The sequence below is a fragment of the Nocardioides psychrotolerans genome, assembly GCF_900113685.1.
GTDB classification, from domain to species: Bacteria; Actinomycetota; Actinomycetes; order Propionibacteriales; family Nocardioidaceae; genus Nocardioides; species Nocardioides psychrotolerans.
Genome location: NZ_FOQG01000001.1, coordinates 340,806 through 454,783, shown reverse-complemented (window position 1 = coordinate 454,783; position 113,978 = coordinate 340,806). Strand labels below are relative to the sequence as shown.

Here is a 113,978-nt window from a genome sequence, read left to right as displayed (position 1 = left end):
CAGCAGAGCCGCAACGTTCGATGGTTCTCCGAGCTCGGTCTGTCCGACCTCGACCAGGTCGGCGGCAAGAACGCCTCGCTCGGCGAGATGGTCTCCCACCTCACCGACCTCGGTGTCCGCGTGCCCGACGGCTTCGCCACGACGTCCGAGGCCTTCCACCGGTTCATCGGTGCCGAGCTCAACGGGCGGGGCGGGCTTGCCGAGCGCATCGCCGGCCTGCTCGACGACCTCGACACCGACGACGTACGACGGCTGGCCGAGGTCGGGCGCGAGATCCGCGAGGCCGTCGTGGGTCAGCCGTTCCCGGAGGACCTCGAGGCAGAGGTCCGGTCCGCCTACGAGAAGCTGGCCGCGGAGAGCGGGGGAGACGAGGCGTCGTTCGCCGTGCGTTCCTCGGCCACCGCCGAGGACCTGCCCGACGCGTCCTTCGCGGGGCAGCAGGAGACCTTCCTCAACGTGCGGGGGATCGACGCGGTGCTGCTGGCGATCCGCGAGGTCTTCGCATCGCTCTACAACGACCGGGCGATCGCCTACCGGGTCCACCACGGCTTCGCCCACGCCGACGTCGGGCTCTCCGCCGGCGTGCAGCGCATGGTGCGCTCCGACATCGGCTCCTCCGGGGTCATGTTCACGATGGACACCGAGTCGGGCTTCACCGACGCCGTGTTCATCACCTCCGCCTTCGGCCTCGGCGAGGGTGTCGTGCAGGGCGCGGTCAACCCCGACGAGTGGTACGTCTACAAGCCGGCGCTGCGTGCCGGCCGCCCGGCCGTGCTCAAGCGCGGCGTCGGTGGCAAGGCGACGAAGATGGTCTACACCTCTGACGAGACCGTGGGTCGCACCACCGAGTTCGTCGAGGTCGACGCGGCCCAGAGCCGGCTGCTCAGCCTCACCGATGACGAGGTCGAGGAGCTCGCCCGCCACGCACTGGTCATCGAGGAGCACTACGGCCGCCCGATGGACATCGAGTGGGGCAAGGACGGTGTCGACGGCCAGCTCTACGTGCTGCAGGCCCGTCCGGAGACGGTCGAGTCGCGGCGTACGGGTGCGCTCGAGCGCTTCAAGATGAACGACTCCGGCCCGGTCCTCGTCGAGGGCCGCGCGATCGGCCAGAAGATCGGCGCCGGCGCGGTGCGCGTCATGAGGTCGATCGAGGACATGCACCTCTTCCAGACCGGCGAGGTCCTCGTCGCCGACATGACCGACCCCGACTGGGAGCCGATCATGAAGCGCGCCTCGGCGATCGTCACCAACCGTGGCGGCCGCACCTGCCACGCGGCGATCATCGCCCGCGAGCTCGGCATCCCCGCTGTCGTCGGCAGCGGCTCCGGCACCCGCGAGCTCGCCGACGGTCGCGAGGTCACGGTCTCGTGCGCCGAGGGCGACACCGGCCTGGTCTACGAGGGCCTCCTCGACTTCACCGTGGAGCGCACCGAGCTCGACTCGATGCCCGACCTCCCGGTCAAGATCATGATGAACGTCGGCACGCCGGAGCAGGCGTTCTCCTTCGCCCAGCTGCCCAACGCCGGCGTCGGCCTGGCCCGCCTCGAGTTCGTCATCAACCGCCAGATCGGCATCCACCCCAAGGCGCTGCTCGACCTCGCCGCCGACCCCGACAGCCTCGACCCGAAGCTCCGCGACCAGATCACCGAGACCATCGCGGCCTACCCCGGCCCGCGCGAGTTCTTCGTGCAGCGCGTCTCCGAGGGCATCAGCATGCTCGCCGCGGCCTTCGCGCCGAACCCGGTCATCGTGCGGATGTCGGACTTCAAGTCCAACGAGTACGCCAACCTCGTCGGCGGTGAGGCCTACGAGCCCCACGAGGAGAACCCGATGATCGGCTACCGAGGTGCTTCGCGCTACCTCTCGCCCGACTTCGCCGAGTGCTTCGCGATGGAGTGCGAGGCGTTGCGCCACGTGCGTGACGAGATGGGCCTGACCAACGTCTGGGTGATGATCCCCTTCGTGCGCACCCTCGCCGAGGCCCGCGGTGTCATCGACCTGCTCGGCAAGCACGGCCTCGTCCGTGGGGAGAACGGCCTCAAGGTCGTGATGATGTGCGAGGTCCCGTCCAACGCGGTGATCGCCGAGCAGTTCCTCGAGCATTTCGACGGCTTCTCCATCGGCTCCAACGACATGACCCAGCTGACCCTCGGCCTCGACCGTGACTCCGCGCTCGTCGCCGAGGGCTTCGACGAGCGGGACCCCGCCGTCAAGCACATGCTCAGCCTGGCCATCAAGGCCTGCAAGGCGCAGGGCAAGTACGTCGGCATCTGCGGCCAGGGCCCCTCCGACCATCCAGACCTCGCCGAGTGGCTGCTGGAGCAGGGCATCGAGTCCATGTCGCTCAACCCCGACACGGTCGTCGACACGTGGTTGCGGCTGGCGAAGGTGGGCCAGGCCGCGGGCTAGGGCTGGGCTGGGCTGGGCTGGGCTACAGCGTCGCGGCCTCGACGAGCGACGGGCCGTACCACGTCAGCAGGCGTCCGTTCACGAGCCGGGTCGGCGTCCGGGTGAAGGCCTCCGGCCCGTCCTCGGCCGTGAAGACGTAGGGCTCGTCCGGCAGCAGTACGACGTCCGCTCCAGCGCCGTCGACGGCCGCGAGGTCGACGGTGGGATAGCGGTCCGGGTGCTCGGCGAACACGTTCTCCCAGCCGAGTCGGCGCAGCAGGTCACCGGTGAAGGTGGTGCTGCCCACGACCATCCAGGGGTCGCGCCAGATCGGCATCGCCACCCGGGCCGTCACGGGCGGCACCGGCCCGCACCAGAGCGAGCGCGAGCGAAGCAGCCACTCGGGCCAGGGCCACCCGAGCACGTCGAGCAACCGCTCGAGCGAGGCGACCGCGCCGGGCACGGTCTCGATGTCGGTGACCCAGACCCGCACGCCGGCCTCGCGGAGCCGGCGTACGTCCAGCTCGCGGTTCTCCTCCTTGGTGCACACCACCAGGTCGGGGGAGAGGGCCCGGATGGCCGCCAGGTCGGGGTTCTTGGTGCCGCGCACCCGCGTGACGTCGAGGTCGGCCGGGTGCGTGCACCAGTCGGTCGCACCCACCAGCGCCGCGCGGTCGACCGAGGCGAGCGCCTCGGTGATGGAGGGGACCAGCGAGACGACCCGGCGCACGGGGCGGGGACCGTCGTAGACCGTGCCCAGGTCGTCGAACGGGAGGTCCGTCACCGGCGCAGGCCCAGCCCGGTCGCGACGTCGGCGACCCAGGGGTGCGTGGCGATGTCGGCGTCGAGGGCCGTCGCGATGTCGTCGGGGATGTCGCACGCCCGACGGGTGTCCATCGCGACGTGGACGTACATCACCTCCATGACGCAGGCGAGCCGGTCGTGGGTGCGGTCGAGCACGAAGGAGACCGCGTGGACGGCCTTCGACGTCCGCCCGGCGATGCCGGTGTGGACCGCGTAGGTCTCGTCGAGCCGCAGCTCGCCGAGGTAGCGGATGGAGTGCTCGACGGTGAAGAACGACAGCCCGCGGGAGCCGATGTAGTCCTCGCCCATCCCGAGCTCGCCCAGCCGCAGCCATGCCGCCCAGGAGGCCTCGCGGAAGTAGACCGAGATGTTCATGTGGCCGTTCTCGTCGATCGCCTCGGGTGCGACGGTCCGGTCGAAGTGCGACGGCAGCGTGCGGATCTGGTCGGCCGTGGGCGGCAGGGGTGCGGGACTCACGTGCCGACCGTACCGGCGTGTGACGAGGGACCGGTCTAGCCCCCACCCCGCTGCTGGGGACTTCGGCAGACGCACGTCACGCCGGAGACCTATTTTCGCGTCGTGCCTCCCTTCAACGCGTCCTCGTCACGCCTCGTCCTGGCCTCAGCGGCCCTCCTCCTGCTTACCTCCGCCTGCAGCGGAGGCGGCTCCGAGAAGCCCGGGTCCGACGGCGGCGGCGGTGGTGGCGCCACGAGTGCGGTCGAGCACACCGGCCGCGAGGGCGACGGCTGGACGGTGCTCCACTACTCGATGGCCGACACCGACCTCGAGCCGTTCATGGTCGCCGACGTCAACGAGATCGGTGTCGTGGGCTCCAACGACAACCTGCACGTGCGCGAGTTCATGGACCGCAACGAGGGCTACGGCGACGACGAGCTGCTCGACCAGGGCAGCTGGGTCGGTGGCCGCATCCTCGACATCGGCCAGGGCGGCGCGACCGAGGTCGTCGAGGACCTCGGCGACGTCAACTCGGCCGACCCCGAGGTGCTCGCGCGCTTCGTCGCCGAGGGCATCGAGGCCAACCGCGCAGGGCACTACGCGCTGATCATCTCCGACCACGGCGCCTCATGGCCGGGCATCGGGCCCGACGAGGGCAGCGACTACGACGTGCTCGACCTGGCCGAGATCACCGCGGGCATCTCCAGCGGTCTCGAGCAGGCCGGAGTCGACAAGCTCGACCTGCTCGGCTTCGACGCCTGCCTGATGGCCAACTACGAGGTCGCCAGCGCGGTCGCGCCGCTGGCCGACCGGCTGGTCGCCTCGCAGGAGCTCGAGCCCGGTCACGGCTGGGACTACACCTCCCTGCAGCTGCTCGCCGACGACCCCGAGGCCACGGCCGACGAGCTCGGCTCCGAGATCATCGCCGGCTTCGCGGGCCAGGCCGCCGACCAGGGCACCAGTGACACGATCACGCTCTCGATGGTCGACCTGACGCAGATGGACGCCGTCGACGAAGCGGTCGCCGCCTTCGCCGCGGCGATGGAGGAGCAGTCGACCGACGTCGCTCCCGCCGTGGGTCAGTCCGAGGCGACCACGCTGGCCTTCGGCAAGAGCCCGGACCAGAGCCAGGACAAGCACCTCAGCGACCTCGGGCTCCTCGCGACCTCGATCGGCGAGTCCGCCCCCGAGGTGGCCGAGCAGGCCGACGCGCTCGTCAGTGCGCTCGACGACGTCGTGCTCGACAGCGTGGAGGGTGCCGGGACCGCCGGCGCGACCGGCCTGTCGATCTATCTCCCGCCGGTCGTCGACCTCGCCGACCCGGCGTACGCCGACGTCGTGAGCTCGCAGGAGTGGCGCTCCTTCCTCGACAGCTACTACGCCGCGGGCGAGGCGATTCCCGACGAGGAGCTGCCGACCTTCACCGACCCCGAGGCCGGTCCGGAGGTCACCTTCGACGACGACGGCAGCATCACGCTGACCGGTGCCTACGACCCTGCTGCCCTGGACAACATCACCGAGGCGACCATCAGCTATGCCCTGGTCAACGACGACGAGTCGATCACCTACCTCGGCGAGGAGATCGCGGACTTCACCGACGAGGGCGGCTCGCCCACCGCGTCGGGCAACTACGACCTGACGTTCCTCCAGATCGACGACGGCGTGGACTCGGCCTACGCCTACGTCGACCTCGACCTGAGCGAAGACCTCAGCACGGCGTTCTTCGACGTGCCGATGACCTACTACGCCTCGACCGACCCCGACCAGGTCGACCCGCAGGATGCCCTGCTGTCGCTGGTGCTCGACGTCGAGGCCGGCGAGTTCGTCAGCGAGACGATCTACCTCTACGACGAGCTGACCGGCGGCTACGGCGAGCTCGCGCCCGACCCCGAGGGCATCATCATCCCCGACGTGCTGACCATCGGCGCCGACGGCGAGCAGGTGTGGGAGCCGACCAGCGACGTCGGGCTCTACTCCGACACCGCCAACCTCACCTACGAGTTCGTGCCGCTCGAGACGGGCACGCTGCTCCAGGCCGACCTCACGGTCGTCGACTACGGCGGCAATGCCAGCACGCTGAGCTCGCTGGTCGAGGTGCCCTGACCCCGGGTCACCCCACGTCGAGATCGTGCTCGGGCAGCTCCTCAGCCTCGGAATCCGGCTCGTCGGGGGTGTTGTCCCCTGAGCCAGAGCCGCTGGTGGAGTCCTCGCCGGTCTCAGCCCCGCCGTCCTCAGCCTCGTTGAGCTCAGCCTCGGCGTCCTCAGCCTCGTCGGGCTCGGCCGACTCCCCGTCCGACGCGTCGGAAGGGGGCTCGCCGGACCCGTTGGTGTCGTCCCCGGCGTCCCCGTCGCCCTCGTCGCCCTCGGGCTGGTCTGGTCCAGCCTGGTCCGGAGCGTCGCCCGGTGACGAGGCGCCACCGCCACCGCCGTCGACCTCGACCTCGCCGTCGACCTCGACCTCGCCTGGGCCCTGGTCCGGTCCCTGGCCCTCGTCGTTGGTGCCGGGGGTGAGTGGCGTGCCGGGGCGGACGTCGACGTCACGAGGTGACGAGTCGGTGCCGGGTGAGTCGCCGCGGTCCCCGGACTCCCGGTCGGGCGCCTGAGACGGATCCTCCGTAGCAGGGCGGTCCGACGGCTCGATGGTCGGCTCCGGAGGGGAGAGCAGCACGTCCGAGGCGTAGGCGGCACCGAACAGGGTGACGGTGACGGACGCCGCCACGGCTGCGAGCCGCACCCCGACCGGGAGACGTCGGCGGGTCGGCACCGGCGTGTGTCGCGCAATGCCTGCCAGGGTGGCAGCGAACTGATCGTCCTCGAGGACGGGCACGTCCGCACGCAGCGCACGTGACACCGCACGGATGGAGATCGGGTCAGTCACACTTGTACAGGTCGCGACTGCGCCGATCGGTTACATGTCCGGCCAATGATGCTTATCCGGAGAATCCTTGGGCCGATGTCGTCACTATGGGGCCGGGGAGACAGGAGCACGCGATGAGTGGACGTCGCGAGGACGACGACCTCGTCGCGCGTGCCCGACGTGGGGACGAGGCGGCGTGGGCGGAGCTGTTCCGGGCGCACGGAGGTCGACTCATCGTCTGGCTGCGCACGATGCCGAGCGGAGACGCAGCGGCCGCGGCAGAGGACATCGCCGCAGATGCCTGGCTGACGGCGGCGCAGAGCATTGCCAAGTTCTCGGGCTCCGGTGACGACTTTGCGGGCTGGCTCTTCAGCATCGCCCGCAACGTCGCAGGCAACCGACGGCGTACGTCGACGCGGCGCGCGACGCAGCCCCACGCCACCCACATCCCCGACGGCATCGACTGGGGGGCCGCCGAGGACCGGACCCCACTCGTCGACGGCGACGACCTGACACGTCGACTCCTCAGCCACCTCTCGCCCCGTGAGGCCGAGGTGGTCGCCTGCATCGACGTGGTCGGGCTCGACACCGCCGCCACCAGCCAGGCCCTCGGGATGAGTCCGACCGCTGTCCGCGTCGCGCGACACCGGGCGCTGAGGAGGCTCCGCGCGATCCTCGAGGCAGCCGACTCGCCGACCGGATCGACGGGAAGCCTCCACCGCGCGACGACCCAGCCACCGCGGGGCCTGGACCTGGGCATGTAACGGATCGGCCCGGTCGCGACCTGAGTCCTTGCACGGCCCCCATCCGAGCCGCCACCTCATGCGGCGACCAATGTCCAGGAGAACCCATGATGTTTCAGAGCTCCCGACACGGCAGGGTGATCGCCATCAGCGCGGCGCTTGCTGCAGCCGGTGTCTTCACCGTTGGCCCCGTCGCTCATGCGGCTGGTGCGGACTCCGATCGTGACGGCATCCCGAACCGCTGGGAACGCAGCCACGGGATGAACCCGTTCAAGGCTGCCGATGCCCGTGCTGACTTCGACCGTGACGGGCTCAAGAACCTCGGGGAGTTCCGTCGGGGGGGACTCCTGCGCGACGAGGACACCGACAACGACGGGCACGACGACGGCGACGAGGTGCACGACGGCACGTCGTCGACGGACGTCGACGACGCGGACACCGACGACGACGGCACGAGCGACGGTGACGAGGACTCCGACCGCGACGCCATCGACAACGAGGACGAGGACGACGCCTCGGAGTCATGTGGTGCTGATGACGACGACCGCGACGCAGATCACGTCGACGACGAGGACGAGAACGAGAACGGCGGAGGCGTCCGCGACGCTGACTCCGACGACGACGGGATCTCCGACGGCGACGAGGACAGTGACGACGACGGCGAGGCCGACGAGGACGAGGACGACAGCGCGAGCGACGTGTGCTCGGTTGACGCGGACGACGACGGTGAGGCCGACGAGGACGAGTCCGACGTGCTCGGCTCGATCCAGAGCTTCGACGGCACCACGCTGGTCGTCATGACCGTAGGCGGCACCACCGTGAGCGGTGTCGTCACCGAGAGCACCGAGATCGAGTTCGAGGACGGCGGCGAGGACGGCGGCGAGGACGGCGGCGAGGACGGCGGCGAGGACGGCGAGGCCACGACCGCCGACCTGCAGCCTGGTGTCACGGTCGCCGAGCTCGAGTTCGACGACGAGACCGGCGACCTCGACGAGGTCGAGATCTACCTGCCCCAGGCCTGACCTGACCCTCCCCGATGAGAGCCGCGCCCGCCACCTCAGACGTGGCCGGCGCGGCTTTCTCGGTGTCGCTGGTGGATCACCCGTGGGTGGATCAGACGTTGCGGCGGTATTGACCGCCCACCTCGAAGAACGCCTCGGTGACCTGGCCGAGTGAGCACACCCGGGCGGCGTCCATCAGCACGGCGAAGACGTTGTCACCGCTGACGGCTGCCGCCTTGAGGCGTGCGATCGCCTCCGTGGCCTCGGCCGAGTGCGCAGCCTGGAAGGCGTGGACGCGCGAGAGCTGCCCCTCCTTCTCCTCGTCGGTGGCGCGCGCCAGCTCGATGTGGACCGGCGTGCCGTCGGTGTCGGCCTTGCGGAAGGTGTTGACGCCGATGATGGGCAGCGACCCGTCGTGCTTGCGGTGCTCGTAGAGCATCGACTCGTCCTGGATGCGACCGCGCTGGTAGCCGGTCTCCATCGCGCCGAGCACGCCGCCGCGTTCGTTGATCGCGTCGAACTCGGCGAGCACGGCCGTCTCGACGAGGTCGGTGAGCTCGTCGATGATGAAGGAGCCCTGGAGCGGGTTCTCGTTCATCGCCAGGCCCCACTCCTTGTTGATGATCATCTGAATCGCGAGGGCCCGGCGTACGGACTCCTCGCCCGGGGTTGTGACGGCCTCGTCGTAGGCGTTGGTGTGCAGGCTGTTGGCGTTGTCGTAGATCGCGATCAGGGCCTGCAGCGTGGTGCGGATGTCGTTGAAGTCCATCTCCTGCGCGTGCAGCGAGCGACCGGACGTCTGGACGTGGTACTTCAGCTTCTGGGAGCGGTCGTTGGCGCCGTACTTCTCCTTCAGAGCGATAGCCCAGATGCGGCGGGCGACGCGACCGATCACGCTGTACTCAGGATCCATGCCGTTGGAGAAGAAGAACGACAGGTTGGGCGCGAAGTCGTCGATGTCCATGCCGCGCGCGAGGTAGGCCTCGACGTAGGTGAAGCCGTTGGCGAGGGTGAACGCGAGCTGGCTGATCGGGTTGGCCCCGGCCTCGGCGATGTGGTAGCCGGAGATCGAGACCGAGTAGAAGTTGCGCACCTGCTGCTCGATGAACCACTCCTGGATGTCGGCCATCATCCGCAGCGAGAACTCCGTGGAGAACAGGCAGGTGTTCTGACCCTGGTCCTCCTTGAGGATGTCGGCCTGCACCGTGCCGCGCACGTTGGCGACGGCGTACGCCGCCAGCTCGGCGCGCTCCTCGTCAGACGGCTCGCGCGCCTCCTTGTCGCGGAAGGCGTCGACCTGCTGGTCGATCACGGTGTTGAGGAAGAACGCCAGCACCGTCGGGGCCGGACCGTTGATCGTCATGGAGACGCTGGTCGAGGGCGCGACCAGGTCGAAGCCGCCGTAGAGCACCTTCATGTCGTCGAGGGTCGCGACGCTGACGCCGGAGGTGCCGACCTTGCCGTAGATGTCGGGGCGCGGGTCGGGGTCCCGGCCGTAGAGGGTGACGGAGTCGAAGGCGGTCGAGAGGCGTTTGGCGTCGCCGTCGGCGGAGAGGATCTTGAACCGTCGGTTGGTGCGTGCAGGGTCACCCTCGCCGGCGAACATCCGGGCGGGGTCCTCACCGTCGCGCTTGAAGGGGAAGACGCCGGCCGTGTAGGGGAAGTAGCCCGGGAGGTTCTCCCGGCGCCAGAAACTGACCAGCTCGCCGTGGTCGGTGGAGCGGGGCAGTGAGACGCGGGGGATCTTGTTGCCGCTGAGCGACTCGCGGGTCAGCTGGGTGGTGATCTCCTTGTCGCGCACCCGCGTCACGAGCTCGTCGCCGGAGTAGGACTCGACGACCGCGGGCCAGCCGGCGAGCTGGTCGGAGACCTCGAGGGGGAGGGTCTTGCGGGCCCTCTCGAGCAGGTGCGGCACGTCGCCGTGGTCGCCCTCGCCCAGCTCCTCGGTGACGGACTCGAGGCGCTGCACACGACGGGCCGCCTCCGCGAGCTCCTCGGTGCGCGCGTGGTAGCCGCGGACGGTCTCGGTGATCTCGGCGAGGTAGCGCACGCGGTCGGTCGGGACAACCTGACGGATGCCGGAGGAGTGCTTGACGTCGACGGGGGCGAGGGTGCCCTCGTCGAAGGTCAGGCCCTTGTCGGTCAGCAGCCCGCGCACGTGCTGGTAGAGCGCCGTCACGCCGTCGTCGTTGAACGTCGCCGCGGACGTGCCGAAGACCGGCATGTCGGCGGGCTGCTGGCCGAAGGCCTCGCGGTTGCGGACTAGCTGTCGCCCGACGTCACGCAGCGCGTCCTTGGCGCCGCGGCGCTCGAACTTGTTGATCGCCACGACGTCGGCGAAGTCGAGCATGTCGATCTTCTCCAGCTGTGAGGCGGCGCCGAACTCCGGCGTCATGACATACATCGAGGTGTCGACGAACGGCACGATCGCCGCGTCGCCCTGGCCGATGCCGGGCGTCTCGACGATGACCAGGTCGAAGCCGGCGGCCTTGACGACATCGATGACGTCGACCAGGTGCTCGGGGAGCTCGTGGGCGCCGCGGGTCGCGAGGCTGCGGAAGAAGACGGCCGAGTCGCCGGCCCCCTGACGCGCAATGCTGTTCATCCGGATCCGGTCGCCGAGCAGCGCACCGCCACCACGACGGCGGGTCGGGTCGACGGCGATGACCGCGATCCGCAGCTTGTCCTGCTGGTCGAGCCGGAAGCGTCGTACGAGCTCGTCGGTCAGCGACGACTTGCCGGAGCCACCGGTGCCGGTGATGCCCAGGACCGGCGCCGCGTGCCGCGTCGCGCTGGCGCGCAGCTGCTCGAGGGTGTCGGCGTCGAGCTGGCCCTGCTCGGCACCGGTGATGGCGCGGGCGATCGCGAAACGGTCGCCGCTGATGACCTGCTCGGCGTTGACCTGCTTGCGTGCCCACAGGTCGAAGTCGCAGTCCTTGACGATGGAGTTGATCATCCCGACCAGGCCCATGCGCTGGCCGTCCTCGGGGGAGAAGATCGTGACGCCGGCCTGGCGCAGTCGCTGGATCTCGTCGTCCACGATGACGCCGCCGCCGCCGCCGACGACCTTGACGTGGTCGGCACCCTGGGCGCGCAGCGACTCCACGAGGTACTCGAAGTACTCGATGTGGCCGCCCTGGTAGGACGACACCGCCACGCCCTGCGCGTCCTCCTCGAGCGCCGCGTCGACGACCTCCTGGACCGAGCGGTTGTGACCGAGGTGGATGACCTCGCAGCCCTGGCTCTGGAAGATCCGCCGCATGATGTTGATCGAGGCGTCGTGACCGTCGAAGAGACTCGACGCGGTCACGAGACGGACCGGGTGCTGGGGCTGGTGAATCGTCATCGACTACCTCGCTGGTGGGGCTGTGACGGAGTTACTTGGATGTCCAACTATCTGATCATAGGACGTCCATGGACCTGGGGCAATCGGGTGGTGGGAGCGCTTCGGGGGAAAGTGCGGGACGTTTTCGACCCTCCACTGCCGCGGGAAGGGCTAAAACGTCCCGCACTTTCCGGGCAGGTCAGTCCACCCGGTCGCCGGCAGCCGACCGGTAGGCGCCCAGGAGGGCGGTCAGGGCCGCGACCTCGGTGTCCGGGAGGCCGGGGGCGGCGAAGACGCCGTCGTTGAGCCCGGTGGTGGCGCGTGCGACGACCTCACGACCGGTCGCGGTGATCGAGGCGAGGATGACCCGGCCGTCGGACGTCGAGCGCTCGCGGTCGACGTAGCCCTGTTTCTGGAGCCGGTCGACGGCGCTGGTCACCGAGGTGGGGTGCACCTGGAGTAGCGAGCCGAGGCGGGTCATCGGCATCGCGCCCGCAGAGGTGAAGGAGAGCAACATCAGGACCTCGTAGCGGGCGAAGGTGAGGTCCAGCGGACGCAGCACGGCGTCGATGCGCTCCATCACCAGCTGCTGCACGCGCACCAGCGACGTCACCATCGCCATCCCGTCGGCCGCCCCGGCCCACCCGTGACGTACCCACTGGTGGTGCGCCTCGCGGATCGGGTCGCGGTCGTCGACGGGCGACAACCTCAGCCCAGCGCGCGGTCGAGGGCGGCAGCGACGTGCAGGGTCGTGCAGGGGAAGGCGGGCAGCTCGGAGTCGGCCTGGTGGACCAGCAGCTCGAGCTCCGTGCAGCCGAGGATCAGGCCGCCGGCGCCGGCGTCCCAGAGCTCCTCGATCAGGCCCACGACCGTGCGGCGGGAGGTGTCGAGCACCTTGCCGTGCACTAGCTCGTCGTAGATGACGCGGTTGATCGCAGCGTGGTGTCGCTCGTCCGGCACGTGCACCGTGAGCCCGTGGCTGACGAGACGGTCGGTGAAGAAGGAGCGCGACATCGCGAAGGTCGTGCCGATGAAGCCGACCGAGTCGAGGCCCTGGGCCTTGACGGCCTCGGCGACCACGTCAGCGAGGTGCAGCACCGGGATCCCGACCGCGGCCTCGACCTGGTCGGCGACGCGGTGGAAGGTCGTCGTGCAGAGCAGGAGGAAGTCGGCACCGGCACGCTCGAGGCCCTGGGCAGCGGTCACCAGGATCGTCGCCACCTCGTCCCAGCGTTCCTGCTCCTGGAGCGCGGTGACCTCCGCGAAGTCGACCGACGACATGATCGTCCGGGCCGAGCTGAGACCGCCGAGGCGCTTCTCCACACCGATGTTGAGGGCTTCGTAGTAGGCGGCGCTGCTCTCCCAGCTCATGCCGCCGATGAGTCCGATGGTCTGCACGGACCGCAGTCTGCCACTCGGGAGCACCCGGACGCAGAAGGACCCGCTCGTGGACGCGGCTCCCGACGCGACGAGCGGGTCAACTCCTGATCATCGGGCACGGGCTCCGCGGTCCCCCCAGACCCTCGGCGCCCCACCCATGTTCCGCCGACTCCCTCTTGATCCGGCGGACAACACCACGTTAGGCCCGCGCTCACCACGCCAGGCCCACGTCAGGTCCACCCGACGCCCAGGGTTCGGTAACAAATCAGTGGACGTCCGGAAGCACCCGGTGCACCTTGTGCTGAGCGGCCTGTGCGCGCGGCCGGATCACCAGCTCGTCGACGTTGACGTGGGCCGGACGGGTCACCATCCAGCCGATCGCGTCCGCCACGTCCTCGGCGGTCAACGGCTCGGCGACGCCGGCATAGACGGCCTCCGCCTTCTCCTGGTCACCCTCGAAGCGCACCAGGGCGAACTCGTCCGTGCGCACCATCCCCGGCGCGATCTCGCAGACCCGCACGGGTTGGTCCCACAGCTCCAGGCGCAGCGTCTCGGTGACGACCTGGGTGCCGTGCTTGGCTGCGGTGTAGCCGGCGCCGCCCTCGTAGGCGACCCGGCCGGCGGTCGAGCCGACGTTGAGGATCACGCCCGCGCCCGACGCCACGAGGGCGGGCAGCAGCGCCCGGGTTACCTGCATCAGGCCGATCACGTTGACCTCGAACATCTGGCGCCACTCGTCGCTATCGGCCTGGGCGACGGGGGAGGCGCCGAACGCGCCCCCCGCGTTGTTCACCAGTACGTCGAGCCGCTCGCCGACGCGGGCGGCCAGCCCGGCGACCGAGTCGGCGTCGGTGACGTCGCACACGACCGCCGTGCCCCCGATCTCGGCGGCGAGGGCCTCGATCCGGTCGACGCGGCGAGCGGCGCAGAAGACGTGGAAGCCCTGGGCGGCCAGCGTGCGTGCGGTGGCGGCGCCGATGCCGCTGCTGGCCCCGGTGACGACGGCGGTGCGTGAGGTGCTCATGCGGGCCATCCTGACGGGTCTCCTGATGGGTCTCCCTGACAGGTCTCGCCGACAGGTCTCGTTGGCTGGGCCACACCGGTGGCAGACTCCCCCCGTGCCCCCGACCCTCCTCGCCCGCGTCGCCGGTGTCGCGGGCGGACTCTGCTGGCTGGTCCGCGCCGCAGCCGGTGTGGACGAGCTCCGCTGGCCGGGGCTCGTGCTGCTCGCCCTCGCGCTCGCCGGGCTGGGGTCCGGCCTGGTCAGCACCAGCGCCACGTGGTTGCGGGTGATCGTCGCAGTGGCGCTCCCGGTGCTCGGCTGGTCGGTCGTGGAGGTCGTCGGTGGTGAGGGTGAGGGTCGCGTTGTCGACGCGGTGGCGGGGGTCACGGTGGCCGTGGTCTGCGTCGTGGGCCTGGTCCGCTCCCGCGGGCAGCGGCACCCGGTGGGCTCGCACTCCGCCTGACTCGTCAAGCACCGACCGCCGGATGGGACAGCGGGAATCAGCAGGCCACGGCCGTGGTTGCGTTGGCGGAGGCACTGCGTCCCCGACACGTGCGAACGAAGGAGTGACATGCAGCCGATCCGGCGTCTGGCCATGATCAGCCTGCACACCTCGCCGCTGGACCAGCCCGGCATCGGCGACGCGGGCGGCATGAACGTCTACGTCATCGAGCTCGCCAAGCGACTGGCCCGCCAGGGCATCGAGGTCGACATCTTCACGCGCGCCACCAGCTCCGGCCTGCCGCCGGTCGTCTCGGCCTGCGACGGGGTCAACGTCCGTCACGTCCACGCGGGTCCGTTCGAGGGCCTGACCAAGGACGAGCTGCCGGGCCAGCTGTGCGTCTTCGCCCGCGAGGTGCTCCGCGCCGAGGCGGCCCAGCCGCTGGGGCACTACGACGCCGTGCACTCCCACTACTGGCTCTCCGGCCAGGTCGGCGCCCTCGCGCGCGATCGCTGGGGCGTGCCGCTGGTCCACTCCATGCACACCATGGCCAAGGTCAAGAACGCCGCGCTCGCCCTCGGTGACACCCCCGAGCCCACTGCGCGGATCATCGGCGAGGAGCAGGTCGTCGAGTCGGCCGACATGCTCATCGCCAACACCGACCTCGAGGCCAAGCAGCTGATCAACCTCTACGACGCCGACCCCGGCCGCGTCGAGGTCGTGCACCCCGGCGTCGACCTCTCGGTCTTCCGCCCGGTCGACCGCGACACGGTGCGCACCGAGCTCGGCCTGCCCCGCGACGCCCACGTGCTGCTCTTCGCCGGCCGGATCCAGCCTCTGAAGGCCCCCGACGTGCTGCTGCGCGCGGTCGCCGCTCTCCTGGCCGGCGACCCCGGTCTGCGCTCGCGGATCGTGGTGCCCGTGGTCGGTGGTCCTTCGGGCAGCGGGCTGGACCGTCCCGAGTCGCTCGCGTCGCTGGCCCGCGAGCTCGGCATCGATGACGTGGTGCGCTTCGTGCCGCCGGTCTCCCAGGCCGACCTGTCGCGGTGGTACGCCGCCGCGACGCTGGTCGCCGTCCCGTCCTACAACGAGTCCTTCGGGCTCGTCGCGGCCGAGGCCCAGGCGGCGGGGACCCCCGTCGTGGCGGCCGCGGTCGGCGGCCTCACGACCGTCGTACGCGACGGACACAGCGGTCTGCTCGTCGAGGGTCACGACGCCGACGAGTGGGCCCGCGCACTCGGTCGGGTGCTCGGTGACCCCGCCCTCCTGGCCCGGTTGCGCGATGGTGCGCGGGCCCAGGCGCGGCAGTTCTCCTGGGAGGCGACCGCGGCCCAGACGCTCGACGTCTACGCCCGCGCTAGGAGCGCCATGCGAGAGTCGGTGGCGTGAGCGCTGACGTCGTCCGTGACTACCTGACCGCCAACGAGATCGAGTTCGACGAGTTGAACCCCGGGGTCTTCTCGGTGTCCCTGCCGGGCGAGAAGAAGCTCCAGATCGCGGTCCGCCTCGACGTGGGCGCGCACGCCCTCGGGATCCACGCCTTCGTGTGCCGCAAGCCCGACGAGAACCACGAGCGGGTCTACCGCTGGCTCCTGGAGCGCAACCTGCGCCTCTACGGCGTGGCGTTCGCCGTCGACCAGCTCGGTGACATCTACCTCGACGGCCGGCTCCCGCTCTCGGCGATCACCGACGAGGAGCTCGACCGGGTCATCGGCTCGGTGCTGTCCTACGCCGACGACTCGTTCAACCAGATCCTCGAGCTCGGCTTCGCCACCTCGATCCGCAAGGAGTGGGAGTGGCGCAAGCTGCGCGGCGAGCCCACGGCCAACCTCGAGGCCTTCCGCGGGTGGCTGGAGTCGGGCGCCGACCCCTCGCCCAACTGACGCGGGACGTCATGCGGATCGTGGAGGCGACTCCTCGGTCCGTATGACGTTGCCGGCTCGGGCGAGGACGGTCAGGCGCCGAGCATCCCGGTCGCGCGGGCGCGCGACCAGGAGGAGCCTGCGAACAGCGCGTCGGCGGTGACGGGCCGACCCAGGTGGTAGCCCTGTCCGAGCGTGCAGCCCATCGCCAGCAGGTGCGCCTGCTGCTGCGCGTCCTCGATGCCCTCGGCGACCACGGTGGCGCCGATGGTGGTGAGCAGGCCGAGGACCGCGCGGGTCAGCGCGAAGTCGGCCGGTGACGTCGCGATGCCGGAGACCAGCGAGCGGTCGACCTTGACGGTGTCGATCGGCAGCCGGTGCAAGTGCCGGATCGAGGAGTAGCCGGTGCCGAAGTCGTCGATGCCGAGTCCGACCCCGAGCTCGTGGAGCGCCGTGATCGTGCGCAGCACGCGCGGGTCGTCGGCGAGCAGCGCGGTTTCAGTGATCTCCAGCAGGAGCTGGGGTGCGGGCACGTCCCAGCGGTCGAGCACGGCGGCCATGCCGTCGGCGTACGACGCCTCGCGCAGCTCGATCGGGGAGACGTTGACGTGCATCCGGAAGCCCGGCACGACGCGGCCGCGCCACGCAGCGAGCTGGGCCACGGCGCGGTCGAGCACGAGGCGACCCAACGGGTGGATCAGGCCGGTGCGCTCGGCGGCCTCCACGGCGACCAGCGGGCCGACCGCGCCCCGGGTGGGGTGCTGCCAGCGCAGCAGGGCCTCGGCGCCGGTGGTCGTGCCGCGACGCAGGTCGACGACGGGCTGGTAGGCGAGGTGGAGCTCGTCGGGCTGCTCGGTGAGGGCGACGGCGAGGTCGCGCACCAGGGTCAGGCCCAGGCCCGAGCCGAGGCCCTCGTCGGAGTCGTGGTGCCAGCTCGTGCCGCCCGGGGTGTCGCGCTGGGCGATCACGAGGGTGCTGCGGGCGTCGCGCACGGCGTCCCACACGTCCTCGTCGTCGTGGCAGGCACGCACGGCGACGGTCACGATCGGCCAGACCCGCTCGCCGCGCACCTCGAGCATCTCGCGCATGTCGGCCACGAGCAGGTCGAGCTGGGAGACCGAACGGTCGCGGTCGACCACGGCGGCGGCGAGGAAGCCGCCGAGCCGGGAGACCCTCAGCAGGTGGCACGGCACGGTGGCGTGCTCCTGGGCCCGGCGCACGACCTCGGCCGTGGAGTCGTCGAGGCTGCGCACGCCGTAGACGTCGGCGATGTCGGGGCCGTTGGAGAGCGAGGCGGCGACCAGCAGCAGCTGGCGGCCCTCGGCCACGGCCCGGTCGCGGAGTTCCTCGATGGTGCCGGTCAGGCTCGAGGCGGTCGTGGGGGTCATCGCAGGCCCCCCGGCACGTGGGCGCCGACGGCGGGGGCCGGCGCGAGGCTCCAGGGCAGGGGGAGGCGTCGTACGACGTCGAGCAGCGCGACGGCGGCGACGCCCACGTTGAGGTAGGCCGAGACCCCCAGGCGGTGCATCTCGTCGAGCTCGGCCTCGGTGGCGTCGTGGCCGACGACGACCACCGGCGTGCGACGCAGCTGGAGGTGGCCGCGGGCGGCGCGCAGCACCTCGACGCCCGAGCCGTCGGGGAAGCGGTGGTCGGTCACGACGACGACCGGCACCCGGTCACGCGTGCGGCCGGGGATGCCGAGCAGCAGGTCGACGGCGTCGCGCACGCTGGTGGCGGTGCGCACGGGGTTGGCGAGTCCGCCGGCCGCGAGCGCGGTGGCGAGCGCGGCGGCGCGTGCCGGGTCGGCGCTCGCGACGAGCACCGGGGGGCTGGTCGCCGGGTGTGGGGTCCCCGCCATCGCTCTGGTCCGTCCTGTGGAAGGTATCCCTCCCCTCCAGTCGAGGGAGCCTAGTGACAGATGGGGCTCGTGGGACTGCCGTGGCTGAAACAGAGGGCCAGCGGTCTAGACGAGCGGGCTAGACCTGAGCGCGGCGTGCGGCCAGCCACGCGACCGTCGCGGCCAGCGGCGCCGGGGGCGCCAGCCAGTAGCCCTGCACCCGGTCGCAGCCCAGGTCGCGGGCGCGCCGGGCCGTGGCCTCGTCCTCGACGCCCTCCGCGACGACGAGCACCCCGAGCCCGTGGCTCGCGGCGACGATCGCCCCCACGAAGCGGCTGACGTCGGGGTCGGCGAGGCGTCGTACGAGCAGGGGGTGGACCTTCACCTCGGCCAGGCCGGGGTGGTGGGCCAGGACGGCCAGCGAGGACGGGCCGGCCCCGAAGTCCTGCACGGAGATGCGCGCGCCGAGGTCGGCGAGCTCCTCGAAGACCTCGACCACGGCGGGGGCCGGGCGGTGGGCCGGCTCGGACATCTCCAGCACCAGCCCGCCGGCGGTGGCAACGCCGCCGCGCCCGGCGAGCAGGGAGCGGACGTGGGGCACGAAGTCGCGGCCCAGCAGGTCGCGGCCGGAGACGTTGACGCTCACGGAGACCGGCCCGCCGGCCGCCTCGGCGAGGCGCGGCTGGTCGGCGAGCGCCTGCTCCACGGCCACGAGCGTGATGTGGTCCAGCAGCCCGGCGCTCTCCGCGGTGGCGAGGAAGTCGCGGGGGGTGAGCAGGCCGCGCCCGGGGTGCTGCCAACGCAGCAGCGCCTCGCACCCCACGATCCGCCCGTCGGCGTCGACCTGCGGCTGGTGGTGCACCAGCATCTCACCGCGCTCCAGCGCCCGGGCGAGGTCGGTGGCCAGTGCCGGGTCGGGGGTCTCGCTGACCCAGGCCGAGGCGCCGGGGCGGGTGGGGGCGGCGAGGGTGCGCGAGGCCTTGGCGGCGTACATCGCCCGGTCGGCGACGCGCAGCAGCCGCGCGAGGTCCTCGCCGTCGCGCCCGCTCAGCGCCAGGCCGAGCGAGCAGCCCACGGTCAGGTCGAGCCCGTCGAGCCGGATCGGCGGCACGAGCGCCGCGACGACCTCTTCGGCGCGCCGGTCGCCCTCGGCTGGGTCGGTCAGCGGCGCCGTCAGGACCGCGAACTCGTCGCCCCCGAGCCGCACCGCGAGGTCGTCGGGCCCCGCGGTCGCGGCGACCCGGCGCGCGACCTCCTGCAGGACCAGGTCGCCCTGGGCGTGGCCCAGCGTGTCGTTGACCTGCTTGAAGCCGTCGAGGTCCAGCAGCAACAGCGCCCGCAGCCCGGGCTCCGCGCCGAGGTCCCCGGCCCGCTCGAAGAGCAGCGCTCGGTTGCCCAGGCACGTGAGCGGGTCGACGTAGGAGCGGCGCCGGCGGTCCACGAAGGCCCGCACCCGCTGCGGGACGCGCCCCAGGGCGCCCGTCACCGACCGCTCCGCCACCGTGCCTCCCTCGCCTCGCTGCCCGTGCGGGACAGCCTAGGTCGGCGGCCCGGCCGCTGCTGTCACCACGACAGCGTGTTACAGCCCGACCACGCGCAGGTAGGTCTCGGCCAGCGCGGGTCCCACGAGCAGGCCGAGGGCGGCGCCGAGGAGCATGAACGGCCCGAAGGGGATCGCCGTACGACGAGCAGCGCGACGCGCGGTGAGCAGGACCGCGCCGACGACCGCGCCGGTGAGGAAGCCGAGCGCGAGGCCGGTGAGCTGCTCGGCGGTGCCGACGGCGCCGAGGACCAGGCCGAGCACGGGGGCGAGGGCTACGTCGCCGAGGCCCATCCCGCGCCCGGAGGTGGCCAGCCAGATCAGCCCGTAGACGGCGAGCCAGGTGGCGGCGCCGGCGAGCGCGGGCCAGGCCGCGTCCAGGGCGGCGGGGGCGCCGTCGGTCCGAGCGCTCCAGGCCCAGCCGGAGCCGAGCGCGAGCAGCGCCAGTCCGCCGGCCCAGCCGGTCACGGCGAAGGGCAGCCGGCCGTGCTCGAGGTCGATGAGGGCCAGCGCCACGCCGGCACCGGTGACGGCGAGGATCGCCAGCGCCTCGGGCAGGCCGGGGGCGCGGGTGGCGACGAGCGCGAAGAGCAGCGCCGTGCCCGCCTCGACGAGGGGGTAGCGCGCGGGGATCGGGACCGCGCAGTCGCGGCAGCGCCCGCGCAGCAGCAGCCAGGACAGCACCGGCACGTTGTCGCGCTCGCGCACGAGGCCGCCGCAGGCGGGGCACGACGAGCGGGGGGAGACGACCGAGAGGCCGGCGGGCACCCGGTGCACGACGACGTTGACGAAGGACCCCACCAGCAGTCCCACGGCGCCGGCGATCCCGGCCACCAGGGGGAGGGTCACGAGGTCGGTCATCGGGTGCTCCTGTCGTCGTGCGCGCTCGGGCGTGGTCGTGGCGCAGGAGGTATCGGCACGGCGCGGGCCCGACTGGAGGGCCAGGCAGGATCAGGCAGGCAGGGCGTAGGCGGGGTGCTCGGGGTGCACGCGCTGCCAGTAGTCCACCCAGTCGGTGACCTCGAGCAGCGACATCGGGGGCGCGACGCCGTAGCCCTGGAGCGCATCGCAGCCCAGCTCGAGGAGCCGGCGCGCCCCGAGCGACGTCTCGACCCCGGCGGCGACCACACGCAGCTCGAGCCCGTGCGCGGCGTTGACCAGGCCGCGGGCCAGCCGGGTCGCAGAGGCGTCGTGGCCGACGCGGACGACCAGCGCCGGGGGCAGCTTGACCTCGCGGACCAGCGGGTTGTCGCTGAGCGAGGTGAGCGAGGCGTGGGCCGAGCCGAATTCCTGCACGCTCAAGGTGCAGCCGACGGCGACGAGGGCGTCGTGGCGGCTGGAGGTGACGGGCAGGCCCGTGGCCGACTCGGAGACCTCGAGCACCAGCCGGTGTCCCGGCACGCCGGTCAGGTCGAGCAGCCCGGCGAGGCGTCCGGCGAGGTCGGGGGAAAGCAGGCTTCTGGCGGAGAGGTTGACCGACTGCCGCACGCCCGGGCAGTGGGCGTCGAGGACCCGGTGGTCGCGCAGCGCCTGGTGCAGGGCGACGTCGTCGAGGGCGCCGAGCAGTCCGACCCGCTCGGCGAGGGGCAGGAAGTCGGCGGGGGCGAGCAGCCCCAGCCCCGGGTGGGCCCAGCGCAGCAGCGCCTCGAAGCCGACGATGCGGCCGCCGGCGTCGACCTGGGGCTGGTGGTGCAGCCGCAGCCGCAGCCCGCGGGTCAGGGGGTCGTCGAGGGCGCGGCGCAGGTCGTCGGCGAGGTCGTGGTCGGGGGCGACGGCCGCGCGGGGCGCGGTGCGGCGATGGCCGCGCCGGAGGCGCTTGTCGGAGTACATCGCCTGGTCGGCGGCGCTCAGCAGGGCCACCAGCGTCGTGCCGTCGCGGCCGCTGACCGCCAGGCCCACCGAGGCCCCGCCCGGGACCTCGCCGTCGCCGAGCGGCACCGGCCGGGCCAGCGCACGCCGCGCCTGGGCAGCCACCGACTCCGCGGTGGCGGGGTCGGAGCAGCGCTGGAGCACGCCGAACTCGTCGCCCCCGAGCCGCGCGACCGTCGGTCGCCCCGGCAGGGCGCGCAGGCGCCGGGCGGCCTCGACCAGCACCCGGTCGCCGGCCTCGTGGCCGAGCGCATCGTTGACCTGCTTGAGGTGGTCCACGTCGACGACGAGTACGGCGAGGACCCCGGTGTCCGCGGGGTCGTCGTGCACCGCGGCGAGCAGGCGCTGGCCCGCGTCGAGCAGGTGCCCGCGGCGCGGCAGGCCCGTGAGGTGGTCCGGCACCGGCAGTGCGTCCACGGCGCGGCGGTCCCGGGCGCGCAGCCGGGCGGGGAGCCAGGTCACGTCAGTAGCCGACCGCGAGGGGCATCGGCTGGGCCAGGGCGAGGTAGGCGTCGCGCTCGGAGCGCGGGAGGAGGGGGGCGAGCAGGTCGCGCACCAGCGCGGCGTCGTCGCCGGGCGTGGTGCCCGGCTCCGGGTCGTCGAGCGCGGCGACCAGCGTGCGGGCGAGGTCGCCCAGGGCCGCGGCCACCATCGCCCCGCCGGGGGCGTGCCGCTCGGCGAGGCCGACCAGGAAGGCGTCGTACGTCGCCAGCTCGGCCTCGCGGCGCTCCAGGCCCAGCTCGCCGGCGGTCGCCGCCTCGTCGGCGCGCGCGGCCCAGTGGGAGGCCAGGCGCAGCAGGGCCGCCCGGTCGCCGGTGAGCGCGCTGCGCCGGCTGCCGGTGGGGGCGGGCGTCGTGGGGGTCGCCGTGCCGCTGACGAGCAGGTGGTCGGGGGTCGCGAGGCTCACGCTGGCGTCGTCGACGAGCGACCGGGCGACCTCGCGGGCGCGGTCCAGCGTGGTCGCCGGGTCGGCCGCGGGGAGTGCGGCGAGCCGGTGCCGCAGCTCGGCGTGACGGCCGGCGAGCAGGGGGCGCAGCACCTCGAGGTCGGCGGCCCACTGGGCGAGCACGGCGCGGTCGTGGCGGCCCGCGGTGGCGAGGGTCCGCGACGCCGTGGCCCAGGCGCCCGACGTCGCACTCTCAGCGGCGCCGGCCGGAGCGGGGAGCGGCAAAAGGCGGGCGACGAGGCCGTGGCCCGGCTTGAGGTCGGTCCCGGCGAGGTCGTCCAGCGCGGTGACGGTCCCCTTGCCGCGGCGCAGCCGGACCAGCACGACCAGCAGCACGATGGCGAGCGCGACAAGCACGGCGAGGAGGGCGGTGAGCGGCATGGGACCTCGATTGGGGGACGGTGGGACGGTGGGACGGCGGGGCGACGGGACGGTGGCGGGTGCGGTCAGCCGGTGGCGGCCTCGTCCGGGGCCACCAGCGGCGGCGCGAGGAAGGTGGCGGCGGTGATCGCGAGGGTGAAGCCGGCGTCCTCGCTGGAGCCGGTGACGCTCACCGACCGCACCAGGAAGGCGCGGTCGAGCTGCTCGAGCCGGTCGAGCAGGCGACGGGCCTGGTCGTAGTCGCCCTCGACCGACAGCGTGACGACCTGGACGGCCAGGTCGGCGGTGGTGACGTCGACGCCGGGGGCGGGCGGGGCCGCGGGGTCCACGGGGGCGCCGTCCACCACCGGGACGGGCGCGGTCGGGCTGAGGGTGGTGATGTCCTGGGGGGCGTAGCCGGAGCGGCGCGCGGCCCTCACGAGCGCGGTGAACAGCCCGGGCTGGTCGGCGGTCGGGGGGAAGAGCCGGTCGAGGTCCTCGGCCACCGTGCGGGTGCCGCTGAGGTCCTCGGCCTGCTGCTGCAGCACGGCGAGCTGGCTGGCGAGGGTGAGGTTGCGGGCCTCGGCGTCGCTGACCGACGTGCGGGTCTCGCCGATCTTGCTGGTGAGGGGACCCAGCAGGAGCAGCCAGCCGACGGCGGCCACCAGCACGAGGGCGAGGCTGCCGAGGACGACGGTCGCGGTGGCGGAGCGCAGGTTCACGACGCACCTCCGCCGAGCAGGGCGGGCAGCTCGTCGAAGCGGCCGCTGAAGGCGGCCGGCGAGAGCGCGACGGAGCCGGTGAAGGCCACGCCACTGCCGTCGCTCGCGGTCGTCGTGGAGACGAAGGGCTCGACGAAGAGGGGGTTGCGCCCCAGTGCCACGACCAGCCGTCCGACCTGGTCGCGGGTGGCGGCGGTGCCGCTGAGGTCCAGGCAGCCGATCACCACCCGGGTGGCGAAGGGGTCCGGGCCGGGACAGGCGGTCGGCACGAGGCCGCGCGGGTCCTCGGCGGGGTCGGCCGCCGGGTCGACGGGCGGGGGATCGGCCTGTGCCGCTGCCGGGTCTGCCCCAGTCGGCTCGGGCAGCACGACCGAGACGCTGTCGATGCGGGCGCCCTCCGGGGTGGCGCCGTCGAGGGCCTGGAGCACGTCGGAGAAGGCGACCTCGGTGCGCATGGCCTGCTGGACGGTGAGGGCCCGGCGGCCGACGCCCTGGACGTAGGTGCGCACGTCGCCGAGGTCGGCGATCCGCTGGCCGAGGCCGGCGGCGACCGCCTCCTCGCCCCGCAGGTCCGCCTGCGCCCCGGCGAGCTCGAGGCGCTGGAAGGTCCACCCGCCGGCGAGGGCCAGCACGAGGGCGAGCCCGCCGAGCGCGAAGCGACCGCGCAGGCGTCGGACGCGCAGCTCCTCCAGCACCCAGGGGGAGAGCAGGTTGAGCGCGGGCTGGAGGGCCGGCGCGGTGCTCGTCGTACGACGTCTCATGCGGTCTCTCCCAGGCACAGGCCGAGCGAGACCGACAGGTCCTCGTCGGGCAGCGGGGTCACGCGGGCGACCGTCGTGGGGTCGAGGAGCTCGACGGGCATGCCGAGGGCCGCGGAGCAGCGGGCGGCGAAGCCCGCGTGCGCGGCGCCCCCGCCGGTGACGAGGGCGCGGACCGGGACGTGGAGGGGGTCGGTGGCGGCGTGGAAGTCCAGGCTCGCGCGGATCTCGCCCACCAGCCGCGCCGAGGCCGCCTCGAGGGCGTGGCGCGCCGGCTCGGGCAGCGTGGCGGCGTCCGCGCGCTTGGCGGCCTCCGCCTCCTGCCAGGTCCAGCCCAGCTCGTCGACCAGGGCCCGGGTCAGCAGCTCGCCGCCCACCCCGGCCGCGACGCGCACGAAGCGCGGCATGCCCGCGACGTGCACCGCGACGGAGACGGTGTCGGCGCCGACGTCCACGACGGCCTCGGTGAGGTCGCCGGCGCCGGTGCGGCTCGCCGCGGCCCGCACCAGCGCGAGGGGGGACAGGTCGGCGGTCACGGGGCGCAGCCCGGCGGCCTGCACGCAGCGCACGAGGTCGTCGACGTTGCCACGGGCCGTGGCCACCAGCAGGATCTCGACGACGCGGCGCTCCGTGCCGGTCTGCGGGTTGGTGCGCAGCTGCTCGCCGAGCAGGACGTGGTCGAGGTTGGCGTCGTCGACGGCGACGGGAAGCAGGTCGGCGACCTGGTAGCGCAGCGCGCGGCGCAGGTCCTGCGGCGGCATCCAGTCGAGCTCGAGGTGCCGCACGAGGACCGACCCGCTGCACACCCCGAGGCGCACCTGGCGCGACTGGATCCGCTGCTCGCGCCAGAGGCGCTTGAGGGCGTCGGTGACGGCGGCCGGGTCGCGCACGACGCCGCCCTCGACCGCGCCGTGGGGGACCGCGACGCTGCCGCTGCGCCTCACGACGGGCGTGCGGCCGCTGCGGCGCAGCTCGACCGCGCGCACCGCGCAACGGCCGATGTCGAGTCCGACGACGGTGGCTGGCATGGGCCCTCCTGGCTCCCGCCCGGTGCGTCCGCGCCGGGCACGAAGGGTCATCGGTCGCCGGGGCGATCGACTTGACCCCGCGATCCGGGCCGGCCTTCAGATGGGGCCCGCGCGTGCCGAGACTCCCGGCGTCCCCGACGACAGGAGCCCCGCCGTGCCCACGCTGTCCCCCGAGCTGACCGACCTGCTCGCGGCCGTGCACCGCCTCGACGGCTCCGACCTGCACCTGCGCGGCGACGCCGTGCCCAAGATCCGGGTCTCCGGTGAGCTGCGGCCGGCGGGGGCGTCCACATGGAGCCCCGACCAGGTCAGTCGCACGGTCCGCGACGCGATGAGCGAGCACGTGCTGGCGGACTTCGAGCAGACCTGGGAGGCCGACTTCGCGGTCACGGCCGCAGGGCTCGGGCGCTTCCGGGTCAACGCCTTCCGCTCGCGCGGGCAGGACGGCGCGGTCTTCCGCCGCATCAGCGACGGGGCGGTCCCGCTGGAGCAGCTCGGCATGCCCGACGTCGTACGACGCCTCGCGCTGCGCCCGCGCGGGCTGGTGCTGGTCACCGGGCCCACGGGCTCGGGCAAGTCGACGACGCTGAGCGCGATGGTCGACGCGATCAACGCCGAGCGGGCCGTGCACATCCTCACGCTGGAGGACCCGATCGAGGTCGTCCACCGCGAGAAGCGAGCCACCGTGACCCAGCGCGAGCTCGGCTCCGACACCCGTGACTGGCCGGCTGCGCTGCGTGCCGCGATGCGCCAGGACCCCGACGTCATCCTGATCGGCGAGCTCCGCGACGCCGACACGGTCCGGGCGGCGCTGTCGGCCGCGGAGACCGGCCACGTCGTGCTGAGCTCGATGCACACGACCGACGCGCGCGAGACCGTGTTGCGCCTGATCGACTTCTTCCCGGCGCACGAGCAGCCGCGGGTGCGCGCGGCGCTGGCGGTGAGCCTCGAGGGCGTGGTGTGCCAGCGGCTCGTGCCACGCCGTGACCAGCAGGGCCGCGTGTGCGTCCTGGAGGTCGCGGTGCGCGACGCCCGCTTCTCCGAGGCCGTCGCCGACCCCGACCGCACCCACGGCCTGACCGACGTCGTCGCGTCGGGCTCCTACTCCGGGATGCAGACCTTCGACCAGCACCTGATCCGGCTGGTCACCTCCGGCACGGTCGACCTCGACACCGCGCTGGTGGCGGCCACCAACCCGCACGACTTCACGGTCGCGCTGCGTCGCACGGGGTGGGCTCCGGAGCAGGCCCCGCGGCCTGTGCTGGAATCTGCCACGTGACGCTCACGCCGCCCGAGACCCCCCTGGAGACGCTGGACCTCCCCGGGCTGCGGGCCTACCGCCAGCAGCTGCGCGACGAGGAGGACCGCGCGTCCTACTGGCGCCGCCTGGTCCACGCCCGGCTCGACCTGCTCGAGGCCGGCCGCTCGACGGAGGGCTCGATTTCGGTCGACGACCTCGTGCGCGTGCTCGGCGACACCGGCAGCGGCGCCTCGCGCACGGCGCTGCTGCGCGTGCGCGCCGAGGACGAGCTGCCCGACCTGCCCGACCTCGTGCAGGTCTGGCAGGTCCCGACGACGCCGGAGGAGACCGACGTCGTGCTGGCCGCGCTGCGCCAGGCCGAGGCCCAGCTCACCGGCTACCGCACCGCCCTCTTCGCGGGCATCGACGCCGCGACCGCGGCGCTCGTCCAGCACTACCGCGCCGACCCGCTGCTCGCGCTCGACGTCCTGCCCGGCTAGCGCCTGCGAGCATCACCCGGCGCCGGCCTCAAGGTCGCCCCCGGGGGTGCCGAGACTCCAGGCGAGAGGTGGCGTCGGGCCACCGCCGAGCGGGAGGTGGCGCACCATGGAGGCAGGGCTGCGTGCCCCGTTCGCGACGGGCACCACTGTGGAGGCGCTGCTCGACGCCGGCCTGGTGGACGGCGACCAGGTCGCGACTGCGGTCGACATCGCCGGCGAGCACGGCTCGGTCGTGGAGGCGCTGGTGGCCACCGGCGCGGTCGAGCCCGGGCGGCTGCTGCGCGTGGCCGCCGACGCGGCGGGGGTGCCCCTCCTGGAGCTGGCCGACGCCGTGGTCGACCCGACGGCCTCCGCGCTGCTGCCCGCCGACTTCGCCCGCCGCAGCTGCGTGCTGCCGCTGCGCTGGGAGGGCGACGCGCTCCTGGTCGCGACCCCGCTGCGCGGCCTGCTGGACCTCGACCTCAAGGACGACATCGCCCGCCTGACCGGGCGCCGGGTGACCTTCGGCCTGGCCACCCGCGCGGAGATCACCCACCAGCTCAACCAGGCCTACCGGGCCGAGGGTGAGCTGGCCGACCTCACCTCGGGCCTGACCGACGACCCCGAGCCCGAGGACCTGGGCTCGCTGACGGAGGTGACCGAGGACGCGCCGGTGGTGCGCTTCGTCAACCTGCTCATCAGCCAGGCGATCGCCGACCGGGCCTCCGACATCCACCTCGAGCCGACCGAGCACGACCTGCGGGTGCGCTACCGCATCGACGGGGTCCTCCAGGACGCCCACCACGCCCCGCGCAGCATCGTCAACGGCGTGGTGAGCCGGCTCAAGATCATGGCGGCGATGGACATCGCGGAGCGTCGCGTGCCCCAGGACGGGCGGCTCACGGTCAGCCACCTCGGGCGTGACATGGACCTGCGCGTGGCGACGCTGCCGACGGTGTGGGGCGAGAAGGTCGTGGCCCGCGTGCTCGACAACTCCAACACCCGCCTGGGCCTGGCCGACCTCGGCTTCAGCGACGGCAACTTTGCCCGCTTCGAGACGTCCTACTCCAAGCCCTACGGGATGATCCTGGTCACCGGGCCCACGGGCTCGGGCAAGTCGACGACGCTCTACGCCACGCTCAACATCCTCAACCAGCAGCACGTCAACGTGATCACGGTCGAGGACCCGGTGGAGTACCGGCTGCCCGGCATCAACCAGGTCCAGGTCAACCCCAAGGCGGGCCTGACCTTCGCCTCGGCGCTGCGCTCGATCCTGCGCTCGGACCCCGACATCGTGCTGATCGGCGAGATCCGCGACCACGAGACCGCCAACATCGCGGTCGAGGCCGCGCTCACCGGCCACCTGGTGCTCTCCACGCTGCACACCAACGACGCACCCTCGGCCGTCACCCGCCTGGTGGAGATGGGCATCGAGCCCTTCCTCGTCGGCTCCGCGCTGGACGCCGTGGTCGCGCAGCGGCTGTGCCGCGGCCTGTGCGGACGGTGCAAGGAGGCCTACCGCCCCGACCCGGGCGAGCTCGTCGCGATGGGCTTTCCCGCGCTGGAGGACGACGCCGTGCTGCACCGCGCGCGCGGGTGCGCGTCGTGCGGGCAGACCGGCTACCGCGGGCGGATGGCCCTGCACGAGGTGATGCCGGTGACCGAGGAGCTGGAGCGGCTGGCCGTGCGACGCGCCTCGACCGAGGAGGTCGCGCGCACCGCGCGCGAGCAGGGGATGACCACCCTGCGCGACGACGGCTGGCTGAAGGTGCGTCAGGGACGCACGTCGATCGAGGAGGTGCTCCGTGTCGTGGGCTGAGCCGATGACCACCCGACCGCCCGGCCACGAGCCGGGCCTCGACCTGGACGTGCTGCTGCAGCAGGTGGCGGCGACGGGTGGGTCCGACCTGCACCTGACCGTCGGCGCGCCGCCGACGATCCGGGTGCGCGGCGAGATGACCCCCGTGCCCGGCGAGGACGTGCTCACCGCACGGCGCCTGCAGGAGTCGCTCTACGCCGTGATGACCGAGCGCCAGCGCCAGGTGCTCGAGGAGACCCGCGAGCTCGACTTCGCCTATGCCGTCCCGGGGCTGGCGCGCTTCCGTGTCAACGTCTTCTGGCAGCGCGAGGCCGTCGGCGCCGTGCTGCGCCTGATCCCGTGGGAGATCCGCTCGCTCGGCGACCTCGGGCTCCCGCCGGTCGTCGAGACCTTCGCCCAGCTGCGCCGCGGCCTGGTGCTCGTCACAGGCCCGACCGGGTCGGGCAAGTCGACGACGCTCGCCTCGGTCATCGACCGCGTCAACCGCACGCGCAGCGGCCACATCGTGACCATCGAGGACCCCATCGAGTTCCTCCACCAGCACCAGCGCTGCCTGGTCAACCAGCGCGAGGTCGGCTCCGACACCCACGACTTCCGCACCGCCCTCAAGCACGTGCTGCGCCAGGACCCCGACGTCATCCTGGTCGGCGAGCTACGCGACCTCGACACGATCTCGGTCGCGCTGACCGCCGCCGAGACCGGCCACCTGGTCCTCGCCACGCTGCACACCCAGTCAGCGCAGGACACCATCAGCCGCGTGGTCGACGTCTTCCCCGCCGGCCAGCAGCAGCAGGTCCGCACGCAGCTGGCCGCCACCCTGCAGGGTGTCGTCTGCCAGTCGCTCGTCCCGACCGTCGACGGCTCCGGACGCGTCCCGGCGGTGGAGGTCATGGTCTGCACGCCCGGCATCCGCGCGATGATCCGCGACGGCAAGCTGCCCCAGATCCCCGGCGCCCTTCAGTCCGGTGCCCGCGACGGCATGCAGACCCTCAACGGCCACCTCGCGGCCCACGTCCGCGCCGGCCGGATCACCCGCGAGGCGGGGCTCGAGTACTGCTCTAACCGCGAGGACTTCCTGTCGCTCGTCGGCTCCGGCTCGGCGCTGCAGGCGTCGTCGTACGCCGTCGTCGGGGGCGGGGCGCCCGAGCCCGCCGCCCAGGCCCAGCCGGCCGGCTGGTCCTGATGAACCCCCTCCCCGAAGGAGCCACCCGGTGGCCGTGACCCAGTACGCCTACAAGGTCCGCGACGCCGGCGGGCGCTTCCGCGAGGGCAAGGTCAACGCCGAGTCCGAGAAGGCGGTCGCCGAGAAGCTGCTCGCGATGGGCTACGTCCCGCTCGAGGTCAAGCAGACCGGCACCGGGCTGCAGCGCGAGATCACCCTGGGTCGCAAGCGGGTCACCCAGAAGGACCTCGCCGTCGCCTCGCGCCAGCTCGCCACGATGGTCGACGCCGGGCTGACGCTGCTGCGCGCGCTCGGCATCCTCGGCGAGCAGGTCGAGAACCCCGAGCTGCGCCGGGCCCTGACCCGGGTGCGCCAGGAGGTCGAGGCGGGCCAGTCGCTCAGCGCGGCCTTCGCCGACGACCCTCTGGTCTTCCCGCCGTTCATGATCTCCATGACCCGTGCCGGCGAGAGCGGCGGCTTCCTCGACGTGGCCCTGCGCCAGGTCGCGGAGACCTTCGAGGCCGACGTCAAGCTGCGCGGCCAGGTGAAGTCGGCGATGACCTACCCCGTCGTCGTCTTCTGCATGGCGATCGTGATGTGCATCGGCATGTTGCTCTTCATCGTCCCGGTCTTCGAGAAGATGTTCGCCGACCTCGGCGGCACCCTGCCCGTCCCGACCCAGGTGCTCGTGGCGGTGTCGAACTCGATGAAGTTCGTCCTGCCCGTCGCCGGCGTCACCGGCGCGGTCGGGCTCGTGTGGTGGCGCCGCCACGGCCAGGACGACAAGGTCCGCGACGTCGTCGACCCGCTCAAGCTCAAGGTCCCGGTCTTCGGCCAGCTCTTCGCCAAGATCGCCCTCGCCCGCTTCTCGCGCAACCTCTCGACCCTGCTCTCCGCCGGCGTCCCGATCCTCGCCTCCCTCGACATCGTCGCCGACACCACCGGCTCGACGGTGATCGCGCGCGCCCTGCACGACGTGCGCCAGTCGGTCGCCCAGGGCGAGTCCTTCGCCGGCCCCCTGGCCCGCCACGACGTCTTCCCGTCGATGACCGTGCAGATGATCGCCTCCGGCGAGGAGGCCGGTGCCGTCGACCAGATGCTGCGCCGCATCTCGCAGTTCTACGACGAGGAGGTCCAGGCCACCACGGAGGCCCTCACCTCCCTCATCGAACCCCTGATGATCGCCGTCCTCGGCGTCCTCGTCGGCGGCATGATCGTCGCGCTCTACATGCCGATGTTCTCGGTCTTCGACCTGATCCAGTGAGCCTCAGTCGGTGCTGCTGAGGCGGTCCGCCAGGAAGCTGCTCAGCACCGACGTCCTGGCTCCGCTGACCTGACCCATCTGCTCTGCCCCATCGCACGTGAACAACCCGATCTCGATCCACGCCTCGGTCGTGGTCAGCACCGTCCAGTGGCCGCCGGAGCGCTCCCAGCGCGCGAGCACCTCGACCAGGCCGTCGGGCGGTCCCGTCTCGGGCGCCCGGTCCTCCTGCCGGCGTTCGGTCACGGCTGGTTCTTTCCTGTCCGGTCCGGCGCAGGAGTGACCGTCGAAGGTGTGGCTGGGGGCCGGGGCCTGGCACAGCCGAGCGGGACCACGAGGATCACCATAGCGACCTGCCCCGCTGGCCCCGGTGCGGCCGCGGGTCAGCGGTCGAGCTCGCGGTAGTCGTCGACGACGACGGCGTAGAGGCTGGGGCTGAGGTTCGACAGGAAGCAGGCGTTGAGGCTGAGGTCGATGGTCCCGGCGAGGTTGACGGTGTTGGCGAACATCGTGCCGACGAAGTCCGGGGTGCCGCTGCCCTTGTCGACCTCGCCGTAGGTGCGCGAGGTGAGCACGATGCTGGCGGCCACCTCGCCGTTGCCGTTGAGGCGGACGTTGCCACCGTCGATGACGATCAGCAGGGATCGTTGCTTGCAGCCGTCCTGCGCCCAGGTGCTGCCGAGCCCCTTCAGGTCGACGACGCCGCCCGGGTCGGACGTCGCGAGGTCGAAGAACATCACCGCATCGGGGGTGACGGCCGGGTTGGGCACGGTGTAGTTCCGCGTCGTGAAGTAGCTGCGCTGCGACCGCGCGACGGCGCGCAGCTCCTCGAGCTTGTCGACCGGCAGCGGATCGTCGTCCAGGCCGAAGAGGTCGAGCAGGGCCGCGTCATCTTGGAGGTAGGTGCCGTCGACATCGTTGGCGGCGTCCGCATCGAGGTTCTGTGCCTGGTAGTAGGCGGGGTGGGCCGCCGCCAGCGCGGCGCAGGCCGCCCCCTGGGAGTCCTGGTCCCAGCGCAGCGTGGCACCGGAGGCGCGGCACCGACCGGCGGCGGTCTTGTGGATCGCCTTGGTCTCGGTCGGGCTGCAGCTGCTGCCACTGCCGTTGCCGTCGGTGATCACCTTGGAGGAGTGGACGGCCGGAGGGATCCCGTAGGCGGCGTCTAGGTCTCCGAAGAAGTCGATCTTCGTGCGGTTGAACACGCAGCCCGTGGTGAAGATGCTGATGTCGCGCAGGTCCGGCGTGCCTGCTCCCTGCACGGAGCGCGCGAAGATGCCGAGCGGCAGCCCGAGCTCGCGCAGGCTCAGCGTGACGTCGACCTGGACGTCGCGACGCCCCTGCCCGGCCAGCCCGCGCGAGGTGATCCGGTAACGCAGCGACCGGTCGTCGGCGACCGGCAGCGGCGCGATCCACGCCTCGAAGCGCTGGTCCGTGCTGCCCACGACCGGTTGCGTCATCGGCGCGCTGCTGCTGCCCCAGGGGTTGGTGGTGCAGCCCGGCGAGCACGTGAGGCCGCGGCTGCCCGACGAGCGCAGGTAGGCGATCGCCTGGGTGACCCCGGCGTCGGCGGCGTCCAGCGCGCGCGCCGAGTCCTGCGCGCGACGGGTCGAGCCGAGGTTGCTGATGGTGACGCTGAGGACGGTCGTCGTGAGGACACCGACCAGCGCCATGACCATGAGGGTGATGACGAGGGCGGCGCCCTCGTCGCGGGCGCGGGCGGCGTGGGGCACGGGGGTCCTCATGTCTGCGACCTGTTGCGCAGGTCGGCCTGGAAGGAGAAGGTCTGCGTGCCGTCGCCGTCCGCGACGACCAGCCGCACGGCGACCAGGTCGACGTGCTCGAGCTCCGGGTCGTCGGGGCGGCCGTTGAGGTTGCCCACGGGCGCGCCGGCCGCGTCGAGCTCCTCCCACGACGTCACGCCGTCGAGGGTCCCGTCCAGCTCGCCGTCGTACTGCCACAGGCTCGAGCGCAGCCGCAGGTCGAGGCTCACCACGTCGCCGGAGAGGATCGGCCGCGTGACCGCCGCGCCCGAGGCGTCGTCGGCGGTGAGGGTGAGCCGCGCGGTGCCGGGCTCCCAGCGGTAGGTCAGGACCTCGGGGTCGGCGGCGTCGAGGTCGCGGACGCCGTCGCCGTCGAAGTCGGTCCAGAAGGTGATCGCGGTCGTCGTCGACGTCGCGCTCTGGAACTGCACCGCGATCACGTCGCTGGCCTGGCGCAGCTCGCGCGCCATCCGCTCCATCGCGATCCGCGACTCGCCCGTCAGGTCGCTGCTGGAGCGGGCGTCGTCGCTCACCGACGAGGTCGACAGCGCGAAGCCGAGCAGCAGCGTCCCGACGACGGCGAAGAGGCCCATCGCGACGAGCACCTCGACCAGCGAGAAGCCGGCGTCGTGCTTCGGCGCGCTCATCGCGCGTCCTCGGCGCTGCACGCCAGCGAGCCGACGGTCAGCGACACCGCCGAGGTCGGGTCGGCGAGCTCGACGGGCCTCTCGGGAGGCACGGGAGTGGGCGCAGGTTGACCGTCGATGAAGGCGACCGACTCGCTGGCTGCGGTGGGGGAGCGCACCGGCTGGGTCAGGATGCTGACGATGCCGGGCAGGTCGAGGGCCGCGGCGCCGGCGACCTGGGTGCGTGCCACGTCGGCGGCGGTGAGCGAGGACCACGACGCGACGTAGTCGCCCAGGTCGCCGAAGGTCCCGAGCGACATGTCCTGGGGGTCCAGGTCGGCCAGCGAGGCGGTCGATCCCGGCGTGATCGTGGCGATGGTGACGTAGCCGCCGGGCGACCACCGCCGCACCACGGCGGAGTAGTCGTAGGTGGCCGACGGGGCGTGCGCGCCGCCCGCCACGGCGCAGCGCACGGAGGCGCGCACGAGCCGCACGCGCAGGACGCCGTCGGGGGCGAAGGTCGTGGGGAGCACCGAGATCGGGGCGGACTGCGCGGTCCCGCACGCCTCGACCAGCGTTGGCGAGGGATCGGTCGGTGACGTCGTACGCAGCCAGCCGCCGGCGGCCACGCGCAGGCTGCCGCTGCCGTCGCTCGCCGCGCAGGCGGGCGACACCCCGGCGTTGACGCCGGTGCCGGTGTCGGCGCGCACGAGGGGGAGGGCGAGGTCGAGGCTGGGGCGGTACGACGCCCCGGCACCGCCGGCGAGGGCCAGCGCGCCGCGCGAGGAGTCGGTGACCGCGGCCGTGAGCGGGGTGGTGGGAGAGCCGGCGTGGGGCAGGGCGTCGGTCGCGACGACCCGGGCGGCGCTGGTGCCGGTCGAGCCCCAGCACACGAGCGCGCAGCCGCTGGCGTCGAGCTGGCCCGAGCCCTGGCTGGCGGCGGGCGCGGTCGCGTCGGGCGGCGCCTGGATGCTCGTGGCGGCTCCGCCGGCCTGCTGGCCGGTGCCGAGCCCGGTCAGCGTGGAGGTCAGCGCTGCGCGCGCTTCGCTGCTGGCGCTCAGCGACGCCGCGAGGTCGACCATCCCGGCCGACAGGGTGAGCGGGAGCTGGTCGACGGTGCCGGTGCCGATCTCGACGGCGGTGACGTCGACCGAGCTGCTCATCCGCGACGGCACGAGGTCCTGGCGCCCGATCTGGGTCGACGACTGAACCGGCGTGTGCGAGGTGCCTCGGGTCGGGAAGACGGTGACCGTCACCGCGACCTGGGAGGCGGGCGGGGTCGCGAGGCCCGTGACCTGGCTGGTGTAGCCGGTCGGCGGCACGACCACGGTCGCCGGCGTGGTGTTGGTGAGGAAGCGGGTGTGGGTGACGACCACGAAACCGGTCAGGTCGGGGTTGCTGGGGCCGGCTGCGGCGGTGCGGACGTGGCGGTAGAGCGCCCCGCTCGGCTCCCAGCCGCAGCGGGGCGCCGTCGCAGCGACGTACCCGGTCCACGTGGCGGCCGGCACCGTCCAGCGCTCGCTCGAGCCGCAGGTGGTGGTGCTGGTCGGGGTGGTCGGGGTGGTGAGGTCGCGGAAGTAGCGGTCGAGCACGTCGATGTAGTCGCCGGCCTCGGGGGCCACGTGGAAGGGCAGGTTGCGCATCCGCTCCACCTCGGCCTGTGCGAGGCCCTTGGCCTGGGTGTTGGTGCGCGCGAGGTCGTTGGCGCGGATGCCGCTGACGAGCTGGGGGAGGACGGCGGCGAGCAGGACGCCCAGCAGCCCGATCGCCACGATGACCTCGATCAGCGTGAAGCCCCGGTCGCGGCCCCGGGCGGCCGGCCGCTCACTGCGTGTCCACACGGCCGGTCAGTCCCTCGACGGTGATGGTGAGGACGCGCGAGGAGCCGTCGCGCCCGATCCGCACCCGACCCGGGGTGGCGGTGCCGCGCGAGCTGAACGTCGTGCCGCTCGTGCTGCCGGCGCTGCTGGTGAAGGCGGCCGTGGTGAGGTGCACCCGGCTGCTGTCGAGCCGGACCGGCCCCTCGAGCACGGTGCGGCCCGTGTCGGTGCACGCGCCGCGGAAGAGCGTCCAGCGGTCGCGCGCAGTGTCGAACTCCACGCACGTCGCGCGCCCCTCGGTCACCGCCCGCTGCTGCGCCTGGCGCAGCACGGCCTGGACCTCGCTCGCCGCGCCCTCCTGCTCGCTGGAGCGGGCCCAGGCGACGTAGCCGCCGACCGCGATCGCCATCAGCACCCCCGCCAGCGCGATGGTCACGACCAGCTCGATGAGCGTGGCGCCGGTGTCGGCGTGCTGGTCGGCAGGCATGCGTGGGTCCTCGGTCGTCCACGTGGGGTTCTTGAGGTTGGAGTGACGTGGTCCAGACCGGCCTCAAGCCGGTCCCCGACCTCCCCGACAACCACGGTGCAGCACCACCGCCGCCCCCCGGGTCGGCTGCTCCCTCCCCCCTCATCCCAGGAGAATCCTCATGCTCAAGACCCCCCAGCCCCGCTCCAAGGACCAGGGTTTCACCCTGATCGAGCTCCTCGTCGTCGTCGTGATCATCGGCATCCTCGCCGCCATCGCGATCCCGACCTTCCTCAACCAGCGCGAGAAGGCCGCCGACTCCGCGACCAAGTCCGATCTGAAGAACGCCGCCACGGCGGTCGAGACCTTCTTCGTTGACAAGCAGACCTATGTTGGAGCTGCCCTCGACCCCGCCACTGAGACCGAAGGCGTCGACGTCACTCTCGCGAACCCCACCATCGATGCCTTCTGCCTCGTCGGCACCAACGCTGGCGGGTCCGGATACTTCATGTACGACTCCACCGACGGTGGTCTGCAGCCGATCAGCACCCCGGGTGCCGGCGCATGCGCCGGGGTGACGCCGCCCCCTGCCGGCTAATTCGTGACTCGGCGCGCCGGGGGACCAGGTCCCCCGGCGCGCCGTCCGGGCATTTCCCCCACCGACGCCCAGGAGCAGCCATGCACCCCGACCTCCCCGCCGAGCTCGCGGCGCTGACCGAGCTCCTCCTCGGGCCCGACACCGAGCAGCCGCCGGCCCCGGCCCTGGTCGTGGCCCCCCAGCCCGACCCCGAGCCCGACCCCGAGCCCGAGCCCGACCCCGACCCCGAGCCCGAGCCCGACCCCGACCCGGCGCCCGTGGCGGCCGACGAGGCGCCGTTCGACCAGACGGCGAGCGGGCTGGTCGACGCCCGCCGCTCGACCGCGATCCTCGCCGAGCTCTCCTTCCTCGACGACTGAGCGCACCTCGGTCCCAGCCCGCGCGAGCGTGCGCGTTGACGCGTCACCTGCGTGCCATACTCCCGTCGTGCCCGAGCAGCCCGACCCCACGGCAGCGCTGTGGGCGCAGTTCGCGGCCGAGCCGACGACCGAGCTGCGCAACCGGCTGGTCCTGCAGTACTCCCCGTTGGTCAAGTACGTCGCCGGCCGCGTGCGCGCCGGCCTCCCGCCGAGCGTCGAGTCGGCCGACCTCGTCTCCGAGGGCGTCATCGGCCTGATGGACGCGATCGACAAGTTCCAGCCCGACCGCGGCCTGCAGTTCCAGACCTACGCCGTCCCGCGCATCCGCGGCGCGATCATCGACTCGATCCGCGCCGCCGACTGGGTGCCGCGCAGCGTGCGCACCAAGGTCCGCGACGTCGACCGCGTGCGCGAGGAGCTCCAGGTGCGGCTGGGCCGCCCGCCCGAGGACGCCGAGCTCGCCGAGGCGACCGGCCTGCCGCTGCCCGAGCTGCGCGAGGTCCTCGGTCGTCCGACGGTCGTCGCGAGCGTCGACCACGACGAGCTCTCCGAGATCCACGACGGCGGCCCCCGCCTCGACGAGGCCTTCGAGGACGAGGGGACGCGCGAGCTGCTGATGCGCGCCGTGCGCCTGCTCCCCGAGCGTGACCAGGTCATCGTCGCGCTCTACTTCTTCGAGGGCCTCACCCTCGCCGAGATCGGCCAGGTCCTCGACGTCACCGAGTCGCGCGTCAGCCAGCTGCGCAGCCGTGCGACCAAGGCGCTGCGCGTCGAGCTCGCCGCCAGCCTGTCGCGCTAGACCGCGTCACGCCGCCTGGGCCGACTCCTGGGCGATGGTGCGCGGTTTGCGTCGCGCCACCGCGACGCCGACGAGTGCGAGCGCGCCGCCGAGGTAGGCCATCGTCGGCGGGGTCTCATCGAGGAGGACCAGGCCCATGACGATCGTGATCGGTGGCACCAGGTAGGTCGTGACTCCCAGGCTCGAGGCGCTCATGTGCTTGAGGGCGAAGGCGTACGTCGTGAACGCGACCGCCGTGGGGAACACCCCGAGGTAGACCACCCACAGCACCGACGATGTCGGCGCGGCGCGGGTCTCGGAGACCAGCGTGCCAAAGAACGGCAGGCACGCCACGGCACCGACCGTGCAGGCCAGCCAGGTGACGGTGAGCGCGGGCAGACGGGCGACGAGCGGCTTCTGCAGGATCAGGCTGATCGAGTAGACGACGGCCGCCACCAAGCAGAGCACCACCCCGAGCACGTCGCTCTCCCCGCCCTCGGGCTGGGCCAGGCCGATCAGCGCGACGCCGCTGAAGGCGAGGGCCAGCCCGAGACCGAGGTAGACGGAGAAACGCTCGGAGAGGAACAGCGCCGCCAGGAGGGCGATCAGCACCGGCGAGACCTGGATCAGCATCGCCGCGGTGCCGGCGTCGATGCGCTGCTCGCCCTCGTTGAGAGCGACGTTGTAGACACCGAACCACAACACGCCGATCGCCACGATCGAGACCCACTCGCGGCTCGTCGGGCGGGGGAGGCCCCGGGTCAGGGCGAGCGCGCCGAGCACGACGGCCCCCACGAGGAGCCGCCCGAGGGACAGCGAGCCGGCGGAGAAGTCCTCGCCCAGGTGGCGGATCGCGACGAAGGCCGAGGCCCAGAACACCAGCGTGACCGCCACCGCCGTCGGCGGGAGCCAGGTGGGGGTGGCGGTCTGGGGATCGGCTGTGGTCGCGGGGTTCGTCGTACTGCTCACGTGGTCAGCGTAGGTGCCGCCGCGGGTCCGTGACACGCGGGTTTCGGACACGGTGCGCCCAGATGCGGCCAGACTCACAGATCGAGCTTGTAGCCCAACCCACGCACGGTGACGAGGTACTTCGGCTCGCTCGGCTCAGGCTCGAGCTTGGCGCGCAGCCGCTTGACGTGGACGTCGAGGGTCTTGGTGTCCCCGACGTAGTCGGAGCCCCACACGCGGTCGATGAGCTGGCCGCGGGTGAGCACGCGACCGGGGTTGCGCAGGAACATCTCGAGGAGCTCGAACTCCTTGAGCGGGAGCCGCTGCTCGCTGCCGTTGACGGTCACGACATGGCGCTCGACGTCCATGCGGACGGGGCCGGCCTCGAGGGTGTCGGGCGCGAGGTCAGGGTCGGTGCCGCGGCGCAGGACGGCGCGGATGCGGGCGACCAGCTCACGGGGGGAGTAGGGCTTGGTGACGTAGTCGTCGGCCCCGAGCTCGAGCCCGACCACCTTGTCGACCTCGTCGTCCTTGGCGCTGACCATGATGACCGGCACGTTGGAGGTCTGGCGGATCGTGCGGCAGACCTCGGTGCCGGGGATCCCGGGAAGCATCAGGTCGAGCAGCACGATGTCGGCGCCGTTGCGGTCGAACTCCACGAGCGCCGCGTTGCCGTCGGCCGCGATCGCGACCTCGAAGCCTTCCTTGCGGAGCATGTAGGCGAGCGCGTCGCTGTAGCTCTCTTCGTCCTCGACGACGAGTACACGCGTCACGGTCTGTCCTCCTGGTAGGTGGTGCTCGGGGCCCCGGACGAATGGTGGGGCAAGGTGAGGGTGAACGTCGAGCCCTGGCCCTCCGCGGACCAGACCCGGATGTCGCCTCCGTGGGTGGCGGCGACGTGCTTGACGATGGAGAGACCCAGGCCGGTGCCGCCGGTGGAGCGGTGGCGGGCGGGGTCGACGCGGTAGAACCGCTCGAAGATCCGGTCGATCTCCTTGTTGGGGATGCCGATGCCCTGGTCGACGACGGAGATCTCGACCTGGCCGTCGCTCTCGCGGGTCGTGACGAGCACCGTCGAGTCGGGCTCGGAGTAGGCGACCGCGTTGGCGACCAGGTTGGCCACGGCGGCGGTGATCTGCTCCTCGCTGCCGAGGACCTTCAACCCGTGGGTGCCGCTCGTGACGATGTTGATGTGCTTGGAGCCGGCATCGATGGCACTGGTGTCGGTGGCGATCTCGACGACCGCGTCGAGGGCGACCGGGATCGGGGAGTCGGGCGGGTCGTCGCCCTGGAGCCGCGACAGCTCGATGACCTGCTGCACGAGTCGGGAGAGGCGGTCACTCTCGTGCAGCATCCGGTCGGCGAAGCGCTTGACCGCGACCGGGTCCTCCGCGGCCTCGTGCGTGGCCTCGGCGAGCAGGCGGATCGCCCCGACGGGGGTCTTGAGCTCGTGGCTGACGTTGGCGACGAAGTCTCGTCGTACGGCCTCGACGCGTCGCTCGCGGGTGCGGTCCTCCACCAGGGCGAGCACGAGACGGGAGCCGAGCGGTGCGACCCGGGCGGTGACGTGGCGGGCGGGCCCGATGGAACGCGCCATGACCAGCTCGGTCTCGCGGATCTGCCCGTCCCGACGGACCTGGCTGACCAGGTCGGCGAGCTCCTCGGAGACCAGCTGCGTGCCGCGGACCAGGCCGAAGGCGTAGGCCGGCGCGGAGGCCTTGAGCACCACGTCGGCCTCGTCGACCACGACCGCGCTGCTGCGCAGGACCGAGAGGACGGCCGCGACCCCGGGAGGCACGACGGGCTCCTGCACGTCGGGGACCCGCTGCTGCTGGCGGTCGCTGATGGCCCAGGCGAGCACGGCGCTGCCGGCGACGACAGCACCGAGGAGCGCGGCGAGGAATGCCTGCGTCGTCGGGTCCATGTCTCGAATCGTACGGGCGAGTTCACCGCGAGTTCGCCGACCCGGGCGGGGCTTCGCACTGTTCATCGCGCGTTCACGACCCAACCCCGGCTCGTCATCTGTCTTCTCCTAGGCTCTGCGTCATGCGTGAGCTCTTCCATGACCAGCTGGATGCGATGTTCGCCGACCTCGCCGGCATCTGCCGCCAGGTCGAGACGGCCGTCGGTCTGGCCACCCAGGCCCTGATGACCGGCGATGCCGCGATCGCCGAGCAGGTGATCAGCGGTGACATCGAGATCGACCGTGCCCGTGAGGCCGTCGAGGAGACCGCGTTCTCCGTGCTCTCGCTGCAGCAGCCCGTGGCGGGTGACCTGCGCACGGTCGTATCGGCGCTGCGGATGGTCAGCGAGCTCGAGCGGATGGGCGACCTGTCGGTCCACGTCGCGAAGATCGCCCGCCTGCGGGTGCCGGAGCTGGCTGTGCCCGTCGAGGCGCAGCCCACGGTGAGCCGCATGGGTGAGGTGGCCGAGGACATGGTGCGCCGGGTCTCGCAGATCATCACCGGCCGCGACGTCGAGGCGGCCATCGCCCTGGGTCGCGACGACGAGGTCATGGACCAGCTGCGCCGCAAGAGCTTCACCGAGCTGCTCTCCGACGACTGGGCCGGAGGCGTCGAGGCGGCGGTCGACATCGCCCTCCTGGGGCGCTACTACGAGCGCATCGCCGACCACGCCGTCTCGGTCGCCAACCGGATCGTCTTCGTCGTCACCGGTCACAACCCCAGCGCGCTCCCGCTGGAGTAGTGCCCCTGCTGCTCGGTGCTCAGCGGCCCTGGTTGGCCACGGCCGCAGCAGCAGCGGCGGCCGCCTCGGGGTCGAGGTAGGTGCCGCCGGCGGTGACCGGGCGGAACGCGTCGTCGAGCTCGTAGACCAGCGGCATGCCGGTGGGGATGTTGAGGCCCGCGATGTCCTCGTCGCTGATGCCGTCGAGGTGCTTGACGATGCCGCGCAGGCTGTTGCCGTGGGCGGCCACGAGAACCGTCCTGCCGGACGACAGGTCGGCGGTCACCTCGGACTCCCAGTAGGGCAGCATCCGGGCGATGACGTCCTTGAGGCACTCCGTGCGGGGCAGGTCGGCGCCGAGGTCGGCGTACTGCGGCAGGTGGGCCTGGGAGAACTCGTCGTCGTCGGCCAGCGGCGGGGGAGGGGTGTCGAAGCTGCGCCGCCAGAGCATGAACTGCTCCTCGCCGTACTGCTCGAGCGTCTGCTTCTTGTCCTTGCCCTGGAGCGCCCCGTAGTGACGCTCGTTGAGGCGCCAGGTTCGCTTGACCGGGATCCAGTGCCGGTCGGCGGCGTCGAGCGCGAGCGCTGCGGTGTTGATCGCCCGGCGCTGGAGCGAGGTGTGGACGACGTCGGGCAGGACACCGGCGTCCTTGAGGAGCTCACCGCCGCGCACGGCCTCGGCGCGCCCCTTGTCGGTCAACGGGACGTCGACCCAGCCGGTGAAGAGGTTCTTGGCGTTCCACTCGCTCTCGCCGTGGCGGAGCAGGACGAGCGTGTAGGTCACCTGATCACTCCGAGTGCTCTTCGGGAGCCTCGCACGAGTAGAGCTCGGTCTCCGTGGCCGCGGTGCCCTCCCCGGCGGTGTCCTCGGCGGGCGGAGCGTTGTCGAGGCCCTCGTAGAAGCCACAGGCCCGCACGACGGGGACGTCGAGCACGACCTCGTCACCGTTGGAGAAGGTGAGTGCCACCGGGATGTGGTCGCCGGCGATGAAGTCGCCCGTGAGCCGGACGCCGCCACCGACGTTCTCGACGTTGACGCCCTCGCGGGCACCGAGCACGAAGGACTCGATGGTGCTGACGGTCAGGACCGTGTCGCCCGAGCCGGCGACGGAGACCAGCTCGGTGCCCGCCGGGGAGTTGTTGACCAGACGGGCATACAGCGAGCCGGAGCCCGGTCCCTCGGCGACGACCTGGGCGCCGACCACGTCGACCGCCTTGTCCCGGTTGAAGGTGGCGTTGGTGGTCGTGTTGACCCGGTTGGTGGCGTAGTTGAAGCCGCAACCCGTCAGGACGGGAGCGGACAGCACGAGCGCGCCTACCGTGAGCGCGAGCTTGCGGTGGTGATGCATCGTCAGGGCCTTCGGATCGGACGGGCGCCGGGGCGGCGATGAACACGACCAGCCTAGCGTCCGACGTCAGCACTCACTGGCGCAGCCCGACGTACGTCGCCGCGAACGCCATCAGCACCAGCACCACCGACGTGTAGGCCCCGGCCAGCGCCAGCAGCCGGGTCGCGCCGAGCCGCAGACCGAGGGCCAGCGGCAGGTAGGTCCAGCCGTCCTCGTTGTCGGCCACGAGGCCCCACAACGCACGGAGCACGTGGACGCCGATGCCGAGCAGCGCGAACAGCCCGGTCATCTGCCACGTGGGCGGCGTGCCCTCGAAGGCCCCGCCCCAGCCGCCGTAGGAGAGGAAAGCGGGGAACAGGCCGAAGGAGACCGCCCAGGGCAGCCAGGACGCCTTGCCCTTGCGCAGCACGACGTTGCCCAGCAGGCCCACGCCGAGCGCGAGCAGGTAGGCGCTGCCGGCGTTGATGCCCGAGGTGATGGAGAGGGGTACGACGAGCAGCACGCCGCAGGTGAGCGCGAACCACGCGGTCCCCGGGTCCAGGCGCTCGGTCGCGAGCGGCTTGCCGGGCTGGTCGTGGCGGGCGTCACGGCGTCGGTCGACCAGGTCGTTGTGCCAGCCCAGGATCACCTGGCCCACGAGCACGGTCGCCAGCACGACCGCGACCTCGCGGGTGGGGCGACCGGAGAGGGCTGCTGCGGCCGCCAGGCCGGCCGCCGTCAGCACCGCCTGGCGCGGGTGGGCGGCCTGCAGGAGCAGGATCGGCAACCGGTCCCGCAGCCCGAGCCGCCCGGGGGCTCGTCGTTGCGGGTCGGGGGCAGCCGTGACCGGGGGCGTGAGGGACCCGTCGTCCGGCGGCACCTCGGTGAGGACCGTGTCCCCTCCCCGGGACACCTCCTCGGCTTCGGCCCTGCCGCCGGTCTCCGGGACCGGACCCTCCCCGGCGGTGCTGCTCGGCTTCCAGCGCTGCTTTTTCGCCATCCGTGCAGTATCGGTCACGAGGGGGCCCGCATGAGGCAAACAAGCGGGAAGCGGGGCAGAAAAGGCACGTCCGGACGTGGCCGGACCGAAGGCGCCACCATACGAACCGGGATTCTGTCAAGCCCAGAATGGGCCCCTGACCTGCAGAAACGCTGACCAGACCGACGAAAACCCGTGTTAGAATGGTCACCTAGGAAGGGGTCTACTACATATGACTTTCACCGTCGGCGAAACGGTTGTCTACCCAAACCACGGGGCCGCCATCATCGAGGACATCGAGATGCGGACGATCAAGGGGGAGGACCGGGAATACCTCGTTCTTCGGATCGTTGCCCAGCAGGACCTGGTCGTGCGCGTTCCGGCCTGCAACCTGGACCTGGTCGGAGTGCGCGACGTGGTCGACAAGGAGGGGCTCGAGCGTGTGTTCGACGTCCTCCGCGCCGAGCACGTCGAGGAGCCGACCAACTGGTCGCGTCGTTACAAGGCCAACCTGGAGAAGCTGCACAGCGGCGACGTCATGAAGGTCGGCGAGGTCGTGCGCGACCTGTGGCGTCGCGAGCGTGACCGTGGCCTCTCGGCCGGCGAGAAGCGGATGTTGGCCAAGGCGCGCCAGATCCTGGTCTCCGAGCTGGCCCTGGCCGAGCACACCAACGAGGACAAGGCCGAGGCCATCCTCGACGAGGTCCTCGCCTCGTGAGTCACCCCAGCACCTGATCCACCTGATCCACCGCTTCGACCGAAGGCCCCCGGCACCGTGCCGGGGGCCTTCGGCGTTGCCCTGCCTAGAGTGGCGGCACCATGACGACGTACGACGACGAACCCACCCCTGCCCTCGGCGCCGTGATCGAGCAGGAGCGCGGCTCGCTGCCGTTCGCGCTGCTCCACGGTGAGGCGCTCGTGACCTGCGCGGCCTGGGCGCTGGGGGAGTCCGGCGTGACACCGGTCGACCTCGGCACCGAGTGGGCCGGCCTGGTGGACGCCGGCGAGCCGTTCGTCCTGCACGACAGCCTGTGCCCGATGACGCCCGGCTGGTTCATCACGGCCTGCCTCGAACGCGCCGTGGCGACCTCGGCGGTCATCGTGGGGGTCCGCCCCGTCACCGACACCGTCAAGGGCGTCGTGGACGGTGTGGTCGGCGAGACCGTCGACCGCGACGGGTTGCTCACCATCTGCTCCCCGGTGGTGCTGCCCGCGGGGGTGGTCGAGGCGCTCGACGAGCTGCCGGGCCTCGACTTCACTGAGCTCGTGGCGGCCCTGGCGGCCCGCTTCCCCGTGGAGTACGTCGAGGCGCCGGCGCAGGCGCGTCGCGTCGGGTCGCTGGACGACCTCGCCGTCCTGGCAGCCCTCACCCGGCCGTCGTGAGGTCCGCGGTGAGCGCCTCGGCCACCGCGACGTCCTCGGGGAAGGTGATCTTGAGGTTGCGCGCCGAGCCGGGGACCGCGTGGATGACGCCCAAGCCGAAGCGCTCGAGGCAGCTCGCGGTGTCGGTGCCGCCGAAGCCGGCCGCCTCCGCCTGCTCGTAGGCGGCGAGCAGTGCCGGTGCGGCGAAGGCCTGCGGGGTCTGCACTGCCGATGGCTGCCCCGCGGGCAGGGGGGCGCCGGCCCGGCTCACCACCCCGGCCAACGGCACCACGGGGATCGCCCCGCCGTGCTCGAGCGCGACCGCCAGGACCGCCTGGAGCAAGGCCTGGCCGGCCAGCGGTCGGGCCCCGTCGTGGATCGCCACGACGTCGATCGCGCCGGAGATGATCTCGGGCGCGAGGGCCTGCAACGCTGCCCACTCGGAGTCGTGGCGCGACGTGCCGCCGAGGACCAGGCCGACCTCGGCACGGGGCTCGGCGCCGGGCTCAGGGGCCAGGAACGGCTCGATGGCTGCTGCCACGTCCTCCTGCTCGCCGTCGCGCACGACCAGCAGCACCCGTCGTACGTCCGGGGTGGCGAGGGCGTCGCGCACCGACCAGGCCAGCACCGGGCGGTCGAGGAGGGGGAGCAGGACCTTGTTGACGGCAGCGCCGACGCGGGTGCCGGACCCGGCGGCGAGGATCACGACGGCGGCAGGCACCGGGTCAGCCTAGGAGAGACGCTCAGGCGGAGTGGGGGGCGTCGGGTTTCGTTTCACGGCTGTTACACGACGAAACAGCCCCCACACACGGGCGACCTAGGTTCTGGACCACGAAAGGAGGTCGCGATGGCGCCTCGCTCCCCTCACGCAGAGGAGTGGCAACCGGTCTGCCGGGTGGCCGAGCTCGAGGTCGAGCGCGGCGTGACCGCGCTGGTCCATGGTCAAGCCATCGCGATCTTCCGCACGACCGACGACCACGTCTATGCCCTGGGCAACCACGATCCCTTCGCGAAGGCCTCGGTGATCGCCCGCGGCATCGTGGGCACTCGCGGGGACATCCCGTTCGTCGCCTCGCCTGCCCACAGGCACGCCTTCGACCTGCGCAGCGGCAAGTGCCTCGACGACGCGCACGTCTCCGTGCCGGCCTACGACGTCAAGGTGGTCGAGGGCGTCGTGCTCGTCGGTCACCGCAAGGTCAACGCGGCCTGAGGACTGTCGTCCGGTGCCATGCTCTCCGGCTCGTCCTCCACCAGGTCGTCGGCGCGCGGCACCAGCTGGCGACCGAGCAGCCACGCGGCGATCGGGATGCCGAGGTAGAAGAACGCGGCGTTGAGCTGGGCGTCGGGCGTCTGGCCGTGGCTCGCGGCGTCCCAGTGCAGGATCGTGACCGAGAACAACAGGTAGCCGACGAAGAGCAGCACCCGTGAGCCCTGCGGCAGCCGGCGACTGCTGGTCGCGGTGAAGCCGGCGTCGCTCGCCACGACGTAGGCGATGCCGAAGACGGTCACCACGATGGCGGGCAGCCCCAGGACCGAGCCGAGGAAGGCGATGTAGTCACCACGGCTCATCACCAGCCACGCGAAGAGCGTGATCGCCGCCAGGGACACCAGGCCGGGTCCCTCCCACCGTCGCCACCAGACCAGCAGGGCGCCCAGCAGCAGCAGGGTGATCGCCACGTCGAAGAGCTGGTCCTGGAAGCCGGCGGTGGTCCCCGCACTGGCGATCAGCAGCGACGGCAGGGACCAGGCCGCGACCACGACGAGGCCGGAGCCGACCTCCGAGCCCATCGTCGTACGACGCCGGCGGCGCAGCAGCCAGATGCCGGCGACCAGGGCGAGGCTCGCCACGGTGATGGGGCCCCACTCGACCAGCCAGTCCCCGGTGAGCCAGCCGACGAACTCCGGCACATCGTCGGTCCGGACGACCGTGACCGCGAAGATGCCGGCACACGACGCCGTGACGACGACCAGGAAGGTCAGGGCGAAGCCGACGCTGGAGCCGTAGATCAGTCGCTCCCGTGCGGCGCCGAAGTCGGGGGTGACGGTGAAGCGCGTGACGAGCCAGACCACCAGTGCCAGCAGCACGAGCGACACCAGCGTGCGCACGACCGAGGGCCCGCGTCCGGACGCGTAGGTCAGCCAGTAGTCCCATCGCGACACCAGCACGAACCACAGCTTCACCAGCACCAGGGCCAGGACGACCCAGCGCAGCGCGCGGACGGAGAGCTCGTCGAGACCGCTGGTGATGCTGGTCGACACGTCCAGGCCGAACTTCACGACCGCGACCGCGGCGGCGTACACGAGCGGGACCAGGAAGGAGTCGATCTCGTCGATCGCCCCGCCGACCAGCGACTGGGTCGTGGAGTCGAAGCCCTGCTCGACGTAGGCGACGTGGACCGCGAGGTCGCCGAGGAAGAACCCGCAGACGGCCACCAGCGAGACCAGCTGGAGGACGTACGTCGCCCAGCGGCGTGCCCGCGTCAGCGGATGGAGGAGCGTGGAGAGGACGACGCAGCCGAGGACGGTGTAGTAGCAGGCCTTCACGACCATGGGTCCGTGCTCGAGGATCCAGGAGTCGTTGGTGTTGATCGAGCTCGGCGCGAGGAAGAGCGCCCCGGTGAGCCCGAACATCGCACCCACGAACACCTTGACGAGCGGTCCGGCCGACAGCGCCCCCCAGAGCAGCAGCGACCACGCGATCGTCATCGTCACGAGCGTCACCGGCATCAGCCCGCGCGGCACGAAGGTCGGTGTCAGCTCGAAGTAGAGGCTCAACAGGTCGCCGCCTCGCCACACGTCCGCGAAGAGCACCGAGACCAGCAGCAGGGCCGTCGCGACCAGGCCGACCTTGGCGAGCTGCCGTTGCAACCCGGTCAGGCCGTCCAGGCGCAGGTGCCCGTCGCGCACCGGATCGCGCAACGTCGTCTCCCACAGCGGCCGGGCGACCTTGGTGGCACGGCCGACGGCCTGGCGGGGGCGGCTCATGACCGGGGCTCCATCAGCAGCAGGGCGCCGAAGTCGGTGCCGTTGGGCACGACGACCCGTCCGTCGGCAGTCGCTGTGAGGACGGGCAGGTTCACGAAGGGCGTGGTGGTCGGCTCGTAGGCGGCCAGGAAGGAGCCGGTGTGCAGGTCGTGGACGCTCAGCCGGAAGTCCCGGCTGAAGAGGTCCTCGGTGCGCCCGAGCTCGAGCAGGAAGACCCGTCCGTCGACCACGACGGGCCGACCCCCGGGTGCGGTGTCGAGCTGGAGGCCCCACAGCTCGGCGCCGTCCTCGGCGTCGACCGCCACGACGCGTCCGCCGGCGTCGACGCTGACCACGACGCCGTCGGCGATGGCCGGGCCGCCGCCGAAGAGTGGGTTGTCGCCGGCAACGGTCCACCGCTCCTGACCGGTCACGGCGTCGTAGGCCACGAGGCCGCTGGTCCCGCCGAAGCGGAGGACGTCGGCGACCACCAGCCCGTCGTCGTACGCCGGGTGGCCGGGGAGCTGCGCGTCGACGTCGGTCCACAGCGCCTCACCCGTGGCGCCGGCGAAGCGACTAAACCCGCCGGCGCCGTAGAGGACGTCACCGCCAGGCAGGGGGAGGGGGGTGGTGGGGGCGAAGGCGTTGGGGATCGTGATGTCCCAGCGGGGCGTGCCGTCGAGCTCGACGGCGGCCAGTCCCTCGTTGTAGCGCGGCAGGAACACCGCGTCCTCGCCGATCGCGGGGCTCACACCGGGCGAGGCTTCGACCGAGGGCGACGTCCACACGGGCCCTGCCCCGAGGTCGTCGGTCGCGTAGGCGACGTAGCGGTCGCCGAGCTGGTCACTGAGCTGCGCGACCACCAGGCCCTGCCCGGCGGCCGGCGCGGGCTGGTAGCCCGAGGTGGTGTGCAGCCCGGTGGCGCTGCCGGTCGCGCTGCCGGAGGCGGAGAGGGAGTAGAGCACCGAGTCGAGCCCACCGACGAAGGCCAGGTCGCCGTCGAACGCGGGCGGGCCCGACGGGCTGGCGCCCATGGAGCGCACGTCGTCGGTCGTGAGGTAGACGCCGGACGTGGCAGGGACGTCACCGAACGGGTAGGCGTAGAGCGCCGCGGTGGTCTCGGCGGCGGTGACCGCGGCACCCAGGACGAGGGTGTCGCCGACGACCGTCGGGTCGACGTCGGCGTCCAGCCGGGCCTCCGGGGTGACGTGGGGCAGCGACCAGCGGTCCACCACGTCGCCGGTCGCGAGGGCGCGGACCACCACGTCCCCGGTCGTGTTGACGGTGACGACCTCGTCGCCCACGACGACCGGGGCGCCGTAGAGCCGCGAGCCCGTCCCGCTCCACCGGGTCGACCCGTCCTCGAGGTCGAAGGCCTCGATGCGCTCGGCGTCCTGCACGGCCACCACGGTCCCGTCCGCGACGGCAAAGGCCTCGCTGGGGAAGCCGCGGGGGGTCGTCTCCCACGCCAGCTCCCCGTCGTCGACGTCGTAGGCGTAGAGGACGCCGCCCAGGTCGGCCAACAGCACGCGGTCCTGCCCCAGGGCTTCGCCGATCGCGGGCCCCACCGCCAGGCCCTCCTCCAGCGACGTGGACCAGAGGTCCTCGCCGGTCTCGGAGTAGACCGTGACGGCGCCCGACTCGTCGGCGACCACCCAGCGGTCTGCGGTGGCCGCGGGAGGTCGTCGTACGGGGCCGGACCGGAGGTCGCTCCAGACCACCGAGCCGTCGGCCAGCGCGAGCGCGCTCACCCGGCCGTCGTCGGTCGCCACGAGCACGCTCTCGCCGAGGGCGGTCGGTGCCGCGGAGACCACGTCGTCGAAGTGCCGGACCCAGCGGGCGTCGCCGGTCGCGGTCGAGAGGGCGAGCAGGTTCTTGTCGGCGTCGGCCACGAGCACCACGTCACCCACGATGACCGGCGCCGCGACGATCGGCCCGGGCACGGCCAGCCGCCAGCGCACGGCGCCGGTGTCGACCTCCGTGGCCGCGAGGTCGCCGACCTGGTCGCCCATCACCATGACCTCGCCGTCGGAGGCGGGCCCGAAGAGGAAGCGCTGGTCGCGCGCGTCGCTCCACGCCAGCTGCGAGGACAGCTCGCCGTCGGGCACCGCGTTGGTCCGCGCCGGGGTCACGGCCGCAGTCGCGCCGAGGGGTACGACGGAGGGTTGAGTGACAGCGTCGGCCTCTGCGGCGCGCCAGTCGCGCTCGACGCCGTGGAACTCCACGAGCTCCTCGATCACCACCCGGTCCTGGGCCTCGATCGTGGAGATGACCCGCACCGGTCCGAAGCCGGGGCAGGTCCACTCCTCGGTGACCTCGTGGTCTCCCTTGCTGCCGTCGGAGAAGACCAGGTCGAGCTCGTTGACGAAGTAGGCGCAGTCGACGAACGTGCGACCGCCGACCTCGAGGTCCTCGATCCGCTCGAGCGTGACGTCGTAGGTGATCGCGGTGTCGCCGAGAGTGCCGTCGTAGGACCAGGAGGTGCCCTCCTCGAGGGGCAACCGGTAGGCCGGGGCCGGCGGGTCGAGCGGGGTGTCGACGAGGTCCTGGCGCAGGGAGAACTGCAGGATCGACTCGTCACGCAGCCCGAGGTAGGTCATCGACGACCGCGCTCCCGAGCCGGGGTAGTCGGTGTAGTCGCTCGAGACCTGGACGGCGTCGACCAGCCCGTCCGCGTCGATCAGGCCGGCGTCGCCACGGACCGTGCGCGTGCGGGTGCCGGAGGGGACCCCGTCGGAGGAGACGGCGTAGACCCATGTGGTGCCCAGCTCGAGCGGGTGCAGCCGGGACAGCTCGGGGAAGGAATCCTCGGGCTGGGAGACGACGAACGCCCCGGCCATGGCCAGCGGCACGACGACCAGCGCCGGCACCCAGGAAGCGGCCCGGCGCAGTCGCGCGGCCACGGCTTCAGAGGCCGGACGGGATGGTGGCGGTCAGGATGTCGTCGCCCCCGAAGGCGGCGTCCTGCCAGACGATCCGGTCACCGGAGATAGCAGGGAAGCCCTGCTGGCCGGTCTGGGTCATGAGGCTGTAGATCGTGCCGCTCGCGTAGGAGTAGAGGTACAGGTCGGTGTCGGGGTAGGGCGACTCGCCACCCACGACCGCGGACTCGATCGGCTTCACCGACTCCGCCCAGATGGCGTAGTCACCGTTGGCGGCCGCCCCGAACGGGGAGGCCGACGAGCTGAGCTCGGTGCGGTTGCCGGCCGCGTCGAAGAGGGCGGCGTTGCCCTCGAGGTCGACGGCGACGACGTGGTCACCGTGCGCCGCGACCGACACGACGGCGCTGGGCATCGACCCGAGGACCCGGGGCTCGCCCTGTCCCGGGGTCCACACCATGACGGTGCCGGGATCGGTGCCGAGTGCGACAGTGCCGTCGCCCGTGCCGAGCCCCACGATCGAGGAGTCCTGGGCCGGCAGCGGGGCGCTGGTCAGGGAGCCGGCGGCGTCGACGTAGTAGACGAGGCCCTCGGCGGCAGAGACCCAGGCGGCGCCGGTGTCGGAGCCCGCCAGGCCGGCGGCGACGGCGGGGTCGGCGTCCACGCTCCCCAGGGCCTCGGACCCACCGTCCAGGAAACGGCTCACCAGGCCCTTGGCGTCGAGGGTGACCAGGGCATCGCCGGCGTAGGCGACCTGGATGGTGTCGCGGGCCCCGCCGACGGCTGTGGGGGTCGCGCCGACCCTGGCCGACGAGGCGACGCCGAAGTAGCGGTCCGCAGCGCTGAGGTCCAGCCAGGCGATCTGGTCGCCGGAGACGGTGGGCGCCTGCTGGGTCTGGGCCGCCCCGGTGACCGGGGTGCCCGGGATGGTGCCGAGGTCGGAGCAGCCGACGCAGATGTTGAGCTGGTCGAAGATCTCGCGGGCGGTGCGCAGCACCACCGGATCGGCACCCGCGTCGATGATCGTCTGCTCCACGGCGTCGCGGGCGTCGAAGTAGCCCGAGGTGGGGCCGAGCTGCGTGGTGAGCGCGGCGTAGACGATCTTGTCGAAGTCCTGCGCCAGCGGGGACTCGTTGCCGCTGACCCCGTCGATCTGGGCCAGGCGGGAGCGGATCGACCACAGGGCGTTGTTCCAGATGGCGGAGTTGGAGTGCACCCCGCCGTGGTCCTGGGTCTCGATCCCCAGGAGCTGGAAGCGGTAGCCCACGTCGAGGATGCGCAGGTAGTCGTCGAAGGACGTCCCGTTGAGCAGGTAGCGCTGGGAGTAGTTGCCCTCCGGGTCGGGCGTGCAGTAGCCGGTGTCGGAGGTGATGGCCGCGCACCCGCCCTCGAACAGCGAGCCACCGTCGGCGCCGGTGGCTGCATTGCCGATGACGTTGCCGAAGTAGTCCGCGAACGACTCGTTGAGGGCTCCCGACTGCCCGGAGTAAGTCAGGTTGGCCGACGTGTCGATGACGCCGTGGGTGATCTCGTGGCCGGCGATGTCGATGTCGACCTCGGTGGTGTCGAGCAGCTCCGGGCCGGGCTGGCAGGGCTCGCCGTAGACGATCTGCGGCGGCTGGAGGCCTGAGCTGAAGAACGCGTTGCAGAAGTCTGAGGGGCCGTAGTTGACCGACGAGACGAGGGTGCCGCCTACGCCGTCCCACGAGGCGCGACCCAGTGCGGCGTAGTAGTCGTAGACGGTCCGCGCCGCAGCATGGGCACCGATCGCCTCGGTGTCGGCGATCTGGGCGCCGGGGCTGGTGACCAGCTCCCCGGGCAGGTCGCTGTCACCGCCACCGGCCATGTCGTAGGTCTCGATGCCACCCTCGGTCGTCGCGGCGTCGTACGTCGCCACGGTGGTGTCCCACAGCGCGATCGTGCCGTCGTCCAGCCGCACACCGGTCGCGCTGAGCGGGCCTCGGCCGGTCGGGTCGTCGCCGCTGACCGCGACCGCGTCGGCGGCGGTGGGGTCGAGGAGCCCCGTGGTGGGCAGGGGCCGGATGGTCCGGGCGCGGCCCAGGTAGTCCGACATCGCGTTGGCGCCGGGCGTGAGCAGCTTGCCCTCGGCAGAGGCGGGTCGCACGCTGTCGAGCTCCCCGGTGGCGGCGTCGATGAAGTACTCACCGTCGGCGAGGGTCGTGCCCTGCTCGCCCGCGGACGTGCCGGCGACGTAGACCCGCCAGGTCAGCCGGCCCGTGTCGGTCGGGACCACGACGAGCTCCGCGGCGCCCTGGGACGACCCGCCGGAGAGCCTGGCGGCGATCCGGGCAGCGCGTGCCGCGCTCACGGTGGGGCTGGTGGGCGTGATGAGGTCCGGGAAGACCCGGCCCCGCACCGCGGTCAGGCTGGGGTCGTCGGCCGCCTGCCCGATCGTGAGCACCAGCTCGCCGTCGAGCACGGGCACGCCGTCGACCTGCTGCTCGGCCCGGAGGGTCGCGCTCCCGGTCACCGTCGGGGCCGAGGGCTCGCCCAGGGCCAGCTGGTCGGGAGCGACACCGAAGAGGCTCAGTGCGGCCTCGTCGACGAAGGCCTGCGCGGGGTCCTCGGAGCCGTCGGTGCCGTCGGCGTCGTAGCGCCCGCCCGAGAGCTCGGTGAGGAAGCCGGTCAGGTCGTCCTGGCGCCCCACCCAGCCGGAGCCCGTGGAGTCGCGCAGGTCCTGGACCCCCGACCGCAGGGCGGCGATGCGGGCCTGGCTGTCGTCGCGGTCCGCCTCGACGCCCTGGAGCCATACGTCGGAGACGACCAGCACCTGCACCGTGACGTCGTCGTCGACCAGCGGCGGGTCGGACTGGCAGGCGGTCAGGAACAGGGCGCTGGTACAGACCAGCGGGGCCAGCACGGTGCGCCCCCACATCCGGGGGGGAGCAGGGGAGGCAGGCTGCGGCAGCGTGCGTGGCAAAGGCATGGTGGCGAGAGTGTGGGTTCCGAACGATGGACTGTCAACGAATTCTTTCCGGGAGTGATCAGGGCGTGCGAATTGCCACTGGTGCTGCTGATTCCTGCCATCATGCGGCGACCAGCGAGAAGCTCGCGGGTCTCCGTCGAGGACTGGAGGGATCGTCGTGTCCTGTTCCACCTGCTCATCCGACAACCCGGACGTGGCGGCTTTCTGCCACCGGTGCGGCACGTCGCAGCACGCCAACGCCACGACGCAACGCAGCTATGCGGTGCAGTCGTCCGAGGGGGTCAACCAGTTCGCGCTGATCTCCACGATCATGCCGCACACCAACCGCGAGACGGCCGACAACTACCGCTGGGCGATGATCGTCTCGGCGGTCCTCATCGTCGGCGCCACGGCCCTGGGTCTGCTGCCCATCGCCATCGCCGCCGCCGCGTTCCTGATCCCCATCACCTACCTGGTCTACATCTACGACGTGAACCTCTGGGAGGACGCGCCGGCCCCCGTCGTCATCGGGCTCTTCCTCGTCACCGGGATCCTCGCGGCCCTGGTGTCGTTGGTGTTCTTCCAGTGGGCCTTCGACACCGAGTTCGCCAGCTTCGCCGCGCGTGGCGGGATCGACGGCCTGTCGTTCAAGGCACTGCTGCTCTTCTCGGTGCTGCTGCCGCTGATCGCCGAGGTCGTCAAGAACCTCCCAGCGGTCTTCCTGGCGCGGCTTCCGCAGTTCGACGACATGATCGACGGGCTGACCTTCGGCGTCGCCGCCGGGACGGCGTACGCCGCTTTCGAGACGATCGTGCTTTACCAGGCGGTCTTCACCAGCGACCAGCTCCGCACCGAGCAGGGCCTCGCGACCTGGATCGTCGTGGTCGTCAACCTGATGGTCGTCAAGTCGCTGATCTACGGCACCGCCACCGGCATCGCGGTCGCGGCCTTCTCCGGCAAGGGTGAGGGCTACGACGGCTTCACGGCCTACTACGCCAAGAACTTCGCCCTCGCCGCCGGTGTCAACGTCCTCTACTGGGTCGGTGTGCGACTGCTGTCCTACCTGCCCTTCGGTCAGGGACTCGGCCTGATCTGGGGCTTTGTGATCCTCGCGGTCCTCATCATCCGGATCCGCGTGATGATGCAGGCCGCACTGCTCGAGGCAGCGGTCGAGGCAGCCGCCAAGTCCGACGTCTCCTCGCGCGAGACCTTCGTCGAGACCTTCTGCCCCGAGTGCGAGAACATGCTGCTGGCCGGGTCGCACTTCTGCATCGTCTGCGGCACGTCGGTCCGCTCGACCTCGCGGCAGACCCGCAAGGTCATGACCACACAGGCGCTGCCTGCCGACGGGAGCCCGCCCTACGGGGCGCCGGCCCCCGACGCTGACACCGGCTCCGGCCCGGCGGGAGGCGTGGCATGAGCGACCCGACCCAGCCCCAGCAGCCGGCCCAGCAGCCGGCGCCCGCGACCCAGATGGTGCCCCAGCAGCAGCCCGGCCAGCAGCCGGTGCCGCCGGCGCAGGCCTATCCCCAGCAGGGTTACGCCCCGCCCCAGCAGGGTTACGCCCCGCCCCAGCAGGGCTTCCCGCCCCAGCCCGGCTACCCACCCCAGCCCGGACAGGCGTACGCCGGGGGGCCGCCGCCGGCAGCTCCGTGGCAGCAGACCGGTCCTCCGGCCGGCAGCAACCACAGCTCCAGCAAGGGCAAGACGATCGGGCTGATCGTGGCCGGTGTCGTGGCCGTCGGCGCGCTCGGTGGGATCGCGGCCGTCGTGTTCGGCGGTGGCGACGACGAGAGGCCGAGCTCCGCCGAGGTGACCCCGGGTGGCAGTGGGTCGGGCATCCTCGACCCGGAGCCGGTCGGGTCCGCTCCGCCGCAGCCCGACGGGAGCACTCCGCCGGCGCCCACGCCGACTGAGCCCGCCCCGAGCGAGCCCGTGCCGACCGAGCCGATCGAGCCGACGGAGCCGGTGCCGCCGGCGCCGAGCGGCAGCGGCGTGGCCATCGGGTCCAACGGGGTCCAGGTGATCGTGCCCCCCGAGTGGACGATCGACGCGCAGGGTGAGGACTCGCTCAGCCTGAGCAACGGGGAGAGCAGCTTCATCTACGCCCTCACCGGTGTCGCCGACCCCTCGGTCGAGGCGTCCAGCGTGCTGCAGCAGAACCTCGCCTACTTCACCGGTGGGGAGAGCTACACCCAGCTCGAGGTCTACGACGTGGCGCCGCAGGAGGCCTTCGGGTCGATCGTGTCCCTGGCCTCGATCGACTACCAGGCGCTGTGGGTCGACGCGCAGGGCAGCTTCCCGCTCTACGGCAAGATCTTCGCGGCCGTCCGCCAGGACGGGTCCGTCCTGATGCTCAACGTCGAGCACTCGCCGCCCGAGGACTTCGACGCCTCGATCCCGACGTGGTTCCCGGTCATCGGCGGCTCGCTCGACACGTTCGCAGGGGTGGGCTGAGGCTGGTCAGGCCGGCGGGGCCAGGACGAGGGCGGTCGCGATGGCGGCGACCCCCTCGCCCCGGCCGGTGAGGCCGAGGCCGTCGGTGGTGGTGGCCGAGACGGATACCGGAGCGCCGACGGCGGCCGACAGGGCCGCCTCGGCCTCGGCCCGGCGCGGGCCGACCTTGGGCCGGTTGCCGATGACCTGGACGGCCACGTTGAGGATCTCGAAGCCGGCCGCGCGCAGCCGGCGGGCGCTCTCGCCGAGCAGGGCCGAGCCCGAGGCTCCGGCCCACTGGGGCTCGGCGGTGCCGAAGTGCGAGCCGAGGTCGCCGAGGCCGGCCGCGGAGAGCAGGGCGTCGCACGCCGCGTGCGCGGCGACGTCGGCGTCGGAGTGACCCTCGAGCCCGGCCGGCTCGTCCGGCCAGTGCAGCCCGGCGAGGTGGAGGGGGGTGCCGGAGACAAGACGGTGGACGTCGGTGCCGACACCAATCCGTAAGGACTGTTGGTTCACGTGCTGATCATGCCTGAGCCACACTGGAGCGTGTGAAGACGACGCGTTCCGCCTGGGCCCTGGCCGGGCTCCTCGCCGGCCTCGCCGGCCTGGCGACCAGCTATTTCCTGGCCGCGGCCCTCTCGATCCGCGAGTCACCTGTGGTGGCGATCGCCGAGGGGATCGTCCGGCTCGCGCCCGGGGCGGCCGTCGAGCAGGGCATCCAGACCCTGGGCACCAACGACAAGCCGATCCTGGTCGCTGTCATCCTCGTCGTCGCCTGCGCCCTCTTCGCCTACGTCGGTCTCCTCGCCCGCCGCTCGTCGTGGGCGCCCACGCTGGTCTACGTCGTGCTCGCCGTCCTCGGCGGGATCGCGGTGCTCGCCCCCGCCTCGTCCTCGACGACCGACGTCGTCCCGGTCGCGCTCGGCCTCGTGACCTGGGTGGTCGCGCTGTCGCTGCTGACCGAGCCGCTGCGTGCCGCCGACCGGCACGCGGCGGCGTCCGACGAGCCGGCCCCGAGCAGCCCGACGGGCCAGACCCGCCGCGGGTTCGTGCTGCGGGCGGGCCTCGTCGCCGGCGCCGTCGGCGTGCTCAGCCTGGGCGGCCGATTCCTCGGCGCCGGCCGACGTCGCGTCGAGGAGACCCGGCGGTTGCTGCGCCTCAACGGCATCACCGAGCCGGACGTGCCGAACGCTGCCCTCGTGGACATCGACGGGATCTCCCCCTGGATGACCCCCGCCGACGACTTCTACCTGATCGACACCGCCTTCGTGAAGCCGGCCATCGACCCGAAGGACTGGTCGATCCGCATCCACGGCATGGTCGAGCAGGAGATCGTGCTGACCTACGACCAGCTGATGGCCCGCGAGATCGACGAGTCCTGGATCACCATCTGCTGCGTGTCCAACCCGGTCGGCGGGCCCCTCATCGGCAACGCCTGGTGGAGCGGGGTCCGGCTGGCCAGCATCCTCGCCGAGGCCGGCGTCGATCCCGAGGCCGACGCGGTGCTCCAGACCTCCGAGGACGGCTGGACCTGCGGCACTCCCATCGAGGCGCTGACCGACGACCGCAACGCGATGCTGGCCGTCGCGATGAACGGCAAGCCGCTGCCGATCGAGCACGGCTTCCCGGTCCGCACGATCGTGCCGGGCCTCTACGGCTACGTCTCGGCGACCAAGTGGGTCGTCGACATGGAGGTCACGAAGTTCTCCGAGTTCGACGCCTACTGGACCACCAAGGGCTGGGGCGAGCTCGGCCCGATCAAGATGTCCTCCCGCGTCGAGGTCCCGGGCTCGGGCGACCGGGTCGACGCCGGTGAGGTCACCTTCGGCGGCACCGCCTGGGCGCAGCACACCGGCATCGCCGGGATCGAGGTCGCCGTCGATGGGGGCGAGTGGCTGGCCGGCGAGGTCTCCAGTCCCGGCACCGACGACACCTGGGTGCAGTGGCGCGCGGTCGTCGACGTCGAGCCCGGTGACCACACCGTCCGCGTGCGGGCCACCGACAAGACCGGCCTGGTGCAGACGGGGGCACTGGCAGACGTCCTGCCCGATGGCGCCACCGGCTGGCACACCATCGACTTCACGGCGTCGTGAGCGACTTCGCCGGGCGCACCGGCGGCGCCCTCGTCGTCGGCGGCAGCGGTGGCCTGGGCGCGGCGATCGCCACGATGCTCGCCGCGCGCGGGGCGGCCGTGGCCCTCACCTACCGCACGCGACGCCCTGACGGCGACCACCCGTCCTACGAGCTGGACCTGGGGGACGACGCCGCCGGCGCGGCCGTCGTCGAGCGGGCGGTGGCCGACCTCGGCGGCCTGCACACGCTGGTCTACGCCGCGGGGCCGCACGTCCCGATGCGCCACCTCTCCGCGGTCGAGCCGCGGGCGATGACCGCCCAGCTCTCGGCCGACGCCGCCGGGTTCTTCTCCGTCGCCCGGCCTGCGCTGGTGCACCTGCGTGCCACCGCCGGCTCGATCGTCGCGGTGACGACGGCCGCGACCACGCGCTTCCCCGTCCGCGACGGGCTGTCCGCCGCGCCCAAGGCAGCGGTGGAGGCGATCGCCCGTGGCCTGGCCGCCGAGGAGGGCCGATTCGGGGTCCGCGTCAACTGCGTGGGACCCGGCATGCTCACCGACGGCATGGCCGAGCGGTTGATCAGCTCCGGCGAGCTCGACGACGACGCTCTCGCCATCACCCGCCGCAACATCCCGCTGCGCCGCTTCGGCACCGCAGCCGACGTCGCCGAGGCCGTCTGCTTCCTGGCCTCCGACCGTGCGGGCTTCATCAGCGGTCAGAAGCTCGACGTCGACGGCGGCTACGGCGTCTGAGGAGTCACCAGCTGGTGTAGTCGTCCGGGCTCGGCAGCGGGTGCGCGTCGTCGGTGATGACGTAGACGGTGCCCCCCGAGCGCGGGAGCCACACGTTCTCGAACTGTCCACGGTCATACGTGCGCCGCACTCCGGCGCGGCTGGCCGCGGCCGGGTCGTTGACCACGACGTCGCCGGCCTCGGTGAACCCGACGATCACCAGCAGGTGGCCGTTGGACGACGAGATCGGTGCACCGGAGAGCTGACCCCGGTCGAAGGCGATCGAGGCGATGACGGGGATGCCGACCTTCACGAGCTGCTCGGCCTCGCGCAGCGAGCGGAGCCGCGTGACGAACGCGCTGCCGGCCAGCGGTGCGGCGTAGGCAGTGTTGAACGGCCAGTTGCCGGCGCCCTCGTAGGAGGCGTCGTAGGTCATCCGAGCGGCGTGGTCGACCCACGGGTTCACGTGGCCCTGGGGGACGTAGGTGTAGGTCGCCGGATCGGGGAGAGCGTCGTAGTAGCCGAGCACCATCGAGGTCGAGGTCGGGGAGCACCATGCCTCTCCGCCGTTGCCCCACTGGGGGTAGTGGCCCTGGTGGATCATCTGGGAGTAGCGCGGCACGTCCAGCACGATCCCCCGGGCGACGCCCGGCCTCGAGGTCGCGACGCTGCCGCTCGGCACGCGCGAGGCCATGGCACCGACGGCGTCGAGGGTGGGGGAGGCGGTGCGGGCACCGGGTCGGCGCATCAGCGAGACCCGCAGCTGCCACGAGGTCAGGCCCGCGGCGGCGGTGCTGCGCCAGGTGTCGACGCTGACGGCGCCGAGGTCGTCGGTCTGACCCGAGACGCTCCTGCGCCGCGTGAACCCGTCACCCGACGTCCACCGCCCCAGCACGTCGTACGACGACGTGGCGCCGGCGGCGTCCTTGCCGCGCACCTCGACCTCGATCCAGCTGTCGCCGGGCGTCGTGGCGTCCCAGGACGCGATGAGCTCGGTGAGCCCGAAGCGCGGGGCGACCCAGGGTGAGGTCCACCGGCCCAGCTCGTAGGCCCGGCCGGCGTAGGTGCGTCGGGCGCTCGGCGCCTTCACGACGCCCAGGCTGCCCTTGACGAAGAGCGTGCCGGCCATCGTCCCGGTGCGGAAGTCGTTGCCGCTCTCCCACTGGGTGTGCGCGATGCGACGGGGCTCCGCAGCGCGCTGGGCGCGCTCGTGGGGCTCCGCGCTCGCGGGGGCCAGGGGCGCGGCGAGCGCAGCGGCGAGGCCCACGGTGAGGAGCGGGCGGAGCAGGCGGTCGGACAGGTCGGCGGGGGAAGGGCGCACCGCTCCACGATAGGTCACTTCCGTCCCATGCGTCACAGGCTTGCTCGATGCGGCCGCGAGGGCCGGTCACTCCTAGACTGGAGGGTGTGACGTTCAGGCTCTATGACTCGGCGACCCGCGGGGTCCGTGACTTCGCACCCCTCGAGGAGGGGAAGGCCGGTCTCTACCTGTGCGGGCTCACCGTGCAGTCCGAGCCGCACGTCGGTCACGTCCGCTCGGGCGTCGACTTCGACGTCCTCCAGCGCTGGCTGCGCCACCTCGGCTTCGAGGTGACCTTCATCCGCAACGTCACCGACATCGACGACAAGATCCTGGCCAAGGCCGCCGAGCAGGGCCGTCCTTGGTACAACCTGGCCTACGAGATGCACCGCGAGCTCGACCGCGCCTACGCCGCGCTCAACGTCGCGCCGCCCACCTACGAGCCCGCCGCCACGGGCCACGTGCCCGAGATGGTCGAGCTGATCACCGAGCTGATCACCCGTGGCCACGCCTACCCCGCCGAGGACGGCTCCGGCGACGTCTACTTCGACGTGCGCTCGTGGCCGAGCTACGGCGAGCTGACGCGACAGGGCATCGACGACATGGAGGCGGCCACCGACGTCGACCCCCAGATGTTGGCCAAGAAGCGCGACCCGCGCGACTTCGCGCTGTGGAAGGGCTGGAAGAAGGAGTCGGAGCCGGAGACGGCTGCCTGGCCCTCGCCATGGGGTCCGGGTCGTCCGGGGTGGCACATCGAGTGCTCCGCGATGGCCGGCAAGTACCTCGGGCCGGCCTTCGACATCCACGGCGGCGGCGTCGACCTGCGCTTCCCGCACCACGAGAACGAGCAGGCGCAGTCCCGGGCAGCAGGGCGACCCTTCGCGTCCTACTGGATGCACAACGCGTGGATCACCACCGCCGGCGAGAAGATGAGCAAGTCGCTGGGCAACTCGCTGACCATCCCGGCCGTGCTGGAGACCTACCGCGGCATCGAGCTGCGCTTCTACCTGCTGATGGCCCACTACCGCTCCCACGTCGAGTTCAGCTTCGAGGCGCTCGACGAGGCGGCCGTGGGCCTGCGCCGCATCGAGAACTTTCTCGACCGGGCCGCGGTCACGGAGAGCGGCTCGCTGTCACAGGACTTCGTCGATGCGATGAACGACGACCTCGGCACCCCGGCTGCCATCGCCGTCCTCTACGACGCGGTGCGCGAGGGCAACCGGCTGCTGGCCTCGGGCGACGATGCCTCCACCCAGGCCGGCGAGGTGCTGGCCATGCTCGACGTGCTCGGCCTGCACCCGCACGACCCGGCGTGGGGTGGCCGTGGGGGAGACGACGTCAAGCTCACCGCAGCGGTCGACGCCCTCGTGTCCGGGCTGCTCGAGCAGCGGGCCCGGGCCCGTGCTGACAAGGACTTCGCGCGCGCGGACGCAATCCGCGACCAGATCAAGTCGGCGGGGATCGAGATCGAAGACACCCCGTCCGGAGCAAGGTGGACGTTGTAATGCCAGGCAATTCTTCCCGCAAGGGCGCCATCCGCAAGACGACCAAGAAGCCCACCGCGGGCTCCGGGGGGAAGGTCAAGCGCGGCCTTGAGGGCAAGGGTCCGACGCCACGGGCCAACGAGCGGCCCTACCACGCTGCCTACAAGGCCGAGAAGAAGCCGCAGCGCTCGGCCTCGACGCAGGCCCGTCGCCGCAAGAGCACCGACGCCGAATGGATCGCCGGACGCAACTCCGTCCTCGAGGCGCTGCGTGAGGACGTGCCGGTCACGGCCGTCTATGTCGCCGAGGGCGCCGAGCGGGACGGTCGGCTGCGCGAGGTCTTCAAGATCGTGGCGGACAAGGGCCTCAACATCCTCGAGGTCTCCAAGGGTGAGCTCGACCGGATGACCTCCACCGCGGTCCACCAGGGCCTCGCGGCGCGCATCCCCTCCTACGAGTACGCGCACCCCGACGACCTGATCGTCCTGGCCACCGAGAACCGCGAGCCGCCCCTGATCGTGGCGCTCGACTCGGTGACCGACCCGCGCAACCTCGGGGCCGTGATCCGCAGCGCGGCCGGCTTCGGTGCCCACGGAGTCGTCATCCCCGAGCGTCGGGCCGCCGGCATGACCGCGGCCGCCTGGAAGAGCAGTGCCGGTGCGGCAGCGCGGATCCCGGTGGCGCAGACCGTCAACCTCGTGCGCCAGCTCAAGGCCTACCAGGACGCCGGCTGCATGGTCATCGGCCTCGCGGCTGAGGGCGAGGTCTCCCTGCCCGACCTGGACCTGGCCGACGGCCCGCTCGTGGTCGTCATCGGGTCGGAGGGCGACGGGCTGTCCCGCCTCGTGGCCGAGACCTGTGACCAGCTGGTGTCGATCCCGATGGCCAACAACCTGGAGTCGCTCAACGCGGGAGTCGCGGCGTCCGTGGCGCTCTACTCGATCGCCCGGGCCCGGGCCCGCGCCTGACCCGTCACCCGGAATGATGATTGTGTCCGGTCGAACAGGAACGAAATCACAACCAGATGACGACTAACGTGAAGGAATGCTCACCACGAGGCAGCGCCTGATCCAGGCCGCGGCGCAGGGATTCGCCGATCACGGCATCCAGGCTGCGTCACTGGTGGAGATCACGCGCCAGGCCGGCCAGCGCAACCGGGGCGCGGTGCACTATCACTTCCGTTCCCGTGAGGGCCTGCTCGCGGCGGTCCTCAACGAGCATGCCGAGTTCATGGCGCTGCGTCAGGGGGAGCTCCTCGTCCGTGCGATGGAGCAGCCCGACGACGACGTCGCCTCGGTCATCGAGGTCATCGTCCGGACCTGCGTCGAGGTGGCCGAGAGCAGCGTGAGCGGGCGCAACTACCTCAAGATCATCGCCGAGATCTCCGAGCAGGACCCGGCGACCTACACCCCGGAGGTCGAGGCGGCCCTGGTCCGCTCCGGTGGCTACCAGGTCTACGCCGTGCTGATGGAGCGGGCGCTGAACGCCGTCGACGGGCTGGACGAGGAGGTGCGTGACCACCGCATCCTCCAGATGACCTCCTTCGTCCTGGGCTCGATCGCGCGCCGCATCCGGGGCATCGACAGCGCTGGGTCGCCTGGCGCGCGGCCCCAGCTCGACACCCCACGCTTCGTCGAGGACCTGATCGCCATGTCCTCGGCCATGTTGCTGGTCCCGGTCCCCGGAGTGCCCGCCTCCATGTGACACTGCGGCGCCGCGACGGCGTCGGAGCGTGATGCCGGTGCCTCTAGACTCGTGGTCGTGCCGACCAACGTGGACCGCCTCCTGCCCGACGAGGACGCCGAGGCGTTGCTCGAGCTCACCCGTGACATCGCGCAGCGCGAGCTCGCTCCCCAGGTCGATGCCATGGAGGAGGCGGCCGCGTTCCCGGCCGACGCCTACCGCCTCCTGGGCAAGTCCGGTCTCCTGAGCCTGCCCTTCGCCGAGGAGTTCGGGGGTGGTGAGCAGCCCTACGAGGTCTACCTCCAGGTCATCGAGGAGATCGCGGCCGCGTGGCCCAGTGTCGGGGTCGGCGCCAGCGTCCACTCGCTCACGGCGTCGGTGGTGGCGATGAACGCCGATGACGAGCAGCGCGCCACCTGGTTGCCTCGGATGCTGGCGGGGGACTGGCTGGGGGCCTACTGCCTGTCCGAGCCACAGGCGGGCTCCGACGTCAGCGCGATCGAGACCTCGGCCGTCCGCGAGGGCGACCACTACGTGGTGACCGGCACGAAGCAGTGGATCAGCAACGGGTCGTGCGCCGACTACTACATCCTCTTCGCTCGGACGGGCGAGGACCGCAAGCGCGGTCTCTCGGCCTTCATCGTCCCGGCAGACACCCCGGGCATGAGCTTCGGCGCGCCCGAGAAGAAGCTCGGGCTGCACTGCGACGTCACCACCCAGGTGCGCTTCGAGGCGGCGCGGATCCCGGTCGCGCAGCGCATCGGCGCCGAGGGGGCCGGCATGAAGGTCGCGTTGTCCGCCCTCGACGCCGGCCGGCTCGGGATCGCGGCGGTCGCCACCGGCATCGCGCAGGCGGCGCTCGCCCACGCGGTCGCCTACGCGCGCGAGCGCACCCAGTTCGGTCGCGCGATCGGTGAGTTCCAGGGGATGCAGTTCCTCCTGGCCGACATGGGTGCCGACGTCGAGCGCGCTCGTGCGACCTACCTGCACGCGGCCCGGCTCAAGGACGCCGGCCGACCGTTCTCCCGCCAGGCCAGCATCGCCAAGCTGACCGCCTCCGACGCCGCCATGCGCGTGACGACCGACGCGATCCAGGTCTTCGGTGGCAACGGCTACACGCGCGACTACCCCGTCGAGCGGCTCTTCCGCGACGCCAAGGTGACGCAGATATTCGAGGGCACCAACCAGATCCAGCGCATGGTGATCGGGCGGGACCTGCTGAGCTGACCTGCTGAGCTGCTGAGCTGATCCGGCCCTGCGGTGGCGGCCTCTGCCCGTGCGGACGGCCGGTCGGGAGAACTCGAACGCGATCCATCGGTTGGACCAGTCCTGTGGCACGCGTCACCTTTGCGGCACGGTGTCGTTACTGAACTAGTACCTGTTCTAGTTTCGACCCTGGGGAGTTGTTCCAGCGTGCCTGCATTCCGTCGATCGTCCACCGCCCTCGTCTCGGGGGTGCTCGGCCTGTCCTTGCTGCTCGCCGGGTGCGGCTCCAACCTCGATCCCAACGAGGTCGCTGGCGTCAACGGCCAGGTGGTCGCGGCCGACGGCACGCTCGTCGACGGCACGGTGCCGGGCACCACTCCGGGTGGCACGACCGGCGGGACCGCCGGTGGCACGACCGGCGGGACCACGGGGGGCACCACAGGGGGCACCGCCGGTGGGACGACCGGTGGGACGACCGGTGGGACGACCGGTGGCACGACCGGTGGGGAGCCCGGGGGTGAGCCCCCGGTGACGGCCTCCGACAAGGGCACCTGCGACGGCTTCAAGAACACGACCGGCATCACCGACGACACCATCACGATCGGCAACGCCTCCGACATCTCCGGCCCCGTGCCGGGGCTCTTCGAGTCGAGCGCCGAGGCGACCCAGGCATTCGTCTCCTTCTTCAACGCCACCGTCCCCGACGGCATCTGCGGGCGCTCACTGGTCCTGAAGACCTACGACAGCCGCACCGACGCCTCGGCCGACCAGCAGGCCTACACCGCTGCGTGCGACGAGGTCTTCGCGATGATCGGCTCGATGTCGGCCTTCGACTCCGGCGGCGCCTCCACCGCGCAGTCCTGCGGCTTGCCCGACATCCGCTCGGCGGCGGTCACCTCCGAGCGCAACGACTGCTCCACCTGCTTCGGCGCCCAGTCGACCAGGACCGGACTCGTGCAGAACTCGGTCGCCGACTTCGTGCTGAAGAACTACCCGGACTCTGCCGACAACGCGGGCTTCCTCTACATCAACGCGGGAGCGGCCGCGCAGAACGCCGTGAAGCAGGCCTCGGCCTGGGGCAAGCGGGGGCTGCAGTTCGACTACATCCAGGGCATCGACATCTCGGAGTTCAACTACGCCCCCTTCGTGCAGCAGCTCAAGGACAAGGGGATCGAGGTCGTCTTCTGGACCGGCGCCTACCAGCAGTCCGTGCGTCTGCGCCAGGCCATGGAGCAGCAGGGCTACGAGCCCAAGCTCTACCTGCGCGATCCCACCGACTACACCCCCGACTACGTCTCCTCCGGTGGCGACGCGGTCGAGGGGACGGTCATCTTCACGAACTTCGTGCCGTTCGAGGAGGCATCGTCGAGCCCCGAGATGACCAACTACCTCAGCTACCTCAACCAGGTGAAGCCCGGCGCCGACCCCGGCTTCTTCGGAGTCTTCTCCTGGTCCGCAGCGCGCCTCTTCGTGGAGCTCGCCACCAAGCTCGGCGGCAAGCTCAGCCGGGAGAGCCTGGTGGCCGAGGTGAAGAAGACGACCGACTGGACCTCGGAGGGACTGCACTCCCCCCAGGGTGTGGGCCCGAAGCAGACCGGCGAGTGCTGGCGCTACATCCAGCTGCGCGACGGCAAGTGGGTCCCGGTCGGTGGCACGAAGTACAGCTGCTCCGGACTCACCGAGGGATGACCTGCATCACCTTCGACTCCCTGGGTCGTTGCTTCGATATCCGTCCTACCTTCCTCTGGAGGAAGCCATGGCTCGTCCGAGCCGAGACCGCACCGCAGGCGCCCGCCTGCTCGTCCTGGCGACGCTGGCGCTCGCCCTGGCGGCCTGCGGATCCCAGCTCGACCCGGGCGACGTGCGCGTCGCAGGCGGCTCTACCGCGGTGGACGGCAGCTTCGTGAGCGCCGAGGGCGCCGTCCCTGGAGCCAGCGTCCCGGGGGCCGACCCCGCAGCGCCCGTCGTGCCGGGCACGGACGATGGCAGCACGGGTGGCACGAGCGGTGGTTCTACCGCGGTCGCAGGCTCGACGGGCAGCTCCGGGGCAGGTGGAGCCGAGGGCGAGACCGCCGGCTCCGGGGAGAACGCTCCGACCGGGACCACCGAGGCGGCCAGCTGCGACGGGTTCGACAACGACCAGACCGGCGTCACCGCCGACACCATCACGCTGGCCAACGCCTCGGACGTCTCCGGCCCGGTGCCCGGGATCTTCGAGTCGGCCCAGCAGGGGACGCGTGCGTTCGCGGCCTTCTTCAACTCCACCGAGGAGCTGTGCGGCCACAAGCTCGACGTCCTCTCACTCGACAGCCGCTCCGACGCGGGCGCCGACCAGCAGGCCTACCAGCGGGCCTGCGACGAGTCGTTCGCCGCCGTCGGGTCCCAGTCGGCCTTCGACTTCGGTGGTGCCGCGACCGCCCAGGCGTGCGGGCTGCCCGACCTGCGCGCCTACTCGCTCACCACCGAACGCCGTGCCTGCTCCACCTGCTACGCCGCCTACGGGGTGCAACCAGGCCAGGTGCCCAACGCGATGCCGCAGTACTGGGTGAAGAAGGAGCCGGAGGCCGTCAAGAACGTCGCGATGCTCTACGTCAACGCCGGTGCCGCCCCGGCGAACGCCTCCGCCTTCCGCAAGGCCTGGGAGGCCAACGGCTGGAACGTCGAGATCTTCCAGAGCATCGACGTCTCGGAGTTCAACTACGCCCCCTACGTCCAGCAGATGAAGGACGCCGGCACCGAGTTCGTGAACTACACCGGGCCGTACCAGTTCACCGTCAAGCTCCAGCAGGCGATGGCCCAGCAGGGCTTCAGCCCCCAGGTGTTCCTGCAGGACGCGACGATCTACGACGCGGGCTACGTCGAGCAGGCCGGTGAGCTCGGCAACGGCGTCTACGTCTACTCGCAGACCAACCTCTTCGACGACTTCTCCATCGCCGAGATGGAGCTCTACCGCGCGTGGCTCAACCAGGTCGCGCCGGGTGCCGAGCCCAACATCTACGGCGTCTACGCCTGGTCGGCGGCCCGCCTGTTCGTCGAGGAGGCCACCAAGCTCGGCGGCAAGCTGACCCGCAAGTCCCTGGTCGCCGCACTCGCCCAGGTGCGTGACTGGACCGCCAACGGCATGCACGTCCCCCAGGACGTGGGAGCCAAGACCACGGCCAACTGCGCCTCCATCATCCAGCTCGACCGTGGCACCTGGTCCAAGGTGTCGCCGGGCGAGTTCCTCTGCGGCTCGATGTCGAATCTAGGGAGCTGACCCATGAGCTCGTTCATCTCGTTCACCATCTTCGGTCTCGTGTCGGGGGCTGCCTACGCCATCGCCGCGTCGGGACTGGTGCTGACCTACACCACGACGCGGGTCTTCAACATCGCGCACGGCGCGTTCGGCATGGTGCTGGCCTTCGTTTTCTGGGACTTCTCCGAGCGCCAGGGACTGCCGCTGTGGTTCTCCCTGGTGCTGGTGCTCCTCGTGGTCGCTCCGGCGGCGGGCTGGTTCGTGTCACGGTTCGTGACCAAGGGCCTGGGTGAGGCTCCGGTCTCCTCCTCGCTGGTCGTGACGGTGGGCCTCTTCGTGGGGCTGATCGGGCTGGCGCAGCAGATCTGGCCTCCCGAGGCGCGGTTCGTGCCGCCGTTCTTCCCCGAGACGAGCTTCCAGCTCGGCGACACCTTCGTGACCGCGCACCAGCTGATCACGATCCTGTCCTCGATCGTGGTCGCGGTGCTGCTCTACCTGCTCCTCAACCGCACCCGCATCGGCACGGCGATGCGCGCCAGCGTCGACAACCCGGAGCTGCTCAAGCTCTTCGGCGGCAAGCCCGAGCAGGTCGCCTCGTTGTCGTGGGCGATCGGGATCTCGCTGGCCGCCCTGGGCGGGGTGCTTCTCGTGTCCGTGGTCGGGCTCGACTACTACGCGCTGACGCTGCTGGTCATCAACGCCTACGCCGCCGCGATGCTCGGGCGGTTGAAGAGTCTGCCGCTGACGTTCGTCGGTGCCATGGGTCTGGGCCTGCTGACGTCCTACGCCTCGGCGTACCTCCCGACCGAGGGGCTGCTCAACTCGGTGCGCAACGTGGTCCCGGCGTTGTTCCTCTTCGCGGTCATCATCATCCTTCCCCAGGCCCAGCTGCGGATCGGGCAGGTCAAGGGCATCGTATCCGCGCCGCTGCCCTCCCTGGGCAAGTCCGTGGGCTGGGGCCTGGCGCTCCTGGCGTTCGTGGGGCTGCTCGCCGGGTCGGCCTCGCAGGCCAACCTGCTGCTGGTCGGCACGGCTGCAACCTATGCGATCGTGATGCTCTCGCTCGTGCTGCTGACCGGCTACGGCGGGCACGTCTCGCTGGCCCAGCTGACCTTCGCGGGAGTCGGCGCGCTGGCCTACGCCAAGCTCGACCAGCCCAACCTCTACGGGCTGGTGCTCTCGGCGCTGATCGCCGCGGCGGTCGGCGGACTGGTGGCGCTGCCCGTGCTGCGCCTGACCGGGCTCTACCTGGCGCTGTCGACGCTCGCCTTCGCCACGATCATGGACAAGATGATCTTCCAGGCCGACTTCGCGTTCGGCTTCAACGGAACCCTGCCCGCGGGACGCCTCTCGATTCTCGGCACGGCGATCAACAGCACCGGCGGCTACGTCTTCGCGATGAGCGTGTTCCTCGTTCTGGTCGCCTGGGGACTGCTGCTGCTGCGCCGTGGGGTGCTGGGTCGGATGCTGATCGCCATGCGCGACAGCCCGGCCGCCTGCGGCACGTTGGGGCTGGACATGCGGTGGTTCCGCGTCGGGCTCTTCGGCATGTCGGCCGGCATCGCCGGGTTGGCCGGGGCGTTGTTCGCCGGGCTGCGGGGCACGATCGGGTCCGCGGACTTCCAGTCGTTCAACTCGCTGCCGCTGCTGCTGCTCGCCGTCGTCTTCGGGGTCACCTCCATCACCGGAGCGGTGCTCGGCGGCACCGGGCTGATGCTGCTGCCGGTGCTCTCCAGCGGTGACCCGCAGCTGGGTGGTCTGCTCTTCGCGGTCATCGGCTTCGGTGCGGTCTTCGCTGGTCGTGACCCCAACGGCCTGGCCAACCTGATCTTCCGCACCGGCCGGCTGCTCGAGGGCCGGGTGGCCCCCCAGGTGCTGGCCCGGATCCCCGATCTGCCCGGACGCGGTGCTCGCCGCCGCGGGCGCGGGGCCGACGCGCCGGGTGACGGCAGCGTCGAGGTGCCGCTGTCGCAGCTCACGCTCGATCCGAACGTCCCCGTGGAGGAGAAGGAGGTGGGTGCTCATGTCGCTTCTCGAGGTTGACGACGTCGTCGTCCAGTTCGGTGGGGTCACCGCGGTGAATCACGCGAGCTTCGTGGCCGAGGCCGGTCGGATCACGGGTCTGATCGGTCCTAACGGTGCGGGCAAGACCACCTGCTTCAACGTGATCAGCGGCCTGCAGAAGCCCACGAAGGGCAAGGTGCGCTTCGACTCCAAGACCGTCACGAACATGCCGGTCCACCGCCGCTCCAAGCGCGGGATGGGACGCACCTTCCAGCGACTGGAGGCCTTCGGGTCACTGAGCGTGAGGGAGAACGTGCGGGTCGCCCTCGACATCCACCGGGGCCTGCTGGGCCTGGTGAAGCCGGGTGCGGCCGACCTCGACGCCCTGTTGGAGCGGGTCGGGATCTCGGCGTACGCCGCCGAGCGTGCTGACTCGATCCCCACGGGCACCGCGCGGTTGCTCGAGCTGGCCCGGTGCCTGGCCGGTGAGCCGAAGCTGCTGCTCCTCGACGAGCCGTCCTCGGGCCTGGACGAGTCGGAGACCGGCGCCTTCGGCGACCTGCTCAAGGACCTCGCGGCCGGTGGCTGCGGAATCCTGATGGTCGAGCACGACATGGACCTGGTGATGAAGGTGTGCGACGAGATCCACGTCCTGGACTTCGGTTCGGTGATCGCCTCTGGCCTGCCGGGCGCGATCCGGTCGAACCCCAAGGTGCAGAAGGCCTACCTCGGCTACTCCGACGAGGCGCCCGACGAGTCGGCTGCCCTGGTCGGCACGCACCACGACCCGGCCCTCCACGACACCAGCGTGCTGCCCGTCGTACCCGACGAGATCGGAGCGGTGCGATGAGTGTCCCGATCCTGGAGGTCGTCGGCCTGACCGCGGCCTATGGCCGCATCGAGGTCTTGCGTGGTGTGGACCTGTCGGTGCCCAAGGGTGCGGTCATGGCGCTGCTGGGTCCCAACGGGGCGGGGAAGTCGACGCTGACGAAGGTCATCTGCGGGCAGAAGAAGGCCACCGGTGGCGACATCCACCTCGGCGGCGTCAACGTCCGCAACGCCTCGCCCGAGGAGCTCGCCCGGCTCGGCCTGTGCACGGTCCCCGAAGGTCGCTCGGTCTTCCCGAACCTCACGGTCCAGGAGAACCTGACGTTGATGTCCTATGCCGGGGTGCCGCCCGAGGCAGTCCTGGAGACCGCGTTCTCCTACTTCCCGCGGCTGCTGGAGCGCAAGGGCCAGCTCGCCGGGACGATGTCGGGTGGTGAGCAGCAGATGCTCGCGATGTCGAGGGCGCTGGCCTCGGACCCGGCCCTGCTGTTGCTCGACGAGCTCTCGATGGGGCTCGCGCCCCTGATCGTCGACGAGCTCTACGACACCGTCGCGCAGATCGCCGCCTCGGGGGTCTCGATCCTGTGCATCGAGCAGTTCGCCAGGACCGCGTTGCGGGTCTCGGACTATGCCGCAGTCATGTCGGGTGGACGCGTCGTCGCGTCCGGTGAGCCCGACGAAATCATGGAAACCATGCAGGACGTCATCCTCGGAGGTGCCGCATGAAGCGGCTTGCACACAGCCCGGCACGGCCCCAGACCCGCGCCTTCGTCCTGCCGCTCGCGGCCGCTGCCCTGGTCGGCGTCATGCTGCCGCTCAGCACGGGCTCCGCGGTCGCCGCGGTCGCGGCGGGCAGTGCCGAGGACGGGGAGCCGGCGTTCAGCGGCTTCTCCGGTGAGGCGTTCGGCAGCCCGGTCGAGATCGAGATCTACGAGCCTTCGATCCCGATCCCCTCGACGCCGCAGGCCGAGTTCCTCTTCGGCTACTCCCGCGTCGAAGCCGACTCGAGCAGCGCTGCCGGTCGCGCGAGCTACCTGTGGCCCGGCGACTCGCTCGGAGAGGGCGCCAAGACCGTCTTCGAGAACCTCGGTCTGCCACCCGAGATCTCGGGCCCGATCGCGGCCCAGGGCTACCCGTTCCAGGTCAACTCCACCTTCCCCTCCGGTGAGGAGTTCGCCTCCGACGAGCCGTTCCCCGGGGTCGTCCAGCGCACCGGTGCCGCTGACGGCAGGGTCTACGCCGACATGGCCTACTCCTCCGACTGCCAGGCCCAGGACCCTGCCGGCGACGACGGCGGGGGTGACGGCGGCGACGACGGCGGGGGTGGCGGCGGGGCGACTCCTGGCCTGCCCGGTCTCCCGGGTCTCCCCGGTCTGACTGGTGGGTCGGCCCAGGCCGGCCAGCAGCCTTCCGGATCCCGGGCTGCGGCCGCCGAGGAGACCCCGTGCCAGTTTCCCGCGGAGCTCGCGGCCCTCGTGGACGTCGGCGGCTACACCTCGACCAGCAGCATCGTCGACGACGCGACCCAGGTCCGCAGCGTCAACCGTGCCGTGCTGAGCGACATCAGCCTGCTGGGTGGTGTGGTGCAGATCAGCTCGATCCAGGCCCGGTCGGTCTCGACGAGCAACGGCCGGAGCAGCGACGCCGACGGGGGAGCGTCCTATGGCGTGATCACCGTCGCGGACCAGAAGTTCCGTTTCGGGCCCGACGGCTTCGAAGCCGCAGGCCAGTCCCAGGGCGCCCCCGAGACCCCGGCTGAGGTCGCCGCGGCGCTGGGGGAGCTGGGCCTGACGATCACGCTGCCGAAGCCGGAGCTCGAGGCCAAGGGCGGCAAGGCCACCAGCAAGATCGTGGGCATGAGCGTCGAGATCGACCTCAAGACCCTCAACATGGTCCTGACCCAGCTCCCGCTCTCCGACATCTTCATCGAGCTGCCCGACGACCTGGGCCCCATCAAGAGTGCCCTGCTGTCCGCGGCCAACCTCGCCTCCCGCGTCGTGGTCAACCTCGGCGTCGCCGAGAGCGCCGTCGAGACCGTCCAGGGCATCGACATCCCCGTGCCTCCCACCCCGGAGCCCGAGGAGGAGACCGGCGAGGAGGAAGGCGGCGGAGCGTCGGGGGGCAACACCTCAGGTGGCTCGACCGGCTCCAGTGCCGGCGCACCTCCCTCGAGCACCCCGGCCGCTCCCGGCGGCGACGTCGCACCCGCGGCGGGTGAGCTGCCCACTGATGCGGCACTCGCCTCGGGCCTGCCCAAGCTGTTCTCCATCCCTGGTGTCCTGCTCTTCGGTGGCCTCGCGGCTGCCGCGGTCGCCGGCTCCTACATGCGCAAGATGGGTGCCCTCGCCCTCGGCGGCGGCGCCGCCTGTCCCCACGGCCTCGACAGCGGCCTGCCCGACCTGAGAAAGGCCTGACCATGAGCACCACGACCAGCACCCCCGCGAGCGGGGCCCGCACCGGCGGCCTGTCCTCCGACCTTCCCCGCGCCGGGTCGCGCGGGGGATCGGGAGCTGCGCCGCTGAAGAACAACTACTCCTCGCTGCTGCAGGTCGTGCTGTTCTGGCTCGGCGCGATCCTGATGCCCACCGGCATCATCGTGATCCTGCTCGGCTACTACGGCGTGGCCAACGCGGCCTTCGACTTCGACCGTGAGGCCTACTCCTACTCCGGCGGGTTCCTCGGGCTCGCGCTGACCTTCAGCGGCGGGTTCCTCTACTTCGGCGCCTGGCTGGCCAGGATCGCCGAGGACAACCGGGAGTCCTCCAAGCGCCTTGCCGACACCCTGCTCGTCCTCGCCGACGTCACCTCACGCTCCGCCGCGATCAACGACAACGGCGTCGACGTCGCAGCGCTGCCCGTCATCGCCGGCAACGGCACCACCATCCACCGCCGCGACTGCGCCCTCATCGCCCACCGCGACGACCTGCGCCCCGCCGGCGACACCCCCGGCCTCACCGCCTGTCGGGTCTGCAAGCCGTGAAAGGGCTTCGTCCTTCCATTGGGAGTACGTGAAAGGACTTCGTCCTTCCACCGGGAGTGCTCGCTTCGCTCGTACTCCCGGTGATCGGTGAGCACCCCGGGATAGTGCGGGACGTTTTCGACCCTCCGAGCCGCTCGGAGGGTCGAAAACGTCCCGCACTATCCCTCCGGGTCCTCCGGCACCGTCACCGCGACCGCCTCATCGGGACGGTGCGCCAGCACGGTCTCGAGGTAGTCGGCGGCGGTGTCGAAGATGCTGATCTCGCGGCCGGCGCGTTCGGAGAGGTACCACCGGTGGACGAGGATCTCGTGGAAGATCTCGGCCGGTTCCAGCTTGCCGCGGCCCTCGGCCGGCACCATGGCGATGATGGGTTCGTAGATCTGGGTCAGCCACGTGTTGGCCACCAGGGTGCGGTCCTCGCGGCCGAGGTCGGAGTGGGCCGTGAAGGAGGCCAGGTCGTTGAGCAGCCGGCGCGCCTGGGCGTCCTCGACGTGCAGGCCGGTGAGGGCCTGGAGCTCGCGCTGGTGGTGGCCGAGCTCGACGGCCTTGGGCTGGATGCGCACCCGGTCGCCGTCGAAGTCCGTGACGATGTCGAGCTCGTCGACGTCGAAGCCGAGGTCGTTGAGCCGCTCGACGCGCTGCTCGATGCGCCACAGCTCTCCGGCGCCGAACTCCTCCTCGGCGGTGAGCTCGTCCCACAGCACGTGGTAGCGGTCGGCCAGCAGCGTGATGATGTCGTGGGCCTCGAGTTCGTGGGTGAGGGAGTTGCTGGCCTGGAGGTCGAGCAGCTCCGCGAAGACGTTCTCCGTGGCGATGGTGAGGTCGTAGTCCCGCATGCTGGCTGACAGCGTCGGCTTCAGCTCGCCGGTCTCTGCGTCGACGAGGTAGGCAGCGAAGCCGCCGGCACTGCGCCGGAACAGCACGTTGGACAGCGAGACGTCACCCCAGAAGAAGTCGGCCAGGTGCAGGCGCACGAGGAGCACGACGAGGGCGTCGACGAGCGAGGGGACATTGTCGGCGCTCAGCCCGTGGGCGAAGAGGTTGCGATAGGGCAGTGAGAATCGCAGGTGCTCGGTCATGAGCGCCGCCGGCAGCTCCTCGCCACCGGCGTCGACCCGGCCGGTCACGACGCCCTGCGGCACGACGGCGGGCAGGCCCATGCGCTGGAGGTCACGGAGCAGCCGGTACTCCCGGAAGGCGATGGCGTCGACGGTCTCCTTGACCGCGTAGGTGCGCTCGCCGAGCCGGATGATCCGCACGACGTGGCGCGACAGGCCGCGGGGGAGCGGCACGACGTAGTCGTCGGTCCACTCCTCGAGCGGCGTCGACCAAGGCAGGCCGAGGAGCGCGGGGTCGGGCCGGTTGGCCACGATGTGGAGCGCCATGTCGACAGGCTAGTGGCCGGGGTCCTCGACGACCGCCCAGACGGTGACGCCGGGCCCGCTCGCGAACGGACCGACCGGCTCCTCGGTCGAGACCAGGGGCTCACCGAGCACCAGCGGCAGGTCGACCGCCGGACCGGCCGCGCGCCGCGCCACCACGAGGACCGATCCCTCCGGGTGCTCACGCAGGAACATCAGTGCGTCGTCGTCGACGTGGGCCCAACGCAGCCCGCCTCGCCGCAGCGCGACGTGGGCGGTGCGCGCCGCCGCGAGGGCGCCGTACGTCGCCAGCGTGGTGTGGTCCCACGTCTCAGGGCGGTGCCAGGGCATCGTGCGGCGCGCGTCCTCGCCCAGGACGCCTTCGAGCCCGATCTCGTCGCCGGCGAAGATCATCGGCACACCGGGCAGCGTGAACTGCAGCCCGGCAGCGACCCGGTGCTGCACCGGGTCGCCGACCACGGTGCGGATGCGGGCGCTGTCGTGGGAGCCGAGGATGTTCCACGACGCGCAGGTCGCGCGCCACCCGTAGCGACCGCCCCACTCGTCGAGGCTGCGTCGTAGGGCGGGTCCACCGCGCCGCGGGACCGGCACGGGCCGTCCGAAGGGACGCGCGGGCGAGTCGGGGTCGCGCAGCCAGGACCACACGGGCCAGGAGAACCCGGAGTAATTCATGGTGCCGTGCCAGCCGTCACCGGGCAGGTCGGTCGACGCGTCGTGGTTGTGCTCGCCGATGACCAGGGCGTCGGGCCGCTCGGCCCGGGCGGTGCGGTTGATGCCGCGGGCCACGTCGTGGTTGACGTCGAGGTCGGCCAGGCGGCCGGTCATGTTGGCGACGTCGATGCGCCAGCCGTCGACGTCGAAGGGAGGCCGCAGCCAGCGCGCCACGACGCTGTCGGGTCCCTCGGTCATGGCCGCGCGCAGCGCTGGCTCGGCGTGGTTGAGCTTGGGCAGCGTGTGGTGGCCCATCCAGGACTCGTAGTCGCCGTGCTCGCCGAAGTGGTACCAGCTGCGGGTCGTCGCGTCCGCGTCGGCGACGGCGCGGTGGAACCACTCGTGGGTGTCGCCGGTGTGGTTGGTCGTGAGGTCGCCCAGCAGCCGCCAGCCGCGCGCGTGGACGGCGCTGCTGAGCCGTGCGTAGGCCTCGTCGCCGCCGAGGAGCGGGTCGACGCCGTCGAAGGTGGAGGCGTTGTAGCGGTGGTTGCTCTCGCCCGGGAAGACCGGGGTCGTGTAAAGGATCGTCGCGCCGACCTGCGCCACGTGGTCGAGGTGCTCGACGACGCCGTCGAGGTCTCCGCCGAAGAACTGCAGCGGCGTGTGCGGGTCGCCCGGCTCGAAGGCCACCTCGTCGTCCCAACCGGCGGGGACGGCCCAGTCGGGGACGGCGCGCGCGTCGGCCGCCGCCGAGCGGGCGAAGCGGTCCGGGAAGACCTGGTAGACGACACCGTCGCGGCCCCAGTCGGGCGGTCCGTCGTGGGAGGTGAGGCGGAAGTCGAAGGCGTCGGGACCGTCGTGCTCGATGACACCGGCGGCGGTCACCCAGCGCTGGGCCGCGTCACGGCCGGTGCCGTGGGCGAGCAGGAAGCGGTAGTGGGTGACCGGGTTGTGGAGCGGCAGCTCGCCGGCCCACCAGACCGTGTCGCCGACCCACTCGACGACGCGGCAGGGGTGGAACACCGGCTCGGCGTCGTAGGTCGTGCGGATCCAGACCGCCTCGACGGGGTCGTCGGTGTGGGTGCGCAGCCGGACCGTGACCAGCGCGCCCGGGCGGGGGTGCTCGTCGGCGACGTAGAGGGGGGAGCCGTCGTGGTGCGGCTCGTGCAGGAGGCTCACGGCTCGAGCCTGACAGCACCCGTCCCGCGCTCGGCGGCCTCGTCCCCCGGGTTGTGGAGCGCACAGCTGCGCAGGCTCAGGCAGCCGCACCCGATGCACCCGTCGAGCCGCTCGCGCAGCAGCTCGATCCGGCGGATCTGCTCGTCGAGCCGCGGCCGCCACGCCTTGCTCAGGCGGTGCCAGTCGGCCTTGGTCGGGGTGCGTCGGTCGGGCAGCGCCGCCAGCGCCTCGGCGACCTCGTCGAGGCTCAGCCCGACGCGCTGGGCCGCGCGGATGAACGCCACGCGGCGCAGCTCGGAGTGCTCGTAGCGGCGCTGGTTGCCCGTCGTACGACGGGAGTGGACGAGGCCGCGCGCCTCGTAGAAGCGGATGGTGCTCGTGGCGACCCCGGAGCGCTCCGCGAGGTGGCCGATCGTCAGCTCTGACACTGCTCCAGCCTGGCCGGACCTCGAGCGGACTTCAAGTCCGAGCCGCGCCCACATCTAGAACACGTTCTAGTTGCCTGGTAGGGTCCGCCGCGTGCCCCTCAGTGACGGAGACCGCGTCCGCAGCCTCCTGGGCACCTACTGCCACCTCATCGACGCTGGTGACTTCGTGGGGATCGGTCGGCTGATGGCCGACGCGACGCTGCGCACGTTGGACGGGACCACGATCGCGACGGGGGCCGTCGAGGTCGAGGCGTTGTACGCCGGGCTGGTGCTGCTCCACGACGACGGCACGCCCGGCACCCAGCACGTCGTGGCCAACACCGCGTTCGACGAGCCGGCCGAGGGCCCGGGGCCTGACGACGGCTCGCTGCGCGCCACCTCGTCGTACGTCGTGCTGCAGGCGACCGCTGACCTGCCGCTGCAGCCGATCGTGACCGGCACCTACGTCGACACCTTCGACCAGGACCGGACGGGCCGGTGGCGCTTCCGTGAGCGTCGCTTCGGGATCGGCCGCCAGGGCACCCTCGCCCACCACCTCACCGGCCATGCCGGACCCACCGCACCGGGAGCGACCTCATGACCCAGACCCCCACCTCCGAGCAGCGCGTCGTGGTCATCACCGGCGCCGCGTCCGGGATCGGCTTCGCGACCGCGGAGCTCTTCCGCGACCTGGGCGAGGTGGTCTACGGCCTCGACATCGTCCCGACGGTCCCCGAGGGCGTCACCTACATCGAGTGCAACGTGGGGTCCAAGGCCGCGGTCGACGCTGCGATCGCGCGCTGCGCCGAGCACGGCCGCATCGACGTGCTCGCCAACGTCGCGGGCATCGTCCAGTTCGGACGGTTCGAGCAGATCACCGAGGAGGAGTACGACCGTGTCCAGGCCGTCGACCTCAAGGGGCCGTTCCTCCTCATGCAGGCCGCGATGCCGCACCTCAAGGCGTGCACCGGCAACATCGTCAACGTCTCCTCGGTCGCGGGAAACGTCGCCCAGCCCTACGCGACGGCGTACGCCGCGGCGAAGGGTGGCCTGACCCAGCTGACCAGAGCCCTGGCGCTCGAGCTCTCGCCCGACAACATCCGCGTCAACGCGATCTGCCCCGGCACGGTCGACACCCCGATCGTGTCCCACGTCGCCAGCATCTTCCCGCCGGACCTCGACGCCCGCGTCTCCGACCGGCTGCTGATGATGCTGCCCGGCCGGGCGATCACGCCGGCAGAGATCGGCTCCGCGATCGTCTACCTCGCCTCGAAGGATGCCCGGATGATCACCGGCTCGGTGCTGGCCTTCGACGGCGGCATGAGCTGAGTCGGGTCAGGACCGCAGCTGGTCCTCGACGTACGACGGCCGCGAGGCCGCGAGCCCGACCAGGAGCAGCGGCACGCACAGCCCGATGAGGACCAGAAGTGGCACCGTCCACCCGCCTGTCAGGTCGTGCAGCAGCCCGACGCCGAACGGACCGATCGCGGCCAGCAGGTAGCCCACCGACTGGGTGAAGCCCGACAATGCGGCCGTGCCCGCAGGAGTCCGAGAGCGCAGCCCGATCTGCGTGAGGATCAACGGGAACGTCGTGGTGCCGATGCCGATGAGGACCGCCCAGACCCAGGCTCCGCCGTACGGCGCCACGATCATGCCGGTGTAGCCGACCGGATAGCACAGCACCACGGCCCACACGATGGGGCGTTGGTCGAGCATCCGGGCCGCGAGCGCGGGGATGATGAACGACAACGGGATGGTGACGCCGGTGATGACGCCGAGGAGCACCCCGGCCGTGGCCGCCGAGTGGCCGGCGTCGCGGAAGATCACGGCGAACCAGCCGAAGATCGCATAGGCCTGCAGCGACTGGATGCCGAAGAACAGCGCCATCAGCACCCCGATGCGGGTGCGCGCCACGGCCGCGAGACCGATCGGCGAGTGCCCCGGACCTGAGTCCTCGTCGCTGCGTTCGTCGTGGCCGTGGCGGAGCAGCAGGATCCACGGGATCGCGGCGATCGCCGCGGTGATCGCCCACGCGGCCAGCCCGTCGCGCCAGTCGCCGGCGGCGTCGCTGATCGGGACCGTGGCGATCGAGGCGAGGGTCAGCCCGCACGCGAGTGAGGTGGAGTAGAGCGCCGTCAACAGCCCGAGTCGGTCGGGGAAGTGCGCCTTCACCAGCGACGGCAGCAGCACGTTGGCGGTCGCCATGCCGCCCAGGGCCAGCAGCGACAACGCGAGGAAGGTCCCCACGTGGTCCACCCGGCTGCGGCCCAAGAGGCCCACGACGACGGCGGCCAGGGCCAGGAGCGTGAGGCGGTGGGTGCCGACGAGCCGGGCCAACCGAGGGGCCAGGGCGCCGAAGAGCGCGAAGGCGAGCACCGGCAGCGACGTGAGGACGCCGGCCTCGGTGCCCGACATGTCGAGGCCGGCGCGGATCTCGTCGAGCACCGGCCCGACGCTGACCGCGGCCGGGCGCAGGTTGAAGGCGAGCACCACGATCCCGACCAGCACGAGGATGCGCGCGGCCCTGCTCTCCCGCGGGGGTGACGAGGAAGAGGTGGAGGGGGTCGAGGAGGTGGGGCCCGAGGTCACCGGTGCAGTGTTCCAGGCCTCTCCGGGGCTGCCCCACATGACCCTCGAACCCCCCACTCGGGCTATGGCGCAGTCCACCGGGCTCTCCTAGCGTCAGAATCGCTGTCTGGGTCGCGGGCGGCCCGAGGAGGTCGTCCCGAAGTGCTCCCACGTCCTAGTCGTCTGCTTGTCCCTGCCCTCGCGCTGGTCCTGCTCGCCGGAGTGGGTGCCAACGGGTCCGCCACCGGGGCCCTCCCGGCCGCGAGTCCTGCCGTCGCCGCACCCGCCGCGCTAGCGCCTTCGACACCGATCCTGCTCTCCGACGACAACGCGTCCAGACCGGGCGTGGCCGTGGGCGAGGACGGCACCGTCCACCTGGGCTGGGTCGAGGAGCCCGACGGCGGTCCCGACACGTTCGTCTACTGCCGGATGCCGCGAGGTGCCACGGCCTGCGAGACCGAGGAGCGCTTCGAGCAGCCGGGGCTCAACTCCTTCGGCCCGGTCGACATCATCCTGCGCGACGGCGACGTCGTGCAGGTGCTCGGCTACGTCGACGGACCCGGCTCCCTGCTCTTCGAGTCGCTCGACGGCGGCGACACCTTCCTCGAGGCGCGCCCGATCGGCTCGATCCAGACCGGCTGGAGCGTGGCCGGTCCAGGACTCAACTCGGTGATGGCGGCCTACTCCGGATCGGCGGGGCCGCCGGGCGCCGGCGTCCAGGTCCAGCCGACCGACGGGGGCTTCGCCTCCCAGTACGTCGAGCTCAACGACGGCATCGACCGCTACTTCAGCGGCGGCGCGGGCCTCCTCGACGAGCAGACGCCGATCTCGGCCTACACCGACCTCGACGACACCTTCATCCGCCGCTACGACCCCACCGCCGGCGGCGACTACAACAACATCGACAACTGGCTGGATTCGCAGACGCTGCCCGGTGAGAACGAGCCGACGATGGTCACGGGAGCCAGTGGCACCTACCTGATGACCCACGTCGAGTTCGGCAGCGCGATCCGTGACGCCTACCAGGTCCGCAAGGTCTCGGCCGCCGACGGCTCCCTCTCGACCCCGTTCCTCGCCACCGACATCGGGCCTGCGCTGTTCGGCACGATGACCGCCGACGCCGGTGGGGGCCTCACGTCCGTGTGGACCGACTCCGGCGAGTTCGCGGACATCCGCTCGTCCTACTCCGCCGGTGGTGGGGCCTTCACCCCTCCCGGCACCCTGGTCAAGAACGTCCGGGCCTTCAACCTCCGCGTGCGCACGGCAGGCGACGGTGGTGGCTTCGTGGTGTGGGACGACAACGACAACGGGAGCGTGTTCGGTGCGCCCATCCCGGCCGGAGGCGTGACGCCCGACCCGGAGGGGCCGCCCCCGCCGCCCAACGTCGGGGGGTTCACCCCGCCGGGCAACACCGCGTCCTGCAAGCGCACGGTCACGATCAAGGCGGGCGTCGTCGCCGCGGCCCAGGGGGGACCGTGCTTCGACGAGGTCAAGCCCGGGGTCTGGTCGACGACCAGCGACGTCAACATCAACGGCATCCGTTTCGTGGGCGGCAAGTCCTCCACGCGGATCACCGTGGACACCAAGACGCACAAGGTCACCGCGACCGCGGGGGTCGTGCAGAAGGCAGGCCCGATCGTCCTCGCGAAGGACGCGGGGACCTGGGACATCGACGGTGCCACCGAGTTCACCGGCATCGAGAAGTTCGGCATCAAGCTCTTCGACTTCAAGGCGCTCGGCATCGCCAGCGTGAGGTTCGCCAGCGGCAAGGCCGAGGTGACGCTCAACCTGGCCCTCCCGCAGCCCTTCGACGTCATCAGCGGGCAGACCGTGCTCACCACCACGATGCTCCAGGGCCTCAGCCTGACCAAGATCACGATCCGCGCCCCGGAGCTCACGGTGGGGGAGTTCGGCTTCAAGGACCTGCTCATCACCTACGACCGGTCCAGCTCGGAGTTCAACGGCAAGGTCCAGCTCAAGCTGCCGCCCTCGGGCTCCTTCGTGGAGGTGCTGATCGGCTTCCGCGCCGGCAAGCTCGTGAAGCTCGGGCTGACCTACAAGGACGGACCGCCGTTCCCGTTCACGATCTACCCCGGCCTGTGGGTCACCGGCGTGGGCTTCCTCTACGACGGCACGGAGGGCTTCGCGATCGGTGGGGGCGCCGACCTGGCCATCCCGACGCCGGAGGGGCCGATCACGATCGACGCGATCGGGTCGCCGCCCGGCACCGGCGGCGGCTTCCGCTTCGCCGTGCCCAACACCGGTCCTGCGTCGCTGGACCTGCAGGGCACGCTGCGACTCTTCGGGTTCGCCCTGGCCAACACCAAGGCGCACTTCGACACCAGCGGTCTGTTCAACTTCAGGACCACCGTCGACATCGGCTTCCCCCGCCTCGGCGTCAACGGGTCCGTCGGGGGCGAGGTCAACCTGGCCGCCGGCACCTTCTACGCCGATGCGGCGATCAACATCTGCGTGATCCTCTGCGTGGGTGGCAAGGGCGTGATCTCCGACATCGGCATCGCCATCTGCGGCGACATCAGCTTCGGCGTCGACCCGTTCAGCTTCACGCTCGGGTTCCTCGTCGGCTACAAGTGGAAGACCGGGCTCGAGGTCGGCAGCACGTGCGACATCGGGTCCTACAAGACCCCTGCCACCGGAGAGGCGCCGTCCCCGACCGAGGCCACGGTCAGCGCCGACGGCACGCTCTTCCTGCCGGGCTCCTCGGACCCCACGTCGTACGCCGTCAACGTGCCGGGGGAGGGCGGGGTGCCGACCGTGGTGGTCCGTGACGTCAACAACAACATCGTCGTCCAGAGCGACCAGGCCTCGCCCTTCGAGCCGCAGCAGGGCGGGGACGTCGTCCTGGTCCCGAGCCCCTCGACGGACTCGGTGCGTCTCGTGGTCATCCAGCGCAGCGCCCAGCCGGTGGCCTACAAGATCACCGCCACCGGAGGCAGCCAGCTCCAGCGGCGCCTGGCCCGGCAGCCCGACGGCAGCCCGACCGCGGTGCCGGCGATCACGGTCGCGGAGTCGTTCGATGCGACCGCGGTCACGGCGACCGTGGCCGGCGCCGTCACCAGCCGGAAGCGCACGCTGTCCTACACCTCCACCAACCTCGGCGAGAGCGGCCGCTCGGTCCGCTTCGTCGAGACCAGCGCGGCGGGGCTCAACCGCGTCATCGGCACCAGTGACGACCCGAGCGGCTCGCTGCCGTTCACCGTGTCCGACGCGGTGGCCGGCACGCGGTCGATCGAGGCCGTGGTGCTCAACAGCGAGGGGCTCCCGATCTCGACCACGACCGTCGCCGGCTTTACCGCGCCGGGCTACGTGCTTCCCACGAAGCCGACCAAGCTCAAGCTGGCCGTTGACGCGCGGTCGCGCCTCACGGTGACGTGGGCGGGCTCGCGGGCGCAGCGGTGGCTGGTCTACGCCGTGGTCGAGGACGGTCGGCGGGTGCAGCTCAGCACCACGGGTCGCAAGGTCGTGCTGCCTGCCGTCGGTCGACGCGAGAAGGTGCGGATCACGGTCTACGGCGTTGACCGCCTCGGCCGCGAGGGTCCGGCTGCCAGCGCGAAGCGCCCGTGAGGGCGCCCCGGACCGCGCCGACTAGCATGTGCGCGCGCACACCCAGCGCACGCCGCGTTAGCTCAGATGGCAGAGCATCGCTCTTGTAAAGCGAATGTCGAGAGTTCGATTCTCTCACGCGGCTCTGTCGGTGGCCGGACCCCTAGGATCCACTCGTGACCACCACGACACCGTTGTTCGTGGTCGGTGTCGGCCGCTCGGGCACGACGACCCTGGCCTCCCTGCTGAGCTCCCACCCCCGTGTGGTCATCGGGCAGGAGCGCTACAAGGCCCTGTGGGGCAAGCGGATCGTCGAGCTCACGCCCGACTGCTTCACCGCTCCCGGTTCTTCGACTTCACCGACGGGCTGACCAACATCGTCCCCGACGCCGACGAGCGCTGGCGGGTCCACTACGACCGGATGGACGCCCAGTTCGACCGGGCGTCCCATGTCGGGGACAAGCTCACCGTGGCGCGGCTCCAGGTGCTCTGGGAGCAGCATCCGACGGCCCGCTTCGTCTGCATCGTGCGCGACGTCGCCGAGGTGGCCGCGTCCTGGGACCGGCGCGCCACCACCGTGACCGACCGCGGCTGGCCCGAGAGCCTCGACGCCCGCAAGGCCGTGGAGTTCTGGAACCAGCACAACGCCCGGATCCGGCGGGCCGCGCGGATCCGGCCCGAGCAGGTGGCGGTGGTGGAGCACTCGTCGTTCTTCGGCGACCCCGACGCGCACGCCCTGCGCCGGGTGCTGGCCGGCCTCGACCTGGCGGTGACCCCGGAGGTGGAGACGGCATTCGCTGCCGCGCACGCGCGGTATGCCGACGTGAGCGCCCAGGAGCGGCTGCTCAGCGCCGAGGCGCAGCTCTTCCTCGAGCGGCACGCCGACCTTCGGCTGTGGCGTTCACTGCGCCGGCTGGCTGGCTGAGGGCAGCGTGATCGTGAAGCACGCGCCCGTCGGCGCGACCGGGCGGTAGCCGACCGTGCCGGCATTGGCCTCCACCAGCTGACGCACGAGGTAGAGCCCGAAGCCGGTGCTGCCCGTCGAGCGCGCGGACTGGTTCTCCCCGCGGGCGAAGCGGGTGAAGAGGCGGGGGAGGAGATCGTCGGGCACCCCGGCGCCGGCGTCGCGGACCATCAGCTCCACGTGACCGTCCAGCCCGCGGGCGGACAGCTCCAGGGGCGGCTCGCCATAGCGCGTGGCGTTGACCGCCAGGTTGACGACCGACTGACGCAGGTGGAACGGGTCCGACGCGACCTCCAGGCCCGGCTCGGAGTCGGCTGCCACGGCGAGGAGTGTGGTGTCGACCTCGCCGAGCTCGGAGACGACATCGGCGAAGAGCTCGTCGACCCGCACGGTCGCGACGCCGACCTTCAAGTGCCCCGAGTCAAGCGTGGCCATCGAGAGCACGTCGTCGAGGAGCCGCCGGATCCGGCGGGCGGCGGCGTGCACCCGGTCAAGACGTTGCTCCAGGACCTCCGGCTCGGTCGCGGCGACGTGGCCGCGCAGGTGCTCGAGGTAGCCGAGGGTGACGGCCAGGGGCTGGCGGATGTCGTGGCCCAGCATCCCCATGGTGTCGGAGAGGAGGCGGTTGGCCCGCAGGAGCTCGTCGTTGACCCGCGCGACCTCCACGTGGGCATTCTGCGTGCTGGTCTCGTCGAGCATCGTGCCGCGCAGGCGCGAGACCGTGCCGTCGGGGGCGCGCTCCACCCGGAGCCGGCTGACGAGGTGGCGCACCTCGCCGTCAGGTTGGACGATGCGGTAGCGCAGCTCGCGGTCTTGGGGCTCATGGGTCGTCTCCCCGAGGGAGGCGCGCAGCATCTCGCGGTCCTCCGGGTGGACCAGGCGCAGGCCGCTCTCGATCGTGGGCTCGACCCCCTCCGGGTCGACGCCGGCGAGCCGGTAGAGCTGGGGTGACCAGCTCGCGAGCTCCTCACCGGGCACCCAGCTCCACGAGGCCACGCCGGCCACCATCTGCGCCTCGTCCAGGTCCCGCTCGGCCTCCACCTTGGCCGTCACGTCGGTGATCTGGACGAAGAACCCCAGGACCTCGCCGTCGACGGCCTCGGGCACGTAGGACGCCTGCGTGTGACGCGTCCGGCCGAACGAGTCGACCAGGGTGCGCTCGAAGTCCTGTCGCTCGCCGGCGAGCGCCGCGCTGATGTGCGGCAGGTTCAGCGTGTAGACGCGCTCGCCGAGGACCTCGGAGATGTGCCGTCCACGCAGCTGCTCCGGGGTGAGCCCGAACCACTCGACATAGGCGTGGTTGGCCAGCACGTTTCGCCCGTCGCGGTCCCAGTAGGCGACGAGCGCGGGGAGGTGGTCGACGAGCGCGCGCAAGCGCTGGGCGTCCTCGGGGGACGCCGGAGGAGTCTCTCGCTGTCCCAAAGGATCCATCTCGTCAGCGTAGGAGCGCCGGACCGGCGGCGTACCGGGTCAAAGGTCCGGACTTTTCCTAGTCCCCCTGGGGGCCAGGAGACCTGGGGTGGCCATGGTCGGCTTAGCGCAGGCGGCGGGCCGCGAAGCGCGTCGTCGGGTGCGCGATCGCCTCCTGGCTGGCGACCAGCTGGATCTCGCGGGTCCCGGCGGCCAGCGTGTTCTCCAGGATCCTGAACACCGTGGCAGTGGTGCGCTCCAGGGCCTGCTGTGGGGATCCGGTGCTGTGCAGGTGCGCGAGGTAGAGCGCCGCCGTCACGTCGCCGCAGCCGTTGGGGGTGATCGGCAGCAGCGGGGTGGTGACCGCCCAGGCGCCGGCGTCGGAGACCGCGACGACGTCGAGGGTGTCGGCGGGGGAGTCGGTGTGCAGGACGCTCGTGACCAGGACGTCACGAGGGCCGCGGTCGCGCACGACGTCGACGGCCGCCAGCACCTCGTCGAGGGTGGTGCTCGTCGTCCCGGCGAGGAAGTCGAGCTCGAAGTGGTTGGGCGTGATGATGTCGGCTGCCGGCACGACCGTGTCGCGCATGAACTCCGGGATCCCGGGCCGCACGAACATCCCGCGCCCGACGTCGCCCATGACGGGGTCGCAGCAGTAGATCGCGGCGGGGTTGGCTGCCTTGATCGTGGCGACGGCGTCGAGGATGACCGCGCCGACGGCGGGGTCGCCCTGGTAGCCGGACAGCACCGCGTCGACCTCGCCGAGCACCCCGCGCTCACCGATGCCCGCGATCACGTCCGCCACGTCGCTGGGGGCCAGCAGCGGCCCGCGCCACTCGCCGTAGCCGGTGTGGTTGGAGAAGTGGACGGTGATGACCGGCCAGACCTCGTGGCCCAGGCGCTGGAGCGGGAAGACAGCAGCGGAGTTGCCGACGTGCCCGTAGGCCACCGACGACTGGATCGAGAGGATCTTCACGCAGGTGATCCTCCTCGGGAAGGCCTGTACGGAGCAAACTAGAACGAGTTACAGTTGCGGCCGGCATCACCCCGACCACTGCGAGGAACCAGACACATGGCCAAGAAGGCGCCGTACAAGAACGAGGCCGACTACATCGTGGTCGGGTCCGGCAGCTCCGGGGCCGCCATCGCCGGTCGCCTCGCCCAGTCGGGCGCGAGCGTGATCGTGCTCGAGGCCGGCAAGAGCGACGAGCAGTTCTTGGTCAAGAAGCCCGGCATGATCGGCCCGATGCATGCGGTGCCCGAGATCAAGAAGCGGGTCGACTGGGGCTACTACTCCACCCCGCAGAAGCACATCCTGGACCGCAAGATGCCGGTGCCGCGTGGCAAGGTCGTCGGTGGCTCCAGCTCGATCAACGGCATGGTCTACGTGCGCGGCAACCGCGCCAACTTCGACTCCTGGGCTGCCGAGGGCAACATCGGCTGGGATGCCGACTCGGTCAACGACGCCTACCGGCGCATGGAGGACTTCGAGGACGGGGCCGACGACTACCGCGGCGCCGGCGGCCCGATCCGGATCACCCGCAACAAGTCGCCCCAGGAGGGCACCCTCCAGTTCATCCAGGCCACATCCGACGCGCTCGGCGTGAAGGTCCTCGACGACTACAACGGCGAGTCGCAGGAGGGCGTGAGCCGGATGCAGCAGAACGCCGCCGACGGCCTGCGCTACAGCGCCTCGCGCGGCTACATCCACAACCTCGACGTCCCCACGCTCCAGCTCCAGTCGGAGGTGCTGGTCACCAAGGTCGTCCTCGAGTCCGGTCGTGCGACCGGGGTCGAGGTCACCGACAAGGACGGCAGCCGCCGCACGATCCGCGCCGGCAAGGAGGTCATCCTCTCGGCCGGCTTCGTCGGCTCCGCGCAGATCCTGATGCTCTCGGGCATCGGCCACGCCCAGCACCTCAAGGATCACGGCATCCAGGTCGTCGCCGACCTGCCCGTGGGCGACAACCTCCACGACCACATGTTCCACGCGCTGACCTTCCACGCGACGTCGTCGAAGAACCGCGGCAACGCGATGTACTTCGCCAAGGGCATCGCCAAAGAGGTCCTGCGCCCCGGCACGACGTTCCTGGCCAACTCGGTCTTCGAGTCCGTGGCCTTCGTGCGGACCTCGCAGGCCACCGATGTGCCGGACCTCCAGCTGCACCTGCTGCCGTGGTCCTACGTCTCGCCCAACCAGGACGAGCCGATCCGCCACGACGTCGACCCGCGCACGTCACTGACCGTGCTCACCACGCTGATCTACCCCAAGAGCCGGGGCACGCTGCGCCTCGCGTCGGGCGACCCGACGGCCGCACCGTTGATCGACTTCCAGTACCTCGCCGACAACGCCGACCTCGAGGTCCTCGGCGAGGGCTCGGAGATGGTCCGCGAGATCATGGGCGGCGCCGCGTTCGGCGGCTCGATCAAGGAGGAGATCCACCCCGGTCGCGAGCTCCAGGGCTCGGCGCTGCGCCAGGCGATCCTCAACCGCGCCACGTCGGTGTATCACGGCGTCGGCACCTGCCGGATGGGCGTGGACGAGCTCGCGGTGGTCGCGCCCGACCTGAGGGTCCGCGGCATCGAGGGCCTGCGCGTCTGCGACGCCTCGGTCATGCCGTCGATCACCGGCGGCAACACCAACGCCCCCGCGATCATGATCGGCGAGCGCGGCGCCGACCTCGTGCTCGGGAAGGGCTGAGATGACCCTGCAGCGCCCGGCGGCGGTCACCGACGCGTTCCTCGAGACGCTCGTCTCCCGCGTGCCCTCCACGAGCGGCGGCACCTGGAAGCTCACCGAGGTCTACACCGGCGAGGTGCTCGTCGAGCTCCCGCAGTCCACCCCGGCCGACATCGAGCGCGCCTTCGTGGCCGCCCGTGCGGCCCAGCGGGAGTGGGCGCAGTGGCCGCTGAAGAGGCGGCTCGGGGTCTTCAAGAAGGCCCACGCGCTCTTCCTCGACAACGCCCAGACGACCGCCGACCTGATCCAGGTCGAGTCCGGCAAGAACCGGCGGATGGCGATCGAGGAGAGCTGCGACCCGCCGATGGTCATGAGCCACTACATCAAGCGGGCGCCCTCGCTGCTGGCGCCGACGAAGCGCGGCGGTCCGGTCCCGTTCCTCACGACGTCGACCGAGATCCGGCAGCCCAAGGGTGTCGTCGGGGTCATCGCCCCGTGGAACTTCCCTTTCGCCACCGGCATGTCCGATGCGATCACCGCGCTCATCGCCGGCAACGGGATCGTGCTCAAGCCCGACAACAAGACGGCGCTGTCGCCGCTCTTCGGGATCCAGATGCTCGAGCAGGCCGGGCTGCCGAAGGGGCTCTTCCAGGTCGTGTGCGGCGAGGGTCCGGACATCGGCCCGACCCTGATCGACAACGCCAACTACGTCATGTTCACCGGCTCGACCGCGACCGGACGGGTGATCGGAGAGCGAGCCGGCCGCAACCTCATCGGAGCCTGCCTCGAGCTCGGCGGCAAGAACCCGATGATCGTGCTCGATGACGCCAACATCGACGAGGCCGTGCAGGGTGCGGTGTTCGGGGTCTTCGGCAACACCGGCCAGATCTGCATGCACATCGAGCGGATCTACCTGCCCGAGTCACGCTACGAGGAGTTCAAGGCGAAGTTCGTCCGCGCGGCCGAGAGCCTCACCGTGGGCGCGTCGTACGACTTCGGGCCGGAGATGGGCTCGCTCGTCTCGCCGGATCACAAGGAGCGGGTGCAGTCGCACGTCGAGGACGCGGTCGCCAAGGGCGCTACCGTCGTCACCGGCGGCAAGGCGCGCCCCGACCTCGGGCCGGCGTTCTTCGAGCCGACCATCCTCGAGGGCGTCACCAAGGACATGCTGGCCGGCGCGACCGAGACCTTCGGTCCGGTGGTCGGCCTCTACTGCTACCGCACCGTCGACGAGGCGATCGCGCTGGCCAACGACACCGACTACGGGCTCAACGCCTCGGTCTGGGGCACCGACCTCGACCGCGCCTGCGCGATCGCCGCGCGGATCCAATCGGGCAACGTCAACGTGAACGACATCCTCGCCACGGCGTTCGCCTCCAAGGGCACCCCCTCCGGCGGCGTCAAGCAGTCCGGCGTCGGCGCTCGTCACGGCGACCAGGGCCTGCTGAAGTACACCGACATCCAGAACCTCGCGGTGCTCAAGAAGCAGGTCATGGGCGCGCAACCCGGCCAGGACTACGACTCCTACGTGAAGTCGATGCTGTCCGGGCTGAAGATGATGCGGAGGACCGGCATCCGCTGAGCGTCAGGCGACCTGCAGGCTCCGCTTCGACAACCCGAGCCAGAACCCGTCGATCACCTGGATGCCGGGCTCGTCCGGGGTGGTCGCGGCTCCGAGGGTGACGAAGAGTGGCGTGTAGTGCTCGACGGTGGGGTGCGCGAAGGGCATGCCCGGCGCCAGGGAGCGGTAGTTGGACAGGGCGTCGACGTCCCCGCGGGCGAGCGCCTCGCCCGCCCAGGCGTCGAAGTCCTTCGACCAGCCGGGCGCCGGGGCGTCGATCCGGAAGTCGGTGAGGAACGGCAGGCCGTGGGTGAGGAAGCCGCTGCCGATGATCAGCACGCCCTCGTCGCGCAGGGGGCGCAAGCGCTCGCCGATCCCCAGCAGCCGCGCCGGGTCCTGGGTCGGCAGGGACATCTGCAGGACCGGGATGTCCCCGTCGGGATACATGATCTTCAGCGGCACCCAGGCGCCGTGGTCGAGCCCGCGGGAGGCGTGCTGGTGAACCGGCTCGGTTGCCGGCATCATGGCGGCGATGCGCGCGGCCAGTGCCGTGGCGTCGGGGGTCTCGTAGGTCATCTGGTAGTACTTCGCATCGAAGCCACCGAAGTCGTAGACCAGCGGAGCCCCGCTGGCCGACAGCATGATCGGCGCCGACTCCCAGTGGGCGCTGACGATCAGGATCGCCGTGGGTCGTGGCAGGTCCTGGGCCGCCCACGCTGCCAGCTGGCCCGACCACAGCGGGTCGTCGAGGAGCGGCGGGGCTCCGTGGCCGATGTAGAGCGCGGGCATCAGGGTCATGACTGGATAATAGTTCAACGTTCAACTTTATTCCAGCGGATGTCGACTCGGCGGCGGTCCGAGGTCGCACGCCGGCGCCGGAATGTCGGCAGTTCGTCGACCGGTTGCGTGGCTTGACGCTCAGCCTGGCCGCGGCTCGCGCGAACTGCCGGGGGGAAGTGGCGGACAGACGCAGGAGTCCCCGGACATCCGAGTGCTCATGCAGACCTAGGCCGGCAACGACCAGTCCACCGCGGTGCCACCCCGCTCGACGAGCAACGCGTTGACGCGGGAGAACGGCCGTGAGCCGAAGAAGCCGCGGCTGGCCGAGAGCGGGGAGGGGTGGACCGACTCGACCCACGGGACCGCGCCCAGCAGCGGCTTGAGCGACTGCGCGTCGCGTCCCCAGAGGACGGCGGCGAGGGGCGCGCCGCCATCGGCCACGCGTCGTACGAGCGCCTGGATCGCGCACTCGGTGACCTCCTCCCAGCCGCGGCCCCGGTGGGAGGCGGACTCGCCGGGGCGGACGGTGAGGACCCGGTTGAGCAGCATCACCCCCTGGTCCGCCCAGGCCGTGAGGTCGCCGTGCGCCGGTGGCGTGACGCCGACGTCGCTGGCCAGCTCGCGATAGATGTTGGCCAGGCTGCGCGGCACCGGCCGCACGTGCGCGTCGACGGCGAAGCTGAGCCCGATGGGGTGCCCCGGCGTGGGGTAGGGATCCTGACCGACGACGAGCACGCGCACCTCGGACAGCGGGCGCCGGAAGGCGTGGAAGACCGCGTCACCCTCGGGCAGGTAGGCGTTGCCGGCCGCGATCTCCGCGCGGAGGAACTGCCCCATCCGCGCGACCCGCTCGTCGACGGGCGCCAGCGCCTCGGCCCAGTCGGGCGCCATCAACCCACGGTCCACCAGCCCGGCGAGTGCGCTCATGGCGCCATTGTGCCGAGGCTCGGCGTCAGCGGAAGCCCGCCCCCTTCGGGAGGTACGGCGCCCGACCCCGCTCGCCGACCTCGACCGCCAGGATCGCCTGGTGGCTGGGGTCGCCCTGGACCGCGGACTGGTTGGCGACCAGCACCGTGGTGCCGCTGAACGTCGCGCTGCACGGGGTGTCGAAAGGGATCCGCGAGCCGTTCTCACCGGTGAACGGCGTGTCCGGGAAGCGGTCGAGCTCCCGGCCGGATGCCGACAGCTCGACGAGCTGCGCGGTGAGGCCGGCCATCGCGATGTAGATGTGTCCCGACCGGCCGATGCCGAAGCCGTCGGGCAGCTCCCCGGGTTGCGAGGTCCACAGCGTCGACAGGACGCCGGCCCGCCCGCCCTCGCGGGTGCCGAGCCGGAACAGGTGGCCGTCGGTCGGCAGGCCGGCGGTCTGCGAGGTCTGCTGGCTGATCAGGAAGTCGCGCTTCTGCGGTCGGTAGACGATGCCGGTGGTCCCGAACTCCACGCCGTCGAGGTCGGTCGACCGGAACCACTCGGTCACGCCGCCGCGGCGCGAGACCTTCCAGATCACGCCGTCGCCGTAGTCGGTGACGTAGAGCGCGCCGCCCGGCCCCCACGTGGCGTAGTTGGGAACGCCGCCGCCGGGCAGGCGGGCGATCGTGCGGAAGCGGCCGGTCCGGATGTCGAGGGTGATCACGGCGGAGCGCGAGGTCTCGAGAAGCACGAGCTTTCCGTCGTGGGTCTGGTTGGCGACCTGGACGCCGTGGCTGCCGTCGCGCAGCTGCCGCGGCAGGGCCCACGACCGCTGCAGCGTGCCGCCGGCGGTCCACTCGAAGACCTTGGAGGCCTTGCGGCTGGAGCTGTTGACGTAGGTGCCGGCGTAGACGCGGCTGTTGCGGTGCTTGAAGACGTAGGCCGGGTAGCCCGGCGCGGGCACGGAGGCGAAGACCGTCGTCGTCCACTTCGGTGGGGCGGCCGCGGCCGCGGCGACAGGAGCCGGTGCACTGAGCAGCCCCACGGTGAGCAGGCCGGTGGCCAGCCCGGTCAGCCCGGTCAGCAGGGAGGAGAGCGGTCGCTTCACAGGCGCTCCAGGACCTCGGACGCGGCACGCTTGCCGGAGCGGACCGCGCCGTCCATGTAGCCCGACCAGTAGGTCGAGGTCTCGGTGCCGGCCCAGTGCACCCGGCCGAACGGCTGGCGGATCGAGGGGCCGAACTGCACGAGCGACCCGGGCGCGTGGATCGCGGTCGGTCCGCCGCGGGTCCACTGCTCCTTGGTCCAGTCGTGCTCGACGTAGTCGATCGGGCGCAACGCCTGCGGACCGAACATGGCCGCGAAGCCCTCGAGCACGTGCTTGCGGCGCTGCGCGCGGGTCATCACGCCGTAACGGCGCCACGTCGCCCCGCCGACGAAGGCGAGCAGCACGCCGGGACCGCCCGAGGGCGGGGTGTTGTCGAAGACGGCGCGGGCGGCGCCGGAGTCGTTGAGGCCGAAGCCGTTGAGGCCGGCGGCGCGCCAGAAGGGGGTGCGGTAGACGGCGTCGCACTTCATCAGCTGGCCCATGTCCATGTGGCGCAGCAGCTGCAGCCGCCGGGTCGGCAGCCGGGGGAACCAGTCGATGTCGAGCACCAGCGGCGGGGGAGCCGCCACGATCGCGCGCTCGGCGGTCACGGTGCCGCGCCCGGTGTGGACGACGACGCGGTGGTCGCGCTGCTCGATCCTCGTGACCGGAGCGGCCAGCGCCACGATGTCGCCCAGGCGCTGCGCCAACCTCAGGGGCACCAGCTGGGAGCCACCGACGAAGCGTCGCTCCTGAGCGCCGTTGGCGGTGTCGGAGTTGCGGGCGAAGGTCCCGACGTTGCGCTCGTTGCCCGAGCAGGCGACGTACCAGAGGGTGTAGAGGAAGGAGAGCTCGTCGGGGTCGGCGCCGAAGCCGGGCTGGGTCCAGCAGCGGATCAGGTTGCCGACCCCCTCTGCGTTGATGCTGTTGCGCCGGATGTACTCGCCGAGCGTCATCGCGTCCCACTCGGCCGCGCGCGGGTGGCTCCACGGCGCGTCGACGGGGATCTCGGCGGCGAAGGTGTCGATCTGCTGGAGCAGGATCGCGGCGTCCGGCAGGATCGTGGGGTCCGGCGGGACGGTGCCGGTGTACTCCTGGCGGCCAGTCGTCGAGGAGATGTAGACGCTGTTGCCCTCGTTGTACTCCAGGAACGTCGGCACCTTCAGCTCGCGCGCCAGCGCCTGGATGTGGTCCTGGGTGGGGCCGACGAAAGCTCCGCCCGACTCGATCGTCTCGCCGGTCTCGAGCGTGTGGTTGAGCACGCGGCCACCGACCCGCTCGCGGGCCTCGACGAGGAGCACGGACTTCCCGCCGCGGGCGACCTTGCGGGCCGCGACCAGGCCGGCGATGCCGCCACCGACCACGACGACGTCGACCGAGCGGGGGAGCGCGCCCTGCAGGCCCGGCGCGCCGGCCGCCCCGGCGCCGTACGACGTCGGCGTGAGCCCGGCGAAGGCGCCGGTGCCCAGCGCGGCGCCGACGAGCGCGGTGCCGGTGAGCGCGGTGCGGCGGGTCAGCGGGAGGTCGGTCATCGGGTCTCCTCGACGGTCGATCAGGACGGGCACGTGCGAACGGGTACATCAGAACGGGCAAACATGAACATGTGTCATGTTTCGATTTTGAGCCTACACTCCGGAGCATGTCTCCACCACGGGCTGAGGCCACTGTCACGGACAACGACCGGACCGCCCGTCCGGTCACGCCGCCCGCCGCCACCAAGCGGCGCGTGCCGACCCAGGCCCGCAGCCGGCGCAAGGTCGAGCACCTTCTCGACGCGGCCGCCGACCTCGTCGTCGCACGCGGGGTCGAGGCGCTCACGACCCGCGACATCGCCGAGGCAGCGGGGGTGCCGGTGGCCTCGCTCTACCAGTACTTCGCGGCCAAGGAGGACGTCCTCCTCGCCATCGCCGAGCGGGACATGGCCGAGATGGACGCCCAGGTGGTCGCGGACCTCGCGGAGGTGCCGAGCCTGACCCTCGACGCGCTCGTGCGCACGACGATGGGTGCCTTCGTGACCGTCTACCACCGGCGGCGGGCCTTCGTGGAGATCTACCTGCGGGGACGCACGAACCCGGCCGTCCACCAGTTCGGCCGCGACCACAACGCCCGCGTCGCCCAGGTGCTGCGCGACGTCGCGATCGAGCAGGGCCTGGCGCTGCCGAGCCTCTCGCCGACCGTGGCGATGCTCGCTGTCGAGATCGGCGACCGGGTCTTCCAGCTCGCCTTCGAGCACGACGACGACGGCGACCCCGAGCTGATCGAGGAGGGCGTCACCATGGTGAGCGCCTACCTGGCCCGGCACACGGTGAGCCCGGTGAGCCCGGCGAGGGCGCGTGAGCCCGGCGAGGGCGCGTGAGCCCGGCGAGGGCGCGTGAGCGCGTGAGCGGGGAGGTGCGCGAGCAGGTCGCGGCCGCAGCCCGTCGACTGGCCGAGGCCGGGCTCCTCGTCGGCACGGCGGGCAACGTCAGCGTCCGCGACGGCGACCAGGTGGCCGTCACCGCGACCGGGGTCGTCCTCGGCGGGTGCACGCCCGACGACGTCACGGTCGTGTCGCTGGGCGGCGAGGTGCTGGAGGGCGGGCTGAGGCCCACCTCAGAGCTCGACCTGCACCTCGGCCTCTACGCAGCAGACCCGGCGCTCGCGGCGGTCGTCCACACCCACGCGCCGTACAGCACCGCGATCGCCTGCGTCCTCGACGAGCTGCCGGTCCTGCACTACCAGCAGCTGGCGTTGGGCGGCGCCGTGCGCGTCGCGCCCTACGCGACCTTCGGCAGCGCCGAGCTCGCCGCCCACGTGCGTGACGCCCTCGCCGGGCGCCAGGCCGCGCTGATGGCCAACCACGGCTCGGTCGCGGTCGGTGCCTCGCTGGCGGCCGCCGTGGAGCACGCCCTGCTGCTGGAGTGGCTCGCGACCCTGCACCACCGCGCCAGCGCCCTCGGCACCCCGCGCGTCCTCACCGACGCCGAGCAGCACGACGTCATCACCGCCGCGATCAGCCGCGGCTACGGCAGCACCCAGCCCGTTGTCGACCAACCCGAGACCCCAGCAGGAGAGCCCACATGTTGATCGCCACCGTCGGCGTCCACGTCCTCGACACCCACGTCATCGGCATCGAGTCGATCCCCGACGCCTCCGACGGCCAGCTGGTGGAGACGATCCGGTTCTCCCCGGCCGGTACGGCGGGCGGCACCGCCGTGGTCCTCTCCCGGCTGGGTGCCGAGGTCACGAGCTTCGGAGCTGTCGGCACCGACCCGATCGCCGACACCCTGCTCGCCCTGCTGGCGCGCGAAGGCGTGTCCACGGCAGGATTGGTGCGCAAGGCCGAGCTCCAGACCTCGGCCTCGGTGATCCCGGTGCGACCCAACGGCGACCGGCCGGCGTGGCACTGCATCGGTGCCAACGGCGCCTTCACGCTGGCCGACCTCGACCTGGCCGCCCTGGAGGGGATCACCCACCTGCACCTCGGCGGCCCGGAGTTCCTGGGGGGCGAGGCCGCTGGGCAGCTGCTCGCCCACGCCCGCTCGATCGGCGCCACGACCTCGCTCGACGTCCTCGCCCCCGGCGACCCCGACATGCTGGCGTGGATCGCCGACGCGTTGCCGCACACCGATTTTCTGCTGCCCAACGACGAGCAGGTGCTGGGCTTCACCGGTGCCGCAACGCTCGCCGAGGGTGCCCGGGCGCTCGTGGCGGCCGGTGCCGGCTGCGTGGCCGTGACCCAGGGCGCCAAGGGTGCACTCGTCGTGACGGCGGACGACGTGCTCGAGGTGCCGGCCTACGAGATCGAGGTCGTGGACACCACCGGCTGCGGCGACGCGTTCTCGGCCGGCTTCCTACGCGGGCTCTCCCTCGGCCTCGACCACCGCGGTGCCGCCGAGCTCGGCTGCGCCACCGCTGCGCAGGTGGCGCAGGGCCTCGGCACCGACGCCGGCAGCTACACCCTGGCGTCGGTGCAGGCGTTCGCGGCACGGTGAGCGTGGGTACCGTGGCGACATGAGCGACATCGAGGTCACCGACAACACCGAGCGACTCCGCTTCGAGATCACCTCCGACGGGGCCGAGGCCGGTTTCGCCGACTACGAGCTCACGGAGGGCACCATCAAGCTCACCCACACCGTCGTCGGCGACGACTTCGAGGGGCAGGGCATCGGCGGCAAGCTCGTCCGCCACGCCCTCGACGACGCCCGCTCGCACGGCCTCCGCGTGATCCCCACCTGCTCGTTCGTGAAGGGCTACGTCGAGAAGCACCCGGAGTACGCCGACCTGGTCGGCTGAGCTCCGCCGGGCCCGCTCCGGTCGCCGGCCCGCGACCAGCGCATGCGCTCGTGCCTCTGCTCTCAGCTGACGGCAGCGAACGGCACCGGGAAGTCGACGACGGACTCCTGACCGGGCGTGACGCGCACCGTGTCGCGCATCGGCAGCGCACCCGCCGACCCCACGACGTACGGCGTGCCCGGGTCCTCGTAGACGCTCCTCGCGCTGCACCCGTAGTCACCGCCGGCACCTCTGATGCCGGCACCGGCCTAGAAGTTCGTGGACGGTCGGGAGAGCCGGTCGAGGAAGGCGAGCAGCACGGCCTCGCGCAGCGCGGGGGACGCCACGTCGAGGAGCGCGTTGATGTCGGCCATGCGGGTCGGGAGGGCCAGGTCGCCCCCACCGAGGAGCCCGGCGGCGGCGAGCAGTCCGTCGAAGTCCTCCTCGCTGAGAGAGACCGGGTCCAGCCCGGCGACGTACGCCGCGACCCCGGGGTCGAGCTGCACCGGACCGCTCGCCACGGCGACCTCGACGGAGGCGGCGATCGCGGCGAGGAAGTCGTCGACGTGGGCCAGCGTGGCGGCGCTGATCGAGAGGTGGATGTTGGCGGGGAGGTCGCCGTAGGTCAGCTGGGGCTGGACGTACCAGCCGCGCTCGGCCATCTCGTCGCACACCGTGAAGGGGTCGCACGAGGTGTCGGTGACGATCGTGACCAGGGTCGAGTCCGGCCGGGTGAGGACCCGCAGGCCCGGGACCTCGGCGATCCCCGAGACGATCCGGTCGGTGGCCTCGAAGACTTCGCGCGCGAGCTTCTCGTAGCCCGCGTCGCCGATCGACTGCACGACCGCCCACGCACCGGCCGTCGGACCGCCGGAGCGCGTCGACTGCATCGTGGAGTTGAGCATCGTGTAGCCCGGCCAGTCGGCGCTGGCGAAGAACTGCGGGCGCCGCAGCGCGGGGGTGCGGTGCAGCAGCAGCGAGGTGCCCTTGGGGGCGTAGCCGTACTTGTGCAGGTCGAGCGAGATCGACGTGACCCCGTCGACCGCGAACGTCCACGGCGCGACGCGGCGCCCGATCCGCGTCGCATAGGGCAGCACCCAGCCGCCGATGCAGGCGTCGACGTGGCAGCGCACACCGGCGGCCGCCGCCGCCGCGGCGATCTCGGTGACGGGGTCCACGACCCCGTGCGCGTACGACGGCGCGCTGGCCACCACGAGCACCGTGCTGTCGTCGATGGCGGCCGCCATCGCCGTGGCGTCGGCGCGCAGGTCAGCGCCGCACGGCACCTCGACGGCCCGCACCCCGAAGTAGTGCGCGGCCTTGCGGAACGCCGAGTGTGCCGAGCTGGCGATGACCATGGTCGGGGCCGTGACCTCGGGGTGGGCGTCGCGGGCGGTCTGCACCGCGAGCAGCACCGACTCGGTCCCGCCGCTGGTGACCGACCCGACGACCGTGTCGGGCGCCTCGAGCAGCCGGGCCGCGAAGCCGACGAGGTCGTTCTCCATCTGGAGCAGGCTGGGGAACGCGGTCGGGTCCAGCCCGTTGGACCCTGCGTAGGCGGCCACGGCCTCGCGGCCGACCCGGTCGACCTCGGCCAGTCCGGAGTCGTAGACGTAGGCGAGGGTGCGACCGCCGTGGGCCGGCAGGTCGCCGGCCTGCATCGCTGCGAGTCGTGCGAGCACGTCCGTCATGCGTCGACCTCCGTGGCGTCGAGGGAGTAGCGGCTCAGCCACCAGAGGCTGAGCAGGGTCAAGGCTGCGGGGAGCAGGGAGAATCCGAGCACGATCGCGGTGAGCGCGGAGTCGGGCTGGGCGACGTCGGCTTCGCCGGACGTGCTGGAGCGGTAGCCGCCGATGGCCAGCACCAGGGCGAAGACACCCGGGCCGAGCGCGAGGCCGAGGGTCTCGCCCGCGGTCCACACACCGGTGTAGACGCCGGCCCGGTTGGAGCCGGTGCGCCGCGCGTCGACAGCGGCCGCGTCGGGCAGCATCGCCATCGGGAAGACCTGGCAGCCGGCGTACCCCACGCCCACCAGGGCGACCGCGGCGAAGACGACCCAGACCGGGGCGACCTGCGCCAGCACCGACAGTGCGGCTCCGGCCGCGAGGATCAGCGAGGAGGCGACGTAGCCGGCCTTCTTGCCGACGTGACCGCCGACCGCTGACCAGACCGGCGTCAGGAGCAGTGCGGGGCCGACGAAGCAGACGAAGAGCACGGTGGCTGCGCCCGTGCTGTCGAGCACGTCCTCGGCGAGGTAGGCGACGCCGGCGAGCATGCAGCCGGTCGCCAGCGCCTGGAGGACGAAGGTCGTCAGGAGGTGGCGGAAGTCCCGCGCGGTCGCGACGATCCGCAGCTGGTCGCGCAGCGAGCCCGGTCCCGCCTCGACCGTGCCGACCGGGACGCGACGGGTTCCGACGTAGGCACTGACCACCCCGACAGCGATGATCAGCGCCATCACGACGCCCATCACGCGGTAGCCGGCGCGGCCGCCGACCGCGTCTCGGATCACCGGTGCGGTGGCGCCGGCGAGCATGATCGTGAAGGCGAGGATCGCCACCCGCCAGGTCATCAGCCGCGTGCGCTCGTCGTAGGACGAGGTCATCTCGGCGGGCATCGCGACGTAGGGCACCTGGAAGAACGCATAGGCCGTCGCGCAGGCGAGGAACGCGACCACCACCCACGCCGCCTCCGCGACCCGCGAGCCCATCTCGGGGGCGGCGAAGATCAGCGCGAAGGACACCGACAGCGTCAGCCCGGCCCGCAGCAGCCACGGCCGCCGCGGCCCGCGCGGGTCGATCGTCCGGTCGCTGATGCGTCCGGCGATCGGGTTGAGGACCACGTCCCACGCCTTCGGCAGGAACACGATGAACCCCGCCACGATCGCCGCGATGCCGAGGCTGTCGGTCAGGTAGGGCAGCAGCATCAGCCCCGGCACGGTCCCGAAGGCGCCGGTCGCCACCGAGCCCGAGCCGTAGCCGATGCGCACGCTCCGTGGCAGCTGGGCTGTGGTTACCTGACGGGGCATGGACGCAGGGTAGGTGACCGGCGACCTGCGGGTGCCTCAGATCCCGCAGCTGGGTGCGCTCCAGGTCTGCCCGCTGCGTACGTCGACGTGCACGTGGTCGTCGTGGCCGGGGTAGCCGGGGCCGAAGATGCCGCCGAAGCCGGCGTAACGCGCGCCACCGGCGATGGTGCACAAGCTCACCGCGGAGCTGACCAGGTCGATCGCGGTGCCGTAGGTGTGCTGGCCGGTGCCGCTGCCGCCGACCTGCTGGTCGCACGCCTGTGAGCGGAAGCCCGACGTGACCGTGAGCGGCTGGTTGCCGAGCCGCTGGCGCAGCGCCTCCGCACGCCACATCGCGCGCAGCAGGTTGGACTTCACCGTGGCCTCGCCGACCGAGCCGCCGCCGTAGCCGCCGGCGCCGCACCCGCCGTCGACCTCCGCGTAGGAGAAGTGCGCCGGGGTGCAGTCGGCGTCCTGAAGCTCATAGATCTTCGCGTACGTCGCAGGGCCGGCCACGCCGTCCGAGCCCAGACCATAGGCGGTCTGGAAGCCACGCACGGCGCCGACCGTCTGGGCGCCGTAGTTGCCGTCGATCGCCATGTTGACGCCGTAGCCGGCCCAGCCGGCGACCCGCACCTGGAGCTCGGCGACATCCGGTCCCGACGTGCCGGAGCTCAGCGTGCGGCCCCACGAGTAGCACTCGTCGGCGTAGGCGGGGGCGGTCGTGCCGGTGAGGGCGACGAGGCTGGTCAGGGTGACCAGCGCGGCGGTGACGCACGCGCGCGTGCGCGACATCGGCCGAGACATGGGGAGCCTTCCGTCGGGGGAGGGGGAGCGCCTCCACCGTGGCGCAGCCCGGACCCGGTCCGGTAGCGGGAAACCCCTAGGTCGACAGCGCCCGCGAGGCGGCCGAGCCGTGCTTGCGGGTGCGGCTGGTGCCGATCGACGGCTCGGGCAGTGCCTCCTCCGACGCGCCGTCCCCGTCGTCTCCCGGGGTGTCGTCGGTCGACCACTGGTCGATCCACTCGTCGAGCGCCCGCCAGGTGGTGGTGCGGGCGCCGCGGCCGGTCAGCATGCCGAGGTGGCCGCCGGGGACGATCTCGAAGCGCACCTCGTGCGACCCGGTCAGCAACGGCACCACGGCCTTGACCGCGGAGACCGGGGCGATGCCGTCGGTGGCACCGCCGAAGACGAGCACAGGGGCGGTGATGTCGGCGACCGAGATGGTGCGGTCGTCGAGCTCCATCGAGCCGTCCTTGAGGGCGTTGGCCTTGAGGAAGCGGTGGTAGAGCTGCCCGAACGTGCGGCCGGGGTAGGCGATCATGTTGGCGGTGAAGCGGTCGACCGCCTCGATCTGGGCGAGCCACTCGGTGTCGTCGAGGTGGGTCGCCACCGCGATCGGCTTGGTGACCAGCTTCTGGAAGGACGAGAGCTGGAAGGCCCACTTGACCAGCGGTTTCGGGGCTCCGCCCATCACCTGGTAGGCGCGGGTGATCATGCCGCGGCCCTCGGTTAGGTTGAGCAGCGGCCGGATCGGGGCGACCAGCGGCACCAGGCTCACGTCGAAGGGCGAGCCGACGACGCTGATCGAGGCGATCGGCAGGTCGGGGGAGTCGGCGGCGGTGAGCAGCGAGAAGATCCCGCCCAGGCTCCAGCCGACGACGTGGACGGGGCGGCCGCCGGCGTGGGCGGACACCTCGCGGATCGCGGTCGGGATGACTTCGTCGATCCAGTGCTCCATGCCGAGGTTGCGGTCGCGGAAGGAGACCTCGCCGTACTCCACGAGATAGGTCGGGCGGCCACCGTGCACGAAGTGCTCCACCAGCGAGCAGCCGCGACGCAGGTCGTAGCAGATTGCAGGCGCCGCCAGCGGGGTCACGAGGAGGACCGGGTCGCCCTGCTCGACGACCTTGGCGGCCGGGCGGTAGTGGTAGACCTCGCGCAGGGTGCCGTCGTCGATGAGCGTGCGGGGCATCGGGCGGAGGTCGGCCAGTCCGCCGTAGAACACCCGGTGGGCGACGTTGCTGGCGGCGGCGACGACCTGATCAGGCTTCGGGATCAAGTCCATGGGTGCAAAGTACCGCGCGGGTCCTCAGGTCAGGAGGACCTGCCGTGGCCACGGGTCAGGTCGCCCGCACCATCCGAGGAATGTCAGGCCTGGTCGCTTCCTCGCCCGCGGGTGGCCGGCCACACGACAGCGTCAGGACCGTTTGGCCGGCCGGACGGGCTTGCCGTGCGCGGTGTCGACGTGGGAGAGCTCGGTCATGAAGCTGTCGGCCCAGGCGGCGACGTCGTGCTGGCTGATCGTCTTGCGCATGGCGCGCATGCGCTTGGTCAGCTCGCGCTCGTCGGCGTTGTAGGCGTCCAGCATCGAGGACTTCATGCCGTTGATGTCGTAGGGGTTGACCAGCCATGCCTGGCGCAGCTCTTCGGCCGCACCGGCGAATTCCGAGAGCACGAGCGCGCCGTCGTCCTCGAAGCGGCAGGCGACGTACTCCTTGGCGACCAGGTTCATCCCGTCGCGGTAGGGAGTCACGACCATGATGTCGGCGGCGCGGTAGAGGGCGGCCATCTCCTCGCGCGGGTAGGAGGAGTGCAGGTAGCTGATCGCGGGACGGCCGATGCGGCCCAGGTCGCCGTTGATGCGCCCGACGAGGCGGTCGATCTCGTCGCGCAGGATGCGGTACTGCTCGACCTGCTCGCGCGAGGGCACCGCGACCTGCACGAAGACGGCGTCCTCGACGTCGAGGTGACCGTCGGCGAGCAGCTCGCTGAAGGCACGCAGGCGGGCATAGATGCCCTTGGTGTAGTCGAGCCGGTCGATGCCGAGGAAGATCCGGCGCGGGTTGCCCAGCGCCTCGCGGATCGCCTTGGCGCGCTCGGCGACGGCGTCGGACTGGGCCAGCTCCTGGAAGCCGGCGGCGTCGATCGAGATCGGGAACGCCGCGGCACGCACGGTGCGGCCGTCGGGCAGGTAGACCAGGTCGCGGTGCGTCTTGTGGCCCACCCGCTGCCGCACGAGCCGCACGAAGTTGGCCGCGCCACCGGGCAGCTGGAAGCCGACGAGGTCGGCCCCGAGCAGGCCCTCGAGCAGCTGGCGACGCCACGGGAGCTGCTGGAAGAGCTCGGCCGGCGGGAACGGGATGTGCAGGTAGAAACCGATGCGCAGGTCGGGTCGCAGCTCGCGCAGCATCTGCGGGACCAGCTGCAGCTGATAGTCGTGGACCCACACCGTCGCGCCCTCCGAGGCGATGCTCGCGGCCTTCTCGGCGAAGCGCTGGTTGACCCCCACGTAGCCGTCCCACCACTCCCGGTGGAACTCCGGCTTGGCGACCAGGTCGTGGTAGAGCGGCCAGATGGTGCCGTTGGCGAAGCCCTCGTAGAAGGTCTCGACCTCGTCCTGGCTCATCGTCATCGGCACCAGGTGCATGCCGTCGAACTCGAAGGGCTCGAGGTCGGTCTCGGTGCCGCCGGGCCACCCGATCCAGGTGCCGTCGTTGGCCCGCATGACCGGCTCGATGGCGGTCACCAGACCACCAGGAGAGCCGCGCCAGCCCGGTGTTCCGTCGCTCAGCTCCACCCGGTCGACAGGCAGCCGGTTGGCGACGATCACGAGATCTGCTGACACGCCCTGACCCTAACCGGCTACCGGTCGACGGCGTAGCGCACGCCGATCTGGCGTCGTACGTCGTCCATCTGGCGCATCAGGCTCAGCGTCTGGGCGTGCGGCACCCACGGGCTCTCGCGCAGCCCCTCGGTGAGGCACCGATCGACCTCGGCGATCTCGTTGCCGTAGCCCTGACCGATGACCGGCGCGGCGGCCTCGATGCGCTCGGGCTCGCCGCCGCCCGGCGTCCACACGGCGTACGTCGGGTGGTGGAACTGGGCGGGCACCTCCAGGCGACCCTCGTCGGTCGCGACCGCGGCGGTGCGTGCGGACCACGAGGTCATCGACGCGGCCATCAGGCCCAGCGCGCCCCCGGGGTAGCGCCCCGTCATTGCGACGTCGAGGTCGATGCCGGACTCCGACAGCACCGCGCTGGCCGTGAGGGACTCGGCTTCGCCCAGCACCAGGTGGCAGAACGTGAGGGGGTAGATGCCCATGTCGAGCAGCGCGCTCGCGCCGAGCGCCGGGTCCATGAGCCGGTGCTCGGGGCCCTGGTCGACGACGAAGCCGAGCTCGGCCGAGGCCTGGCGTGGGGTGCCGAAGCGCCCGGCGCGGATGCCGTCGACGAGGGTGCGGATCACCGGGTTGCAGGCGGTCCACATCGCCTCCATCAGGAAGCGGTCGTGCTCGGACGCCAGGCGCGCCATCTCCTCGGCCTGCGCGAGGTTGAGGGTGACCGGCTTCTCGCACAGCACGTGCTTGCCGGCCTCGAAGGCGAGGCGGGCGTTGTCGAGGTGCATCGAGTGGGGGGTCGCGACATAGACGACGTCGACGTCCGGGTCGGCGACGAGGTCTTCGTAGGAGCCGTGCGCGCGGCCGCCGTACTGGTCGGCGAAGGCCTGCGCGGCCTCGATCCGCCGCGAGCCGACGGCCACCAGCTCGGCGTCGGGCACCAGCGCCAGGTCGACGGCGAAGCTGTGGGCGATCTTGCCGGTCGCGAGGATGCCCCACCGGGTCTTATGAGCCATGGTCGTGACCCTAACCGGCCGCGTCCGGCGCGCCGCAGCCGAATCCGCGAGGCGAATGACATCCATGTGGTTCGTCACCTACAGTGGGCACACACGTCACCACACCGCACGGGAGACAGCGCATGGACGCCGCGAACGCCCTCAACAGCCACGAGCCCGAGGCACCGCTGACCCTGAGCGAGCGCGACCGCGAGATCCTCGACTTCGAGCGCCAGTGGTGGAAATATGCCGGCGCCAAGGAGACCGCGGTCCGCGAGAAGTTCGACATGAGCTCCACGCGCTACTACCAGGTCCTCAACGCGCTCATCGACCGTCCCGAAGCCCTCGAGGCCGACCCGCTGCTGGTCCGTCGGCTGCGTCGGCTGCGCTCCCAGCGCCAGCGCCAGCGCTCTGCCCGCCGACTCGGCTTCGAGGTCTGAGACGTGCGCCGCGCCCGTGACGAGCGCGGGGTGGTCTTCCCCTCGCCGGTCGTGATGCTCAGCATCATCGCGGTGGCCATGGCTGCCGTCGCCTTCGTGGCCACCCGTGGCGCCGAGCCCACCGAGCGCGAGGTCACCACCGTGGCCCGCAGCCAGGCGCCCTCGCCGAGCTCCTCGGCGAGCGCGACCCCGACGCAGAAGCCCAGACCGAAGCCGGTCGTGAACCGCGCCAAGACCTACGTCGAGGTCTACAACAACTCCGGCATCACCGGCCTCGCAGGCACGGTCGCGACCCGCACCACCGACGCCGGCTGGCAGGTCGTCGGCACCGACAACTGGTATGGGTCGGTCAGCGGCAACACCGTCTTCTTTCCCCCGCGACTCAAGGCCGAGGCCACGCTCCTCGCCCTCGACCTGGGCATCGACCGCACGGCCGTCGCCGTCGACCCGATGCGGCTGGACCGCCTGACCGTCATCATGACCGGCGAGCTCGGCTGACCTGACGTCGCCTGCTCGGTGGCGGGCGTGGTTGGGTTCAGGCGTGGAGTTCACGTCGATCGCAGGCGAGCAGAAGTACGCCGCGCTGGTGCGCGCCTCGGCCGAGGCGGTGATCGGCCTCGACTTCGACGGCACCCTGTCGCCCATCGTCGACGACCCGGCCCAGGCCCACATCCACCCCGACGCCGGTGAGGTCCTGCTTGACCTTGCCTCCCAGGTGGCCGCGATCGCGGTCATCACCGGACGCCCGGCGCGCCAGGCACTGGACCTCGGTGGGCTCGAGGAGGTCGGTAACGCCATCGGCGACGCGGGCAAGGAGCTCTACCTCTTCGGTCAGTACGGCAACGAGCGCTGGACCTCCACCCACCGCCGGGTGGTCGGTCCGCGACCCCCGACCGGCCTGGCGAGCTTCGAGCGGGAGCTCCCCCGGGCGTTGCGCCGGGCCGACGCGGCCGAGGCGCACCTCGAGGACAAGATCATCTCGGTGGCCATCCACACCCGCCGGCTGCCCGACCCCGACGCGGCGTACGCACGGCTGCTGCCGCTGGTCGAGGAGCTCGCCGCCCGCCACGACCTGGTCGTCGAGCCCGGCCGCAACGTTCTCGAGGTCCGCTCCGCAGGCATCCACAAGGGGTTGGTCGTCGAGCGCCTGACCGAGGAGCTCGGTGCCGGGGCCTTCCTCTTCGCCGGCGACGACCTCGGCGACCTCGAGGCCTTCGACGCCGTCACGGCCCTCGACAAGGGGGGTCTGCCGACGCTGCTGGTCTGCTCGGCCTCCGACGAGGAGAACGCGCTGGTCGCTCGCGCCGACGTCGTCGTCCACGGCCCCGACGGCGTCCTCGACCTGCTGCGCCAGCTCACCGCCGACGCGCGCGCGCTTCGCGCCTGACCCGTGAGCCACGTTCGCCCACGGAGAACAGCGGAACACCCCACCCAACCCGTGAGTTGAGTCGACACCACTCAAGAACAGGGCCAGCCGGCCCCGCACTCACCCCTAAGGGGCGCCCATGTCTCTCACCCGTCTGCCCGTCCTCTTCCTCGCCGACCTCGTCGTCCTGCCCGGCATGGTCGTGCCCATCGAGCTCGACGAGGCCGCGCAGGCCGCCGTCGACGCCGCCACGGCGGGCAGCGCGAGCCAGCTGCTCGTCGCGCCGCGGCTCGAGGACCGCTACGCGTCGTACGGTGTGGTGGCCACGATCGACCGCGTCGGCAAGCTCGCCGGTGGATCACCCGCCGCGGTCCTGCGGGCCGAGAAGCGGGCCCGCATCGGCGCCGGTGTCACCGGCCCGGGCGCGGCGCTGTGGGTCGAGGTCGAGCCGGTCGAGGAGACCGCCACCGACCACGCTCGCGAGCTCGCCGAGGACTACAAGCGCCTCGTCATCGCCGTGCTCCAGCGCCGCGAGGCCTGGCAGGTGATCGACTCGGTGCACCGCCTGACCGACCCGAGCGCGATCGCCGACGCGGCCGGCTACGCGCCCTACCTCACCGACGAGCAGAAGCGCGAGCTCCTCGAGACCCCCGACATCGAGCGGCGCCTCGAGACCGTCATCGCCTGGACCCGCGACCACCTCGCCGAGGCCGAGATCGCCGACCAGATCGGGGCCGACGTGCGTGAGGGCATGGAGAAGTCCCAGCGCGAGTTCCTGCTGCGCCAGCAGCTGGCCGCGATCCGCAAGGAGCTGGGGGAGGGCGAAGCCCAGCAGCCAGGAGGAGCCGATGACTACCGTGGTCGCGTCGAGACCGCCGACGTGCCCGACCACGTGCGCGCCGCGTTGCTGCGCGAGGTCGACAAGCTCGAGCGCTCCAGTGACCAGAGCCCCGAGACGGCCTGGATCCGCACCTGGCTCGACACCGTGCTCGACCTGCCCTGGGCGGTCCGCACCACCGACAGCACCGACGTCGCGGAAGCCCGCGCGGTCCTCGACGCCGACCACCACGGGTTGGAGGAGGTCAAGGAGCGGATCGTGGACTACCTCGCGGTGCGCTCGCGTCGCGCCGAGCGTGGCCTGGAGGTCGTCGGCGGTCGTGGCTCCGGTGCGGTGATCCTGCTGGCCGGCCCTCCGGGAGTCGGCAAGACCTCGCTCGGCGAGTCCGTCGCGCGGGCGCTGGGTCGTGAGTTCGTCCGCGTCGCCCTCGGTGGCGTGCGCGACGAGGCCGAGATCCGCGGCCACCGCCGCACCTACGTCGGCGCCCTGCCCGGCCGGATCGTGCGGGCGGTCAAGGAGGCCGGCTCGATGAACCCGGTCGTCCTGCTCGACGAGATCGACAAGGTCGGGGCCGACGGCCACCGAGGTGACCCCGCGGCGGCGCTGCTCGAGGTGCTCGACCCTGCGCAGAACCACACCTTCCGCGACCACTACCTCGAGCTCGACCTGGACCTCTCCGACGTGCTGTTCATCGCCACGGCCAACGTCGTGGAGCAGATCCCGAGCGCGCTGCTGGACCGCATGGAGCTGGTAGCTCTCGACGGCTACACCGAGGACGACAAGGTTGCGATCGCCCGTGACTTCCTGCTGCCGCGCCAGCTCGAGCGGGCCGCGCTGGCGCCCGACGAGGTCACCATCACCGACGCGGCGCTGCACGAGCTCGCGGCCGACCACACCCGTGAGGCCGGAGTGCGACAGCTGGAGCGGCTGCTCGCCAAGGCACTGCGCAAGGCCGCCACGCGCCTGGCCGTCACTGACGCGGAGACCGTCGCGATCGACGTACCGGTCCTGCGTGAGCTGGTCGGCCGACCGCGCTTCACCCCCGAGGCCCACGAACGTACGGCGGTCCCCGGGGTCGCCACCGGCCTCGCGGTCACCGGGCTGGGGGGAGACGTGCTGTTCATCGAGGCCTCGGCGCACGAGGTCACGGGGGCCGGGTCGGGAGGGTCCGGAGGACTGACCCTCACCGGTCAGCTCGGCGAGGTGATGAAGGAGTCGGCGCAGATCGCGCTGTCCTTCGTGCGCGCGCACGCCGACGACCTGGGCGTGGACCGCAGCTTCTTCGAGAAGGCGATCCACGTGCACGTCCCCGCCGGTGCCGTGCCCAAGGACGGCCCGTCCGCGGGTGTCACGATGGTGACCGCGCTGACCTCGTTGGCGACCGGGCGACCGGTGCGCAGCGAGGTCGGGATGACCGGCGAGGTGACGCTCAATGGCCGGGTGCTGCCGATCGGGGGCGTGAAGCAGAAGCTGCTCGCTGCCCAGCGGGCCGGCCTGACCGAGGTGTTCCTGCCGCAGCGCAACGAGCCCGACCTGGACGATGTGCCGGCCGAGGTCCTGGAGGCCGTCACCGTCCACCTGGTTGCCGACGTGCTCGACGTCGTCGCCGGGGCGCTCGCGCAGCCCGCGGTGGGGGAGGATCAGACGGTGGCGGCCGCCTGACCTGGTCGGGGCACGCGGCCGACGCACCGACGGATCGGACACTCAGATCCCAGCATCCGGACCCGATGTGCACATCGTGAGACGCGCCCGTATGGTTTCAAGCAGCTCATCAAGAGGGACTGAGGGTACGGCCCAGTGAAGTCCCGGCAACCGCCGCGTGCCCCCTGCCATCGTGCAGTCGCGGAAACGGTGCTAATTCCGTCCCGACGCGAAGTACGTGCCGGGGAAGATGAGAAGGAGGACGCATGAGCGCCGTCATCACCGAGCAGAGCCAGTCCGACACGACCCCGGTCCCCGAGGGCGCCACCGGCATCCGCGAGGGCGCCTTCGGCCATGCCACCGGCCTCTCGTGCCGCGAGTGCGGCCACGGTGTCGAGCTCGGTCCGTTCTATGCGTGTCCGGAGTGCTTCGGCCCGTTGGAGATCGCCTACGACTTCCCCGCCATCACCCGCGAGGAGATCGAGGCAGGCCCCGCCAACATCTGGCGCTACAAGGCGCTGCTGCCGGTCCCGACCGACATCGAGCAGAGCCCCAACATGGAGCCGGGGTTCACCCGGCTGCTGAAGGCCCACAACCTCGGCCGCGAGCTCGGCATCGACAACCTATGGGTCAAGGACGACAGCACCAACCCCACCAACTCCTTCAAGGACCGCGTCGTCGCCTGCGCCCTGAGCGCCGCGACCGAGTTCGGCTCGAAGGTCTTCGCCTGCCCGAGCACCGGCAACCTCGCCAACGCCGTGGCCGCCGCCGGGGCCCGCGCCGGGATCAAGACGGTCGTCTTCATCCCGAGCAACCTCGAGACGCCCAAGCAGGTCAACTCGGCCGTCTTCACCGAGTCGCTGGTCGCCGTCAACGGCAACTACGACGACGTCAACAAGCTGGCCTCCGAGATCGCCGGCGAGGAGGAGGGCTGGGCGTTCGTCAACGTCAACGTCCGCCCCTACTACGCGGAGGGCTCCAAGACGCTGGGCTACGAGATCGCCGAGCAGCTCGGCTGGCGCCTGCCCGACCAGGTCGTCATCCCGGTCGCCTCCGGCTCCCAGCTCACCAAGGTGCACAAGGCCTTCCAGGAGCTGGTCAAGCTCGGCCTGGTCGAGGACAAGCCCTACAAGGTCTTCGGCGCCCAGGCAGGCGGCTGCTCGCCCGTCTCGGCCGCCTACAAGGCCGGCGTCGACGCGATCCGGCCGGTCAAGCCCGACACGATCGCCAAGAGCCTGGCCATCGGCAACCCCGCCGACGGCATCTACGTGCTCGACATCTGCCGCGAGACCGGCGGCGCCGTCGAGGACATCACCGACGACGAGGTCCGCGAGGGCATCGTGCTGCTGGCCCGCACCGAGGGCATCTTCACCGAGACCGCCGGTGGCACCACCGTGGGCGTCCTGAAGAAGCTCGTCGAGACCGGCCAGCTCGACACCACCCTCGAGACCGTCGTCATCAACACCGGCCACGGCCTCAAGACCCTCGACGCCGTCTCCGGCATCGTGGGGCCGACCGCCACCATCGAGCCGTCCTACGCCGCGTTCGTCGCGGCCGGCATCGCCTGACCTTCCCCCGAGCAACCTAGGAGTCCTGCGCCGTGAGCGTTTCCGTCCGCGTCCCCACCATCTTGCGCACCTACACCGGTGGGAAGTCTGAGGTCTCCGCGTCGGGCGCGACGCTCGCCGAGGTCCTCGACGACCTGGAGGCCAGCTATGCCGGGATCAAGGCGCGCATCCTCGACGACAAGGGCGCGCTGCGCCGGTTCGTCAACGTCTACGTCGGCAACGAGGACGTGCGCTTCCTCGAGAACCTCGACACGCCCACCCCCGACGGCACCCAGGTCTCGGTCATCCCTGCCGTCGCCGGCGGCTGATCGCTCTCACAGGTCCGCGCGCCGCCGCTCCAGGTGGCGTTGCTCCGCAGCGTTGCTGCACACCACCAGCGCCTCGTCGTACGACGAACGCGCGAGGTCGGCGAGCCCCGCGCGCGCCGCGAGCTCGGCGCGGGCGGCCGGGAGTCGGTGACCCGGCACGACCAGGAGTTTGAGCAGGGCGAGGTCGGCACGTCGATCAGGTAGAAGCCACCCAGCTGCTCGACGGTCTCGGCGAAGGGTCCTGCCGCGTCGGGTTGGCCGGGCCGCGACGTCACGGCCTCGTCCACGGTCGCCCAGCGCTCGAAGTGGTCGGCCTCCGCGAGCATGACGAGGACGTTCATGACGCGCTCGGCGAGGGGAGGAGTGTGAGGTGCTGGGGCATGCCGGGCCTTCTGGTGGGGACGATGAGGATTCTGTCACCGAGATGACGCGCGGGGGAGACCTGGATCGACAGCGATCGAGCGTGGGCACCGACCGATTTTCCCAGGCCCGCCGGTAGTCTGCACCGAGCCGTTCAGCCTGCCGAGGAGCCCGTGTGACCACCAGCCCGACCGACAGCCCGACCGACAGCCCTGCCGTCGCCCTCTACCTCGACGTCATGGCCAAGATGTTGACGCGCTACGAGTTCGAGGGGCGCAACGTCACGGTCAAGCTGCCGTCGCGCTCCTACGAGTCCTACCTGTGGGACCTCGTGCGCGGTGCGATGAAGGGGCGCGACATCCGGATGGTCGAGTCCGGCGAGTTCGACCGCGAGGCGCGCGAGGTCGGCCGCGACTGGCCGGCCGACGCCGAGACGATGATCGGCATGAAGCGCATGGCCAACGTGCGCGCCTGCGTCGAGAGCGTCATCGTCGACGGTGTCCCCGGTGACCTGATCGAGACCGGCGCCTGGCGCGGCGGCTCCACCATCTACATGCGCGCGATCCTCAAGGCGCACGGCGAGACCGGCCGCACGGTCTGGGTGGCCGACTCCTTCGAGGGCCTGCCGGCCTACGACGGCCGTTACGAGGCCGACGCCGGCGACCAGCACCACACCCGCGACGAGCTCGCGATCTCGGTCGACGACGTCCGCGACAACTTCCGTCGCTACGACCTGCTCGACGAGCAGGTGCAGTTCCTCGTCGGCTGGTTCTCCGACACCCTGCCCACCGCCCCGATCGAGCGGCTCGCAGTGCTCCGCCTCGACGGCGACATGTACTCCTCGACGATGGACGCGCTCGACGCCCTCTACGACAAGGTGTCGGTCGGCGGCTACGTCATCGTCGACGACTACGGCGCGGTGCCCGCCTGCGCCAAGGCGATCCACGACTTCCGCGACGCCCGCGGCATCACCGACCCGATCGAGGAGATCGACTGGGCCGGGGTCTTCTGGAGGAAGTCGTGAGCGACACCGAGGCCGGGCTGAAGAAGCTCGAGGACGAGCTCGTCCGCGCGCGCCGCTTCGGGTCCCGCGCGACCAAGGAGCTGCACGCCCGTGTCGTCAAGGACCTCCGTGCCGCCGAGGGTCGGGCGCGCCGCGCCGAGCAACGCGCCGCCGAGGCGATGAAGCGCGCCACGCAGGCCGAGCAGAAGGCCACCCGGGCCGCCAAGCGCGCCCAGCGAGCCGAGCGTGAGCTCGCCGCGGTCAAGGACAGCACCAGCTGGAAGGTCGGCCACGCGGTCGTCTCCGTCCCTGCTCGCATCAAGCGCAAGCGCTAACCCCATGCCGGTCGAGCCCACCGATCCCCGGGTCCTCCTCGTCACCTGCAGCACCTTCCCCGAGGGCGAGCCGGGCCACGAGCACCTCGACGCCGCGCTCACCGAGCGCGGCATCAGCAGCCAGTGGGTGTCCTGGGACGATCCGTACGTCGACTGGAGCAGCGCCGAGCTGGTCGTGGTCCGCTCCACGTGGGACTACGAGACCCGGCTGGTCGACTTCCTCGGCTGGGCCGGCGGGGTCGGCTCGCGCCTGGTGCACGGGGTGGACGTCTTCCGGTGGAACACCGACAAGTCCTACCTCGTCGAGCTCGCCGCCCACGGCGGCGTGCCCGTCGTGCCGACCGTCTCGGTCGACGACCCCGTCGACCTCCGCGCCGCCATCGCCCGCCACCAGCCGGCCGTCGTGAAGCCGCGCGTCGGCGCGGGAGGGCGCGGCATGGTCGTGGTCTACGACGCCGGGAGCTGGCTGCCCGTCGATCCGGGGCCGTGGATCGTGCAGCCGTTGGTCGAGTCGGTGATGGCGGAGGGGGAGCAGTCGGTCTTCGTGCTCAACGGGCGGCCGGTCAGCCAGGTACGCAAGATCGCCGGCAAGGACGACTACCGGGTGCACGAGTGGTACGGCGGTACGTCGTATGAGACCCCGCTCGACCCCGAGGCGGCGCTGCTCGCCGCCCGCACGGTCGCGGTGACCACCGAGATCCTCGGCGCGGAGCTGGTCTATGCGCGGATCGACCTGATGTGGCACGACGGTGGGCTCGTGGTCAGCGAGGTCGAGATCACCGAGCCCGGTCTCTACCTCGACCACGTCCCCGACAACGCCCGTCACTTCGCCGACGCGCTGGCGGCCCGGCTCTGATTCGTTTGCACTCGCCGGGGTCGAGTGCTAGACATGAGGCTGGCACTCTCGTCATGAGAGTGCTGACCCCCGGCCGGGGGAGTTGAGGTCAGAAGCGTCGGCGAGAAGGGTTCGCCGGGTCAGCCTGACCGTCCGTCGCGGGCGACGATCCTGGCCGTCCACAACTCTTGATTGCGAAGGATCGCAGGAGTTATGTCGAAGCTGATTGCTTTCAACGAGGAAGCCCGACGCGGCCTGGAGCGTGGCATGAACACGCTCGCAGACGCCGTCAAGGTCACCCTCGGTCCCAAGGGCCGCAACGTCGTGCTCGAGAAGAAGTGGGGTGCGCCCACCATCACCAACGATGGTGTGAGCATCGCCAAGGAGATCGAGCTGGAGGACCCGTTCGAGAAGATCGGGGCCGAGCTCGTCAAGGAGGTCGCCAAGAAGACCGACGACGTGGCCGGAGACGGCACCACGACGGCGACGGTCCTCGCCCAGGCGATGGTCCGCGAGGGTCTGCGCAACGTGGCCGCGGGTGCCAACCC

At 71.6% G+C, this 113,978-nt stretch carries 105 protein-coding genes, 1 tRNA gene and 1 riboswitch (2 of these 107 cut by a window edge); of the genes, 56 read left to right on the top strand and 50 right to left on the bottom strand.

Annotated elements, in window-relative coordinates; genetic code table 11:
• Nucleotides 1-2,412: the 3' portion of a phosphoenolpyruvate synthase gene (gene ppsA, locus BM204_RS02150; protein ID WP_091109996.1), read on the top strand. The gene continues 27 nt to the left of window position 1, outside the view; the window shows 2,412 of its 2,439 coding nt (coding positions 28-2,439); its start codon lies off the left edge, out of view; it ends in the stop codon at nt 2,410-2,412.
• Between the two features lie 22 nt (nt 2,413-2,434).
• Here the strand turns inward: ppsA and BM204_RS02145 are convergent, their stop codons facing one another.
• The gene (locus BM204_RS02145; RefSeq protein ID WP_246165736.1) at nt 2,435-3,175 is read right to left on the bottom strand and encodes a helical backbone metal receptor; all 741 of its coding nucleotides are present in this window, start codon (nt 3,173-3,175) and stop codon (nt 2,435-2,437) included.
• Complete coding sequence (locus BM204_RS02140; protein WP_091109994.1) at nt 3,172-3,672, bottom strand: thioesterase family protein; 501 nt, start codon at nt 3,670-3,672, stop codon at nt 3,172-3,174. Before BM204_RS02140 ends, BM204_RS02145 begins: the two co-directional genes overlap by 4 nt.
• Before the next feature lie 102 nt (nt 3,673-3,774).
• Between BM204_RS02140 and BM204_RS02135 the strand changes: the two genes are divergently transcribed.
• Entirely contained in the window at nt 3,775-5,754 is a 1,980-nt protein-coding gene (locus BM204_RS02135) for a clostripain-related cysteine peptidase (protein ID WP_091109993.1), read from the top strand.
• Nucleotides 5,755-5,761: 7 nt separating this feature from the next.
• On the opposite strand, the gene BM204_RS02130 is transcribed toward BM204_RS02135, so the two are convergent.
• Nucleotides 5,762-6,529 carry a hypothetical protein gene (locus BM204_RS02130; RefSeq protein WP_091109991.1) on the bottom strand — a complete coding sequence of 256 codons (768 nt, stop codon included), beginning with the start codon at nt 6,527-6,529 and terminating at the stop codon, nt 5,762-5,764.
• Nucleotides 6,530-6,642: 113 nt separating this feature from the next.
• On the opposite strand from BM204_RS02130, the gene BM204_RS02125 reads away from it, so the two are divergent.
• Entirely contained in the window at nt 6,643-7,272 is a 630-nt protein-coding gene (locus BM204_RS02125) for an RNA polymerase sigma factor (RefSeq protein ID WP_170259035.1), read from the top strand.
• Nucleotides 7,273-7,358: 86 nt separating this feature from the next.
• Nucleotides 7,359-8,273 (top strand): hypothetical protein, encoded by a 915-nt coding sequence (locus BM204_RS02120; protein WP_143099627.1) that lies wholly within the window; start codon nt 7,359-7,361, stop codon nt 8,271-8,273.
• Nucleotides 8,274-8,364: 91 nt separating this feature from the next.
• Here BM204_RS02120 and icmF read toward each other — a convergent pair whose 3' ends face one another.
• The 4 genes from icmF to BM204_RS02100 form a co-directional block, all read right to left on the bottom strand.
• Nucleotides 8,365-11,598, bottom strand: a complete 3,234-nt coding sequence (gene icmF, locus BM204_RS02115) for a fused isobutyryl-CoA mutase/GTPase IcmF (protein ID WP_091109986.1) — start codon at nt 11,596-11,598, stop codon at nt 8,365-8,367.
• A gap of 178 nt (nt 11,599-11,776) precedes the next feature.
• Nucleotides 11,777-12,283 (bottom strand): MarR family winged helix-turn-helix transcriptional regulator, encoded by a 507-nt coding sequence (locus BM204_RS02110; RefSeq protein ID WP_246165737.1) that lies wholly within the window; start codon nt 12,281-12,283, stop codon nt 11,777-11,779.
• A 2-nt stretch (nt 12,284-12,285) separates the two neighbouring features.
• The gene (locus BM204_RS02105) at nt 12,286-12,975 is read right to left on the bottom strand and encodes an aspartate/glutamate racemase family protein (RefSeq protein ID WP_091110066.1); all 690 of its coding nucleotides are present in this window, start codon (nt 12,973-12,975) and stop codon (nt 12,286-12,288) included.
• A 247-nt stretch (nt 12,976-13,222) separates the two neighbouring features.
• Entirely contained in the window at nt 13,223-13,981 is a 759-nt protein-coding gene (locus tag BM204_RS02100) for an SDR family oxidoreductase (RefSeq protein ID WP_091109983.1), read from the bottom strand.
• A 94-nt stretch (nt 13,982-14,075) separates the two neighbouring features.
• Here BM204_RS02100 and BM204_RS02095 point away from each other — a divergent pair, with 94 nt between their 5' ends.
• From BM204_RS02095 to BM204_RS02085, 3 genes are all read left to right on the top strand, one after another.
• Nucleotides 14,076-14,423, top strand: coding sequence for a hypothetical protein (locus BM204_RS02095; protein ID WP_091109982.1), 348 nt, complete (start codon nt 14,076-14,078; stop codon nt 14,421-14,423).
• 108 nt (nt 14,424-14,531) lie between these two features.
• On the top strand, nt 14,532-15,791 hold the full coding sequence (mshA, locus tag BM204_RS02090; protein ID WP_091109980.1) for a D-inositol-3-phosphate glycosyltransferase: 1,260 nt from the start codon (nt 14,532-14,534) through the stop codon (nt 15,789-15,791).
• Nucleotides 15,788-16,285, top strand: a complete 498-nt coding sequence (locus BM204_RS02085; RefSeq protein WP_091109979.1) for a type III secretion system chaperone family protein — start codon at nt 15,788-15,790, stop codon at nt 16,283-16,285. The genes mshA and BM204_RS02085 overlap by 4 nt, the downstream gene beginning before the upstream one ends.
• Before the next feature lie 71 nt (nt 16,286-16,356).
• On the opposite strand, the gene BM204_RS02080 is transcribed toward BM204_RS02085, so the two are convergent.
• The 9 genes from BM204_RS02080 to pilM form a co-directional block, all read right to left on the bottom strand.
• Nucleotides 16,357-17,652 (bottom strand): EAL domain-containing protein, encoded by a 1,296-nt coding sequence (locus BM204_RS02080; RefSeq protein ID WP_091109977.1) that lies wholly within the window; start codon nt 17,650-17,652, stop codon nt 16,357-16,359.
• The gene (locus BM204_RS02075; RefSeq protein ID WP_091109976.1) at nt 17,649-18,122 is read right to left on the bottom strand and encodes a response regulator; all 474 of its coding nucleotides are present in this window, start codon (nt 18,120-18,122) and stop codon (nt 17,649-17,651) included. Before BM204_RS02075 ends, BM204_RS02080 begins: the two co-directional genes overlap by 4 nt.
• A 118-nt stretch (nt 18,123-18,240) precedes the next feature.
• Nucleotides 18,241-19,602 (bottom strand): putative bifunctional diguanylate cyclase/phosphodiesterase, encoded by a 1,362-nt coding sequence (locus BM204_RS02070; RefSeq protein WP_091109974.1) that lies wholly within the window; start codon nt 19,600-19,602, stop codon nt 18,241-18,243.
• Nucleotides 19,603-19,680: 78 nt separating this feature from the next.
• The gene (locus tag BM204_RS02065) at nt 19,681-20,502 is read right to left on the bottom strand and encodes a prepilin peptidase (RefSeq protein WP_091109972.1); all 822 of its coding nucleotides are present in this window, start codon (nt 20,500-20,502) and stop codon (nt 19,681-19,683) included.
• Between the two features lie 90 nt (nt 20,503-20,592).
• Nucleotides 20,593-21,972 carry a putative bifunctional diguanylate cyclase/phosphodiesterase gene (locus BM204_RS02060; protein ID WP_091109970.1) on the bottom strand — a complete coding sequence of 460 codons (1,380 nt, stop codon included), beginning with the start codon at nt 21,970-21,972 and terminating at the stop codon, nt 20,593-20,595.
• Between the two features lies 1 nt (nt 21,973).
• A complete protein-coding gene (locus BM204_RS02055; RefSeq protein WP_091109969.1) occupies nt 21,974-22,837 on the bottom strand; it encodes a hypothetical protein in 864 nt (287 codons plus the stop codon).
• A 65-nt stretch (nt 22,838-22,902) separates the two neighbouring features.
• A complete protein-coding gene (locus tag BM204_RS02050; RefSeq protein ID WP_091109967.1) occupies nt 22,903-23,538 on the bottom strand; it encodes a hypothetical protein in 636 nt (211 codons plus the stop codon).
• Complete coding sequence (locus BM204_RS02045) at nt 23,535-24,299, bottom strand: hypothetical protein (protein WP_091109966.1); 765 nt, start codon at nt 24,297-24,299, stop codon at nt 23,535-23,537. The genes BM204_RS02050 and BM204_RS02045 overlap by 4 nt, the downstream gene beginning before the upstream one ends.
• A complete protein-coding gene (gene pilM, locus BM204_RS02040) occupies nt 24,296-25,324 on the bottom strand; it encodes a type IV pilus assembly protein PilM (RefSeq protein WP_170259036.1) in 1,029 nt (342 codons plus the stop codon). Before pilM ends, BM204_RS02045 begins: the two co-directional genes overlap by 4 nt.
• A 154-nt stretch (nt 25,325-25,478) precedes the next feature.
• On the opposite strand from pilM, the gene BM204_RS02035 reads away from it, so the two are divergent.
• The 5 genes from BM204_RS02035 to BM204_RS02015 all read left to right on the top strand — a co-directional run bounded on the left by BM204_RS02035 (nt 25,479) and on the right by BM204_RS02015 (nt 31,288).
• Nucleotides 25,479-26,603 (top strand): type IV pilus twitching motility protein PilT, encoded by a 1,125-nt coding sequence (locus BM204_RS02035; protein ID WP_246165739.1) that lies wholly within the window; start codon nt 25,479-25,481, stop codon nt 26,601-26,603.
• Nucleotides 26,600-27,064 carry an RsiG family protein gene (locus BM204_RS02030; protein WP_246165742.1) on the top strand — a complete coding sequence of 155 codons (465 nt, stop codon included), beginning with the start codon at nt 26,600-26,602 and terminating at the stop codon, nt 27,062-27,064. Before BM204_RS02035 ends, BM204_RS02030 begins: the two co-directional genes overlap by 4 nt.
• Nucleotides 27,065-27,170: 106 nt before the next feature.
• Nucleotides 27,171-28,862: a GspE/PulE family protein gene (locus BM204_RS02025; RefSeq protein ID WP_091109963.1), complete on the top strand. Its 1,692-nt coding sequence runs from the start codon at nt 27,171-27,173 to the stop codon at nt 28,860-28,862.
• Nucleotides 28,863-28,866: 4 nt separating this feature from the next.
• Nucleotides 28,867-30,045 carry a type IV pilus twitching motility protein PilT gene (locus BM204_RS02020; RefSeq protein WP_091110063.1) on the top strand — a complete coding sequence of 393 codons (1,179 nt, stop codon included), beginning with the start codon at nt 28,867-28,869 and terminating at the stop codon, nt 30,043-30,045.
• 28 nt (nt 30,046-30,073) lie between these two features.
• Nucleotides 30,074-31,288 (top strand): type II secretion system F family protein, encoded by a 1,215-nt coding sequence (locus BM204_RS02015; protein WP_091109961.1) that lies wholly within the window; start codon nt 30,074-30,076, stop codon nt 31,286-31,288.
• 3 nt (nt 31,289-31,291) lie between these two features.
• Here the strand turns inward: BM204_RS02015 and BM204_RS02010 are convergent, their stop codons facing one another.
• The 5 genes from BM204_RS02010 to BM204_RS01990 form a co-directional block, all read right to left on the bottom strand.
• The gene (locus BM204_RS02010; protein ID WP_091109960.1) at nt 31,292-31,531 is read right to left on the bottom strand and encodes a hypothetical protein; all 240 of its coding nucleotides are present in this window, start codon (nt 31,529-31,531) and stop codon (nt 31,292-31,294) included.
• Between the two features lie 137 nt (nt 31,532-31,668).
• Nucleotides 31,669-33,027, bottom strand: coding sequence for a pilus assembly PilX family protein (locus BM204_RS02005; RefSeq protein WP_143099626.1), 1,359 nt, complete (start codon nt 33,025-33,027; stop codon nt 31,669-31,671).
• Nucleotides 33,024-33,692 carry a PulJ/GspJ family protein gene (locus BM204_RS02000; RefSeq protein WP_091109957.1) on the bottom strand — a complete coding sequence of 223 codons (669 nt, stop codon included), beginning with the start codon at nt 33,690-33,692 and terminating at the stop codon, nt 33,024-33,026. Before BM204_RS02000 ends, BM204_RS02005 begins: the two co-directional genes overlap by 4 nt.
• Nucleotides 33,689-35,512 carry a type IV pilus modification PilV family protein gene (locus tag BM204_RS01995; protein ID WP_091109955.1) on the bottom strand — a complete coding sequence of 608 codons (1,824 nt, stop codon included), beginning with the start codon at nt 35,510-35,512 and terminating at the stop codon, nt 33,689-33,691. The genes BM204_RS02000 and BM204_RS01995 overlap by 4 nt, the downstream gene beginning before the upstream one ends.
• Nucleotides 35,496-35,978, bottom strand: coding sequence for a GspH/FimT family pseudopilin (locus tag BM204_RS01990; RefSeq protein ID WP_091109954.1), 483 nt, complete (start codon nt 35,976-35,978; stop codon nt 35,496-35,498). Before BM204_RS01990 ends, BM204_RS01995 begins: the two co-directional genes overlap by 17 nt.
• A gap of 160 nt (nt 35,979-36,138) precedes the next feature.
• On the opposite strand from BM204_RS01990, the gene BM204_RS23410 reads away from it, so the two are divergent.
• From BM204_RS23410 to BM204_RS01975, 3 genes are all read left to right on the top strand, one after another.
• Entirely contained in the window at nt 36,139-36,555 is a 417-nt protein-coding gene (locus BM204_RS23410; protein WP_091109952.1) for a type II secretion system protein, read from the top strand.
• Between the two features lie 80 nt (nt 36,556-36,635).
• Nucleotides 36,636-36,914, top strand: coding sequence for a hypothetical protein (locus BM204_RS22490; RefSeq protein ID WP_170259037.1), 279 nt, complete (start codon nt 36,636-36,638; stop codon nt 36,912-36,914).
• A gap of 67 nt (nt 36,915-36,981) precedes the next feature.
• Complete coding sequence (locus tag BM204_RS01975; RefSeq protein WP_091109951.1) at nt 36,982-37,713, top strand: FliA/WhiG family RNA polymerase sigma factor; 732 nt, start codon at nt 36,982-36,984, stop codon at nt 37,711-37,713.
• A gap of 6 nt (nt 37,714-37,719) precedes the next feature.
• On the opposite strand, the gene BM204_RS01970 is transcribed toward BM204_RS01975, so the two are convergent.
• The 3 genes from BM204_RS01970 to BM204_RS01960 all read right to left on the bottom strand — a co-directional run bounded on the left by BM204_RS01970 (nt 37,720) and on the right by BM204_RS01960 (nt 40,564).
• Nucleotides 37,720-38,661, bottom strand: a complete 942-nt coding sequence (locus BM204_RS01970; protein WP_091110061.1) for a DMT family transporter — start codon at nt 38,659-38,661, stop codon at nt 37,720-37,722.
• Between the two features lie 74 nt (nt 38,662-38,735).
• Nucleotides 38,736-39,413, bottom strand: a complete 678-nt coding sequence (locus tag BM204_RS01965; RefSeq protein WP_091109950.1) for a response regulator — start codon at nt 39,411-39,413, stop codon at nt 38,736-38,738.
• Nucleotides 39,410-40,564, bottom strand: a complete 1,155-nt coding sequence (locus BM204_RS01960) for a sensor histidine kinase (RefSeq protein ID WP_091109948.1) — start codon at nt 40,562-40,564, stop codon at nt 39,410-39,412. The genes BM204_RS01965 and BM204_RS01960 overlap by 4 nt, the downstream gene beginning before the upstream one ends.
• Nucleotides 40,565-40,686: 122 nt before the next feature.
• Here BM204_RS01960 and phoU point away from each other — a divergent pair, with 122 nt between their 5' ends.
• Nucleotides 40,687-41,346 (top strand): phosphate signaling complex protein PhoU, encoded by a 660-nt coding sequence (gene phoU, locus BM204_RS01955; protein WP_091109946.1) that lies wholly within the window; start codon nt 40,687-40,689, stop codon nt 41,344-41,346.
• Nucleotides 41,347-41,365: 19 nt separating this feature from the next.
• Here phoU and BM204_RS01950 read toward each other — a convergent pair whose 3' ends face one another.
• From BM204_RS01950 to BM204_RS01940, 3 genes are all read right to left on the bottom strand, one after another.
• Nucleotides 41,366-42,109, bottom strand: coding sequence for a phosphoglyceromutase (locus BM204_RS01950; RefSeq protein ID WP_091109945.1), 744 nt, complete (start codon nt 42,107-42,109; stop codon nt 41,366-41,368).
• Between the two features lie 4 nt (nt 42,110-42,113).
• Nucleotides 42,114-42,674, bottom strand: coding sequence for a copper chaperone PCu(A)C (locus BM204_RS01945; RefSeq protein WP_091109943.1), 561 nt, complete (start codon nt 42,672-42,674; stop codon nt 42,114-42,116).
• 73 nt (nt 42,675-42,747) lie between these two features.
• On the bottom strand, nt 42,748-43,653 hold the full coding sequence (locus BM204_RS01940; RefSeq protein ID WP_091109941.1) for a UbiA family prenyltransferase: 906 nt from the start codon (nt 43,651-43,653) through the stop codon (nt 42,748-42,750).
• Nucleotides 43,654-43,864: 211 nt separating this feature from the next.
• On the opposite strand from BM204_RS01940, the gene BM204_RS01935 reads away from it, so the two are divergent.
• Nucleotides 43,865-44,350 carry a CarD family transcriptional regulator gene (locus BM204_RS01935; RefSeq protein ID WP_091109940.1) on the top strand — a complete coding sequence of 162 codons (486 nt, stop codon included), beginning with the start codon at nt 43,865-43,867 and terminating at the stop codon, nt 44,348-44,350.
• A gap of 101 nt (nt 44,351-44,451) precedes the next feature.
• Nucleotides 44,452-45,015, top strand: a complete 564-nt coding sequence (locus tag BM204_RS01930) for a 2-C-methyl-D-erythritol 4-phosphate cytidylyltransferase (RefSeq protein ID WP_091109938.1) — start codon at nt 44,452-44,454, stop codon at nt 45,013-45,015.
• On the opposite strand, the gene BM204_RS01925 is transcribed toward BM204_RS01930, so the two are convergent.
• Nucleotides 44,999-45,715, bottom strand: a complete 717-nt coding sequence (locus BM204_RS01925; protein WP_091109937.1) for an IspD/TarI family cytidylyltransferase — start codon at nt 45,713-45,715, stop codon at nt 44,999-45,001. The two genes, BM204_RS01930 and BM204_RS01925, sit on opposite strands and share 17 nt — an antisense overlap.
• Before the next feature lie 126 nt (nt 45,716-45,841).
• On the opposite strand from BM204_RS01925, the gene nirD reads away from it, so the two are divergent.
• Entirely contained in the window at nt 45,842-46,204 is a 363-nt protein-coding gene (gene nirD, locus BM204_RS01920; RefSeq protein WP_091109935.1) for a nitrite reductase small subunit NirD, read from the top strand.
• Here the strand turns inward: nirD and BM204_RS01915 are convergent.
• The 3 genes from BM204_RS01915 to BM204_RS01905 are packed head-to-tail and all read right to left on the bottom strand — an operon-like array spanning nt 46,180 to nt 53,784.
• Entirely contained in the window at nt 46,180-47,979 is a 1,800-nt protein-coding gene (locus BM204_RS01915) for a hypothetical protein (protein ID WP_091109934.1), read from the bottom strand. The two genes, nirD and BM204_RS01915, sit on opposite strands and share 25 nt — an antisense overlap.
• Entirely contained in the window at nt 47,976-50,861 is a 2,886-nt protein-coding gene (locus BM204_RS01910; RefSeq protein ID WP_091109932.1) for an outer membrane protein assembly factor BamB family protein, read from the bottom strand. Before BM204_RS01910 ends, BM204_RS01915 begins: the two co-directional genes overlap by 4 nt.
• A 4-nt stretch (nt 50,862-50,865) precedes the next feature.
• The gene (locus BM204_RS01905) at nt 50,866-53,784 is read right to left on the bottom strand and encodes a M4 family metallopeptidase (protein ID WP_091109930.1); all 2,919 of its coding nucleotides are present in this window, start codon (nt 53,782-53,784) and stop codon (nt 50,866-50,868) included.
• Between the two features lie 193 nt (nt 53,785-53,977).
• Between BM204_RS01905 and BM204_RS01900 the strand changes: the two genes are divergently transcribed.
• Together BM204_RS01900 and BM204_RS01895 are read left to right on the top strand one after the other, a co-directional pair.
• Nucleotides 53,978-55,183 carry a PrsW family glutamic-type intramembrane protease gene (locus tag BM204_RS01900; protein ID WP_143099625.1) on the top strand — a complete coding sequence of 402 codons (1,206 nt, stop codon included), beginning with the start codon at nt 53,978-53,980 and terminating at the stop codon, nt 55,181-55,183.
• Nucleotides 55,180-56,220 carry a hypothetical protein gene (locus BM204_RS01895; RefSeq protein ID WP_091109927.1) on the top strand — a complete coding sequence of 347 codons (1,041 nt, stop codon included), beginning with the start codon at nt 55,180-55,182 and terminating at the stop codon, nt 56,218-56,220. The genes BM204_RS01900 and BM204_RS01895 overlap by 4 nt, the downstream gene beginning before the upstream one ends.
• 6 nt (nt 56,221-56,226) lie before the next feature.
• Here BM204_RS01895 and ispF read toward each other — a convergent pair whose 3' ends face one another.
• Nucleotides 56,227-56,715: a 2-C-methyl-D-erythritol 2,4-cyclodiphosphate synthase gene (gene ispF / locus BM204_RS01890; protein WP_218031106.1), complete on the bottom strand. Its 489-nt coding sequence runs from the start codon at nt 56,713-56,715 to the stop codon at nt 56,227-56,229.
• A gap of 32 nt (nt 56,716-56,747) precedes the next feature.
• On the opposite strand from ispF, the gene BM204_RS01885 reads away from it, so the two are divergent.
• Both BM204_RS01885 and BM204_RS01880 read left to right on the top strand, forming a co-directional pair.
• The gene (locus tag BM204_RS01885) at nt 56,748-58,292 is read left to right on the top strand and encodes a molybdopterin-dependent oxidoreductase (RefSeq protein WP_091109925.1); all 1,545 of its coding nucleotides are present in this window, start codon (nt 56,748-56,750) and stop codon (nt 58,290-58,292) included.
• Nucleotides 58,289-59,023, top strand: a complete 735-nt coding sequence (locus BM204_RS01880; RefSeq protein WP_091109924.1) for an SDR family oxidoreductase — start codon at nt 58,289-58,291, stop codon at nt 59,021-59,023. The genes BM204_RS01885 and BM204_RS01880 overlap by 4 nt, the downstream gene beginning before the upstream one ends.
• A 4-nt stretch (nt 59,024-59,027) precedes the next feature.
• Here BM204_RS01880 and BM204_RS01875 read toward each other — a convergent pair whose 3' ends face one another.
• Nucleotides 59,028-60,323 (bottom strand): C39 family peptidase, encoded by a 1,296-nt coding sequence (locus BM204_RS01875; RefSeq protein WP_091109923.1) that lies wholly within the window; start codon nt 60,321-60,323, stop codon nt 59,028-59,030.
• A gap of 86 nt (nt 60,324-60,409) precedes the next feature.
• Here BM204_RS01875 and cysS point away from each other — a divergent pair, with 86 nt between their 5' ends.
• The 11 genes from cysS to BM204_RS01815 all read left to right on the top strand — a co-directional run bounded on the left by cysS (nt 60,410) and on the right by BM204_RS01815 (nt 73,722).
• Nucleotides 60,410-61,807: a cysteine--tRNA ligase gene (gene cysS, locus BM204_RS01870; protein WP_439895883.1), complete on the top strand. Its 1,398-nt coding sequence runs from the start codon at nt 60,410-60,412 to the stop codon at nt 61,805-61,807.
• Nucleotides 61,807-62,754 (top strand): 23S rRNA (guanosine(2251)-2'-O)-methyltransferase RlmB, encoded by a 948-nt coding sequence (gene rlmB, locus BM204_RS01865; protein ID WP_091109921.1) that lies wholly within the window; start codon nt 61,807-61,809, stop codon nt 62,752-62,754. The genes cysS and rlmB overlap by 1 nt, the downstream gene beginning before the upstream one ends.
• Before the next feature lie 76 nt (nt 62,755-62,830).
• Nucleotides 62,831-63,490: a TetR family transcriptional regulator gene (locus BM204_RS01860; protein WP_091109920.1), complete on the top strand. Its 660-nt coding sequence runs from the start codon at nt 62,831-62,833 to the stop codon at nt 63,488-63,490.
• A gap of 57 nt (nt 63,491-63,547) precedes the next feature.
• Nucleotides 63,548-64,696: an acyl-CoA dehydrogenase family protein gene (locus BM204_RS01855; protein ID WP_246165744.1), complete on the top strand. Its 1,149-nt coding sequence runs from the start codon at nt 63,548-63,550 to the stop codon at nt 64,694-64,696.
• Nucleotides 64,697-64,882: 186 nt separating this feature from the next.
• Complete coding sequence (locus tag BM204_RS01845) at nt 64,883-66,364, top strand: ABC transporter substrate-binding protein (protein ID WP_143099624.1); 1,482 nt, start codon at nt 64,883-64,885, stop codon at nt 66,362-66,364.
• Nucleotides 66,365-66,431: 67 nt separating this feature from the next.
• The gene (locus BM204_RS01840) at nt 66,432-67,931 is read left to right on the top strand and encodes an ABC transporter substrate-binding protein (protein WP_091109917.1); all 1,500 of its coding nucleotides are present in this window, start codon (nt 66,432-66,434) and stop codon (nt 67,929-67,931) included.
• A gap of 3 nt (nt 67,932-67,934) precedes the next feature.
• Nucleotides 67,935-69,953 carry a branched-chain amino acid ABC transporter permease gene (locus tag BM204_RS01835; protein ID WP_091109915.1) on the top strand — a complete coding sequence of 673 codons (2,019 nt, stop codon included), beginning with the start codon at nt 67,935-67,937 and terminating at the stop codon, nt 69,951-69,953.
• Nucleotides 69,934-70,764 carry an ABC transporter ATP-binding protein gene (locus BM204_RS01830; protein ID WP_091110056.1) on the top strand — a complete coding sequence of 277 codons (831 nt, stop codon included), beginning with the start codon at nt 69,934-69,936 and terminating at the stop codon, nt 70,762-70,764. The genes BM204_RS01835 and BM204_RS01830 overlap by 20 nt, the downstream gene beginning before the upstream one ends.
• Nucleotides 70,761-71,468 carry an ABC transporter ATP-binding protein gene (locus BM204_RS01825; protein ID WP_091109914.1) on the top strand — a complete coding sequence of 236 codons (708 nt, stop codon included), beginning with the start codon at nt 70,761-70,763 and terminating at the stop codon, nt 71,466-71,468. The genes BM204_RS01830 and BM204_RS01825 overlap by 4 nt, the downstream gene beginning before the upstream one ends.
• The gene (locus BM204_RS01820; RefSeq protein ID WP_091109912.1) at nt 71,465-73,156 is read left to right on the top strand and encodes a hypothetical protein; all 1,692 of its coding nucleotides are present in this window, start codon (nt 71,465-71,467) and stop codon (nt 73,154-73,156) included. The genes BM204_RS01825 and BM204_RS01820 overlap by 4 nt, the downstream gene beginning before the upstream one ends.
• Before the next feature lie 2 nt (nt 73,157-73,158).
• Complete coding sequence (locus tag BM204_RS01815; protein ID WP_091109911.1) at nt 73,159-73,722, top strand: hypothetical protein; 564 nt, start codon at nt 73,159-73,161, stop codon at nt 73,720-73,722.
• A gap of 158 nt (nt 73,723-73,880) precedes the next feature.
• Here the strand turns inward: BM204_RS01815 and BM204_RS01810 are convergent, their stop codons facing one another.
• The 3 genes from BM204_RS01810 to soxR are packed head-to-tail and all read right to left on the bottom strand — an operon-like array spanning nt 73,881 to nt 77,362.
• A complete protein-coding gene (locus BM204_RS01810) occupies nt 73,881-75,107 on the bottom strand; it encodes a DUF4032 domain-containing protein (protein WP_091109909.1) in 1,227 nt (408 codons plus the stop codon).
• Nucleotides 75,108-75,116: 9 nt separating this feature from the next.
• Nucleotides 75,117-76,934: a glycoside hydrolase family 13 protein gene (locus tag BM204_RS01805; protein ID WP_091109908.1), complete on the bottom strand. Its 1,818-nt coding sequence runs from the start codon at nt 76,932-76,934 to the stop codon at nt 75,117-75,119.
• The gene (gene soxR / locus BM204_RS01800; RefSeq protein WP_246165746.1) at nt 76,931-77,362 is read right to left on the bottom strand and encodes a redox-sensitive transcriptional activator SoxR; all 432 of its coding nucleotides are present in this window, start codon (nt 77,360-77,362) and stop codon (nt 76,931-76,933) included. The genes BM204_RS01805 and soxR overlap by 4 nt, the downstream gene beginning before the upstream one ends.
• A 91-nt stretch (nt 77,363-77,453) precedes the next feature.
• Between soxR and BM204_RS01795 the strand changes: the two genes are divergently transcribed.
• Complete coding sequence (locus BM204_RS01795) at nt 77,454-77,942, top strand: nuclear transport factor 2 family protein (RefSeq protein WP_170259039.1); 489 nt, start codon at nt 77,454-77,456, stop codon at nt 77,940-77,942.
• Nucleotides 77,939-78,670, top strand: coding sequence for an SDR family NAD(P)-dependent oxidoreductase (locus tag BM204_RS01790; RefSeq protein ID WP_091109903.1), 732 nt, complete (start codon nt 77,939-77,941; stop codon nt 78,668-78,670). The genes BM204_RS01795 and BM204_RS01790 overlap by 4 nt, the downstream gene beginning before the upstream one ends.
• A 6-nt stretch (nt 78,671-78,676) precedes the next feature.
• Here the strand turns inward: BM204_RS01790 and BM204_RS01785 are convergent, their stop codons facing one another.
• Nucleotides 78,677-79,930 carry a CynX/NimT family MFS transporter gene (locus BM204_RS01785; RefSeq protein WP_246165749.1) on the bottom strand — a complete coding sequence of 418 codons (1,254 nt, stop codon included), beginning with the start codon at nt 79,928-79,930 and terminating at the stop codon, nt 78,677-78,679.
• A 141-nt stretch (nt 79,931-80,071) separates the two neighbouring features.
• Here BM204_RS01785 and BM204_RS01780 point away from each other — a divergent pair, with 141 nt between their 5' ends.
• The 4 genes from BM204_RS01780 to BM204_RS01765 all read left to right on the top strand — a co-directional run bounded on the left by BM204_RS01780 (nt 80,072) and on the right by BM204_RS01765 (nt 84,398).
• Nucleotides 80,072-83,494: a hypothetical protein gene (locus tag BM204_RS01780; protein ID WP_143099623.1), complete on the top strand. Its 3,423-nt coding sequence runs from the start codon at nt 80,072-80,074 to the stop codon at nt 83,492-83,494.
• 51 nt (nt 83,495-83,545) lie between these two features.
• A tRNA-Thr gene (locus tag BM204_RS01775) sits at nt 83,546-83,618 on the top strand.
• Between the two features lie 31 nt (nt 83,619-83,649).
• Nucleotides 83,650-83,844 (top strand): sulfotransferase, encoded by a 195-nt coding sequence (locus tag BM204_RS01770; protein ID WP_091109898.1) that lies wholly within the window; start codon nt 83,650-83,652, stop codon nt 83,842-83,844.
• Entirely contained in the window at nt 83,769-84,398 is a 630-nt protein-coding gene (locus tag BM204_RS01765; RefSeq protein ID WP_147095074.1) for a sulfotransferase, read from the top strand. The genes BM204_RS01770 and BM204_RS01765 overlap by 76 nt, the downstream gene beginning before the upstream one ends.
• Here BM204_RS01765 and BM204_RS01760 read toward each other — a convergent pair.
• Nucleotides 84,375-85,868 carry a sensor histidine kinase gene (locus tag BM204_RS01760; protein ID WP_091109895.1) on the bottom strand — a complete coding sequence of 498 codons (1,494 nt, stop codon included), beginning with the start codon at nt 85,866-85,868 and terminating at the stop codon, nt 84,375-84,377. The two genes, BM204_RS01765 and BM204_RS01760, sit on opposite strands and share 24 nt — an antisense overlap.
• A gap of 103 nt (nt 85,869-85,971) precedes the next feature.
• A complete protein-coding gene (gene pdxY, locus BM204_RS01755) occupies nt 85,972-86,823 on the bottom strand; it encodes a pyridoxal kinase PdxY (RefSeq protein WP_091109893.1) in 852 nt (283 codons plus the stop codon).
• 96 nt (nt 86,824-86,919) lie between these two features.
• Here pdxY and BM204_RS01750 point away from each other — a divergent pair, with 96 nt between their 5' ends.
• Together BM204_RS01750 and BM204_RS01745 are read left to right on the top strand one after the other, a co-directional pair.
• Entirely contained in the window at nt 86,920-88,548 is a 1,629-nt protein-coding gene (locus BM204_RS01750; RefSeq protein ID WP_091109892.1) for a GMC family oxidoreductase, read from the top strand.
• 1 nt (nt 88,549) lies between these two features.
• The gene (locus BM204_RS01745) at nt 88,550-90,109 is read left to right on the top strand and encodes a succinic semialdehyde dehydrogenase (protein WP_091109890.1); all 1,560 of its coding nucleotides are present in this window, start codon (nt 88,550-88,552) and stop codon (nt 90,107-90,109) included.
• A gap of 3 nt (nt 90,110-90,112) precedes the next feature.
• Here the strand turns inward: BM204_RS01745 and BM204_RS01740 are convergent, their stop codons facing one another.
• The 4 genes from BM204_RS01740 to BM204_RS01725 all read right to left on the bottom strand — a co-directional run bounded on the left by BM204_RS01740 (nt 90,113) and on the right by BM204_RS01725 (nt 94,396).
• The gene (locus tag BM204_RS01740; protein WP_091109889.1) at nt 90,113-90,886 is read right to left on the bottom strand and encodes a dioxygenase family protein; all 774 of its coding nucleotides are present in this window, start codon (nt 90,884-90,886) and stop codon (nt 90,113-90,115) included.
• A 207-nt stretch (nt 90,887-91,093) separates the two neighbouring features.
• On the bottom strand, nt 91,094-91,795 hold the full coding sequence (locus BM204_RS01735) for a uracil-DNA glycosylase (RefSeq protein WP_091109887.1): 702 nt from the start codon (nt 91,793-91,795) through the stop codon (nt 91,094-91,096).
• Between the two features lie 25 nt (nt 91,796-91,820).
• Nucleotides 91,821-92,885 carry an SMP-30/gluconolactonase/LRE family protein gene (locus BM204_RS01730; protein WP_091109886.1) on the bottom strand — a complete coding sequence of 355 codons (1,065 nt, stop codon included), beginning with the start codon at nt 92,883-92,885 and terminating at the stop codon, nt 91,821-91,823.
• Nucleotides 92,882-94,396 carry a flavin monoamine oxidase family protein gene (locus BM204_RS01725; protein WP_091109884.1) on the bottom strand — a complete coding sequence of 505 codons (1,515 nt, stop codon included), beginning with the start codon at nt 94,394-94,396 and terminating at the stop codon, nt 92,882-92,884. The genes BM204_RS01730 and BM204_RS01725 overlap by 4 nt, the downstream gene beginning before the upstream one ends.
• 107 nt (nt 94,397-94,503) lie before the next feature.
• Between BM204_RS01725 and BM204_RS01720 the strand changes: the two genes are divergently transcribed.
• From BM204_RS01720 to BM204_RS01705, 4 genes are read left to right on the top strand one after another with little or no spacing between them, the layout of a single operon-like run.
• Nucleotides 94,504-95,220, top strand: coding sequence for a TetR/AcrR family transcriptional regulator (locus tag BM204_RS01720; RefSeq protein ID WP_091109883.1), 717 nt, complete (start codon nt 94,504-94,506; stop codon nt 95,218-95,220).
• Nucleotides 95,221-95,243: 23 nt separating this feature from the next.
• On the top strand, nt 95,244-95,930 hold the full coding sequence (locus BM204_RS01715; protein ID WP_091109881.1) for a class II aldolase/adducin family protein: 687 nt from the start codon (nt 95,244-95,246) through the stop codon (nt 95,928-95,930).
• Nucleotides 95,924-96,838, top strand: coding sequence for a carbohydrate kinase family protein (locus BM204_RS01710; protein ID WP_091109880.1), 915 nt, complete (start codon nt 95,924-95,926; stop codon nt 96,836-96,838). Before BM204_RS01715 ends, BM204_RS01710 begins: the two co-directional genes overlap by 7 nt.
• A 19-nt stretch (nt 96,839-96,857) precedes the next feature.
• Nucleotides 96,858-97,139 (top strand): GNAT family N-acetyltransferase, encoded by a 282-nt coding sequence (locus BM204_RS01705; protein WP_091109878.1) that lies wholly within the window; start codon nt 96,858-96,860, stop codon nt 97,137-97,139.
• A 248-nt stretch (nt 97,140-97,387) separates the two neighbouring features.
• On the opposite strand, the gene BM204_RS01700 is transcribed toward BM204_RS01705, so the two are convergent.
• The 6 genes from BM204_RS01700 to BM204_RS01675 all read right to left on the bottom strand — a co-directional run bounded on the left by BM204_RS01700 (nt 97,388) and on the right by BM204_RS01675 (nt 104,757).
• On the bottom strand, nt 97,388-98,809 hold the full coding sequence (locus tag BM204_RS01700) for a pyridoxal phosphate-dependent decarboxylase family protein (protein WP_091109876.1): 1,422 nt from the start codon (nt 98,807-98,809) through the stop codon (nt 97,388-97,390).
• Nucleotides 98,806-100,143, bottom strand: a complete 1,338-nt coding sequence (locus BM204_RS01695) for an MFS transporter (RefSeq protein ID WP_091109875.1) — start codon at nt 100,141-100,143, stop codon at nt 98,806-98,808. The genes BM204_RS01700 and BM204_RS01695 overlap by 4 nt, the downstream gene beginning before the upstream one ends.
• A gap of 36 nt (nt 100,144-100,179) precedes the next feature.
• Nucleotides 100,180-100,929 carry a M15 family metallopeptidase gene (locus tag BM204_RS01690; RefSeq protein ID WP_218031107.1) on the bottom strand — a complete coding sequence of 250 codons (750 nt, stop codon included), beginning with the start codon at nt 100,927-100,929 and terminating at the stop codon, nt 100,180-100,182.
• Between the two features lie 76 nt (nt 100,930-101,005).
• Nucleotides 101,006-102,190 carry an alpha/beta fold hydrolase gene (locus tag BM204_RS01685; RefSeq protein WP_091109871.1) on the bottom strand — a complete coding sequence of 395 codons (1,185 nt, stop codon included), beginning with the start codon at nt 102,188-102,190 and terminating at the stop codon, nt 101,006-101,008.
• A 132-nt stretch (nt 102,191-102,322) separates the two neighbouring features.
• Nucleotides 102,323-103,750, bottom strand: coding sequence for an alpha,alpha-trehalose-phosphate synthase (UDP-forming) (locus BM204_RS01680; RefSeq protein ID WP_091109870.1), 1,428 nt, complete (start codon nt 103,748-103,750; stop codon nt 102,323-102,325).
• A gap of 17 nt (nt 103,751-103,767) precedes the next feature.
• Complete coding sequence (locus BM204_RS01675; RefSeq protein ID WP_091109868.1) at nt 103,768-104,757, bottom strand: Gfo/Idh/MocA family protein; 990 nt, start codon at nt 104,755-104,757, stop codon at nt 103,768-103,770.
• Nucleotides 104,758-104,879: 122 nt separating this feature from the next.
• Here BM204_RS01675 and BM204_RS01670 point away from each other — a divergent pair, with 122 nt between their 5' ends.
• The 6 genes from BM204_RS01670 (at nt 104,880) to BM204_RS01645 (ending at nt 110,897) form a co-directional block, all read left to right on the top strand.
• Nucleotides 104,880-105,176 carry a DUF3263 domain-containing protein gene (locus tag BM204_RS01670; RefSeq protein ID WP_091109866.1) on the top strand — a complete coding sequence of 99 codons (297 nt, stop codon included), beginning with the start codon at nt 104,880-104,882 and terminating at the stop codon, nt 105,174-105,176.
• 3 nt (nt 105,177-105,179) lie between these two features.
• A complete protein-coding gene (locus BM204_RS01665; protein ID WP_246165751.1) occupies nt 105,180-105,674 on the top strand; it encodes a LytR C-terminal domain-containing protein in 495 nt (164 codons plus the stop codon).
• 43 nt (nt 105,675-105,717) lie between these two features.
• Complete coding sequence (otsB, locus tag BM204_RS01660) at nt 105,718-106,563, top strand: trehalose-phosphatase (protein WP_091109864.1); 846 nt, start codon at nt 105,718-105,720, stop codon at nt 106,561-106,563.
• 118 nt (nt 106,564-106,681) lie between these two features.
• The gene (lon, locus tag BM204_RS01655) at nt 106,682-109,042 is read left to right on the top strand and encodes an endopeptidase La (RefSeq protein WP_091109863.1); all 2,361 of its coding nucleotides are present in this window, start codon (nt 106,682-106,684) and stop codon (nt 109,040-109,042) included.
• 103 nt (nt 109,043-109,145) lie between these two features.
• A riboswitch (SAM riboswitch) is annotated at nt 109,146-109,278 on the top strand.
• A 9-nt stretch (nt 109,279-109,287) separates the two neighbouring features.
• Entirely contained in the window at nt 109,288-110,589 is a 1,302-nt protein-coding gene (thrC, locus tag BM204_RS01650; RefSeq protein ID WP_091109861.1) for a threonine synthase, read from the top strand.
• A gap of 32 nt (nt 110,590-110,621) precedes the next feature.
• Complete coding sequence (locus tag BM204_RS01645; RefSeq protein ID WP_091109859.1) at nt 110,622-110,897, top strand: MoaD/ThiS family protein; 276 nt, start codon at nt 110,622-110,624, stop codon at nt 110,895-110,897.
• 6 nt (nt 110,898-110,903) lie between these two features.
• Here BM204_RS01645 and BM204_RS23110 read toward each other — a convergent pair whose 3' ends face one another.
• Nucleotides 110,904-111,056 carry a hypothetical protein gene (locus tag BM204_RS23110; RefSeq protein WP_246165755.1) on the bottom strand — a complete coding sequence of 51 codons (153 nt, stop codon included), beginning with the start codon at nt 111,054-111,056 and terminating at the stop codon, nt 110,904-110,906.
• 376 nt (nt 111,057-111,432) lie between these two features.
• On the opposite strand from BM204_RS23110, the gene BM204_RS01640 reads away from it, so the two are divergent.
• The 4 genes from BM204_RS01640 to groL all read left to right on the top strand — a co-directional run.
• A complete protein-coding gene (locus tag BM204_RS01640; RefSeq protein ID WP_218031108.1) occupies nt 111,433-112,281 on the top strand; it encodes a TylF/MycF family methyltransferase in 849 nt (282 codons plus the stop codon).
• Nucleotides 112,278-112,595, top strand: a complete 318-nt coding sequence (locus BM204_RS01635; protein WP_091109858.1) for a hypothetical protein — start codon at nt 112,278-112,280, stop codon at nt 112,593-112,595. Before BM204_RS01640 ends, BM204_RS01635 begins: the two co-directional genes overlap by 4 nt.
• A 4-nt stretch (nt 112,596-112,599) precedes the next feature.
• Nucleotides 112,600-113,451, top strand: a complete 852-nt coding sequence (locus BM204_RS01630) for an ATP-grasp domain-containing protein (protein WP_091109856.1) — start codon at nt 112,600-112,602, stop codon at nt 113,449-113,451.
• A gap of 192 nt (nt 113,452-113,643) precedes the next feature.
• Nucleotides 113,644-113,978 carry the start of a chaperonin GroEL gene (gene groL, locus BM204_RS01625; protein WP_091109854.1) on the top strand. 1,294 nt of this gene lie beyond the right edge of the window, so only the first 335 of its 1,629 coding nucleotides appear in the window; it begins with the start codon at nt 113,644-113,646; the stop codon falls past the right edge of the window.

Coding starts and splice junctions, on each gene's coding strand:
- BM204_RS02125 (WP_170259035.1), top strand. CDS start 6,643: ATGAGTGGACGTCGCGAGGACGACGACCTCGTCGCGCGTGCCCGACGT.
- BM204_RS02120 (WP_143099627.1), top strand. CDS start 7,359: ATGATGTTTCAGAGCTCCCGACACGGCAGGGTGATCGCCATCAGCGCG.
- icmF (WP_091109986.1), bottom strand. CDS start 11,598: ATGACGATTCACCAGCCCCAGCACCCGGTCCGTCTCGTGACCGCGTCG.
- BM204_RS02100 (WP_091109983.1), bottom strand. CDS start 13,981: ATGAGCACCTCACGCACCGCCGTCGTCACCGGGGCCAGCAGCGGCATC.
- mshA (WP_091109980.1), top strand. CDS start 14,532: ATGCAGCCGATCCGGCGTCTGGCCATGATCAGCCTGCACACCTCGCCG.
- BM204_RS02080 (WP_091109977.1), bottom strand. CDS start 17,652: ATGACCCCCACGACCGCCTCGAGCCTGACCGGCACCATCGAGGAACTC.
- BM204_RS02075 (WP_091109976.1), bottom strand. CDS start 18,122: ATGGCGGGGACCCCACACCCGGCGACCAGCCCCCCGGTGCTCGTCGCG.
- BM204_RS02065 (WP_091109972.1), bottom strand. CDS start 20,502: ATGACCGACCTCGTGACCCTCCCCCTGGTGGCCGGGATCGCCGGCGCC.
- BM204_RS02055 (WP_091109969.1), bottom strand. CDS start 22,837: ATGCCGCTCACCGCCCTCCTCGCCGTGCTTGTCGCGCTCGCCATCGTG.
- BM204_RS02045 (WP_091109966.1), bottom strand. CDS start 24,299: ATGAGACGTCGTACGACGAGCACCGCGCCGGCCCTCCAGCCCGCGCTC.
- pilM (WP_170259036.1), bottom strand. CDS start 25,324: ATGCCAGCCACCGTCGTCGGACTCGACATCGGCCGTTGCGCGGTGCGC.
- BM204_RS02025 (WP_091109963.1), top strand. CDS start 27,171: ATGGAGGCAGGGCTGCGTGCCCCGTTCGCGACGGGCACCACTGTGGAG.
- BM204_RS02020 (WP_091110063.1), top strand. CDS start 28,867: ATGACCACCCGACCGCCCGGCCACGAGCCGGGCCTCGACCTGGACGTG.
- BM204_RS02005 (WP_143099626.1), bottom strand. CDS start 33,027: ATGAGGACCCCCGTGCCCCACGCCGCCCGCGCCCGCGACGAGGGCGCC.
- BM204_RS02000 (WP_091109957.1), bottom strand. CDS start 33,692: ATGAGCGCGCCGAAGCACGACGCCGGCTTCTCGCTGGTCGAGGTGCTC.
- BM204_RS01990 (WP_091109954.1), bottom strand. CDS start 35,978: ATGCCTGCCGACCAGCACGCCGACACCGGCGCCACGCTCATCGAGCTG.
- BM204_RS23410 (WP_091109952.1), top strand. CDS start 36,139: ATGCTCAAGACCCCCCAGCCCCGCTCCAAGGACCAGGGTTTCACCCTG.
- BM204_RS22490 (WP_170259037.1), top strand. CDS start 36,636: ATGCACCCCGACCTCCCCGCCGAGCTCGCGGCGCTGACCGAGCTCCTC.
- BM204_RS01960 (WP_091109948.1), bottom strand. CDS start 40,564: ATGGACCCGACGACGCAGGCATTCCTCGCCGCGCTCCTCGGTGCTGTC.
- phoU (WP_091109946.1), top strand. CDS start 40,687: ATGCGTGAGCTCTTCCATGACCAGCTGGATGCGATGTTCGCCGACCTC.
- BM204_RS01945 (WP_091109943.1), bottom strand. CDS start 42,674: ATGCATCACCACCGCAAGCTCGCGCTCACGGTAGGCGCGCTCGTGCTG.
- BM204_RS01940 (WP_091109941.1), bottom strand. CDS start 43,653: ATGGCGAAAAAGCAGCGCTGGAAGCCGAGCAGCACCGCCGGGGAGGGT.
- BM204_RS01935 (WP_091109940.1), top strand. CDS start 43,865: ATGACTTTCACCGTCGGCGAAACGGTTGTCTACCCAAACCACGGGGCC.
- BM204_RS01930 (WP_091109938.1), top strand. CDS start 44,452: ATGACGACGTACGACGACGAACCCACCCCTGCCCTCGGCGCCGTGATC.
- nirD (WP_091109935.1), top strand. CDS start 45,842: ATGGCGCCTCGCTCCCCTCACGCAGAGGAGTGGCAACCGGTCTGCCGG.
- BM204_RS01915 (WP_091109934.1), bottom strand. CDS start 47,979: ATGAGCCGCCCCCGCCAGGCCGTCGGCCGTGCCACCAAGGTCGCCCGG.
- BM204_RS01905 (WP_091109930.1), bottom strand. CDS start 53,784: ATGCCTTTGCCACGCACGCTGCCGCAGCCTGCCTCCCCTGCTCCCCCC.
- BM204_RS01895 (WP_091109927.1), top strand. CDS start 55,180: ATGAGCGACCCGACCCAGCCCCAGCAGCCGGCCCAGCAGCCGGCGCCC.
- rlmB (WP_091109921.1), top strand. CDS start 61,807: ATGCCAGGCAATTCTTCCCGCAAGGGCGCCATCCGCAAGACGACCAAG.
- BM204_RS01860 (WP_091109920.1), top strand. CDS start 62,831: ATGCTCACCACGAGGCAGCGCCTGATCCAGGCCGCGGCGCAGGGATTC.
- BM204_RS01840 (WP_091109917.1), top strand. CDS start 66,432: ATGGCTCGTCCGAGCCGAGACCGCACCGCAGGCGCCCGCCTGCTCGTC.
- BM204_RS01835 (WP_091109915.1), top strand. CDS start 67,935: ATGAGCTCGTTCATCTCGTTCACCATCTTCGGTCTCGTGTCGGGGGCT.
- BM204_RS01830 (WP_091110056.1), top strand. CDS start 69,934: ATGTCGCTTCTCGAGGTTGACGACGTCGTCGTCCAGTTCGGTGGGGTC.
- BM204_RS01825 (WP_091109914.1), top strand. CDS start 70,761: ATGAGTGTCCCGATCCTGGAGGTCGTCGGCCTGACCGCGGCCTATGGC.
- BM204_RS01820 (WP_091109912.1), top strand. CDS start 71,465: ATGAAGCGGCTTGCACACAGCCCGGCACGGCCCCAGACCCGCGCCTTC.
- BM204_RS01815 (WP_091109911.1), top strand. CDS start 73,159: ATGAGCACCACGACCAGCACCCCCGCGAGCGGGGCCCGCACCGGCGGC.
- BM204_RS01810 (WP_091109909.1), bottom strand. CDS start 75,107: ATGGCGCTCCACATCGTGGCCAACCGGCCCGACCCCGCGCTCCTCGGC.
- BM204_RS01790 (WP_091109903.1), top strand. CDS start 77,939: ATGACCCAGACCCCCACCTCCGAGCAGCGCGTCGTGGTCATCACCGGC.
- BM204_RS01760 (WP_091109895.1), bottom strand. CDS start 85,868: ATGGATCCTTTGGGACAGCGAGAGACTCCTCCGGCGTCCCCCGAGGAC.
- BM204_RS01750 (WP_091109892.1), top strand. CDS start 86,920: ATGGCCAAGAAGGCGCCGTACAAGAACGAGGCCGACTACATCGTGGTC.
- BM204_RS01745 (WP_091109890.1), top strand. CDS start 88,550: ATGACCCTGCAGCGCCCGGCGGCGGTCACCGACGCGTTCCTCGAGACG.
- BM204_RS01740 (WP_091109889.1), bottom strand. CDS start 90,886: ATGACCCTGATGCCCGCGCTCTACATCGGCCACGGAGCCCCGCCGCTC.
- BM204_RS01735 (WP_091109887.1), bottom strand. CDS start 91,795: ATGAGCGCACTCGCCGGGCTGGTGGACCGTGGGTTGATGGCGCCCGAC.
- BM204_RS01725 (WP_091109884.1), bottom strand. CDS start 94,396: ATGACCGACCTCCCGCTGACCCGCCGCACCGCGCTCACCGGCACCGCG.
- BM204_RS01720 (WP_091109883.1), top strand. CDS start 94,504: ATGTCTCCACCACGGGCTGAGGCCACTGTCACGGACAACGACCGGACC.
- BM204_RS01710 (WP_091109880.1), top strand. CDS start 95,924: ATGTTGATCGCCACCGTCGGCGTCCACGTCCTCGACACCCACGTCATC.
- BM204_RS01705 (WP_091109878.1), top strand. CDS start 96,858: ATGAGCGACATCGAGGTCACCGACAACACCGAGCGACTCCGCTTCGAG.
- BM204_RS01700 (WP_091109876.1), bottom strand. CDS start 98,809: ATGACGGACGTGCTCGCACGACTCGCAGCGATGCAGGCCGGCGACCTG.
- BM204_RS01695 (WP_091109875.1), bottom strand. CDS start 100,143: ATGCCCCGTCAGGTAACCACAGCCCAGCTGCCACGGAGCGTGCGCATC.
- BM204_RS01690 (WP_218031107.1), bottom strand. CDS start 100,929: ATGTCTCGGCCGATGTCGCGCACGCGCGCGTGCGTCACCGCCGCGCTG.
- BM204_RS01685 (WP_091109871.1), bottom strand. CDS start 102,190: ATGGACTTGATCCCGAAGCCTGATCAGGTCGTCGCCGCCGCCAGCAAC.
- BM204_RS01675 (WP_091109868.1), bottom strand. CDS start 104,757: ATGGCTCATAAGACCCGGTGGGGCATCCTCGCGACCGGCAAGATCGCC.
- BM204_RS01670 (WP_091109866.1), top strand. CDS start 104,880: ATGGACGCCGCGAACGCCCTCAACAGCCACGAGCCCGAGGCACCGCTG.
- lon (WP_091109863.1), top strand. CDS start 106,682: ATGTCTCTCACCCGTCTGCCCGTCCTCTTCCTCGCCGACCTCGTCGTC.
- thrC (WP_091109861.1), top strand. CDS start 109,288: ATGAGCGCCGTCATCACCGAGCAGAGCCAGTCCGACACGACCCCGGTC.
- BM204_RS01630 (WP_091109856.1), top strand. CDS start 112,600: ATGCCGGTCGAGCCCACCGATCCCCGGGTCCTCCTCGTCACCTGCAGC.